The following is a 115,343-nucleotide window of genomic DNA, read 5'->3' on the forward strand; positions in this document are numbered from 1 at the left end:
ATGTGAACCATTACCGTGTTATTGCTGCTAAAGTACTTTTCCCCCCAAATTTCTTGGAATAATTGCTCTGAGCTAATAACTGTCCCTCGATTTGCACATAAATACCAAAGAATAGCGAACTCCGTAGGTGTAAGGGATATGGGCCTTTCATTTAAAAAGACTTGTCGTGTGTTTTTATTAATCACCAAGCCAGCAAAATCAATGATATCTTCCTGTTGCTTTGAACCTTGGTTGTACAAAGTAAACCTTCGTATTTGCGCCTTTACACGAGCAACCAACTCTAATGGACGAAATGGCTTTGTTATATAATCATCTGCTCCCAGAGAAAATCCATTTATTTTATCGATTTCTTCTTCCTTTGCCGTAAGCATTATCACTGGAAAATTCAATGTTTCTCGGATTTTTCGTAAAATAGTAAACCCATCTATATCAGGCATCATAATATCCAAAACAGCTAAATCTACTTTCTCATGCTCAATACATGTCAAAGCCTCTTGAGCCGTATAAAACTTAAATACATGATAGTTTTCATTTTTTAAGTAAAGTTCTATTAAATCTGCAATTTCCTTTTCATCGTCAACAACTAATATATTCAACTGTATTGCCCTCTCCTTCTCCCCGCTTGTTTTCCAATGATTTTTCACAGGCATTATAGCACTTACGCATGACTATATCTATTATTAGGGTAGTTAGATGAAAACATCTTTCCAACTCTACTTTTAATAGGTTTATATTAACAAAATCATAGATAGCTTCATCATCTAACTGTTACTACATCAAAAATAGGCTTAGGTTAAATCCCAAGCCTTACATTTTCTGATAATTAATTTGTTGGATTGATTGCTGTAGCAGTAGATTTTCGACTCATATCCTGTGTTACCACTCTACCTACGTAATATAGCATTTGTTTATTTAATTTATTCTCTTTTGCAGTTATACTGGTCGGTTTCACTTTCAGCACAAGGGTTTTGCTCCCTAAAGAAGATTGATATTTTTCGATATGCTTTTTTGATAAGGGTGCTTGGTAATAATCTGGTACATATTTATCAAGCATTGCCTGCATAGCAGCAGTAGCTTCATTTAAATCCGTAACAAATTCCACCAACCCATTTGCTACTACACTTATATAAGCCGTATCAGTCTCAGCAGGAATAGGGTCTACCATTGTTCCATAATTTTCACTTATTGTGATACATGCATTCCGATTATTTGTTAGAATATCTATTTTTCTTCCTTCGTTGGCACCATGAAAATAAAAACTTCCGTCTTTGTAAACATAATTTAGCGGAATAACATATGGCATATGTTGATCTACCATACCAAGAAATGCAGTTTGTGCGCCTTCTAATAATTGTTTAATTTGTTTTTCATCTGTACAAGCTCTATTTATCATCCGAATATCTGTTACCATTATCATTCCCCCTATCCTCTTCTAAAAAGGAGTCTACAGCAGTATTGCACGTTAAAAAAGGGACAGTTCGATGAAAGGGCATGGGTACAAGGTAAAAATACTAGTTTATCAAAAGCCCATACTATTTTCTTAGAAGTTCTCTAGTTCTACAAATGAATGTCATATATTGAATGATTTCTTCTCCAAATTTTCACCTACATCACGATAGAATAGTTTAAGTTGCGCAACAATCATAATGCTAATGACTACAAGTAAAAACCATGAACTGATTTTACCAAAATGAACAATTGACCAAGACACCTCTTGATTCGGATAGGACCATGCTCCAAAGAACGTTGCAATATTTTCAGCAATCCAAATGAAAAAGCCAATCAAAAGGAACGATACAACGATGGGCATGTTAAAGACTTTGTTCCGTACTGTAAATTTTACAACAGTACGATAAAACACAATAAATAGTAGTGCCATTAACAGCCATCTAAAATCATAAATAAAATGGTGTGTGAAAAAATTCAAGTAGATAATGGCTCCAAGTGGAATAGCTACATAACTTTTTGGCCAGCTTACAATTTTTAAATCAAACCTACGCCAGGCTTGGCAAATATAACTAGCTACACTCGCATACATAAATCCGCTATATAAAGGCACACCCCCTATTTTTGTCCACGCCTCTTCAGGATATGACCATGAATTGAAATTCACTTTATATAGTTCGAGCACGAGCCCAATAATGTGAAACAAGCAAATGACTTTTATTTCATCCTTTGTTTCTAAACCAAATTTATACATCAAGTACTGAGTCAATAGACAGATTACCAGAATAAAGTCATATCTTCCTACTCCAGGTATTTGAATGGCTTTAGAGAGTGCAAGTGTAGCAAATATCACAACAGGAAAAATACAAGATAATGATTGTTGATACGTAAAGACTCCTAAGTCCTTTAAAAAATTCTTCAACATGAATCCACCTCAAATGAACTTGTTCATAATTAAATTGCTTCTTGTATGAAGAATAAACGATAAATTATCATATTTCAATATTTATTTATCGAAAAACAATAAATATTTTCTCTTATTACTGGAACTATTCTTTGTTAAATACGTCTTTGTTGTTGCTTATCTATGAAGAAAAGAGTAGCCATGTAAGTAGCTACTCTTTGATATTAAAGATATATTTTTTGATTTAATTTTAATTGGACTTCTTGTTGGTTTATTTCTAAGTTCGTCACTTTTTTCACTTTTAAATAATAAACGATATAACAACCAATGAAGAATGCTCCACCACAGTAGAGTGCTAAACGTTGAGCTGGATCAAAAGCCAAGCTTGCCATAACAATACAGTTCGCTAATAAACCTAAAATAGGGATCACTGGATACAGTGGCGCTTTGAATTTTAAATCCTCTACTTTTCCTCCTTGGCGTATATAGGAGCGTCTAAATGCAATTTGAGATGCTGTAATCGCAATCCAACCAATTTGTGCACCTAAGCCTGCTAGAGATAATAACCACACAAAGACTGTATTAGCAGCAAATACACTTGACAGTAAAGACAGACCTGCTACAGCGAGTGTGATTAGTAATGCATTCATTGGGATACCTCTTTTATTAACTTTCCCTAAAACGGGACTTGCCATCTTTTCGACAGATAGTGAGAACAGCATACGTGTTGCAGCATAAAGACCCGAGTTTGCGACAGATAATAAGGCTGTTAGGATAACAAAATTCATAATATCTGCTGCATATGGAATACCTATGCTATCTAATACGACTACAAATGGACTTTCCACCACCCCTGCTTTATCCATTGGTATCATTGCTGCAAGTACAAATACGGATAACACAAAGAAGAACAGCGTACGCCAAACAGTTTGCTTAATAGATTTAGGGATAGTCTTTTCAGGATTTTCACTCTCCCCAGCAGCAATACCAATCAATTCTGTACCCTGGAATGAAAAATTCACGGTAATCATTGTAATAAGCAGTGCTGTTACACCATTAGGAAACAATCCACCCTCATAAAAATGAGTAAGGAATGGGGCATTTGTTCCATCTTTCATATCGATTAGCCCAAACATAGCTGCTCCACCAACCGCAAGGAACATAATAATTGCCAATATCTTAATGCTGGAGAAGACAAATTCTGCTTCACCAAATGCTTTTGCTGATAAACCATTCAATACAAAGAGTAGTGCTGCAAATATTAGGCACCACATCCATACTGGTGAATCAGGAAACCATCTTTGCATTAGTTGTCCAGCCCCTAAAAACTCAAGAGCAACAGTTACTGCCCAACCTAGCCAGTATAGCCATCCAACGGCAAAACCAGTAGCAGGACCGATAAATTTCGTTGTGTACGTTTGGAATGAACCTGATACCGGCATAGCAACAGACAATTCACCCAAACATAGCATTGTTAAATACATAACTGCTCCGCCTACTAAGTAAGCTAGGATGGCACCAGTTGGTCCAGCTTGGTTAATCGTGTAGCCTGATCCAAGAAAGAAACCAGTTCCAATACATCCACCAAGTGAAATCATAAATAAGTGTCTTGCTTTCATACTTCTTTTTAATTCATATTGTTCTGCTGCCATAAAAAACTCCTTACATTCATTATCTGTGTAAGCACTTTCTTTTTTTCGTACAAAACAGATAACAATCTAAAATTTGAATGTTAATAGATAAACTGTTTTATATATTTTATGAACTGTCAATTTTCTGACAAAATAAAGGCTATTGAATAGCTAAATTGTATTGTAAACTTACTATAGGGAGAGCTACTTTCTTATAGTTGGTTGTCGCGACCTAATTTTTTAAGAAAAGTTCTTCCTTCTGGGATACAAAATGACTTCTATTCATGGCTTAAAGTAATGTATCGCCAAATAGTGAGCTGATTAAAGCTACCGCAGCAATAGCCGTTTTATTGTATTGATCTAATACAGGGTTTGTCTCAACAAATTCTGCTGAAGTAATAATATTTGCTTCTGACAGCATTTCCATAGCTAAATGACTTTCACGATAGCTAATACCACCTGCTACTGGCGTGCCTACACCTGGTGCATCATTTGGATCCAGTCCATCTAAATCTAATGATAGGTGAACACCGTCTGTGCGCTCCTTTAAATAGTCAATCGTTTCTGACATTACTTTCGTCATTCCTAAACGATCAATTTCATGCATCGTGTATACCTTCATACCAATTTCCTTAATAAGCTTTTTTTCTCCTGGATCTAAATCACGCGCACCAATGATAACAACGTTTTCAGGCTTTACCTTTGGCGCATAGCCTCCGATATTTGTAAGTGCTGGATGTCCAAGGCCCAAGCTTACAGCTAAAGACATGCCATGGATATTTCCTGAAGGAGATGTTTCACCAGTATTTAAATCGCCATGGGCATCATACCAAATGACACCTAGTTTCTCATAATGCTTGGAAACTCCTGCTAATGTTCCAATAGCAATACTATGGTCTCCACCTAATACTAAAGGAAAACGGTTTAAAGAAATTTCATGGTCTACTTTTTGGCCTAGCTTCTCGTTACTTTCTGTGACAGTTTTTAAATTTTTTAAGTTTGTCTTTCCTTCTGCGTCTTTATCTTCGTGTACGAAGTCAATAGTTAAATCCCCTTCGTCGTAAATCGAATAACCAAGGCTCTCAAGTCGTTCTGTTACCCCTGCATATCTGATAGCACTTGGTCCCATGTCTACGCCTCTTCTTGTTTGACCTAAATCCATGGGCACCCCAATAATTGTCACTTCTTTATTCATGATGTTTTCTCCTCTCCAATAATTACTTTCACAGTATAAAGAAATTGCAACATTGACTCAACTCGACATTATTTTAAATTTTTATACAGTTTAAATTATTAAAAACATAGATTTTTTCTTGTATAAACGAATGCATAAACGCTATTTCACTGCATAACAAAACATTTTTTCCCTTTTAAGTGCGTATTTTTGTAAAAAATTACTAAACAAAATATTAAAACTGTTCTTTTTTTATAGTTTTTTCCGAAAATTTTGACGGTAATTTTATCTATAAATGCAATATGTTAATAAATATTTTCCAAAATCATTCAATTATTCTTCTTTTTAACGGCAAAAAAAAGCCTTACTACAATAGTAAATAAGGCTTTTCAAATACCTATTTTAATAATCGCACAATACTAGTCAAACAGGTTTCTTTATAAAATTTATGTTGTTCTTCTAAATCGCAGGTTAACCACTGAATTAATGAACCATCAATCATTGCCCGCATCATTTTTGCATAGGTTAAGGAATCAATGTCTGAACTAAAGACACCTTCTCTTTTTCCTAATTCAATAATTTCTTGCCCAATTCCCCAGCAATTCTCATAAAATTTTAAGTTAATTCTTTTGTACTCTTCATTGCTATTTGCCTGAGCTAAAAAATCTAAATAAACCCTGTAAAATTTTTTATTTTCTATAGGCGATACAAATACAGCATTTAAGTAGGCATGAAGCTTGTCTATAGCTGTTTGATGCTTGCCTATTTCTTGTATTTCATAGCTGTAGATTTTGTTCGTAGTGGATTCAAGTAATTCTAATAAAATGTTTTGTTTGCTTGTAAAGTAGTAGTGAACTACCCCTTTTGAGACACTGGCATGATTGGCTATGTCTTGTAGTGTAACCTTATCATAACCTAATTGTGAAACAGCGTTAAAGGCTGCTTTCATAATCTGTTTTTTACGTTCTTCCTCTTTCTTTTTCATAGGAGCCTCCGATGACTTGATAGAAGTTATTATACATGAAGAGTAGCAACAATCCAATTTTATATTGACCGGTCAGAATAATTTTGATACTGTTTAATGGAATAAAATTGTAGGGGGACGTTTACGATGACGGCAGAAAATTTTAGTGCGTTAGTAGTCAATAAAGATGATGCATTTACAGTGAAAGTGAACACGTTAACTTTAGAAGATCTACCAAAGGGTGAGGTATTAATTAAAGTTAGTTATTCAGGTATTAATTATAAAGATAGTCTTGCCTCTATTCCTGATGGTAAAATCGTTACGTCTTATCCTTTTGTTCCTGGCATTGATTTAGCGGGGACTGTTGTTTCTTCTGAGGATTCTCGCTTTAAAATTGGTGACGAGGTCATTGCGACTAGCTATGAAATAGGTGTTTCCCATTTTGGTGGCTTTAGTGAATATGCCCGCATCCCAGCACAATGGATTGTACCGCTTCCAAAAGGACTTTCCCTTAAAGAGGCTATGGTAATTGGTACTGCAGGATTTACAGCTGCATTATCTGTTCAAAAGTTAGAGGAAAATGGTATTCATCCTGAAAAGGGGAAAATTCTTGTGACAGGGGCTACAGGAGGTGTAGGTAGCTTTGCTGTATCTATTCTTTCAACACTGGGTTATCAAGTTGAAGCGAGCACAGGAAAAGAATCTGAACATGAATATTTACAATCACTCGGGGCTACTACAATAGTAAATCGTGAAGAGGTTTATGATGGAAAAATTAAAGCATTAGGCAAACAAAAATGGGCTGCTGCTGTTGATTCTGTTGGTGGAGAGCCACTTGCCTCATTATTAAGCCAAATTCAATATGGTGGGGCTGTTGCATGTAGTGGTTTAACGGCAGGTACACAGCTTCCTACAAGTGTATTTCCCTTCATTTTAAGAGGCGTGAGTTTACTTGGAGTTGATTCTGTTTATTGCCCAATGGACATTCGATTAAACATTTGGCATCGACTAGCGACTGATTTCAAACCAGCAAACCTTAATGATTTTATTCAGCAAGAGGTAACACTACAACAACTTCCTGATGTTTTACCTATTTTACTGAAGGGTCAAGCAAGAGGTAGAATCCTTGTTGCATTATAAGGAGTTTAATTAAGCTTCCTTCTTTATTCTATTTCCCAGAAAATAATTCTAGATGGCAAATAACAACATACAGCTACTACGCAAAGCGAGCGTGGTAGCTTTTTTTATTGTTGACATCTCCCTGACATAAAAGCGCTTTATAGTAGCTCATGAACAACCCACTTGTTTCCTTTAGACAAATTTAGGCAACAAAGCTTGTCTAAATTTGTACTAACAAGCATACCAATAGAGTATGTAGGCAGTATTCTGGGAATTCAATACTATAATTAATACTTTGGAGATGATCGTATGAAGCGAGCACATATTAATGAATTAGCTATTACACGGGCTTTAGCCATTCTAGCTGTTCTTCTTATTCATTCTACTAGTACACCTGTAACGGCTTTATCTAGTGACTCAAAATTATATCCATTTTATGTATTTTTCAATATCTCCCCTAAATTCGCTGTCCCTGCTTTTATTTTTTTAAGTGGCTTTGTATTATTTTACAATTATATACAAAAGGATTTAACAAAGGAGCTTATCATTCATTTTTATAAAAAAAGAGTGACCCAAATACTCATTCCTTATCTCTTTTTTTCTATTTTTTATTATGCAGCAATGCAATTTTATGTGACACATGATTTGGTAGACACATGGCGTTCTCTATTTAGTATCGAATTTCTAGAAAAACTTTTATTAGGCAAAGCGTATACGCATCTATACTATATTTTTATTATTGTTCAATTCTATCTTATGTTCCCATTATTCCTATATATTTTAAAGAAAAAACCAGCACTATCTCCTTATTTAATTTGGATTGGGTTCGTTCTTCAATGGGTCTTTATTTTATTAAACGCTGAGTTATGGCAGTATCCCTATAGAGGGAGTATCGCTTTTTCCTATCTCTTTTATTTCTTAGCAGGGGCATTTTTAGGAATTTATTTTGAAAAATACAAAGGATGGCTACAACTAAAAAAAGAAAATTTTCCTATCAAGATACTTTTTGTGTGGTGTATATGGCTAATTTCTACTATATATAATGTTTATTTATATTACTTTGTTTATACATCACAAACCTATATAGTGAACAGCACAATATTTGAGCTAGTTTTTCAGCTACAATCTTTAACAGCCTGTATTGTCTTATTACAGCTTTCTTTCTGGATCTATGATAAATGGAACCAAACTGTTGTAAATCGCTTGATCAATCTGGGAACAGTATCGTTTGGCATCTATCTACTACATCCATTTTTCCTTTTCCTTTATAGACAATTAAGTACTGGCGGTAATAGTATTCTGTATCATCTTTGGAGCATTGGGGGCTTTATCTTTGCCCTCTTCGTTCCATGGATGGTCGTGCTATTGATGGGCAGATTCCTTAAGTACCATTGGATTGCCTTTGGACCTATCCCGAGCAAATTCCCTTACAAATAGCCGTTCAATATGCACAGCCAGTCGTCGATTTGTTTCCGTCAACTGGCTGTGTATTTATTTGCGTATTTACCTTTGCTCAATTGTTTAAAAAATTTGGGTTTCTTCAGGGGTATATCATTAAATTAAGAAGATACTAATAAAAAAGCCCTGTAGAGAACTCTCCACAGGGCTTTTCAATGAACGATTTAATTATTTTGCAATAGAACCGTCTTTTACTTTATTGTTATTAGCATCAACTAGGTTTGTTGATTTGAATTCAACTACAATGCTGTCTGTTAATGCATAGTCAGCTTTAGTTGTCGCAGTAAGTTTACCACCAGCTACTGTAATAGAAGCAAGTTCTACAGTTGATCCTGCAATTTTAACAGTAACACCTGTTGGAGCAGCTTGATCAGCAATATTTTCAGAGAAATCTACTGTAAATGTTTTGCTATCTACTGCAGTTACTTTAGTAGCAACAGGAACAATATTTTCTTTAAGTGCTACTTGAGCTGTCACTTTTCCACCTTTAAGCGTGTTACCTTTTGTATCTACTACATTGCTAGCTTCAAGTACATAGTTACCATTAGCTGTGATAGAACCTTCTGGTAAAGTGAATCTTACTTTCTTCGTACCATCTACAAACTGAAGTTGTGTACCTGCAGGAAGTTCTTTTCCTCCAAGTGTGTAGTTAGCAGCATTTGTTGCTGTTGCCGTCACATCTTTAGCATACTCAACTGTAAATACGTTATTGTCAATTACAACAACTGGAGTAGCTCCGAATACTAATGAATCTGTTGGTGTTTCAGGTGTAGCTTCAAATACGCCTGTTGTTACATTGAAAGTAACAGTATCAGCAGTTACATTGCCAGCTAAATCTGTTACTGCTTTAGCAGATAACTCGAAAGTATATGTTGAATTGCTATCTAGATCAATGTCAACTTTTACAGTATTTTTCTCTGCACCCTCGATTTTACCGTTACCATCTACATCGAAACCAGCATCTGCTTTTACTGCTGTTTCTTTTCCAGTAGTGTAAGCAATACCATTTTGTGTTTTAACAGTTAATTTCCCTTCTACTTTTACTGGCTCACTAAAAGTAAGGTATAATGCATCAACATCTGTAGTAGCATTTACATCATCAGCTACTAACATTTTAGTAGCAGTAGAAACAAGTGTAGCAGGTGTTAAATCTTTTGAAAGAATAGCATTGAACTCAAATGCATCACCTGCATTACCAGCTAAATCTTTTTGTCCTTCTACTTTAATGTTTGTATTAATGAATGTAGCTGTACCCAAAGCAGATTTAGCATCAATCGTGAATACAGTTTTATCCTCTGTATCTTTAATATCAGCATCAGTTAAATAGAATACAGTTGATCCTACTGTTACTTTTGCATATTCTTTAGTTTCTGCATCTGCATTAAGATTTTGTTTCATTAATTCTTCAGAGAAATCAAACGTAATTTCTGTACCATTCACTGCTGTAGAAACAGTTGGTTTTGAATTATCAACGTCTGCTTTCAAAACTGTGAAGTTAACTGCGATAGGATTTGCGATATTATTAGCGAAGTCAGTTGCACCAACAATGTCTACTTTGTAAGATTGTTCTGCTGTTAATCCAGTAATTGTTAATTTCTTACCAGATAAAGTATAGCGATCTTTTGATAGTTCTGTACCATTTAAGCTGATTGTTCCTTCACTTTGTACAGGCTCGTCGAAAGTGATAACAGCTGTAGTACCTTTAGCTTCTACAGAATTAACGCTTACAGGAGTCGTATCTGCAAATGTGATTAATTTGTTGAACTCTTCAGTTAGAACTTTAGCATCCGCTTTTGTTTTAATTGGTTTTACAGTTACTTTACCATTTGTTAATTTTACTTCTTTGTCAGTTGTTAACGTAACTGTCATACCGTCTTCAGATACTACTGCGTTCGTGATTGCTACACCTTCAACAGCATATTTTGTTGTGATTGCTGCATCTTTTGCATCAACAGCTGTGTTAAATTTCACTTCAAGTTCTTTTGCATTAAGCCCTTTTACAGCTTCTACAGCTGGTGTTACTTCTTGAACTGCATCAATCGTACGTTTTACCATTGTAGCGAATTCTTCGCGGCTAATTTTATCTTGTGGTGCTAATAATGAGCCTTTACCATTGATTACACCATTTTCTACAGCTGTTTCTAAGTAAGATACAGCCCATTTAGAAGCTTTAGAAGCATCTGCAAATTGGCTAAGATCTGCTTTACCTGTTAATTGGTAGCCTTGAACGATAACTTTAGCAGCTTGTTCTCTTGTTAATTGAGCTTTAGGCTCAAATTTACCATTGCCCATACCATCAAATAATTCTGGTGAAGTTGCAAGTACTGCATTATAGAACCAATCATTTTCACTAACATCAGAAAAATCTTCAGTGCCAGTAGCTTTTAAATCTAATGCTTTTGATAAAATTTCAGCCGCTTCTGCACGAGTAAGTGTACCAGCTGGATTGAAGTTTCCTTTTTCATCGCCTTGGATGTAGCCTTTATCAGTTAAAAATTGTACAGCTTCTTTTGCCCAAGATGAAATGCTAGCTGCATCTTGAAATTCTGCAGCTGATGCTACTGGTACGATTGCTGATGCTACAAGCGCTGCTGTAGCTGTAGTTGCGAAAAATTTACGACCTTTGTTTTGTTTTGTCATAGTATATTCCTCCAGAATTTTAATAAATTATATTATTCTGTGAGAACAATATTATCGCGCTATTTAATTATAAAATTATAAAAATATGTATAAATCGTTCCCACAAATAATAATTCAACCAATTATATGTAAAGCAATCTTCTAAATTTTCCATGATTAAATATCCCAATCAAACTGTAATTTGCTTTACAAGACAATAATATAACTTCATTACCAATAAATAAACGCTAAAAATAAGGTAATTTTAATACTGCATTGGTTATATAGGGAATCTTTTCATAAAAAAAATTCTAAAATAAGGAAATAATAGTACGAAGAGCGACAAAACTACCCATTTGGATGCGTTTTACAAACAACAACATTTTTATTCAAATCTTCTTCTGTTATTTTTTGATATAATAATATTTTTTTCCTATAAAGTTTCATCTAGCACTCTGATAAAGCAATTAATTTTATAGACGAACTACATCTTAAAGGAAATTAGATTAAATAATAGCATAGAAGAAAATATTAATGCATAACACAGATCCCAGTTTAGGAACAGCAAAAGAAGATCGTTTACATCTCCTAAACGATCTCCTTTGTTTTATTGGTTGGAAAAACAAAATACTAGTCTCTTCCGCCATTGGTTATTCAGGCTCTATATCAGTTGCCATTACTGCAACTTTAGGCTCCACAAGCATAATATGACATTCCTTTTCAGCAAAGGGCATGTGTTCCGCTCCTCCAGGAACAATAAACATCTCACCTTTGGATATTTTCACCTGACCATCCCGAAAAGCAATAAACATCTCCCCTTCGAGCACAATAAATACCTTATCAGCCCCTTGATGTTCATGCCATATAAAATCCCCAGCAATCTTCACCACTTTGAATTGAAAATCGTGTATTTCACCAATAATTTTCGGTGACCAAAGCTCCTTTAATTCGGCTAATTTCTCATTTATATTGATAGCTTGATCTTGCATATTCATCTCTCCTTATTTACTTTTGGAAAAGGTTTTTCCTATTATTCGTCCTTTTGTAAGGCTTCTGTTATATTTTGCAAAGCGTACTCGATAGCTAATGGACCTCCAGTAATAGCAGAAGTATCCATTAGATGAATATTCCCTTTTTTTACGGCATTCATATTCTTCCAGACATTGCTTTGATTTAACTCACTCATTAGTGCTTCCTTTTTTGTAATATCACCGATAAGGAAAATATGGTCTGCTTGAATAGTTGAGATGCCTTCAAATGCAGCGAATTGATTATTATTCCCCTTAAATGTATGATCTGGTGTTAGACCCAAACCCTTTTCTTTATCGAAAGCAAGTGTATAAACAGGGTTATCTTCACCAAGAACATTAAACGTTTTTCCGTCCCAAGACAAAATAAGCGCTACAGACTCTCCTTGAATTGACTTTAATGCTTCACGTCCTGTTGAGATATCTTTCATCATTTTATCAATTACTTTTTCCGCCTCATCGTCTTTTCCGATAATCTCGGCTACTGTACGAAGTCCATATTGCCAGTCTTCGTAGATGTCCTGTGATTGCAACGTAATGACTGGGGCGATTTTTTCTAGGGATTCATACAATTTTTCATGATGTTCTGTTGCTAAAATATAATCAGGACCAATCGATAGCGTTTTTTCAATACTAGGAGACAATTTATCGCCTAATTCCTCTGTTAAATCTAGCTTACCGTTTAAATAAGACAAAGTGGATAAATATTCTTTATCAGTAGAAGCTGTAGGTGGCTCACCTAATGCAACTAAAATTTCAGGGTAAAAATACCATAATGAAACAATTTTTTCTGGTTCTTTCTCGATGACAAATTCCTTACCTAGGGCATCTTTAATTGTTCTAGGCCACGCAGTTTCTTCTACATTAGCTGCTGATGAAGATATGTCTTCTGTAGTTAACCCCTTACTTTCAGCAGGCGATTTATGACAACCTCCCAATATACCTGCTAGTAGTAGCATTAAAAATAGCAGTCCATTAATCTTTTGCATTGAAATTCCTCCAACATAAAATCTCTGATATACACTTAGTATAGTAAAGTCATGTTTGGCGGAGAATGGATGCTTGGTGAACTTAGCATGGATTATTGATGAACTTATCTCGATATTCAGTAGGAGAGATACCATATTGCTTCTTGAATACTCTACTAAAATAAAAGGGGTCAGTAATTCCCACCGTTTCTGCAATTTGTTGTACAGGCACATCACTTGTAAATAGCATTTTTTGAGCCATGTTTATACGATAGTTTAATACATATTCTGCTGGACCCAACCCTGCATGCTTTCTAAATATATAAGATAATCGATTTCGATTAACGTTATATTGTTCGGCAAGAGAGGTAATGGAAAGGCTTTGATGATAGTTTTCATGAATATAAGTAGTTATTCGTTCGAATAGAGTGTGTGACGCACAGCTATTCTGTCGATTAGCCACACATAATAATGCTTCATTCAGTACATCACGAAATAGCATTTCTGTCTGAAACATTGATATACCTCCACGCTGATTATATACATGCCATAGACGCATAATTAACTCGATTAGACGAGGAGATTGTCCTATCGGTAATTCAAAATGCTGATGTGAAAAGCTTGTCTCTGCTAAATTCTCCGTACATATCCTGTACAAAACCAGAATATATTCCCAATTTGCATCATCAAAATTTTTTTGATTTAATTTCATCTTCGCTCCCCCATGTACAACTTTTCCTGGCGAAAAGATGTAAGGGGTCCCATTAAATTGAAATTCTATTTTTCCAGAAAGGGGAAAAACAAATCCTGGAAAAGAATCTGTATAATCAGCGGAAGGTACACCTGTATTTCTAGAATATCGATAGATTCCCTTTACTTGGAAAGGAGTGTTTGCTAAATGCTCTGCAAGCTGATTTACGTCGATTTTCATACTTATATACCTCATTTCAATAATCATTCGTTTGGAAAACCAATATTTGTCATACAGCAAACTGCACGTACCACAATAAGTTACTGCTTTTTCAAGGTGTAGTCCTCGGTAGTTGGATTGAATTATAGTTTTCATCTTATTCATTACTAAAAATATAAAAAGGTAGGGATGACGGCTCTCGCCTACCCCTACCTTATCGATAACGATTATCATTGTCAATTAAGTTGAAGCCTCCCTCTTATACCCAAAGATCCATCAACCTCACTCATTTCATTTCTCTATCTTTTGTCCTCTTCCTAAAAGCAATTTCTTGCAAATTATCTCTATTTCTTGTGAGAAAGATTTTATTTGGAAGGCTTCTGAAAGCCTTTGATTCTCAGATAAAGCTACTACTTGTAACAATTTTTCTTCATAAGTTTGTACAAAATGATCAAGCGTCGGACTGGTTACTTTCAGGACTTTCGCAATAGGGAGACTTGAAACTATACCTTTGCTCAACATTATAGATTGAAGTATCAATTTTGTAATCAACACTTCGATGAACGTCGAAATGTTTATATTTTACAATGAGTCTGACAGTGAAAACATTTATGGGAGGAACTAAAAATGAAAATAATAAAACAAATGCCAAATACAAAAAAAATAAATCCTAAAATTTTATATTATGGATTTCCTGTAATTTTACTAAGTACGTTAAATGAGGATGGAACAGTAAATATTAGCCCTTTATCTTCTTCTTGGGTATTAGGAGACTGCATTATTTTAGGGATTGGTCTTGGAGGAAAGGCAATTGAAAACTTAGAACATCATCCTGCATGTGTCATAAATATCCCAGACCCCTCTCTCTGGGAAAACGTGGAACAGTTAGCTCCTTACACAGGAAAAAATCCAGTTCCAGATTTTAAAAAACAGATCGGTTTTACATTTAGAAAAGAGAAATATGATCTTAGTTGCTTAACACCTATTGAGTCCACAACGGTTATTCCTACTCGAATTATGGAGTGTCCTATTCAAATCGAAGCAAAGGTAAAACATATTCGCATTCCAGATTATTCTCCTAATTTTGCTATCGTCGAGACCCAAACGACACAAGTACATGCCCACGAAGAAATAATTATTGACGAAAATCATATTGATCCAAATAAATGGAGTCCACTAATTTATAATTTTCGTCATTATTTTGGTTTGGGTAGCAACCTTGGAAATAACTTCCGCTCTGAGATCTAAACATCGGGATTAAAACATATGGTTCACAAAAAAAGACCAGGTTCTCATTTGAGTGCCTGGTTATTTGTTAATAATTAGGTCTATAATAATATGCTTGCTGCTCATATGCACAAAATACTTCACTATTAAGCAATACAATAATGAAATCTGTTTTTTTCCATTTAGAAATGAAAAATCTTTCTTAGAACATTCACTTTATCTCTTTCATAAATTCTCTAAAGTCTTCAACGATTTCTTTTGCTTTTGTACGATATAAGTAATGATCCCCTTCAAATGTCATTACTTTCCCATGGACAGAATTAGCTATTTGTTTTTTATGCTCTGGTATCCATCTGTCCGTTACTGGATGCTTCTCTTGTATAAAGAAAATAACTGGAAGATTTTTGGGGAATGTTAAACTTTCAGCCGCTTTAAAGTTAGCATACATCATTTCAGCTTCATTTAACTGGCTGAGATTATACATATTTTTGTGCTTAAGAATTTTCATTTGTTCTTTTGTTTTCTCATCATAGGGTAGTTCAGCATATGGGTCATCGCTAAGCTTCACCTGCAATCTAGCTAAACCTGATTTTTTTAGTAGTTTTAAAGTAGTTATTACTGAAGATTCAATCTTTCTTTCACTTATCGTTGGAACACTACTATCCAGCCCGACAAATGCACTTACTTCGTTTGGATATTTGTTCACATAATCCAATCCGTAAAGGCCTGAAATGGAGTGACCCATTAGAATATAACGCTCAATTTGAAGACGCTGTAATGCTTCATGGATTTCACTAACAATATTCTCAGTGCTTCTTTCTTTTTCCGTAAGAGCACTTAATCCATAACCAAAAGGCTCAATGACTACAACCTTGTAAAATGGAGATAGTTCATCTACTAGTAGTTGAAAATCAAGTGCTGGTGCTGCTGTTCCATAACCAGGTAAGAGTACGACAGTTTCTTCTCCTTCTCCCTGGATAAGAACATTCATTTTTTTCCCATCTACGGTGACAGACTGACCATAAGTTTCTAGTTTTCCTTGCTCCATTTTGCTACAAACAATATGAACAAGGAAAACAACCGCTAATAAAAGTAATATGGCTATAATTAAACCTACTACTATTTTACTTATAAAGGTTATCGTTTTTTTCATTATATTGGCACGAGGGTATAGAACAGCAAGCGATAACTGTATTTTCCTTTCTTCTCGTGCCACACCTCCCTTTCATACTCTTCACCCTATCAATCTATCTCGGCTACTTTTATAAACCGCTAAGGTTAGCTTATACAATGAAGGTGTACTGCCTATGACAACAATATGAACAGCGTATGAACAAAAAAATAGTACGTCATTAAATAAATACAGAAAGGACCCAATAATTCTTTTGCTATGACATTGCTTAATTGACATGAAAAAAAGGATCTTCAAATCGAAGATCCTTTTGCTACTTTGTCGGATTTTTTATATTTAGTCTTAACGTTTCCTAACAATCCATCTCTATCAAGCAAAGTTGGTAAACTGATACCGATAACGATTATGACAATACCTGCTATTTGCAAAGTTGTAACCGTTTCGCTTAAGAGGATAACTGATACCATCACTGCGATTGGCAATTCAACAGCACTCAATATGGATGACATACCTAATCCCACTTTAGGCACTGCAATTGTGAATAAGAAAACTGGTATAATCATGCCAAATAACCCCAATGCTAAACCATAAATCCACAGTCCTTCGTTAAACAAAGTGCCATTCCAAATAATTTCTGGAGACTGAAAAGCCGCAGTCGTCATGAAAGCGAAGAAAGAAACCAATACTAAGCGATTAGAGGTTGTCATACTTGCGGTTGTCTTTCCGTTTACATATAAAAATAAGGAGTAACAAAGAGCAGCTGCTAAACCCCATAACCACCCTTGAAAAGGTATTTGAGACAAATCAACATCAATTATGCCTGCAGCTGGTATGGTTCCAGCTACTAATATAATTAAAGAGATGAATTCAATTCTACTTGGAAATTGCCGTTTTGTGATACAAGAAATCAGCATACCAATCCATGTAAATTGGAACAGTAATACTACTGCCAAGGAAGCAGGCAAAAAGTTTAAAGAATGACCATATAAAATATTTGTTAACCCTGTTAACATGCCTGCAAACAGAAGGATTTTAACGCCTTTAAAGCTAAAATTTGATCTATTTGTAACTAAGGAAATACATACTGCTATACAAAAGCCGATAAAAAACTGACTTGTAACTGCCTCAGATACAGAAAAGCCACTACGCATTGCCAGTTTTATAATAGTTGAAACGATACCAAAACTACTAGCTGCAATCACTACTAATAGGGGATAAAGATACATCTTGATTATTCACTTCCCTCTCAAAACTTGTCTTGATGAAATTTTGTTTATGATTTTGAGATGTCGAAAAAAATCATAATCTCCAATATATATCACAGATTGTTATTTTACAATCTTTTTTTCGTTAATAATGAATCCTCTCGTAGAGGAAAACCTAATTTTAACAAATGATAAAAAAAACAAAACCCACATGTTTCAAGGGTTTGGCTTTTATCTTTGTATTTCATTAATAAAGAATGTTAAATTGAATGTTTTATCTCAATTTCCTTCAGCATAAATCTTATACTGTAATAATCCAATCAAAAAAACATCCCCCTCTATAAAGAACATAGAAGTGAGATGTTTTTACTGTTTACTACTATTATTAGAATGGCCGCAAACGTTTAACGTGACTCTTTTGGCGGTTGGCATATATCGCATTTTCGTTGGTTTTTATTTTTAAATTTCGTAAATGTTTTTTCAAAGTTAGTACCACATGCACATTTAAATAGTAGCTTTTGAGAAAAACCATGGTATTCAGTCGTTAGCAACTTACTTTCTGAATTGTTCTCAACAAATTTCTGAATTTCACCAATCGTCCAACGTTTATTCATTTCCTTACACCTCCATATTTAATCGTTCCGCGGAGGCTTTTCTTGGCATCCGTTATAAAAAGAGCTTAAGTATCTTAAGTGCCTCATTATAACATGACCTGGCTCACAATAAAATAGATGTTTGACAAGCCTTTGACTAGTGTTAGTGGTGATACTCTTGCATGCTGCCTCCCAATACTTGGAATTCTAAGGAACCTTCATCTTTAATCAATATTTTTAAGATTCAAAGCTTTTGTATCTGCTCTTTAATATCCACCGTGCATAATCCTCCGTGATAACAAATCACCGATTCAATGTCTAGGTCTACATATTTTTTTAAAGATTGTTGAGCAACCTCTATATCTAAAGTGGTTGGAACATGAATCCCTCCCAATATACCATTTACACTATACATCGAATCGCCGGCAACAAGCGTTTTACTTTGCTTCAAATATAAACTAATATGGCCAGGCGTATGTCCTGGCGTATGGATAACTCGTATTCCCCCACAATATGGTAGTTCTTGACCGTCTTTCAAGGTCTCATCCACTTTCCCCTTGGGTGGATTCTCTATGTGCCCGTCTTTCAAAAGCGGTAAATCCCCCTGAATATAAGGCTTATCTAGTTCGTGCGCATAAATTTTTATATGACTACCGCAATTTTGCAATATTTCAGGAAGACTGCCTATATGATCGATATCCTGATGTGTCAAAATCACAACTTTTAATTGGTTGAACGACACGCCTACATCTTCCATTGCCTTACGTAAATCTCCCATTTGGCCTGAACATCCAGTATCAATTAAAACAGCCATCTCCTGATCCCATAAAAGCGTTGGATGAATGAAGGCTCCGTTAAATTTAAGCTCCAGAATCTCTACTCCCCTAGAAATTTTCATCATTTCTTCCCCTTTATGATTAGATTTTATTATTCTTTTATATCCTGAAGAACAGTCCTCTTCCGCCAAAGCAACTCTCTCAATGTTTCAAAATTGACTAGAATCGTTCCAACAATAATCGTCAGAGTACCTATTCCTGTTAACCACGAAATATATTCATGATAGAAGGTAACACCTAATATAACGGCAATTACTGGTGAGATATACAGCCATGTGGACGGAAAAACAGGATTTGTTCGTGACACAAGCCAATAATAAATGCTGTGACCAATCATTGAACCAAAAATAATTAAATAAAAAAGAGAACCAATTGAAGCTGGACTTAAAAGATAATGAAGCTGAATGTTCTCAGTAAAAAGTGACAAAATGATTAATAAAATACCTCCATGCATCATTTGTGCTGCATTTAAAGCAATTGGAGATGTTGTTCCAAATTTTTGGATGACATGCTTCGTATAAATTGTTCCAGATGCATAGAAAACTTCACCTAAAATAATAGCGAAACAACCAACCATCCAGAAGGGACTAATCTCCATTGCAAAACTAGGTAAAATTAAGAACGTAACACCAATGACTCCGACAACACAACCAATAAATGATTTTCGGTCTCCTTTTTGCTTCAATATAAATGTCTGAATAACAATAATCATCATTGGACCTGTAGCAGATAAGACAGCTGCGATTCCAGATGTCACATACTGTTCTGCCCAATATAATGTGGCAAACGTTCCAAAGGTTAAGGCCACTCCTGTAAAAAACATTTCTTTTCGAAATAATAACCGGATTGTCGTTTTTTCGCGCCAAACCATAAAACTAAATAGTAGTAAACCGGCAATGAAAAAACGAAGACCAGCTGATAAAAACGGAGGAACTCCTGCATCAACACCAACTTTAATTGCTAAAAATGTTGTCCCAAAAATCAAACACATAAAGAAATAATTAATCATTACCATATCAAACTCCTCCTCTTTTTCTATCATAAAAGAAGTAGGATAGAACAGATTAAAAAGGATAGAACAGATCAATTTGGTTCGTGGTACAATCGGTTTGAATAGGAGGAATCGATGTGGGCAAAGTAAATCAAAATGAAGATTATCTTTTTAAGAAAGTCTATGATGATGTACTGGACCGAATAGAGCGTAAAGAATGGAAAGAACATGAAAAGCTTCCCTCCGTCCGGCAATTAGCATCTGAAATGAATGTCCATCGGCTAACGGTATTAAAAGCTTATCAACTATTAAAACAGCATGACAAAGTTTATGTAAAAGATAAATCAGGCTATTTTGTCCAATCAATTGTAACAAAATATATTGAATGTTTAGATCAGGACAATCCCATTGTTTCAGCATACGTAAAAAAAAATCATTTATCCGAAATCCATCAGCCATCTGTTTCCTATCATTTTTCTCAGGCATTGATTGATCCCAATCTTTTGCCTAATCACTATTTTTCAAATTACGTGAAGGAAGTGTTTGACCTATATCCGAAAGTACTGGCAACCTACTCAACGGTGCAGGGTGATTTAGAGCTACGTGAGACACTGACCCAATATTTTATCAACCACTATAAAACACATTTGAGTGCAGATGAACTGTTAATAACGTCTGGCTCACAGCAAGCCATTCACTTAATTGCTCAAGCTTTTATTAAGCCAAGAGACGTCGTTTTATTTGAACGTCCAAGCTATAGTGCTGCGATTGATATTTTTAAAGCACAAGGAGCACAGATAGTTACGGTGGATATCCACCCTGAGGGCTACGATTTAGAACAGGTCGAATACTATATTAAAAAATACAAGCCACGCCTATTTTATCTCAACCCTACCTTCCATAATCCAACTGGTTATACGATTTCTGTCGAGCAGCGCAAAAGATTAGTGGAATTAGCTGAGCACTATCGGTTTCTAATAATAGAAGACGATGCCTATCACGACATTTATTTTGACCAAGCCCCACCACCTCCAATTTATACATTTGATAGTGTTGGGACAGTCATTTATATCCGAAGCTTTTGCAAATACATCTCTCCTGGTTTGAGAATTGCAACTGTTATTTGTCCATCATCATTAATGAAATCACTATTAACAGAAAAATCGCTAGCTGATAATGGCTCACCACTTCTCAATCAAAAAATTTTTCTCCATTACTTCTCCTCACTAAGATTGCAACAACATTTGGAGAAAATCCGGATTGCCCTACAGATTCGAAAGGAAATTATGGAGGAAGAGCTAGCTGTAACAGGCTGGCGATGGAACAGTCCAAAAGGCGGTCTCAATTTATGGGTACAGCTCCCAGACGATCTTCCAACTGAATTATTATTATCTAGAAGCATCGAACAATCGATCTCCTTTGTGCCAGGTCAAGTTTGTGATCCATTAAAACAACAATCCTCCTGGATACGTTTAAGCTATTCCTATGCAAACGAAAAACAGCTAAGAGAAGGAGTAAAAAAGTTGGTTACAGTGGCGCAATCGCTTTCTAAGTGATCGGACTAGCGATTTAATTAAATCTATAAACGGTGGTATTCACAGCTTTATCAACCATTTCAATTATTTTTTCATCGGTGGCACGAATCGTAATAAGCGGTAGACATAGCAACAACAGGCAGACATATACACCTAACATATTCAGCTGTCTATTTGAATAATATGAAAAAAAGTTATACACCTAGCTCTTATCTGTTCAAAAGAATTGCAGCAAATCACAGGAAAAATTTGTTCTCGGTGTAGAACAAAATTTGACCAAGGAATGATAAGAGTGCTTTCAGATTTAAGAAAGCCATATTAACTCTATATTCCAGTAAAAATAACAGCCAAATTATTATTGAAGAGCGAGATTTAGAAAAATTTCTATTCTCATAACCTCCCTGTAGAATGATAGAATGTTTTTATACAGTGATAGAAGGAGGAGAAAGATATTGTCTAATCAAAATGAGTCTTCATTAGATAAGGAAAAGCAGCCTGATCCGAAAGTTAAAGTAGAAAGAAAAGAGGGGGAACCAACTGCTGCTTTCAAGGGGGCTTCCTGGGGCGCATTGTTAGTAGGTGTTACGGCATATTTTATAGGCTTGTTTAATGCAACGATGCAACTAAACGAAAAAGGATATTACCTAGCTGTTTTAATATTTGGACTCTATTCAGCAATATCCTTACAAAAAGCAGTAAGAGATAAAGAAGAGGGAATACCAGTTACTAGTATTTATTATGGTATTAGCTGGGTTGCACTTATTGTATCTATTTCATTAATGGGCATTGGGTTATATAATGCTGGAAGTATTGTTTTAAGCGAAAAAGGGTTCTATGGTATGTCATTTGTTCTAAGTTTATTTGCATCCATCACGGTTCAAAAGAATATTAGAGACACACAGAGAGCTAGGGAAAGAGATTAAGTTACTGAAAGAGTCGAGAAGTTCATTCTCGATTCCTTTTGTCATTTTTTCTTAAGCTCCATACGCCTCCAGACTATAAAAAAAGAGCATGGCTGTCATCAGCCATACTCCTCTCAATTTTATTTTTCTCCGCTTATTTCGACTAAAATTTTAGATTGTGTTTTGTCATTTGTTAACGTTTTGAATCCTTTTTCAACAATCTCATCTAGTTCAATTTGACTTGTGATGATTCCTTGTGGATTTAGTTGACCAGCGCTCATTGCATCAATTGTTCTTTGGAAAATTGACGGTGTATAAACAATGGATGATAATACATTAACACCTGTGTTTGTAAGTTGCATTGGATTCCATTCGATTGGTCTTGCAAAAATCGACACAATCATCATGTTACCACGAGGTTTTGTTACATCAATTGCTTGTTTAAAGGTAGGAGCAACTCCTGCCACCTCAAAGGATACATCAACCCCATCTGCAACAATCGCACGAACTGCTTGTACAGGATTTTCTTTACCTGAATTAATAGCATGGGTTGCACCTAATTCTTTTGCCTTTTCTAATCGATCATCGGATAAATCTAATACGATAACTTTACTAGCACCTGATGCTTTTGCAGCGATTACTGTTAATAATCCAATTGGTCCAGCTCCAAATACAGCAACAGAATCACCTAATGTAACCCCTGCATCTTTGACAGCTTGTACAGCAACAGCCATTGGTTCTACTAGTGCACCATCTTGTAATGTTAAGTTATCTGCTAAACGATGTATATTCGTTACAGGGACATTAACATATTCTGCAAATCCACCGTTTCCATGTAAACCGATGAAGTTAAATCCATCATAACGATCGACTTCTTCATGTTTATTTCTATATGTTAATGTAGGATTGATGACAACTCGGTCCCCAGCCTTAAAGTCAGTAACCTTAGCGCCAACTTCTTCGATGATACCAGCAAATTCATGTCCCATTGTAAGTGGGGCCACTTCACCTGTTAATTCAGCTTTTTCATCAACTGGTACGAAAACCGGACCTTCTTCGTATTCATGCAAATCACTTCCACAAATACCAGCCCACGCTACTTTTACTTTCACTTCTTCTTCTCTTAAAGCGCGTAATTCAACCTCTTCAACTCTAATATCTTTCACACCATGCCAAACTGCAGCTTTCATTTATGTTACCCCCATAAAATTATTTAAATTGGTACCATAAAATAACATCCTTAATAGCTACTCGTGCATGATCAAAATCCGACACTTCTATACACTTGATAAAAGTATTGATGGACATATGATAGGATTCAACTAGATTCATCTTCCATTTGGTTTGTGCAGCTACATTTGTAACAAATATTGTTTCTTTAAAGAATCGTAGCATAGCAATATTTCCTGTAACATCAAAAAACAATTGTAACAAGTGGGCAAACGAAACAACATATTCATAAATATTTTCAGCAGACTTTCTTTGTTTCATAGCTTCAAATCGAAATAATAGCTCATTTTGCAAATCGGCAGTCCATTTAGATTCACACTTAGTGAGTGCAATATCCAATAGATGATAAAGCGCTTCCAAATAATCCTTTAATTCCTGATCCGTTATAATCTTCACTCTTACACCTTTATGTTGTACTTTTTCAACTACCCCATCTTTTTGTAAAAGATAAAGGGCCTCACGGACAGGTGCATGACTTACTTGTAACTCCTTTGCAATTTCTGCCTCTATTAAGCGCTGACCTTGTTCATAGTAGCCAGAAAATATGCGGAATAATAATCGTTCAGCTATTTGCTCAGAAATTGTTTTTTTTGAAATTGAATTTTCATCAAACCCCATTAAACCACTCCAATAAATTTATATCCTTTTATTTTAACATAGTTCAGTGTATAGGGTGATTAGCTAAAAGCGTTATATATTATGGATTATAGATTATCGATAATCTATAAAAGTATTTTAATCTATAAACTCATTTCTTTCAAATATCTTGTTTTGGGTAGGTAACTAAATAATATCAAGTACCTTTTAAGAGAAAATTTATAAATGCAAAAAAGGTGGTGTTAAGTTGATCAGATTGGTATATGGAGATAATTTGCGATATGAGTTACTCAACACTAACCCATAAAAAATGCACACAAATTGCTAGTTATTGTCTAACAATTTGTGTGCCATTCATTTTATAGTGATTTGATTCGATTGTTCTGGGTATTGATTAGACCATAAAGTTTGGGGCGATTTGTCTATTAATGATGTATATTTCTAGGTTTTTGGGTCATTAACGGCTGTCGCGCTTTGTGAGCCACTAAGCTTATCTGTTGCAATTCATGGGCTTACCAACACTTTGCATACCGAATGCAACCAAAGGAACATATATAACTTTTCTTTCATTAACACTATTTCAAAAAGACTTAGGCATAGCTCCTAAGAAGTTATTGTGTTTCTTCTCATATGATGATGTACTAGTTTAATAGCTTTAAATGAAAAAGGGTCTGTGCCCCTAGCCTCTATTCTCTATATAACTAACAATTTCATTGGCAACAGTTGATGTTAACAATGTTGATATATTACTTAAAACAATAATTGTTGCGTCACTTTCTATCAATCTTAAATAGGAGGAAGTAAAACCATTAATCCCTCCATGATGAAAAATGAGCGTATTATTCTTTTTTGTCTTAGTAATGTTCCATCCATATCCGTTGCCAAAACGACCTGGTGAAAGCATCTGAGTTGTTATAGTTTTCGATAATAAACAATTATTTTTAATTGCATCATCAAGTAATTGTAAATCTTCTACTGTAGAAACTAACCCTCCAGCTGAATAGGTGTTAGACATATTGATGAAACTAGCATGATAAATATTATTTTTTTCTAACTCATAACCGCTTGCTTTATACTTTTGAATAGCCACGTTATAATCAAGACCAGTGTTTAACATCGATAAAGGCTGAAAAATCTTTTGTTTAAGGAATTCTTCATACCTTAAACCACTTATCATTTCTATAATCTTACCTAATACAATGTATCCTGAATTAGAATAATTAAACTCTTTCCCTGGTATAGATTTGAATGAACAAGAAATAATCCAATTTATTAAATCATCTGGTGATTGTAACTGATAAGATTTTAATAAAAAATCAGGTTGTTCAGTAATATTACCAATGCCAGATGTATGAGTTAATAGATGTTCGATCATAATTTGGTCACCCTTTGGAAAATTAGGAATAAAATTATCTACAGTATTATGCAACTGCAACTTTTGCTCTTCAACTAGTATTAAAATTGCAATGGCAGTAAAGATTTTAGTTACAGATCCAATACGAAACTTTGTAATAGCAGTATTTGGTATATCCCATTCATAATTGGCTTTTCCAAATGATTCTTTATATATTGTTTCTCCTTGTTCAACCACTATGATATTTCCACTAAATCCCTCGTCTTTTGAGTTTAAAAATGAATGAATATATGATTTTAGCAAATTTCAAGCACTCCTTATTTTGTACTATAAGTTACTTGAAATGTTATCCAATGGCATTTACCTACTTCCTCCTTTCGAACTTTACGAGAGATTAAAGCTCATTTCTAAGATTCGTGCGAATTTCCTTTTGCTTTAACTTTATTAATTCTATGATACTTTTACAGATTCTTTTAAGTGACTCATTTGATTTGTAAGTGAGTGAGATAATACTACCACCTTCTATCATGCTAAAGACTAAATACGCCATTTCTGTAGCTTCCTCAGGGGGCCAATTTGACTGGATAAACTTTTCTCTTACTATCATGATAAGTTCTTCATAAGCATTCTTGCATGCTAAACGAAGTTGCTCACTCATATGCCAAGTTTCCAAAGAAATAAGTGCTAGTGGAATTCCATCATGTGCAATTTTTGGATTAAAGCTTAAACATTGACCAAAAAAACACTCTAAAGCTTTTATTACATCATCCTGCTGTGAAAATAAATTTCTCAACGCTTGAGCAGCAAAATCTTTTGTTCTGTTAATTGCCTCTGTCGCTAATTGCTCCTTGCCTTCAGGAAAATAATAATAAAGCGAACCTTTTGGACAACCCGACTCTTTAATAATTTGATTTAATCCAGTAGCATGGTACCCTTGTTTTTGAAACAGTGTTGACGCGGTCGATAAAATTTTCATTTTACTTTCTTGATTTCTAGGCATTTTCCCCTCCAAATTTATAATGACTGGTCTATATAGTAAATTGTTGAGATTATAAAGTCAATAGAACTGATTATAGCTTTCCCTTTACTCGTTTAATAGTTAGTACATTAACTCTAATTCCTCTCCTTTCATGATTAGTTGTTCTACATCAGAAAATTTTTAAATTACCAATTAATTCAGACTGCTTTTCACCTAGATTAAAATTTTTTAAAATCATCACCTTCTTTTTTTCTCTTCATATTCTATAGAATCAGAATATTGAGGGGGAAACGTATGGGGATTGAATTCACAGCTCTCCATTGGATTTACGTGGTTTTTATTGTGCTCATCATCGGATTTATGGTTAAACGTCGCGATACCACCCTCATTTGTGTAGTAGGCATCTTTATGCTAGCGATTGTTGCAACTGGTGATTTTACCTCGTCCATAAGTGGTGTGTTTAACAGCTTTATTTATGCCATAACTGAGCTGCTATCAACGATTCTTATTATTTCGATTATCGTGGCGATGAGTCGGGTCATGATGTCTTCCGGTATTAATGAGGTTATGATAGCCCCTTTCACAAAGATCATTAAAACACCCGCACTCGCTTATTGGACGATTGGACTCTTAATGATGTTTATTTCTTGGTTTTTCTGGCCATCACCTGCAGTAGCGCTATTAGGAGCAGTGCTCTTGCCTGTTGCGATTCGGGCGGGCCTCCCAGCACTGGGGGTTGCCATGGCGATGAACTTATTTGGGCATGGTATTGCGTTATCGAGTGATTTTGTCATTCAAGGGGCTCCAAAATTAACGGCTGATGCTGCTGGTATCCCTGTTGGAGATGTTGTTTCAGCCAGTATTCCACTGGTTATCACCATGGGCGTTGTAACGACAATTGTTGCTTATATTTTTTTACGACGTGATATGAAACGAGGAACACTACTTTTAAATACTGGCAACCATGAGGAAGAGGATAGTGAACAAGAAACTGCGGAAAACTTACTGTCAAATGGGCAAAAACGATTCTTCGCCGTACTTATTCCTATTGCCTTTATCTTAGACGTTATCGCTATGTCGGTATTCAATTTAACGGGCGGCGATGCAACGGCTTTAATCGGTGGAACCTCTGTTTTTATTTTATTGTTGCTTAGTATGGTTGCTCATAAATCAGCGGGGTTAGAAAAGACAACAAGTTATTTGATTCAAGGATTTCAATTCGGCTTTAAAGTCTTCGGACCCGTAATTCCAATTGCTGCTTTCTTCTATCTTGGAGATGCTGGCTTTACACAAATTCTTGGAGATCACCTCCCCGCTACTTCACACGGGATTGTCAATGATCTGGGTGTCGGTCTTGCAGCAATAGTTCCGTTAACAAAGGAAATTGCTGTTGTCACGCTAGCAGTTGTTGGCGCTATTACAGGATTAGATGGTTCTGGCTTTTCAGGAATTTCTCTTGCTGGCTCTGTTGGCAGTTTGTTCGGTAATGCTATTGGTGAAGGAACTGCAACTTTAACAGCTTTAGGGCAAATCACAGCGATTTGGGTTGGTGGTGGTACACTAATTCCTTGGGCATTAATCCCAGCAGCTGCTATTTGTAATGTCAGCCCATTTGAGCTGGCAAGACGAAATTTAATTCCTGTAGTCATTGGACTGATTGTGACAACGATAGTTGCTGTGTTTTTAATTTAATTTAATAAAAATAGTAAGAGATGGTCACTAGGTTATCAGTAGCCATCTCTTTCACTCTCCGTATAATACTTTTGTAAAATGTCATAAAACATTTCTTTTAGTTGAGATTTTTTCATGCCTAAAATATAAGCCTCTATCAATAATTGCTCCACTTTCATAGCTATTTGGTGACATGAAATAGTCGTTGCTTTATTAGGATCTACGATCACAAATGCTCTAGACTGAGGCTTAATGGTGATGATCCCCTTTTTTTGAAGCTCTTTGTAGCTTTTATGAACTGTATGCAGATTGAGGTTTGTTTGTGCCGCTAGCTGGCGAATTGAAGGCAAATGGTCCCCCTTTTTTAAGCTTCCAGTCGCTATGGATAAAAGCAACTGCTGTGTTAGTTGTTGATAATATGGAATTTTGCTTCTTCGATTTACTTTTACATTCATTTGTCGAGGATTTCCTCCATATTAAAATTTCTTTTTGGCAATAAAATGATGCATGATAGCCATCATGAATAGTACAAGTAACAGTGTGACAATTATATTAAAGCTATACCATTTTTCAATGTCACCTGTCATTATTATCGTTGTAGCATACAAACTATTACTAGCTGGATTTATGACATCTAAGAATGGATGTAAGCCAGCACAAAAACGACAAATAAATAAGACACCAATACTAATTAACGCAATAAATGGTGTACTATTAAAAAATGTACTCATCATGGCAACAAATGTAATGACAAACAACAGCCAAATACAATAAAATGCTAGAGCTATCAATGCGCGTGTTATCGGTACAGAGGTAAATAAATAAGATGTATAGCCAAGAGACATTGCATAGCCAAGCGTAATACATAGGACAGCTAAAGCATAATGCGTAAGGAGTTTACTGTTTAAGTAGGATGTGATTGATACTGGCCTTGTTAAAATGAAGGCCATCATTCCATTGGCTTTTTCTCCTTGAATTATACCCATCGTTGCAATAGCAAGGATGATTATACCTAATTGGTCAAATTGCGAATTAAGGGTTGAAGCAAGCACTTCTTCTCCCCCTGGCTTTGCCATTGTTGGATCAATTATAATCCCTTCTATACCACCCATTGATTGTAAAATAGCAGGCAAAAAATACATCGTAATCGGCTGAGTTAAACCTAGAAGGATATAGACGATTGGTAGCCAAACGACTTTATATTCCTTTGTCATTTGATTCATTTCTTTTTTACTTAGTGCGATAAATGTATTCACTTCAAATTACACCACCAATTCTAAAAATATTTCTTCTAAGCTTTCTTGAAGGCCAAGATCAAACTTTGTAAATAGTACATTTGAATCCAATCCGTACTTGAGCAATCGATGGGCGTCCTCTTCCAAGTGATTGACATATACTTTAAAACCATCCCCACAATTTTCGATTCTCTTTACATAAGGTAAATGTTCAATCGTTGTTAGCCACTTAACATCTTTCTTTTGAACCGCTAAAAAGATAGCTGAATCTTGATAGCGATTAAGTAACTCTAATTTTGTTGCATCTTCTATTTTGTAACCATTTTTAATGACCACAAAGCGCTCACAAACTTCCTCCGCATCGCCTAAAATATGTGTAGAAAGTAATATGGTCGTTTCTTTTTTTATGTCTTTTAATAGATTCAGCACTTCACGTCTACCGATTGGATCTAAGGCTGAAACTGGTTCATCCATAATGATGAAAGCTGGCTTGTGTAATAAAGCTTGTGCGATTCCAAGACGCTGTTTCATACCTCCTGAAAATGTTCCAACATGAGCATGTGCTTCTTTTCCTAAGCCCACCTTTTCCAGAAGAATCGGGATATCTTTTTGTAATTGATCGTTCGAAATACCCGAAAGTGTCCCCATAAAGGCTAAAGTTTCAGATGCTGTCATCCACGAGAAGAAATTAGGATACTGTGGTAAATAACCAATATGATTTTTCATCTTTGAAATTTTTTGCCCATCAAGTACAATGTCCCCTTCATCTGCATAAAGAATATCAGCAATGATCTGAATTAATGTGGATTTCCCTGCCCCATTTGGTCCAATAAGTCCTACACATTCATTCGAATCTATCACCATTGAAAAACTACTTACTGCCGTTTTCTGTTTAAATTTTTTCGTAATATTTTTAATTTCTAAGCGCACGTTTATTGACATCCTTTCTACCCATCACGAAGTAGAGAACAGAACCAATTGTATTAAAGAACAAAATAATAATGGCCCACATTAGTATGTTTTCTCTACTAGCTCTGTGTTTATATAAATCTATTAGTGCAATAGTGATAAGTAAAAAACCTACGAGTACAAATGGTAAAAGAATGGGTAATATGCTTGCCCAATCAATTTGATTTAAGTCTTCAAAACCATAGTGTAATTTCATTTTTTATAACCCCTTTCATTATCATTATCAATAATGATAACAAAAGAATGAAAAAATTTCATTACCTTTTTACTGTACATCTTTAAAAAAACGCTATAATATATTTTTTGATAATGTTCTCAAATTGATAACATTTGAATGCTTCCCTTGATACTATCTCATTTTCTGGTAGGAGGATCGGTTTATGCGTAATAAAGCAGAGGTATTAATGCACCCTGTGAGAATGAAAATTTTACAAGCTCTGATGCACAATAAAGAAGAGGGTTTAAGCACATTGGAGATGATTTCTGTCATTAAAGATGTACCACAAGCCACTCTATATCGTCATATCCAAATTTTAGTCGATGAAAATATTATAAAAATTGTGAAAGAGCGAAAAGTTCGTTCAGTTACAGAGAAGTTTTATGCATTAAATGAAGGAGCAGCAAAACTTAGTAAGGAGGATTGGACTCAACTCACAACCAAGCAAAAATTAAATTATATTTCCTACTATCAATTGGCTTTACTATCTCAATATCAAAATTATTTGCAATCACTTGATGAAAAAGAAAGCACAACAGATTTAGCAACTTTTTCTTTAATCGACTTAACGTTAACGGACGATCAATTCAAAAACTTTGAAAATGAATTAAACGATTTATTAACTAAATACTATAATATGACCGACTCAAACAAAGGTTTGGAGACTAAAACAATTGCTTTAAATATTATTCCAAAACCTTAGGTACTATTGACGTAGAGAAATGGAGAAGATTTATGAAAAAAGGAAAGTCACTAGAAAATATACGAAAATTAATTATGATCATTATTGGGGCAGTTATAGCCGCATACGGACTAGAGGCCGTGTTAATTCCGAATGCTGTCATTGATGGCGGTGTAACAGGTCTTAGTATTATGGGTGCGCACCTCTTCGGTATCCCATTAGGCGTACTGCTCTTTGTATTAAATATTCCGTTCATTTATATCGGCTACAAGCAAGTTGGAAAAACCTTTGCCTTAATGAGTAGTGCTGGTATTGCAGCTTTATCGATTTCTACAGTGCTTTTACATGACGTCAAAACCATTTTAGGCCCAAATGATCCCCTCCTAATTGTTTTATCTGGCGGTATGCTCCTTGGTGTGGGGATTGGTATTGTCCTACGAAATGGTGGCGCTTTAGATGGCTCAGAGGTTTTAGCTGTACTATTGTCACGTAAGATTCCATTTTCAGTCGGCGATATTATATTATTTATCAATGCCTTTATTTTCATAGGGGCAAGCTTTATCTTTGGCTTAGAGAGTGCTCTTTACTCAGCGTTAACTTACTATATTGCCAAAAATGTTATCGATATAATCCAAGTTGGTTTAGAAAAATCAAAAGAAGTTCGTGTGGTTAGTGGAAAATCCGAGGAGATTGGAGACGCTATTCAAGCCCGCTTAGGACGTGGTGTTACCTATACACATGGACGTGGTGGTTTCTCCAATGAACCAACAGAAATCTTAAACTGTGTCATTAACCGTATGGAAGAAAATAAATTAGTTTCGATTATTAAAGACATCGACGAAGGCGCTTTTGTTGTCATTTCTGACGTGTCAGAAGTTCGTGGTGGTAACTTTAAGAAACGCGATATCCATTAATTTCAAAGTAAGTAAGGCGCATCATACCTTACTTACTTTTTTATTTAGTTGCCGCTTCATATTTTACGCCACCTATTAAACATAATCCTCCCAGCATTACTACTAAGGAAGCCCCAACTAAGGCATACTGATAGCTATTTGTGTAACTTGCAAGTGTTCCAGCAATGGATGGACCAATCATTTGTCCAAGCGCATAGCCAGCTGTTAAATACCCTATTATTTGATGACTATTAATTGGTGCAAGCTTCCTCGCTAATGTTGTACAAAGTGTTGTAATTCCCATAAAGGTTGCCCCAAAAATGAAGGCACTAGCATAAAGGGTCATCGAATTTGTAGCTAGCGCAGGTAAAACAATACCTATCGCTTGCAGTAGCATAGAGATGAGCAAAATTTTCACATGGCCATAGCGCTGTGCTAGCTTAGACCAAACGATACATGAGGGAATTGCTGCAACACCCACAACAAACCATACAAAGGCTGCATCTCCATGAAAGCTTGTCGACTCCTGTGCAATTGATACAATAAATGTGCCTGTGACAATATAGCCAAGCCCCTCTAAGCTATAAGCGATGATTAACCATTTCATCCAAGACTGAGGAGGCGTTTTCTGTGAAATTATCTGGCTTTCCACTAGTTGTTTACTTGGTGTAATAGGCTTAATGAATAGTACAATCAAGACAAACAATACAATACTAAATAAAGCTAATACGATCCATGTTCCATTCCAATGGAAAACAGCTTGGATTGGTGAAACAATTACCGCACTTAATGCAATCCCTATTCCTACCCCACTATAGAACAGCCCCGATAGATGCATATGACTACTGCTGGCTAACTGGTCTAGTATAAGGCTTGTTATAACAACAAAAATAAAAGCACTCACAACACCCGATATAAATCGTAATAAATACCAAATGATGATTACACTTGTAAAGCCCATGAAGGCTGTTGTTAAAATGCTGATAACAAGGGTAATTTGCAAAAAGAGAATACGTTTATTCCCTATTGGTAAACGGCCTGCCACCCAGGCTCCAATCAAATAGCCCAAGTAATTACTCGTTGCTAAGTAACCTGCTGTCGCTCGGCTAAATTCAAAAGCTTCTTGCATATAAGGTAAAATAACCGTATACGAAAAACGTCCGATGCCCATAGCAATAACTAAAGCAAAAATGCCCCCGATTAAATAGCGTACGGTTTGCTTGTGCATATCATCACTCCTTCTATTTCACTATATCGAACATCTAGGTATCACAAATAGATCTAATTCTTTATAATAAGTATCAATAAAATTGATAACTGGAGGGCATATGAATATTAATGATTTAACGATTTTTCGAACAGTCGTCCAAACAGGTAGCTTTTCTAAAGCTGCCACAGCACTTAATTACACTCAATCCAACATCTCTATGAAAATACAAAGTCTTGAGGCACTCTACGATACAACCTTTTTTTATCGTGGACATCGAGGAATACGGCTAACACCAAAAGGAGAACAATTCTACGAGTTAGTCCTAAAAATGCTTCATCTCTATGAAAAAACCTTTGAGATCATACATGATACAGAAGAACAACGAGGCGTTTTACGAATTGGTTCAATGGAAACAACTGCAGCCTTACATTTACCAACTTTGTTAAGCACATTTCATCAAGCATATGAACAAGTGGATATCACCATATTAACAAGCCCTTCTCAGCACAATATTGAACGGGTTGAAAACTATGAACTTGATGGCGCATTTGTTACTGGACCTATTTATAGAGAAAATATAATGATGAAAGAGTTTGTCTGTGAAGAGCTTGTTATTCTCACTTCTAGCAAGCATAAACCTATTAAGCATCTCAAAGATTTAGAGGGAAGCACCGTGATTACATTCCGCCATGGCTGTTCCTATCGAGCCATCTTAGAACATTGGTTACATGAAGAAGGGATTCGACCACAAAATCGAATGGAGCTTGGTACGCTTGACGGTATTATTGGCTGTGTTGCTGCTGAGTTAGGCATTACCTTGCTACCACGTGCCATTGCGGAAAAATATATGGCAACACAAGCATTAACATTGCACAAGATAAAGAACAAGCAAGCACATATTCCTACATGGTTTATTTATCGTAAGGATGAAGTACAATCCCCCATCCTAACTTATTTTTTAGAAGCCATAGAAGCTTATGACTATCCGACAGTTTGAGGGTTCTATCCGTCATTTTAACAATTCTATCCTTCCCCTAATAAAAAAGCTGTTCAGTAGATTATCTCCACTGAACAGCTTTATATTAAGCAATAACGGTTTCCGCTATGTTAGAAGCATGATCACCGATTCTTTCTAAATTACTCACAATATCCGCAAATACAATACCTGCTGAACCTGAGCAAACTCCTTCATTTAATCGCTTAATATGCAATTTACGTAAACGTCTCTCCATATTATCAATTTCATTTTCTTTTTCTATCACTTGCTGTGCTAATGAAAGATCACGCTTATCAAGGGATTCGATAGACATTTTCACAGTATCTAATGTAAAAACAAACATATCTTCTAATTCCTTCATCGCTTGTTCACTTAAACGAACGCGATTACTATCCTTGTATTGCAGAAGCTCAATTATATTTTCTACATGATCACCAATTCGTTCGATATCACGAATATTTTCAAATAAGGCATGGTGCACTTGGGAATCATGGGTTGATAAAGATTGTTTTGATAACTCCACTAAATATTCCGTTGATTTGCGATCTAAATTATTAATGGCTTCTTCCAATTGGCCGACCTTGCCGATTAACTTAGCATCATCCGTTTTCAAAATCGTTAACGTTTCTTCTAGACCTTGAATACTATACTCGCCCATGCGAACTACTTCCATTTTTGCTTGACCTAATGCCACTGATGGTGATTTGATAAGCAAATTTTTATCCAAAAATTTTGGTTTGTATTCAATAACTGAATCTTCGCCTGGAATTAGTTTCGTTACGACATAAGCCCAAACACCTATGAATGGTAACTGAATGATTGTATTGATGACATTAAACGTTCCATGTGCAAAGGCTATTTGCATTTTCGGCTCTAAATTGAGCACCCCTGCAATCCATTCCACATAGTTCGTAAATAATCCCAATATGAGCATAAAGATAATTGTACCCACTACATTAAATAGCAAATGAGTGGCAGCTGCTCGTTTTGCTGCAATAGAAGCACCTAAAGCGGCTAGAATTGCTGTAATCGTTGTACCAATATTATCTCCAAACAAGACAGGTAATGCCCCGTGTAAAGTTATTAAATCTTCAGCATAAAGCCCTTGTAATATTCCTACTGTAGCTGAGGAAGATTGAACAATCAGGGTGAATATTGTTCCTACTAATACGCCTAAGATCGGCACATCAGACATTTGTACAGTCAAATCTAAAAATGGTTGCCAATCTCTAAGCGGCTTCATTCCACCACTCATAAGCTCTAAACCAATAAATAAACCTGCAAAGCCAAATAATACTTGCCCCATATTTTGAATGAAACTTTTCTTAAAGAAAAATAAACATATTGCGCCCACTGCCATAATTGGATATGCATAAGCACCCACATCTATTCCTATAATAAATGCTGTAATGGTTGTCCCAATATTAGCTCCCATAATAACGCCTATTGCTTGACGCAATTTCATAAGTCCTGCGCTCACTAGTCCAACGGTAATAACAGTTGTACCTGAACTTGATTGTATGAGAACTGTAACCACAATACCAACTAGTACACCCATCAATGGGTTTGTTGTAAATTTATCTAAAATATCTCTTAGTCGATCACCTGCAGCCCTCTGCAAGCCATCTCCCATAAATTTAATAGCGAAAAGAAATAAGCCTAACCCTCCAAGAAATTGGAAAATCATCTCCTGTACATTGATAGCCAATCCATTCAACCCTTTCCTTGTTGTCAGACTTTATTATTAATAGTTTTAAGCTAGCTGTACATATCATTTACAATGGATTAAATTAATGTTTACACACCCTTTACAATTAGTCCAAAAAACGGACATATTCAAATCAAATTCAACAAAAAACAAACAAAAAAACATGAAAAAATCTTCAATCAGATTTTCACATGTTTTCTTTTGACGACTGAATGCATTTCCATTAGGCTGTACTTAGACACTGAAGGGAGTTTTCTATGGATATTTTTATCGCTAGTAACCGCCAATTACCGATCCGCTACTATGTGCAGGAAGCAATTTGGATTCGACGTGGTGGCAGTATTAAGCTGCCAGATTTAACACTGCCATTTTTCGTTGAGGTAGAGATTAAAAATCAATATAATTTACATATCATTGCAGATTATATTATGGACTTTCAACGACAATACAAGCATACTGAAATCCAATTATTAATCAGAAACACAGCCACCCTTGTAACCCTGCAAGACATACTTTCACAACATAAACAAACACAACATGCTATTACTATTCTTCCATTGTAGTCTGTTATGAAGCTGTTAATGGCAATGTGATAATAAAGTACAGTGTCTCGTTTTTGTATTTTGCGTGAATCGTTCCTCCGTGAAGCTCCACTATGCTTTTCGCAATCGCTAGTCCAAGCCCTGAGCCCTCGGTTACATTTGTTCTCGATTGATCTTTTTTATAAAATCTCTCAAATAAACTAGCAAGCTCTACCGATGTAAAGGCATCACTTTGATTCGCTACACAAATACGTACATGATTTGCTTGTCCTTCAAGGGAAACCATAATTTTTCCTTCAGCTGTACTATAATTGATCGCATTGATGAGTAGATTATCAAATACTCGGACAATCTTTTCCGAATCCAGCGCAGCAAAAAAACGTCTCTCTGGAAAATGTTTTATAAAAATACGTTGTTTCTCCTCCGCTAATGGCACTAATTCCTCCATTAGTTGTTCGAGCAGCTCATTTACACAAACTTGTTGTCGCATTAAAGTATTTTTATCATTCGTGAGCTTAGTATATTCAAATAAATCGTCTATTAAATTTTTTAATTGCTCGGATTTAGAAAAGGCTATTTTCAAATATTCGTCATATTGCTTTTTCGTCTCATACTTTTCTTCTCTTAATAAACGTAAATAACCCATAATTGAGGTAAGAGGTGTTCTAAGGTCATGTGAAACATTAGTAATGAGCTCGTTTTTCTGTTGCTCAATTTTTCTCTCCATCTCGATACTTGTCATAATTTCTTCTGCCATTTGATTAACATTATCCGTTAGTAAAGCAATTTCATCCTGGCCTTTTTTCTCAATACGAAAGGCTAAATTTCCTTTTGCAATTTCCATAACCCCCTCCGCTAATGCCTCAATTTGATCCATTTTGCGTTTTGTTATAGAGAAAAATGATACGATAAACAACATAACACCAATGAAAAAAGGTATGGGGCCTTCATTCGTACTGGTGATGGCTTCTCCTTGTGGAAGCCCACTAACAAAGAAATAATAATTTTTATCTTGTAAAGTTAGTGGCACTAATGTAGTAAACTCCTTACGAGAAGTTTCGATCACATGATGGGCATTTTCAAAAGGTTGATTCATTGTAAGGTCCATGACATGCCTTATTTCTTCATGCAAATCGATTTGTTGCTCCTTTACCTGCTTTGTTTTATATAAGATCTTCCCTGTTTCATCTGTGACGACAATTTTTAATGCATTATCCTCATTTTCTATTTTTCCATTTTCTTGATTGATCAATTCTCTTAATGCTTCAACACTATTTTCTTGGGTTGCCAATGCTGCTGTATCCTGTGCATGATAATACATCATCTTCATACTACCACTATAATCCACAATCACGGTCTCATTGATATTCTCAAAAAATGGCACTACTGCACGAGCCACTAAAAAACTGCCAAGTGCACATAATAAAAACGTTGTAAATAGTTGAATGCGAATGCTATGTTGAATATTAATTTTTATTTTCGCACCAATATATTTCAGAAACCTTGGGAACTTTAAAAGCCTAAAGAACTTTTTCAACTTTATACCCTACTCCCCATACGGTTTTAATATATTGTGGATTCCTTGGATTTGCCTCAATTCGCTCTCTAATTTTTCGAATATGTACCATTACAGTATTTTCTGATTGAAATGCTTCCTCTTTCCAAACTTTTTCATAGATTTGCTCTGCACTCATGACAATGCCAGGGTTACTAACAAGCAATTCCAAAATAGCAAACTCCCTAGGTGTCAGCTTTACTCTTTCATTGTTAACAAAAACTTCATGTGTCGCTGTATTGATCCGTAGATCCCCAACTTCCAGCTCCTCTTTATTGCTGCTATTTATGCCACTCATTTTCAGATAGCGACGAAGCTGTGATTTAATGCGGGCAATTAGCTCTAACGGATTAAAGGGCTTAGTCACATAATCATCAGCACCTATTGTTAATCCACCAATCTTATCCATATCTTGAGATTTGGCCGTTAGCATAATAATAGGCATTTCTGCTATTTCTCCTACCTTCATACACATTTTAATGCCATCTACTTTAGGCATCATTAAATCCAGTACGATTAAATGTACTTTATGCTTTTTTACTAACTGTAAGCCCTCTTCTCCATCACATGCCTCTAACACATGAAACCCCTCATTTTTCAAATAAATGCCTATCAGATTTCTTATCTCTTTTTCATCATCTACAATTAAAATTGTTTCATTACTCATCGAATCCCACCATTAATCAAATATTTATCATTCATAAGGTTCTTCCATTTTAGCTATTTTTTTATTTTCCGTATATAAAAATAATAAATACAGCTAACAATCACGATGAATAACCCAAAGTAAATACCATATTTCGTAGCAATCAAAGAAATATATTCAATTTGACTGCCGAATAATAAACCTAGTGTAAAATAAATCAATGTCCAAACGAAACCTGTTGTATAGGAAAATAAGGCATATGTTTTAAAAGGCATCTTATTCATTCCCACCAAGTAAGGGAGGATATGTCGAACAATTGGAATAAAGTAACTCGGGACTAATGCAAAGTGTCCATATTGATCTAACAATTCTTTTGATTTGGATAAGTACTTTGCCCTTTTCTTTTTCACAAGCTTATCAAGTACACGATGACCAAATAGTTTTCCAAGTATAAATCCTAGAGAAAGCCCTGAAACAACGCCTAAATAAGTAAGTAAGAAAGATTTCCATATGTCCAATTTTCCTAGCGACGATAGAAAACCACCACTCATGACAATCATTTCATCTGGTAACGGCATGCCTATGATCCCTAGCCATAAACTAAAAAACAAAGCAAAATAGCCATATTGTTCAATAAATAATAAAAGATCCTTTAGCTCCATTAGCTGGCCCTCGTATTTCCTAGCCTACAGCTCAATACATAGGCTGGTGGCATATTAATCCATACTTTCTCATGTGAAATATCCTGAAAATAGGTTTGAAAAAATGATTTTTTCACAAGTGAGTATTGGAAGGTAATGAATTTTCCATTGTACAAACAATCCTTCACATTTCTTAAAATACAGCACGATACTTCCGCCTTTAACGATGTAAATGGCAGTCCAGAAATAACATAATCTACTTTTTCGATATTCAAATCCGTCAAATATTGCTTCAAATTTTCTGCTGAACCATGGATCACTACAACATTGGCTACATGAGCAAATTGCCTACGCAGTTTCTCACAAAAAATCCCATTATGTTCAATGAGAACAAGCAATGTAGCTGACTTTTTTCTTTTCACAAGCTCCTTTGTAAAGGCCCCCATCCCAGGACCAAGCTCTATAATGCATTGAGCCGTTTCAAAGCAAATAGGCTGTACCATTTTATGCGCTAATTTCTTAGAACTAGGTGATATGGCGCCTATTGTTTTTGGATGCTTTATAAATTCAGTAAGGAAGGTAATAAGCTGCATTTAGTTGTCTCCTCGCTTTGCTTTCTTTATTGGTGTTTTTAACTATAAAGAGACTTTCTTAAAGATTTGCAAGGAGAATTCTTAACTTTTTCTTAATAATTGACATTATTTAGTTAGTAGATCAACACGATCTTTATAGGGTGAAAACAAAAAAAGTCACTCATTTTCATTTCATGAGTGACTTAATTGCTTGATTTCTATATTCATCTCCATTTTTCCGTTTACACTCTTCATCCCTAAATGCTCGTAAAATTCAATTTCATTGGTATTGAACTTACACAGTTAATTCTATAGATGTAGCCCCCCATTCTTTACCACGTTCAAGTAACCGTTTCCCCAAGATGATTGATCGCAATATAATCTTCATTTTTAGCTGTATCAATAGTAATGACCATATTTTCCTCTCTTCTTATAAAGGCATGGTCCTTTCTTATACGACTTATTGTAATGTTAATCTTTTACTCTATGTCTCATGATTCCGTTTATACTCCCTCTTATAATTAATTGCCCTAAAACATAAAAAAATGAAACAAAGATAATGGCTCCGTCTCTTCCAAAAGGCTTAAACCAACTTCCATCATCATCTATAAAAAAATGGCCTAACATTAAAGACAAAGCAGTCATTAAAAAATTTAGGACAATGAACAAAGGTAGATGAACATTTCTAGACACTATGCCAACTCCAATGATGAAAAAAAGAAATAACGGAAATAAGAAGCTAGCCTCTTGGTTTGAGAGGTGACTATTATACTCGTAAAAATGAAATAAAAACGGAAATGGAAATAGTGACAACATACTTTGAATAAATCTTTTCATTTCAGCTACACCTCAAAAATTATAATATGATTATTTAATTGTAATTTTACACTAAAAATAATCTTTTATCTATAAAAAATAAAATGTATAGAACGGTGATTCTTCTGTATGAACTTCCTTCTGAACATCAGTACAATTTCCTTTAAGATTCATAAAAGATTAAAAGGTACTTCGTTCTAATGACTATTTCCTACATAAAATAGGCATACAATTGCTGCCAATCGAATAGAAACCTATATAGAGTACATTTAGTCATGGGAAAAATAAAGTGGGGTGTGTAAGGATGCTTAAAGTAAATGATGCAAAAGAAATGGTACTTGAAATTGTGCAAGATGACCCATTGTATGTTGCACTGCAACATACACCTTTAGAGGAAAACCTCTATAATGATGGGTATTTAGCAGAGATCGATGAATCGAAACACTATACAATTGCAGAAGTCGCGGGCTGGTTTGATATTACAGACGCCATGCTTCGCTACTATTTAAAACCGTTTGAACAGTATATTTTTGACAATGCTTCGCCCAATACAAATAGTAATATTCGTTTAAACCTACCTGCTATATTGAGATTGCGCATGATTTTATTATTGAAGGATGAGTATCGTGTGAGGGGGATTAAATTATTGCTAGGTATTGATGATAACGGTCAACTGCTGAAACACCAAATTACCGCAACGACCATGGATTCTGAGGATTTATCACATAAAATCGATTTGCTTGGAAACGTCCTACAGCAAATGATTCAAACAGGTCTTTTTCAGATTTTGCCGAATGAAGAGCAAGGGACGTTACAAGTTAACATTAATCAGGACTTTCTTGACAAAAACATTCAACGTCTTTCGACCGATTCTGTCCTTCAAGTGGAAGAAATTCAAAAAGAAACGTTGGAGCTAAAGCAGGAAAATGAGCATCTACAAAATCAAATTACCGAGCTGCAAGAAAATAGCGTGAAGGACATTGTCCAAAAGATTAGAGAGCGTCATATAGAAAATGAAATCGTTTCTACATTACGTACAGAAGCATTACAGCAATATTCCCAAAATCATAAAGTCGGTTTTTTCACCAAATTTTTTAAGTCCGCACAAATTGAAATGGACAAAGAGCAATTCGTTCTAAGCTATATTTCAAAGCATTTAGAAGAACGTTTAGAAATTGCATTGAACAATTATTATGATAAGTAAACTGAAGCCATGGAGAGCATGAGTGAGACTATTGGAAATGGTCACAATCATGTTCTTTTTTATTTTCCCAAATCACATTGACCACAGTAGTCAATTTCTATATAATGGCATAAAATATAACGGAAAGGAGTAAAAAATTGTATCAAGCTTTTATGAATTTAACCGAAGAAAAGCGCCAAGCAATTATTAATGCTGCCTTAAGGGAATTTTCGCTCAATAACTATGCTACCGCTTCAACAAACAAAATTGTGAGCAATGCCAATATTTCAAAAGGCATTTTATATCACTATTTTGGTAGTAAAAAAAATTTATATCTTTTCTTATATGACTATACAACTACTATATTCTCCGAGGCTCTTAATCGCCAAATTGATTTAGCAGAGCCTGATATTTTTAAGCGTTATGAACAGATTATGAAAATTAAAATTGAACTCATGAAGCAATATCATGCGCTGTTTGATTTTTTGAAAAAGGCCTATGCTGAAACAAGCTCTGAGGTACGAGATGAACTAAATCATTATAATGCCGCTTTTCAAAAAAATGCTTATGCAAGAGCATTTGAAGGAATTGATACGAGTTTATTCCGTGAAAATTTGGATACAAAAAAGGCAATTGATACTATTCAATGGGTAACAGATGGCATCAGTCATCGTTATGAGGAAAGATTAAAAGCGCATGCAGATAATCAAGAGCTCTTTAACGAAACAGTCGAGCAATGCATGAAAGAGGCTAGTGAATATTTTCTATTTTTGAAAACATTATTGTATCAATAAAATGGGGTGAGTGACATGTCCATGATTGAAGTAAACCATTTAACTAAAAAGTTTGGCGATTTTTATAGTATACAAAATGTACATCTACAAATTCCAAAGGGTGAAGTGTTCGGTTTTTTAGGACCAAATGGGGCAGGAAAATCCACAACCATACGCCATTTAATGGGTTTTTTACAGCCAACTGAGGGCTCTTGTTTCATTAACGGTTTAAATTGTCGGGAGGCATCTGCAACCATTCAACAAGTTGTTGGCTATTTACCTGGAGAAATTGCGTTTATTGATAAAATGACGGGTAAGCAATTTATTCACTTTATTGCTAAGTTAAGAGGGATGAATGATTACACCCATGCCGAGGAATTAATGCATTTCTTTGAATTAGATGCTTCTGGGCTCATCAAAAAAATGTCGAAAGGTATGAAGCAGAAGGTTGGCTTAGTTTGTGCCTTCATGCATCATCCCGAAATTGTCATTCTAGATGAACCTACTAGTGGTTTAGACCCGCTCATGCAAACAAAATTTATTGAATTCATTTTAGCTGAAAAGGATAAAGGAACGACCATTTTCATGTCCTCTCATATGATTGAAGAAGTAGAGAAAACTTGTGATCGTGTAGCGATTATTAATGCAGGTAAAATCGTGGCGACTGAAACCATTACAGATCTAAAGAAACGTAAATCTAAAAAATACATGCTTGAGTTTCAAGATGAGCAAGAGCTCACTCGCTTCCTTGATGAGGAATATGTACTTGAACGTATCTCTTCTACAAAAGTTATGATTACTATAATGGGAGACCTTCAAGCATTTCTCCATACGCTATCTAACTATAAAATTATAGACTTAGACGTTATTTCCCAGTCACTAGAAGATATTTTTATGCATTATTACGAAAGTGGAGGTGCTTAATCATGAATTTTACCTTATTCAAGCATGAGTTATTTGCCTCTCTTAAACTATTCACCATAATTATCGGTGTACTAATGCTATATATTGTCAGTGTAATTTATATGTATAACCCAGAAATGACGGATACACTAAAAAAATTAACAGAAACAATGCCTGAGATGATGGCAGCCTTTGGTATGACCAGCATTGGCGATACCTTGATAGAATTTCTCTCCACCTATTTATATGGATTTTTATTAATGATTCTTCCTTTGGTATTTTCTATCATGTTAGCCAATAAGCTCATCATGGGCTATATTGATAATGGTTCGATGGCATACTTAATCGCTACACCGAATACACGTTTTAAAATTGTCTTTACACAAGCACTATTTTTGATCATCAGTCTTTTTACACTCCTTGCTGTTACTACATTGGTCATGATTGTCTTTGCAGAAATATTATTCCCTAATGAGCTGGACATAACGGCCCTACTGCTGTTAAATTTCGGGCTATTTTTATTACACTTTGCCATTAGTGGGTTTTGCTTTCTTATGTCCTGCAGCACGAAAGATTTAAGAACATCCTATGCCTATAGTGCTGGCATTCCCATTGCCTTTTATCTGATTGAGGCACTAAGCAATATGGGTGGTTCACTAGACAAATTACAATACATTACAATCTATTCATTGTTCGATTCCGTTCAATTAATCCAACAAAATAGCTCTTGCTGGTGGATGCTAGGTACACTTTTCCTCATTGGCTTGCTTTGCTATAGTCTAGCAATTCGTTTTTTTGTAAAACGAGATTTACATCTCTAATTTCTAGCCGCTACAGATCCAGTGCTGTAGCGGTTTTCATTAAATAGTACCTACTACATTTCCTAAAAAACGTATTAATCGAAAATGTAGAGCGACCATTTCTTCTACCGTTAAGTTCTCGTTCCCCTTGTCCAACCACTCCTGAATGACCCCTAAAATGGCAGATGCTATAAAGGCTTGTAAGTATTGTTGAAACTCTGGATCCTGTGCTTCCTTGCGTATAAGCGATAATCTGTCCAAAATATGACTCCCAAAGATCATTTTCACCTTTTGTGTAAAGCTAGGGCTCCCCTGCTCTCCTAATAACATACGAAAAGCTGGTGCATGCTCTTTTATACATGTTATCACCTTGATAAATGGCTGATAGAGTTGCCCCATTTTTAAGGTTTGAAAAGCATCCAACGGCTGAACATGTTTGACATAGCGCTCTAACTCCATTAATAGCTCTTGCTGCAAATCCTCCATCACATCATATTTATCTGAATAATGTAAGTAAAACGTGCCACGATTAATTTCAGCTACAAACGCTAAATTCTTTACAGTCACACGCTCAAAGCCTACCTCCTCTACTTGTTGGATAAAAGCATTTTTAATGGCTTGCTTCGTTTCAAAATTCATTTTTTCATGTACAGACACATATTTCCCTCCATTTACTTAACACTTGCTGGCAAACTGTTGATTGTATTTGCTCACATGCTACCGTAAAATTTTTATCAAATCAACATTGTGTTCAGTGAAGGAGTGAGGACCATATGGGCAACCAGGCAATCTCTATTAAGTCTCTCGAAAAACGATTTCAACATAAGCAAGTTATTGCCCCCCTTTCTTTGGATGTTCCTAAGGGACAGTTAATGGGCTTACTCGGTCCGTCAGGCTGTGGTAAAACAACACTAATCAAAATGATTATGGGCATGCTGAAACCTGATCGTGGTGCTATTCAAGTATTAGATTTGAATGTTCCTCATAAACAATTATTAAATGACATTGGCTATATGGCACAATCAGATGCACTTTATACAGATTTAACTGGAGAAGAAAATCTACATTTTTTTGCAAAGCTTTATTCACTATCTAAAGCGGAACGAATAGAAAGAGTAGCCTATGCGGCAAGCCTCGTTCGTTTAACAGATGACTTACGACTAAAAGTAGAAAATTATTCGGGGGGAATGAAACGTCGATTATCTCTTGCTATTGCCCTTATTCAAAATCCTAAACTACTCATTTTGGATGAACCAACGGTGGGGATAGATCCTGTCTTAAAAAAGGAAATTTGGCAAGAACTGATTCGTTTAAAAGATCAAGAACAAAAAACCATTTTAGTGACGACGCATGCGATGGATGAAGCGGAAAGATGTGATCAATTGGCCATGCTGAGAAGTGGACATATTATTGCACAGGGTACCCCACAAGAGTTAAAAGATCATTATCAAGCAAAAGACTTTGATGAGGTGTTTGTAAAAGCTGGAGGTGACGTTCAATGAGAATAGGTGCTATCATCACAAGAATCATCCAACAAATGAAAAGAGATAGACGGACTCTTGCTTTATTGTTTTTAGCCCCACTTCTTGTCTTATCCTTAATGTATTTTATTTTCAATAGTGAAGAGGCTTCCGTCACACTTGTGGTCTCTAATGCGCCCGCCCCATTGATCGACAAATTAAAAGAGACTGATTTTACCATTATCGTGGACAATGATTTTTCAAAAAAACAGCTACAAGATAAAGAGTATAATGCTTGGCTAGCAGTAGAGCAAAATGTTAGGAAGTTAACTTTATTAAATGATGATCCTTCTCTGGCAAAGGCTTTAACGATGCAACTTGCTCAAATCTTACAGCCTACACAAGCCTCTATAGGCAGTATGAAAACGGACTATGTTTATGGTGATCAGGATACGGCTATTTTTGATATATTTAGTCCTATGCTCATTGGCTTCTTTGTTTTTTTCTTTGTTTTTTTAATTACGGGCATTGCCTTATTAAAGGAGCGTACTTCTGGCACATTGGAGCGTTTACTAGCGACACCGATTAAACGTTCAGAAATTGTAGCAGGCTATATGGTTGGCTATGGTTTATTTGCGTTCCTGCAAACAATTATTATCGTCTTGTTTGGTATTTATGTGCTCGATATTGTCCATGTAGGCTCCATCTGGCTTGTCCTACTCATCAATATGATGGTTGCTCTTGTCTCGTTATCCTTAGGTGCGTTGCTATCTAGCTTTGCTGCTTCAGAATTTCAAATGATGCAATTTATTCCGCTTGTTATTGTTCCTCAAGTGTTCTTTTCGGGTATTTTCCCGCTGGATAGTATGGCGGAATGGCTTCAAAACATTGGGCGTATCATGCCTCTATACTATGCTGCGGACGCATTGAATGGTGTGATGTATAAAGGTTATTCACTTTCTGATATTATAGTGAATCTCAGCATTCTTACTTGTTTTGCCATTGTTTTCATTACATTAAATATGATCAGTTTAAAAAAATATCGTTCGTTGTAATCAATCCTTAAAAGTTCTGCTATTTGAAAAGCAGAACTTTTTTATGTAACTGAAATAACTAAAAACAGGAAATATAACCAATTTAATTGAAGTGAATGGTCGATTTTCATTATAATTATTTTATGGAGAAGAATTATCCAAAAATAAAGGTGTGTGAAGATGACTACTATTTTGGAAGTACAAAACATCTGTAAACAATACAATGGGAAAACAATTTTAGAGAATGTATCGTTTTCAATTGCGTCCAATCAAATCATTGCTCTAGTGGGGAAAAACGGTTCTGGAAAAAGCACCTTACTCAAGATTATTGCAGCATTCATTAAACCAGACAGTGGTTCTATTGTGAAGCATAAAACGTCTTTAAAAGCTGGCTATGTACCAGAAATAACTCCTTCTCATATTTTATTTACACCTCAAGAATATCTTTATCACATGGGCTGTATACGAGGTATGGCTAAAAAGCAGCTTTTGCAGAAGATAGAAGAATTACTTGAGATGTTTCAACTAAAAGAGGAAAAAAATACAAGGATTGTCCATTTCTCTAAAGGGATGAAGCAAAAGGTGATGATTATGCAGGCGATGCTAGAAGAAACTGATCTACTGATAATGGATGAACCATTGTCAGGACTTGATGCCAAGGCACAAAATGATTTCGAACAAATCTTAGCTAAAGTAAGAAGCAAAGGTCTCACTATCCTCTTAACCTGTCATGAAACCAAATTACTTGAAAAGCTTGTAGACTCCGTTTTACTTATTCAAGAGAATGCGATCATTCAGATAAAGGAATTCGATCGTAATCCAACACATCGATTAATTTTTGAGATTGCTAGCCTGTCATTACTCGATGAAATCATACCTTCTATGGAGATTCAACAAAAACAACTTTTAGTGAATGGACATTATGAAATAGTGACGATTGTTCCAGCAAAGGATTCAGATCAAATTTTACTGAAATTATTACAACACAATGCTTCAATTAAATATTTAGCGACTGTCCACTACAAAAAAGAACAATTCTCTTCTCATTTTTGAAAGGAGGAATCGAAAAAGATGAGCAGTTTAGTACGTTATCAATTGATAAATTATTTAAGAACCTATCACTACGTTCCACCTTTTACAATCTTCATTCTATGTCTTATCGTTAATTATACTTTTGTCCCTAACCCAATATTAGATAGTTATTCATTTACATCTCTTGTGCTCTTTTTTTTAATGGGCTGGTTTACTGTTACATTATTTCATGCTGAAGATGAAGGACAAAAAATGATTACTACCCTTCATACGAGAAAAACAATAGACTACAATTTAGGGATATTCATCATTTGTGGGCTGCTTGCCTTTAGCCTAAGCTGTGTTTCTGTCATCTATCCAATCCTAATAGAGGCATTTTTTGAGAAGCCCAAACTATTACATATTTTACTAGGTTTCTTGTCTCATTTTAGTTTATCGTTACTTGCCATTGCACTCACTGCTTTATTTACTAGGGAACTCGTGAAAAATAGGCGAAATACGTGGTGGGGTGTAATAGGCATCCTTATTATTTCTGTCGTGATCGCTACTTTAAAAGATTCTATTCTAACTGGACTTCTTTGGTTACTTCCTCCTCTTCATTTTTCATTAGAAATGATGAGTGTGGGCGATCAAATTGAAGTTATACCCAACGTTTTTTATTGGCAATACACATGGATTATAATTTATGCATTCCTTATCATTGTTTTGTTTTTTTTCCTAGTCAACCGAAGAAAATGATTTAGACATCTTACTAAGGAGAGATAGTATGTATGAGCAACGGGAACATCAAAGTACTAATTGTTGAAGACGAAAATGATATAGCTAATATTATAAGGGACTACTTAAGTGTTAATCAGTTCGATTCACATATTGTTCGAACAGGTCATGAAGCAATCCATTATTTGCAAGAATCTAACCCTGATTTCATTATCCTTGATCTTTCTCTACCCGATTGTGATGGCATTGAAATATGTCGTAAAATCCGTGAAAACAGCAATGTTGCCATTCTTATTTTAAGTGCTCGAGGAAGTGATACAGATAAAGTACTGGGATTAGGTTTTGGAGCAGATGATTATATGACAAAACCGTTCTCTCTAAGTGAACTTGTCGCAAGAATTAACGCTCATTTACGAAGACAGGATAGATGGCTTCAGCATAATGGACGGCATATGGGAGGAGATGTCATTCACATAGATAATATGGTCATAAATAAACAGGAATATATTTTTTTACGTGATAGCAAGCCAATACCACTGTCAGCAAAAGAGTTTGAACTGCTATTTTTCCTAGCTAAAAATAGAAATCAAGTTTTCTCTAAAGGTCAGTTACTTGATGCCGTTTGGGGTTATGAGACCTATGGAGATGAAAATACAATTACAGTTTATATTAGAAGGCTTCGAGAAAAAATTGAAGTCAGCCCTTCTCATCCTGTTTATCTTCAAACGGTTTGGGGAGTCGGTTATAAATTCAGTACACCCAATCACTCATAGGAGAATCAAATGCACCTAAAAAATTGGATGAATAAGTGGGTATGGACTCTATTAATCTGTGTTGTACTATTGTTTATCGTTGTCCTTTCACTATACTTTGCAGCAGAAACTTCTCAAGAAGAATCACAAGATAAATATGTTATTAATCAAATTCGTTTATCAGTAAATCCATTATTATTGTACATAGAAGATCATTTTCCAAATTTCGCATTAGATTCAGCTGTACGTAGCACGCTACAACAAATGAGTGATGACAAGAATATTGATATTACAGTAGTTCAACTAGATGGAACAGTAAGTTACACTTCAATTAAGAATGATGTTTCAACTACTATTCATATTAAACATGATATACATTATGATTTATTTACCTCACAACAAGAGCCTGGAAAGATTAATATAGCCTTTCCGATTATGAATGGAGAAAGTAATGAACAGATAGGTAATGCTATTTTTTCCCTGAACAAGGACATTCTCTTTCCTTTAAAACAGACGAATTCCAACTCGATTCTTTTATTCGTCTTTATTGGCTTCTTGAGCCTTTTGATCATTTGCCTTGCCCTATTCATAGTAAGGAAAGTTCATAAAGATATTTTAAAGCCTTTAGATGAGCTAAAGGACAACACAGAGGAAATTGTAAAAGGAAATTACGAACAAATTACCATCCACTCGAAAATGGATGAGATTGGTGAATTGTATGCAGTATTTGATCAAATGCGAGTAGAGATTAAACAGTTAGCCATCCAGCACAATGAACAAGAGCAAACTCAAAAGAAGCTCATTTCTAATATATCTCATGAAGTAAGAACTCCCTTAACCACAATCAAAGCATATTTAGACGCTATTTCAGAGGGGATTTGTCGAGATGAAGACTCGCTTATGGCCTATATTCAAATCATGCAGTCCAATACGGATAAGATGTCGAGGCTAGTTGATGATTTATTTATTCATACCTTAAAGGAGCTTGGTCATATCCCGATCCATTTAAAAGAGCAATATAGCCAAGACGTTCTTACAAACATTCTGAAACCAATTCAATATTATGTCCAAACAACAAATATTCATTTTATAAGACCTACTAGGATTCCTAATGTCCTTATTCTAGTAGATGCTGATCGACTAGAGCAGGTGATCTCCAACCTTATTACCAATGCGTTAAAGCATTCTTCTCATGAAGATACCATCACCATTACTACCTATATCGAAAATCAATCACTCTATATCCAAGTAATAGATACTGGTAATGGAATGCTTCCCGAAGATATGCCATTTATTTTTGAACGTTACTTTAGAGGTCGGCAGCCTGGAAGTGAATCAGTCATTAAAAATGAAGGCGCAGGACTTGGCCTATCCATTTGTCAGCATATTATGGAAGCGCACCATGGGTCCATTTCATTTCATAGTAAGCCTAATGAAGGCACTACCTTTACACTTATACTCCCCATCTCGTAAAAAGACTCCCGTTTTAGGAAGTCTTTTTTTCTTTCAACGTTCTTTTCTTATATGCTAAAAAGAAAGAAAGGGTAAGTATACTACCAAAAAATGAATCGATAATACGGACAACCCATATTCCATAACTTTCCAAAGGAATGGCTTTAGTAAGCTGCCATAGACATACATATCCGAGCGTTAAAACCGCTAGTAAACTCCAAAAAATAATTTTTTTCCGTGGCGATATAGCTGGTGTTTTTTTATCTTTGCTTAAAGTTGCTCTGTAATATACATATCCAAAGATTAACACAATGCCAAACAACGTACTCCCGTGTTGTAGAAATTTATAAATCGGTATTTGATAGCCAAAGAAAGTATATGTTTGAGTAAGAACTCGAAGTTTTGTCACCATAAGCCCATTTTGATGTGTAAATGAATCCCATATGACATGTGTTAACATGCCCAGCAATGCAGAGTAGCCAAAAACAAATACTTTCCATATGTTATTTCCTGCAATTTGATGGCTTTCTGTAGCTTGTAAAAACTCTGGTAAATGACTCATGATTGGCTGTTGGATAAACCGTTGATAAATCAAATAGATGAAAAGAACGAGTGGCAGATTGAATAAAAAGAACCCTGCAAAGGTATGACCAATCTCCCCTATCGGCCGACCTCTTAAAAAATATTCAAAATCTGGAGCCATACTTCCTAAAACTAATGCAGAAAAATGAATATATTTACTTTTTCGAGAAAAAGGTAAGACTGCCGCTGGATGAGCAAATGTTAAGGGCATATCTCAAACCTCCTTATTTATTACATCTATTAAATCGCATATTATAACGTTTACTATTAAGAAAGGTTACTCTGTCTGTAAGAATTTATTAATAATTTCATAAGGACTTACTAATAATTACATATTACACTAAAGAAAATGAGTTAAGGAGGCCTTATCATGGAAAAAGAGATACTGATTCGAGCCCAAAATTTATGTAAAACCTATGCAACCGGCAGCGAACAATTCCATGCTATTAAGAATATGAATGTCGACATTTATAAAGGGGATTTCACCGTTATTATGGGGAATTCTGGTTCTGGTAAATCAACGCTTCTTTATCTTTTAAGTGGGCTTGATGCCCTTACAGCAGGTGAAGTTTATTTTCAAGGAGAAAAACTTGATACCTTTTCTGAACGAAAGTTAGCTACTTTGCGTTCACAGAAGGTTGGCTATATCTATCAAAGTAGCAATCTCATTCCAGATATGACGCTACTAGAGAATATTGCTCTTCCTGGATACATCGCGAAAAAAAATAAAAAGGAAGTCATACAAAAAGCGGAGCAACTACTAAGTTTAATGGGACTTGAAAAGCAACGAAATCGATTACCCTCTCAAACATCAGGTGGACAGCAACAAAGAGCTGCCATTGCTAGAGCGTTGGTCAACAATCCTGAAGTGTTATTTGCAGATGAGCCTACGGGTAGTTTAAATTTTGATCAAGGTGTAGCAGTATTAGATACCTTAACGAATTTAAATAGAAATGGGCAATCCATTGTCATGATTACACATGATATGAAGGCAGCTTGTCGTGCGAATCGTCTAATCATCATTCAGGATGGAAAAATAGATGGGATCTTAAACTTTGAAAAATATGAACATACCAGCATACAAGAACGGGAACACATTATCTTTTCTTATGTTGCCGGGAAGGAGTAAAAAATGTACGCGATTATAACCCTTTGCTCTTCCTATATAAGAAAACGGAAAATACAAAATGGACTGATGGTTGTCCTTATTTTTTTATCAACACTTTTACTGGCGACTTCTGTCACTATACTGACCAATACAAACAATATTTTTGAAAAAGCCCATCATGATTCAAATGGTGCCCATCAAATTTTAACAATGGGTAACAATATTCATAACCCGATTGCTGTAAACGAATGGTGGCAGGAGCAACCAGGCGTGACTACTTCTAGTCTCATACCCTATAGAAATTTATCTAGATTTACCTTCAATGGGAAAGAAATATCCAATATCTATTTATTTATGATGAATACGCCAAATACACCGTTTATGATTGATCAATTACTATTTTCTGAGGGTGAAAAGCAACTCTCTCCTCCTAAGGGTACCATTTGGATTCCCACATCATTGGCATCAAGCGCTACCATTTCGCTCGGTGATGCAATTGAATTTCATACAGGTGAGAGCACGTTTAATTTAACAGTGTCAGGTATTGTGGTTGATATGCCATACGGAGGCCCTTTTACAACAAATGCTCGTATCTGGATGAACAATACTGATTATCAACAGCATTTAGCAACCATGACAGGTTCTGATCAGTACATGATGGCATTACGCTTTAATGACTATCAGCAAAACACCAATTATTGGGGTGATTTTGAAAAGTATCTGCAGGGACCTTATCTTGAATCTAAAATGGAATATGAAGAAATAGCTTCTTTTTATTTGATCATTAATAAAATCATTGACTTTATTATGATCGCCTTTGGTATAGCTATGCTTTTGGTTTCCTTGTTTGTTATTGGTTTTAGCATTTCCGATGCCATTTTAACGAATTACAGAACAATAGGCGTTATCAAATCATTGGGTCTTTCTTCTCGAGAGATAAGTATCACTTACGTATTACAATTCGGCTTGTTATCTGCTGTCGCGATTATACCTGGCATCATCATTAGTAAATTCCTTTCCAGAATAATTATAGAAAGCTCCTTATCTTATATGAAGGCAGGAAATCATTTAACCATACATCAAGATACTCTACTTAACATAGTGATTGCTCTCATCTTATTTGGCATTGTGCTACTCACTGCCTATTTCTACTCACACAAGGCGCGAAATGTAGAGCCTGTTCAAGCCATCAAATATGGGATGTCAGAAAGTGCAAATAGTAAAATGAATCGGCGCAGAAACAGCTCGAATAGATTATTTCGATTAAGCAGTCTACCGATTCAACTTCAAATTGGTCTAAAAAGTATCACAAAAAACATAAAAAGTTCCATTCTTGTTATTGCACTTACTTCCATTACGTCTGCCATACTAGTCTTTAGTGTAGTCATATTAAATAGCTTTATTTCCATCAAAGAAACATCTCCTTCATGGGGATATGATGCCTCACATGTAGTCGTAACTGTATCTAATAAAGAAACCTTTACAAAACAACAATTTGAAGATTTTTTAATGGCTGATGAACGGGTTAAAGATCATGCATGGCTTGATCAATTCACAGGCATACTTCCTAATGACAGCCATCCCCCATTAAATATTAATGTCAATGTGATTGAGGGTAGCTTTGATGGCGCTGGCTATGTGACAATGTCTGGCCGTAATCCAATCAGTAAGAACGAAATCGCGATTGGACTCAATGTCGCTCGCGCTTTAAATAAAAATATAGGCGATATGGTAGAAGTTTATCTTGAGGGGAAACCGCATTTTCTTATTGTGACCGGAATCTATCAATCGATAGCAAATATGTCGAATTCAGCAAGGATTACAGCAGAGGTTATTAAAGTTTATAATACTACCTACACTACTTCAGAAGTAAGTATGATTAATCTTTTAGATGAAACAATCGCTACGCCATTCGTTGAGGATTTAAATACGCACTTTAAAAGTTCAGTATCAGCTGTCACACAACAGCTATTATTAGATGCCGTCTTTAAAGAAGTCGTGGCCGTTTTAGTCATTCCCCTTTCAATCGTTGGTATTTTATTTATCATCGTAACCTGCATCATTATTTTTAGTGTATCACGAATTAATGTTAGAAAAGAAAGTAGCACGTATGGCATTTATAAATCAATTGGAATGACCTCAACAAATATTAGATGGTCGATTACAATCGGTATTTTACTTCTATCCATAATGGGTGCATTAGCAGGAATCTTTATCGGGATAAAATTAATTCCTCTTGCACTTCAGTCAATTATTTTAGATTATGGCTTACTCGAACTACCGCTTGTTATAAACTGGCCAACAAGTATCGGTATAAGCTTTGTAAGTGTAATAGCTGCCATTTTTGGCGGCTGGATTTCGACCAAAATAATTGCTAAAACGTCGCCTCGCATATTAATTGTTGAATAAATAAATTTGGCCCCTACTAGTTTAGGGGCCTTTTAATCATTCAAAAAAATTCTCTTCAGATAGCACGACGATATTGTTTCTTCGAAGCAATGCCGTAGTTACTCCTTCGCCAGCTAATTTTGTTCCATTAAACGCACCGTTATAAATCTTTGCACTGCCACAGGATGGGCTATATTCCTTTAAAATGACATGAGTTGCCCCTACCTCAAGTGCTTTTTGTAAGGTTGCATAGGCTCCCTTCAGATATAAATCTGTGACATCTCGTCCAGAACTTTCAACCACTGTTGCGTTGCCATCAAGTACATCTTGTCCATTGCCACCTACAATTTCAGCCGGTTCGCGGGGCGTTGAAAAGCCTCCCATCAGCTCTGGGCAAACCGTGACAGCTTTATTTTCTAACACGAGCTTTTGTATTTTTTCATCTAGACTGTTTGTGCCATTATAACGAACATTTAAACCTGCTAAGCAAGCACTTATTAAAATCATCGTTTTCTCACTCCCTCTACTATCTTTATTCCACTATAACACGCATGCTACAATAATTTTATGAAGACCAAGGGAGGAGATAGAATGCCTGATCCTATTTTGATTTTACCTTATACAGATGAATGGGCTAAGGAATTTCATAGCATAGGCTGTCAATTGCGGGAGGCCTTAGGAAATAGAGCGCTGAGAATTGATCATATTGGCTCAACCGCTGTAGCAGGGTTAGCAGCAAAACCTGTAATTGATATACAAATATCCGTTGCATCGTTTACACCATTGGCAGCATTTAAAATTCCATTAGAATCTCTAGGTTTTAGTTATCGAGCAGAAAATACAGACAAGTCTAAACGCTATTTTCGAGAGGCTCTAGGAGATAGACGAGTACATATTCATGTTCGACAGGCTGGTAGTTGGGCAGAGCAGCTAGCCTTATTATTTCGAGATTTTTTGCGCTGTCATCCAGATTACTGTCATCGCTATGAGCAGGTAAAATATGAATTGGCTAAGAAATACCAATATAATCGTCAACACTATACAAAATCTAAAGAACCGATTATATGGGAAATTTTAAAACAAGCAAATCATTGGAGTCAGCAGACTGCCTGGTCTCCTGCCAATTCAGATAACTAAAGAAAAGGAGGAACAAACTTGGCTGAATTTACAATTTGTTTTCTGAAGAAGGGAGATTATATCCTTTTATTGAATAGAGATAAGCCTCAGTGGATGGGCGCATGGAATGGTGTTGGTGGCAAAATTGAACAGGATGAAACACCATTAGCTGGTGCCTTACGAGAAATTAAAGAAGAAACAGGCATTACGGTTGAGGATATTACCTATAAGGGTAAAATAACCTGGACAGATGGGGTTGTTAACTATGGCTGTATGTATGCGTTTATAGCGGAACTACCTGAATCTTTTCCCTATGTAACACCGATAAAGGTTGCTGAGGGCATTCTTGATTGGAAGGAGCTTACTTGGATTTTACACCCTGAAAATGTAGGTATTGCGGACTTAAAATATTATTTACCTAAGATGCTCAATGAATCAGCAAACTATGATTATATTTTTACATATCAAGATAAGAAATTAGTCAATATCTCTTCAGCACCAATTGAACAAACATCGACTGTCTAATAATAAATAAGCCTCGTCCATGCAATAGGTGCATAACGAGGCTTGTTTTTAGAATCTTGGTTGTGCAAAGCGCATTCTGCACATCGACCAATTTAAGCTTGTAGTTTGGATTTTATCATGTATTTCCCATAAGCTATCCACGATTCGCAATTCAACATTGCGCTCCAATAATGCTTTAGCTATATCATTGATCTCTGAGACATGGATGGGTATTTGTGTTATTTCACTCGTATAATAGCCCGCAATATCATCCTGTAAAGTGAATCCTTTACTATCAAACTCATATAGGTAAAGACTTGTAGTTTTCAATACTTCTAACCACTTGTTTTCTATGACCACTACATGTGAAGCTTGAGATAGATATTGCTGTCTGTCCTGCTCTGTTGTTTGATCTCCTGCATGAAAGCAGACACGCGGACAATCTCTTGGCGTTAAATAGTTTGGCAGGCATTTTTCGCTGATTGTCCATACTAGCTCTTTTTTGGCATCTAAATCTGGTCGCTCAGGCAGTCGAGGATGAAAAATCATAATAGTAGGGTCTTCACTGACATGAAATAAACGCATGGGTACTTCTCCTTTATTTCCTTAATTTAAAAACAATAAAATCTGCACAATGCAAATCTTCCACAAATTGAGGATACTTCTTTAGCATGTCTTGTGATGGCTTGGGCTCTTCCATAGCATCAATCGTAAATCCAGCTTGCCTAATTGCTTGCACATAGCTTGTTAATGTTCGATGGTATAGAACTATCGGTGGGTCAGCATCTAGCTGGTGATACTCCCCTTCATAAAAATAACGTTGGACTTTCCAGTATTGTTGATCTAGCTGCTCATGTCTCATCCATCCACTATTTGGTGTCACAAAGCATGGGTGTAAAATCGAAAAAATAAAAGTGCTATTAGGTTTTAATAATCGAAACATCTCACATAGAGCAGCCTGATAATCCTCTAAATCTTGGAGAACCATATTTGAAACAATACCATCAAATTGTTCATCTGCTAAAAAGGATAAATTTTCACAATTCCCGTGTAAAAATTGAATAGCTTCCTGCTGTGGTGTTCTTTCCATAGCAATGTCTAGCATTTTTTGTGAAAAATCAACAGCTGTTACTCTTGCACCCTTCTTTACCAGTAATCTGCTTAAATAGCCTTCTCCACATCCTGCATCTAATAGATGGTTTCCATCTATCTCACCTAGCAAAGAAAAGATGGTTGGATTTAACAGTACGACACGATGAATATCCCCCTGCTCATCGTAGTTTGCTGTATACCTTTCCGCATATCGATTCCAGCGTTGAATAGCTTGTTCTGTGTTCATTTACAGTCCCCATTTCAAAGTAAAATCGTAACGTTACGTCCTGTGTGCACTTGTCTATTTTTCCATATAAAGAAAAAAATATATAGACTTTTATTTTATTTTTTAATATCATATAGATAGAGGCACGGCTTCTTTAAGTAAATGATAAAGCCAGAAATCCAAATAGGATTTCTGGCTTTTATGCGTTATATAGAAATTGTATGTTCAGCAACAGCTTCTTTTTTTACAGTTAACCATCTACCAATTACCATAACGAGCAATGCAAGAAACACAATGACACCAGCAAATATAAGTGCTGCTTTATAGCTACTATAAACTTCAACCAGTTTTCCTGCGATGATCGGTCCGATAATTTGTCCAAAAGCATAAAAGGTTGTTAATAAAGAAACAACGAATCCGCTCTTTGTCGGGAATAGCTGTCGTGCATAGGAAGTAGTTAGCGTGACAATACCTACAAAGGTTAGACCGAATAAAAACGATGCTAGTAAAACGCTCCATACCGTTTGTGCAAAAACAGGTAACAGGATACCAACCACTTGCAGTATGTACGCCACAAACAAAATTTTTATAGCTGAAAACTTCTCTAATAAGACCGTCCAAACAGGAGCTGATGGGATAGCCGCTAGCCCCACAATGACCCAGCTATAGGAAGAGTAAGCTTGAAGAGAAGGAATATTATGAATAATATCGACTAAAAAAGTACCTGTAATAATATAGCCTAACCCCTCTAAGCCATAGGATAAAATCAACCATGGCATAAAACCCTTTGTCATTTTTGTATCAAGAGATTTCGTAACTTTTGTGCTGTCCTGCACCACTAAACTTCTCCATAAATAAGAGGTAATAAATAAAAAAATTGCTGATAAAATCCCTAAGCCTAACCATGTACCCTGCCAAGCAAATCTTGCTTCTATAGCAGGTACACATAAACCTGAAATAGCAATCCCTAAGCCTATTCCACTAAATACATAGCCAGACCATCGTGATAATGAATGCTTCGCCAAGTAATCCATAATAATACTCGATGTTAACACAAAAATAAGGCCCCCTGTAATGCCCGCAATTAAACGCAGAACTAGCCAGACACTATACACTTCTATTAAGCCCATTAATATAACAGATAGGACATTGGTAACAACACTTGCCATTAAAACATTTTTACGTTGTCGATAAATGAACCCTGCCCATAATGCGCCAATGAAATAACCAATATAATTGCTTGAAGCTAAAAACCCAGCCACTTCCAATGAAAATCCTACATCATGACGCATAAAGGGTAGAATCGGTGTGAAGGCAAATCGACTAATCCCCATTGCAACAACCAATAACAAAATTCCTCCAAAGACAATTCCTACATGTTGTCGATTCATGATGAACCCCCCTCTCATATATTCTATTGTAATTAAAAGGATACAGAGCGCAAATTAATAAATCTAATATATAATGTATATAAAATCATAAAAAAAATTTATGAAAGGTGTAATGACATGAATTTACATGCTCTACGTTTATTTACAAAGGTGGCTGAACTCAATAGTGTTTCCAAAGCGGCACAGACACTTATGATTAGTCAGCCTGCTGTAACCATTCAAATTCGAAATTTAGAGAAAGAACTAGGCTTGACACTGCTAGAAGCCAAAGGTAGGGGCATTTCGCTAACACAAAATGGTACTTTTTTATACAAACAGGCACAGCGCTTATTTGATCTAGAATCTGATATTGAAAATAAAGTTGAACAGCTTAAAAATACGGGCAATGAAGAACTGCAAATTGCCTCCACGCATGTTCCCTCCCATTTTTTACTACCTAAATGGTTAGCTCAATTTAAACAAGTTTATCCAGCAACACATATTCATTTAAAGACCGCCAATTCCCAGCAAGTGATTGAGGATTTACTCCATTATAAAGCTGATTTAGCTTTTATCGTCAAAGAAGATGGACATCATGCTGATATTAATTATCAATTTCTAATGAATTTGGATTATTGGTTTATTGTGCCGTACAATCATCATCTGGCAGGTCAAACAGTGTCCCTTGCAGAACTTATGCAGCAGCCCTTCGTCACAAGAGAGGATGGTAGTTCCACAAAAGAATACTTAAATGCCCTATGTAAAGTGCATAAAATTCCTCCACCGAAAGTAGGTTTACAACTAGACGGGATTAATGAATCCATACATGCCATTGCGGCAGGTTTTGGTACAATGCTAGCACCATCCATAGCAGCTTCTAGCTTTATTCTACAGCAGCAAGTTGCCCGCGTTTTTATTAAGGACATTGATATTCAACGACCGATTTACCTTTGTACAAGAAAAAATGAATTGCATCACTCCACATCCTTTAATAATTTTCTTCACATCATCAATGAATCGATCATATAGAAAGAAGGCACTCTCAAATAGGTGCCTTCTTTTATTATCTATCAACGCTTGTCAAAGCTGTAAAAATGTAGTTAAAAAGGTGCATATGTTTCTTTAGTCACCATACTAATATTCGTTTTTTTGTAGACTTAATAGTTTTTATAGCCTATAATAATCCGTGTTATTATCAATAAACGAACATTAAGGTGGTTTTTATGTCTGAATATACGCATATTTTCAAAGGAACAGCTTTTACTAGTAAATCTGCTACTGACGTTCACATTTTAAAAGATTATTTATTTTTCATTAATGCTGACGGCATGATTGTTAAAACTGTCGCTCCTGAACAAGCTGATTACCAACAACTCTTAATTACATATCAAGATCAAAATAACTTCCATGTATTAGCTGAAGGGCAATATTTCCTACCGGGATTTGTCGATTTGCATGTACATGCACCTCAATGGGCACAATCTGGGACAGCTTTAGACATTCCTCTTTACGATTGGTTAAACACATATACTTTCCCTATCGAATCAAAATTCTCCGATTTAGCATTTGCTCAAGAAGTTTATGAGGATTTAGTAAGCACACTACTTGCCAATGGTACAACTACAACATTATATTTTGCGACGGTTCATAAGGAGGCCAGTGTACTTTTAGCGAAAATCTGTGCTGAAAAGGGACAGCGAGGATTAGTCGGAAAAGTAGTCATGGACGATCCTGAACAGAATCCTGATTTTTATCGAGATGAAAACACAAAAACCGCATTAGAGGATACGGAGGAATTTATTTTAGCTGTAAAAAATTTAGCCAAAACGACTAAACAGGGTGTTTATCCTGTTGTCACTCCCCGCTTTATTCCAAGCTGTACAGACGGTGCCTTAAAGGGTTTGGGTGAATTAGCTGCGAAATATGATACACATATTCAATCACACTGTAGTGAAAGTGACTGGGAGCACAGCTACGTCAAAGAACGATTCAACAAAAATGATGCCGCCGCCTTACATGACTTTGGTTTGTTAGGTGATAAATCTGTCATGGCTCATTGTAATTTCTTAAGCGATGAGGATGCCAGATTATTTGCTGAAACTGGCACTGCCATAGGCCATTGTCCAATCTCTAATGCCTATTTTGCTAACAGCGTGATTCCAATCGCCCGCTTTCATGCAATGGGCGTTGATATTGGACTAGGTTCAGATGTTTCAGGCGGATTTTCTCCAAGTCTTTTTGATAATGCAAGACAAGCTGTTATGTCATCAAGAATGCTAGAGGATGGTGTAGATACAACCATTTCCGCCGAAAAACGTGGTGTCCCAAATTCACGCATTACAATAAATGAGGCCTTCTATCTTGCGACAGCTGGTGGTGGAGAAAGCTTAAGTCTTCCAATTGGCCGTTTACAGGAAAACTATACATGGGATGTACAAATTATCGATACAAAAATTCCTACTGCTAGGCTTCCGATTTTTGATCAAAATGAAGATTTACACGATATATTCCAAAAAATCATGTATCTTGTACGCCCCGAAAATATCCGCGAGGTATGGGTGCAAGGAAATAAAGTTCATACGAGAGGCTAATCATTCTCTTATTCTCTAATAAAAATCTATTATTTTGAGGTGTACAACTTCGTGGAAACACAACATAGAAAACTAACTAATCAAACAACAAAACAAACACAATTAACCGTGTTACCAGATGAAAAAATTTCGTTTGGTCAGTCTGCTCTACTCGGTTTACAGCATGTTATGGCTATGGATGTTTATGTGGTGCCCTTTTTAATTGCCATGCTAATCGGTCTACAAACTGGTCAGGCAAGCGCCTTGATTCAATCAACCTTTATTGCAGCTGGGGTCGCGACGATTGTGCAAACACATTTTTGTATGAAATTACCGATGGCACAAGGTCCATCCTATGTTCCACTTGGTGCCATTGTTGGGATCTATGCAGCAAGTGGTAGTGGAGATTTAGGTTGGAGTACTGTGCTAGGTGCTAGTTTAATTGGAGCCATTTTGGTTATTATTTTAGGCTATACAGGTATCTTCAATAAAATTGTCCAAACATTTATTCCACCAATTGTTGGTGGAACGATTATCTTTGTGGTTGGACTGTCCTTAATGCCTGTTGGTTTAAGTGATAATATTTTTAATGGAGCAGGTGCATCCATAAATCAAAACATTTATTTAGCCCTGATCTCAGCATTCGTGTTAATTATTTGTGTCATGTTAGGTACAGTCTTCCATCAAAAAGGACGTCTATTCCGAATTGCTTCTGTCATCATCGCCTTAATTGCTGGTAGTATCGCAGCAAATATCATGGGTGTTTTAGATTTATCTCCTGTATCGCAAGCTAAATGGTTTAGCATGCCACAAATTCCATTTGCAGATTTTAGTTTTAGCTTTAATTTTTCTGCTATTATCACCATGGTCATTATATATATTGTCTTAATGGCTGAAACAACAGGAACATGGTTTGCCATTAGCAATGTCATCGACCAACCTTTAACAAATAAACAAATTAACCGTGGTGTGATTGGTGAAGGAATTGGCTGCTTTATTGCTTCTTTACTTGGCTCCACTCCTGTTACTGGTTATTCTACTAATGCAGGTGTGATCTCTATCACTGGGATTGCGAGCCGTCGTGTCTTTATAGCAGCAGGTATTTGGTTTATCGTCTTCGGCTTCTCTGGTAAACTAGCAGCACTCATCTCAGCAATTCCTTCAGCTGTTATTGGTGGTGTATTTGTGATCGTCTGCGGCATAATAGCTATTAGTGGTTTACAGGTCATGAAAAATGAACATATTGGCGAAAAGGAAATGTATGTCATCGCGATTCCTGTTATTTTAACGTTAGCATTGACATTATTGCCTGACGATTTCCTGTATTCCTTACCTACAACCGTGCAGTATTTATTTGGTTCGCCTATTGCAACCGCTGCGCTCGTAGCGATTGTCCTTAATAAAATTTTACCACGCTCAAAATAGTAGCTATCTACAACGCACAGCATCTTTAGTCCATTCGGATTGTAGGTGCTGTGTCTATTTATTTTCTAAAATTTCTGTTTCCTTCCCTATAAATCTGTTATACTAGAGCAAAAAAGTAGGGATTAGAATGGACTATGATGTCATAATAGTTGGTGCTGGCTCCATGGGGATGGCGGCTGGTTACTATTTAGCAAAGGAAGGAAAAAATGTACTTATGCTAGATGCCTTTACGCCACCACATGAAGAAGGTAGTCATCATGGGGATACAAGAATCATTCGCTTTGCTTATGGTGAGGGAGCTAGCTATGTACCTTTTGTAAAAAGAGCTGGCGAGCTTTGGCAAGAGCTAGAGTCTTTAGCAAATGAAAGCTTATTTATACAAACTGGTGTAGTTAATATTGGAGAGCCAACATGTGCCTTCATTCAAAATGTGAAGGCTAGTGCTGCGCTCTATAATTTAGCACTTGAACACTATTCACCTGCTGAAGCGATGAACAAATGGCCAGGGTTATACTTGCCAAATAATTTAGTTGCTTGCTTTGAACCTACAGCTGGTGTCCTTCGTGTTGAAGCATGTATCCAAGCCTATAAAAAATTAGCCTTAGAGGCAGGGGCAAGCCTCCGAGCCAATGAAAAAGTATTGGCTATCCAAGCTGGTGATATTGTACAGGTACAAACAATACATAATAGCTATAAAGCAAAGCAATTAATAGTAACGGCGGGTGCATGGGCAACAGAGTTACTACAAACAGTAGACGTGAGCATACCCGTCACACCAACGCGGAAAACCTTTGCATGGTTTGAGGCAGATGAGCAGCTGTATCGTGATGAAGTTTTCCCAGCCTACTGCTTTGAATTTGCCGATTCAACCTACTACGGTTTTCCAAGTATTAATGGAGTGGGGTTAAAGCTTGGACGACACGATGGTGGTGATGTGGTTAATCCAAACGATCCTCTACGTCCGTTTGATGCATCTGATGCTGTTGACTTACAAAACTTTATTGATCAGTTTATGCCTCAGCATGGAACGCTTAAATACGGAAAAACATGTAAGTATTCGATGACACCAGATGAAGATTTCATTATCGACTTTTTACCTGAACATCAGAATATTGTGATTGCTGCAGGTTTTTCTGGTCATGGCTTTAAATTTAGTAGTGCCGTTGGGGAAGCTCTTGCAGATTTAATTGTAGAAGGCAAAAGTAAACAAGATTTATCTACCTTTCAACTTAGTCGATTTTAGCAAAAAAAGGATTGGTACAACGGTTAGTCGTTGCACCAATCCTTTATTTTGATAACATCGTTTGAAACTCTTGCCAATCATATAAACGTGGAAGATTTACATGCTGATTATAAGATTGATTCTTTAAGATTACCTTAGTTGTCACATCATGAAGTGTCTCAAGTACTGCTGGTTTATCATCTACATAAATATCTAAAGCCAGCTCTTTTATAATGGCTACTTTTTCTGCATCTTGCATGCCACAAAAAAAATGACTGTCTGTTATTGGAAAGCCCTGTGCTTCCATCCAAGCTTTTGTTTGCCCACAATATTGTTTTGGACGAGATGTGATATAGTAAATGTCATGTCCCTGCTCTGCTAAAGCTTGGAGGGCTTTTAAAGCACCATCAAAAGATGGACAATCCGTAAAATAGATCTCTTCCAATACGCTATTCCACATGGCAGAACCTTCCTCGTTTGTTAATCCAAAAGGTTCATGAATTTCTACTCGTTGTATTGCTTGAAAGGTTTCAAAGGAAACCTTTTTGCCAAGCTTTTTATTATAAAGTGAAAAGGCATGTGCTCGTAAATCAATTAATGTGTCATCTATATCAAAGCCAAACTTCATCTAGTTGTTCGTCCTTTCACGAAGCCTTATTTATAAAGTTAGAAGCAAATGTCTGCTCTTTTTCAATTTGTTTTGCTAATACTTCCTCAATGGCTTGCTCACGCATTTGTTGAAAATATTGTACGTTAAATTGTGCTAATGTGTCTTTTTTTAGCAATGATGCAAGACAATCTGCATCTTTTAGTGCACTATTCAGCCCAAACGCGCCTGTTGGTGTCATTGTGTGAACGGCGTCTCCTAGTAAGACAAGGCCCTTTGTCCCCCAACTATTACAATGGCTACTAAAGACATCAAGCAAAACAAAATCCTGCCAGGAAGTTATCTGTGCCTGCACTGTCTTCGTTAATGCTGGAAATGCCTCCACAAGCTGCTGGATAAAGGGTGTAAATGCTAGTTTTCGAAGCTGAGGGAAACTACCTTGCTCAATATTCCAGCCTATTTGAAGATAACCACCAACTTGTGTAAACAATGACAGCTGCTTATTATCGATGAGTGCCATTTTTATAGATGGTTCCCAATCTGCTGGTGCAGGAATTTTAGCCCACAGTAAATCAAAGCCATGCTTCTGTTTCTGAACATCTATATGTGCTTGCTTACGAATCGTAGAATAACGACCATCCGCACCGATAATTAACTGACTATCGATTTTTATAGAGTCTCCGTTTTTTATCGCCATAACGCCCCTATAATGACCAGTAGCATCCGCAATCAGCTTTGTAACCTTTGTATGTAGCAGACATGTAAAGTTAGGAAACAGCTGTGCTTTTTGTAAAATTCCTTTTAATAAATTTGCCTGTGGTACATGAATGCCTAAATGTCCTACGGCTTCATCTGGAAGAATTGTTTTAAATGCTCTGCCACCAGCATAATACTCAAGCTTCTCCATTCGTAATATACCGAGTGCCTCAACTGCTTCGAAAAGATGGTGGCTTTTTAAAACAGCCTCCCCTTCCTCATTTAAATGCTCGCCACGAAATGCCTGACCAAGCGCTACATTTTGCTCTAATAAAATCACTGACAGCCCATTTTTAGCAAGTAGGTAGGATAATAATGCACCAGCAGGCCCTGCCCCTACTATACAGACATCTGCTTGATAGTTCATTTTGCTTCAACCTGCTTTGGATAAGCAATAATACGCAAATCCTCGCCTATTTTATCAAATGAAGCAAACTCAACATTCCATGCCTCATGCATGAGAGAGGGATTATAGCCAGCAAACGGCGTTAACGATAGATTTCCACCCAAAACTTTAGGCGCTATATATACTACATATTTATCGATTGCACCTTGCTGTAAAAAGGAAGCATTCATTTTACTTCCACCTTCTAGCAAAATATCTGTTATGCCATGTATATAAAGCTTTTCAAGCATTTCATCAATCTGTAATCCATATTCATTTTTTTGTACCGGTAAAACTGTAACACCTTTTTCTGTAAATAAATGAATCTTTTCTTGGCTTACGTCGTCACTACAAACAAGAATCGTTGGTGCATCCTCTGTATTCAAGACATTCGCATTGTCAGGTGTACGTAGAGAACTATCCATAATAATACGTGTCGGATTTTTTCCATATCCTTCCTTAAGCCTTGTTGTTAAAGAAGGATTATCAGCAATGACTGTGCCCACACCAACTAGAATTCCATCTACTTCATGACGAATATTGTGAACATCCTCACGGGCAACCTCTCCAGTTACCCATTTTGAATGTCCTGTATGCGTAGCAATTTTCCCATCTAAAGTCATAGCAAATTTTGAAATAACAAAAGGACGGTGCGTAAGCATATTATGAATAAAACGCTCATTTAAACGGCGCGCTTGTTGCTCTAAAACCCCTACTTCCACCACTATTCCTGCATCTTGTAGCAATTGTATGCCACGACCTGCTACAGCTGGATTTGGATCCTGCATAGCAACTACCACTCGACTGACACCAGATTCCTTCACTAAATTGGCACAAGGAGGTGTCTTACCGTAATGTGAACAAGGCTCTAACGTTACATATAACGTAGCACCCAGTGCATGCTCTCCAGCCATTCGAAAAGCATGCACTTCAGCATGTGGTTCCCCTGCTTTTCTGTGTAAACCTGTGCCTACAATCACACCGTTCTTCACGATTACAGCCCCAACAAGTGGATTAGGGTTCGTATTTCCTTTAGCACTAGCTGCTAAATCCAAAGCCAGTTGCATATACTTTTCATCTATATTCATCATCGCAACCTCCACCTATTACTTTTCACGTATATGTCCAGATTTTTCAACTTTCGTTTCTAAATAAAAACGATTCGTCTCTGTCAAACCGCCCCATAAAGGAACATGCCCTTCCGCAGCCATGCCACGAGCCTGTAATGCAGCCAATTTCTTCGGATTATTTGTAATGAGTGTTACAGGTTTGGTACGCAGTGTCGCTAATACCGCAAGTGCTTCGTCATAAGATCGTGTATCATCTGGGAAGCCAAGTGCATGGTTTGCTTCAACTGTATCGAGCCCTTCCTCTTGCAATAAATAAGCAAGAGATTTAGAGAATAGTCCAATTCCACGACCTTCATGATCAGCTAAATAAAATATAGCACCACAACCATGCTCAACAATCATTTTCATAGACTCGTGCAACTGGTAGCCACAATCACAACGCTGGCTGCCAAATATGTCGCCTGTGTGACAAATACTATGCATTCGGATTAAAGCCTCTTCTGAATGGGTAAAATCACCATATACAAGCACAGAGGATTGTTGTAAAAATGCTAAATTAGCAGCGGCTAATCCATCAATGATTTCTTCTTTAGTTAAATTCGCATCAATTTTAAGCCAGTTATACCACTGAAAAGTTGCAGAAAAATCGCCTTGTTTTACAGGTAATTTCACTGGTCCAACTAGGCAAATATTCTCTGTATTTGTATGCTTTATTAATGTCATTTTATCTTTTACTAAGTCCATCACTTTAGTTGTAATTGTCATATTAATCTCCAACCTTCTATAGAAATAGTTGGCTAAATTCACCAACTGAACACTTGTATTTTCACATTACTTACATAACGTAACTTAGTTTATAATAATAACTAAAAAGTGTCAATCGACAGCTATTACTCTTTCATTATAATTATTAGAGATGATAATTTTATTATTACTTTTTCATCATATACTACTAGCTTATGGAGATGCTATTTTTTCTGTGCAGGCTAGTCTATAATAAGCTGTGGTACTGTAATGACGAAAGGAAGTTTAACATGAACTTAGAAAAAAATGTTCAACTAAAGCAACCAAAATATCAACAAATAGCCATTGATCTCGCCTCCAAGATTGTTGAAAGAAAATACAGCATTGGCGATAAAATATATGCAAGATCCTCTCTTGCCAGTCAATATAATGTTTCTGCTGAGACTGCAAGAAGAGCAATTGCCGTTTTGCAAGACTTAGAAATTGTTGAAGCTTCAAAAGGTAGCGGCGTAATTATAAAATCGTATGAAAAAGCGGCTCAATTCGTCAGACAGTTTCATGATGTACAATCGATTCATGAAATACAAAATGAGCTTTTGACAAGTATTCAAAAGCAACATCATGAATTGATTAATTTACAAGACAAGGCAAAGCAACTAATTAGCCGCACAGAGCATTACCGATCAGTCAATCCGTTCATTCCCTATCAATTAGAAATGACAGCTGAGAGTCCATGCATCCATCAAACTGTACAAGCTTTAAACTTTTGGCAAAATACTTCTAGTACCATCGTTGGTATTCGACGTGGCAATGAATTATTATTATCCCCTGGTCCTTATGTCTCATTTGAAGAAGGGGACATAATTTATTTTGTTGGAAATGATGAAAGTTTCGCTAGAGTTCAAAGCTTTTTATACCCAAATTAAAATCCGTTTAAGCGCTGATATAACAGCGTTTAAACGGATTTTTTCTTATTTGTCGATTTGACAAAAGTAACAACCCTTTGTTACAGTAAGGTTGTTACTTGTTTATTTTTGGGTATCATTATCCTCACATAGTAATAATCTACGAAAGGAGTGCTTCTATGGAAAAAATTAAAATAGAACACGTATCAAAAGTGTTTGGCAAACATATTCCCCAAGCACTAGAACTCGTCAAGCAACAAAAAAGTAAGACTGATATCTTAAAAGAAACAGGTGCAACTGTTGGTGTATACGATGCAAGCTTTACTGTCAACGAAGGAGAAATCTTCGTTATTATGGGATTGTCAGGAAGTGGCAAATCCACGCTTATACGGCTTTTAAACCGCCTAATTGAACCAACGAGCGGAAATATATATATCGATGGAGAAAATATTTCTACTATGGGAAAAGAAAGTCTACGGTCTGTACGAAGAAACAAAATGAGCATGGTTTTCCAAAACTTCGGTTTATTCCCCCATCGTACATTACTTCAAAATACCGAATATGGCCTTGAAATTCGAGGTATTTCAAAAGAAGAACGGCAAGCGAAAGCTGAACAGGCTTTAGAAAATGCCGGATTACTCGCTTATAAAGACCAGTATCCAAATCAGTTATCAGGTGGTATGCAGCAGCGTGTTGGTTTAGCACGAGCCCTTGCTAATGATCCTGAAATATTACTAATGGATGAAGCATTTTCAGCACTTGATCCATTGATTCGCAAGGAAATGCAAGATGAGCTACTCGATCTACAACAAACATTGAAAAAAACAATTTTATTTATCACACATGATTTAAATGAAGCATTACGCATTGGAGATCGCATTGCCATTATGAAGGATGGCTCTATCATTCAAATTGGTACGGGAGAAGAAATATTAACCAACCCAGCAAATGATTATGTCAAGACATTCGTGGAAGATGTGGATCGTTCTAAAGTATTGACAGCTGAAAATGTCATGGTACGTCCAGTTTATGTCAATACAGACCTAGATGGCCCTAAAGTGGCATTAAAGCGTATGCGTCAAGAGGCTGTTAGTTTATTAATGGCTGTTGATAAAAATAGACATTTAAAAGGCTATATCACTGCAGACGATGCACTGGCTGCAGCGAAGAAGCAAGAGCAAACCGTCCATTCTATTGTGCAATCGGAAGTGTTAACAGTTCCACCAGATATGCTACTACAGGATATTTTAGGGATGATTTATAATTCTCCTACTCCTATTGCCGTTGTGAAAGATGGTCGCTTGCTTGGTGTACTAATTAGGGGCGTTGTCATCCAAGCACTGTCAACTAGCGATGAGGAGGCCGAAGCACATGAATAACTTTTTAGATAATATTCCAACATTACCACTAGCTCCGTGGGTAGAATCAGCTATGGACTGGTTGACGAGTAATTTTTCAGCGTTCTTTAACTCTATTCAGCAATTCGGAAAACTACTCATGAATCAGGTCACTGATTTATTAATTAGTATCCCAGCCATTATTCTTATACTTCTTGTCGTGATATTTGCCTTCTTCGTTTCAGGCAAAAAGTTAGGGCTTGCTGCATTCTCATTAATCGGCTTGTTGTTTATTTATAACCAAGGATTATGGACTCATCTTATGGAAACAACCACGCTTGTGATCTTTTCCAGTATTATATCCATCATCATCGGTATTCCACTAGGTATCTTAATGTCAAAATCAACGGTAGCTGAAAACATTATTAAACCAATACTAGATTTCATGCAAACAATGCCTGGCTTTGTCTATTTAATTCCAGCTGTTGCCTTTTTTGGCATTGGTATTGTACCTGGTGTCTTTGCATCCGTTATCTTTGCTTTACCCCCAACTGTACGTATGACAAACCTCGGTATTCGTCAAGTACCAAAAGAATTAGTGGAAGCTGCAGACTCCTATGGTAGTACAGCTAGCCAAAAATTATTTAAAGTAGAAATTCCCCTTGCTAAATCAACCATTATGGCAGGGATTAACCAAACCGTTATGCTGTCACTTTCTATGGTAGTTATTGCCTCTATGATCGGGGCTCCTGGTCTAGGACGTGAAGTATTAACAGCTCTACAACGTACCCAAGTTGGGAATGGCTTCGTTGCAGGTTTAGGTTTAGTTATTTTCGCGATTATTATTGACCGTTTAACACAAAGCTTTAATAAAAAGAAAGCATTATAAAAAATATCATCTTTCTAGCTACCATCCTCCGATGGATGTCGGCAGTTTGATACAAAATGATGAAGAGAAAGGGAGATTCGATGAAACTGAAAACACTATCAAAGTTAGGAATGGCTCTAGGTCTAGGCTTCATGCTTGCTGCATGTAGTGGAGGCGACTCTGGCTCAAGTTCTGGAAAAAACAGTGATTCTAAGGAGGTAAACCTAGCCTATGTTGAGTGGGATACAGAAATTGCCTCAACAAATGTTGTTGGGCAGGTACTCGAAGAATTAGGTTATGATGTAACATTAACTCCTTTGGATAATGCGATCATGTGGGAGGCTGTCTCGAAAGGAGAGGCTGATGGAATGGTTGCTGCTTGGCTACCACATACACATGCATCACAATATGAAAAATATAAAGCTGATTTAGATGAGCTAGGTGAAAACCTTGCTGGTGCAAAAATCGGTTTAGTTGTACCAAGCTATATGGATGTCAATTCTATTGAAGATTTATCTAATGAAGCAGATCATACAATCACTGGTATTGAGCCAGGTGCGGGCATTACTGCTGCTACAGAAAAAGCATTAGAAGAATATGATAATTTAGCAGATTGGAACTTTATTACTTCTTCTTCTGGTGCGATGACAACTGCATTATCAAAAGCACTGAAAGATAAGGAAGAGATTATTGTCACAGGCTGGTCACCACACTGGAAATTTGCGAAATATGATCTTAAATACTTAGAAGATCCAAAGGGTGTATATGGTGGAGAAGAAACGATTAATACATTCGTACGTAAAGGCTTAAAAGAAGATTTACCAGATGTATATTCAGTACTCGATAACTTCCACTGGACAGCAGAAGATTTAGAAAGTGTTATGTTAGAAGTAATGGATGGTAAAGATCCAAAAGACGCTGCGAAAGAATGGGTTGATGCTAATCCAGATAAAGTGGCTGAATGGACAAAAGACGTAAAAAAATAATATAAAAACAGGCACTCCTGCATAAGAGGAGTGCCTGTTTAATTATGATAGCAATTTCAACATGATTGCTGCTCCTAATACAAGGACAATACAAACAATGCGTCGCCAGTCCTTAGATTCATTAAAAAACAGCATACCTAGCAGTGCTCCCCCAGCTGCACCAATCCCTGTCCAGATCGCATAGGCAGTACCCATCGGTAATGTTTCCATCACATAGGCAAGGCCTGCAAAACTTAAGGTGAATGCACCAATCAACAGTCCTAAATTTTTCATACTCTTCGCCTTATTATATTTACTAATCATATATACACCCATCATCTCACATAACCCTGCAACAACTAATGCCATCCATGCCATTATTCACTCACCTCTTGTTCCTTAGGCTCTCCCGTTACAAGCTTTAAGCCTACAACTCCTGCAAGTAACACAACAATACATACGATTTTTGCTAATTTCCACGGCTCTCCAAATAGCAAGCTATCCGCACATACAGTACCAGCTGTCCCTAATCCGACAAAGATTGCATAGACGGTCCCAACTGGTAGATGCTCACCTGCTTTAATGAGCAAATAAAAACTAATAAAAATGGCAATTGCTGTACCAATCCATTCCAGTACACTTGTTGCATGCTTTAACCCAATGACCCAGCCAACTTCAAAGCAAGCCGCTATAATGACGCTGATCCATTGTTTATTCATCATAAATCCCTCCATTTTATAAGACACGGCCGACTAATTGGATGATCCAACTACTTTTTCAGCATTCGCCAAATGACTCGATTTTAGCCAAACAAAAAAAGCCTGAAGAAACTGTCTTTAAACAGTATCTCCCAGGCTTTTATCCTTCCGTGTCACAAAATCAATTTGTGGTTTTCTCTCGGACCAGACTAGCAAGCGCTACGGAACCCTAGAAAACTTTTATTCGATTATTACTCTTAGTATAGCAAACTATTCAATGATTTTCCACTGGTACGTAGCCGACCTTTTCTACCATTGCCTGCCCTTCCTCAGAAAGTATCCAATCAATCAGTTTCTGTACATTTTGATTTTCCGTTCCTGCTGTGATGGCATAAAATTCAGACACTAAAGGATATGTACCATTTTGAATATTCTCTTTTGTTGGTGCTACTCCGTCAATGGATAGTAATTTGATCTTTTTGTTACCAACCATCTCTGTAGAATAATATCTAAACGTAAAGCCCAAGGCATTTTTATAATTTCGATATTGCGACACTTCCCGAATGATTCCGCCCATCCCTGATGCAACATCTTCAGTGGGTGCCTCCATGATTGGCGTATTGCCCATCAGCTTTTCTAGTGTCGTTTTGCTTCCACTATCTGCTGGGCGTTGAAAAGCACGAATGGCCTCATCCTCCCCACCCACTTCACGCCAATTAGTTATTTCTCCAGCATATATTTTTTTGACCTGCTCAAGTGTTAAATTATCGATTTTATTTTTACGGTGCACAAAAAAGACAAATGCCTCTCGACCAATTGGCGTCATATCAAATGTAAGTCCTTCCTTTTCTGCCTGCCATTCTTGTGAGGTGGACGGGGCTGCCACAAAAATTAAATCAACATCTCCAGCTATTAAATTTTGATAGGCCTCTGGTGTACGGCTTACTTGAACTCTACTATTATATGGAGGATATTCCCCTTTGGGATACGTAGCCTCCACAAAAGCCGCATATAAAGGGTACATGGCTGTTGCTCCATCTAATCGCGGTAATGACTCTGTCAATTGTAAGGAAGCTTTATTTTTCACTACTTCATTGTCAGGGACAAATGGCTGATAGACTGTTACATCAATTTCCGCATCAACAGTGGGAATACTCATTTTATAATAATGTTGAATCGGTTTAATGGCTGCAATCAACAGGGCGATTCCCATGACACCAAATAGCAAGCCCCTTCGTTTTTTTGTGTTGGTCCATTTAAACATGCTACAAACAATCCAGATAAATAAACAAACGGGTATAGTAAAGACCAAATTAATTAAATGCAGCCCACCACTTAATGTGATAATGAATGCAACCATTAATGTCACAACGGACAAACCAATTAGTATCGATACTATTTGTATAAACTTAAGCATACAAAGACCTCCCTAGTGTAATTTTACACTCCTTACACCAATGGTACCCGAAAGTTAAAGCATTCACAACTATATATTCTGAAAATTATGGTAAAATTAATTTTGTCTTGATTTTAATGAATGCTTTTTGTATGAAGGTGGTATATCAACTATAGAAAAGGAATCTTTACGAAAATCTCAAAATACAAGTAGGAGGATGTACATATGGCAATTGAAAAAGTACGTCGCCATTTAGCACAATGGCACGTAGAACACAAAATACAAGAATTAGAAGAAAGCTCCGCAACAGTTGAATTAGCAGCACAGGCGCTTGGCTGTGAGCCAGAGCGCATAGCAAAATCTTTATCTTTTCTTATAAATGATGGAGCGATCTTAATTGTGGCTGCTGGTGATGCAAAAATCGATAATGCAAAATATAAAGCCGTATTTGGTACGAAGGCAAAGATGTTATCCAAAGATGATGTGGAGACGATGATCGGCCATGATGTCGGGGGTGTATGTCCTTTTGGTGTGAACGAGGGCGTAGCCATTTATTTAGATGAATCTTTAAAACGTTTTACTACAGTATTTCCAGCGTGCGGTAGTAGTAATTCAGCCATTGAGGTAACCATTTCAGAACTTGAAACATATGCTCCCTATAAAGAATGGATTGATGTCTGTAAAGGCTGGAATGAATAAGGACCAAACGATTGGCGAGACTTTTAAAAGTCTCGCCAATTCATGTTGTTGAAAAAAGATAATATCGCTAGGAGAAATAATACCTTTTGGCAAGGTAAGGGTTGATTTCCGTTCCGTCAGCGTCCTTTCCAGGGGGCGTCCAATGAGCCGCTCCTCTCCAATCAACCATTCTGCAAAGTGTCTTTACTTTTTTAATAGTAGCATAGTAATAAAATCGCCCATTATCTGTATTCATAGAGGGGATAAGCTCTTATTTTCAATGTGGAGAAGTGATGAGTGACAAGAAGTGAACACCTTCACTTTATTTGAAAACCTTTGCTAAAAAGATAACACTTTTGTAGGTTGGAGTGGAAGGCTAATTGACTCCCGTGGATAGCGAGTCAGGCGAAACCCTGCACGGAGCGGAGCGAAGGAAGCGGTTCGGCGCTCGCCCACAGGAAAGCAAGTAGCCTGCAACGGCAATCCATTTTCACCTTCTAAAAAAATTTTGTGGGTGGTTTTGTTTTTCAGCACTATAGATTTGCTATTCCTTGTAACCAACGGCTAACCAATGTGAATCCCATTCTGTAATTTGATTGCCTACCCGACAGCTTAAACCACATGCACAATTATCAGCAACAAATGAGCCAATTAGCCACTTCTTAGCGTGATATCCTTCTTTTAACTGCACTGTTCTGCTAGGCATCTCCACATACTGTTGGTAAATAAACAAATTATCATCATAGTGTTTGGATGTGGAAGCATTTACTCTCCGCCCACTTCCTGCATAAATTTCTACTGTATTTCCCTCACGAGAATAAACAGGCTTCTTGACATAGGGTACATCATCTCGAATAAATGGTTCTGCTGTAAGGTATGTAGGAAGCATATATTGCAAAATAGCTGCTCGTTCCTCGGAAGTAAAGAGCAATGGATCATTTCTCCGCTCCCATATTAACCATAATAAGATTTTCGATTGTAATACATAGGCAGCAGGTGGATTAATAATTGCTAGCTTTCGTTTTTTGACAAGCTCTAAAAGATGCAAGCCAATGCGATCACCATCTGCTGCCACATCATCTATTAAAAACTCTACAGGATGTGCAGGTCTAAATAAAATATCAATTTTCTCCATTGTAGGTGTATATAGACCTTGTGCTACCTCAGACGTGTCCTTAGAAAAGATGATAAGTTCTTGAATAGGTACATACTCAATGGTAAAAGGAATACAGGACTTGATAAACTGTACCTGGCAATACTCTTCGTAGTCCTCTTTTGCTGTTTTTCCTGTGATGACAATCTTTGGCTTTTTGACATGATGTAAATATTGAATGGCATCAAAAAGAGCGCCCGACAATGCTTTTTGTAAGGCTGTTACATCATTGGGATTTTTAAAGCTAAAATGCTGACATAGTGCTTCATTCATCTTGAAGGTTTCTTGTACAAGAAAAGGGGTTTCTCCATTTAACTCTAAACATTTAATGTAGCCCTCCTCTGTACAAATAAAATCAAATCGTGCCAGAATTGATTGCTGCTGTAAATAATCTAATTGAATATATGGGATCATTTCCGGTCGAATACCTAAGGCTAAGAGCTGATCGACCGATAAATGTTTAAATTGTTTCCCGACTTTTAAAAAGATGCGCCAAAGCATTTGTGTTGCATAATGAAGTTGATCAATTTGTTGCTTTGGCAATTCTAAAACATCATATAATGCGTACTCTAAATCCTCAAAGTCAGGAAAGAAGTCAGGGAATTTTGAGTAAAATGCTTGTCGTTGCTGTGTGTGATTCATCATGTTCTTCACTCCCTATCCTAACCTTACGAGGAGGACGAGCCGCCACGAGATGCCCCACCAGAACCAAAGCCCGATTTTCCTGTGCTTGAGGAAGAGCTATTGGAGTAGGAATTGGAACTCTTAGATGAACTATCCGTCGAATAGGTGCGTTGTCCACTCGAATAAGAATTTGATCCACTTGAAGTTGAGCTACCTGAAGTTGAACTAGCCTTATTTTGCGTACTGTTTGTTATACCATTTGTATGTTTACTTTCATCCTTAGCGCTTGATGACGATCGTGGCACTGCTGAGCCGCCACCATTGCTTTGCTCATCTCGATCTGTACCATTTTTTAAATTGCGACTTTTATATATCGCACTTCCTATCATGGCTCCAGCCGTTGCATACATCAAACCATTAAAGAAATGCTGGGCATAGTAAGGTGAATTTTCATCGATACATTCAAAGGAACCATCATCACCTTCTTGCCATTCATCACAGGCATCAGCCATTTCACTATTGTAAACACTTTCTATTTCATCACTTGTATTTGCTTGATTTTGATCTTCAGTTATCTGATTAGAAGTAGTTAAAGGGTATTCTTCTGCTGTTTGAGTTTCACTATTTCCACATGCTGCAAGCTGTACAGCCATCAAAGATGCCGTTGTCACAGCCATATATTTTTTTATTTGCTTAGCCATATTATAAACGCTCCTTTATTTCTGGTACCTAGTTTACGATTATCTCCTATTTTAGGTTTCATTTTTTACAAAAACATACAATTTATTTTAGCAGAAAAAATCCCAAACAGTAGGATTGTTTGGGATTTACAGTATTTTATGATTGTTTGGACACGACTTTTTTTCCATAAGTCATATATCGCCATAATTTTTCAAATGGTCCTATTGTAAAGAACTTAAACCAAATCACGCTAAAAATTATTTGAATGATAAACGTAATACTCGCTATCACTACAATATCTGATGGTGAAACTACTTCTAGCCCCATTAATAAAATAATGGCTGTTCCAATAAAGCTTTGCGCTAAATAGTTTGTAAAGGCCATTTGCCCCACACGTCCAATTGGCTGTAGTAGCTTCGCTATTGTTTTATGTTCTAATAGAATAAACAAACAACTTAGATAAAAATAGGTTGTTGGAACAACCCCTAAGCCAATGATAGATTGAAGCTGTTGGTCATCTGCTTGTGAGCCAAACCAAATCCATAATGAGAATCCAATAAAGAATGGGAAAGTACTATAAAGCAACCGTTTTATTTTTTGACTATGCGCTCCAATATGCCCAATCCAATCAGCTTTTGCTACTAAAAATCCACTTAAAAACATAATAAAGATGGCTACGGCATCATTGCCTAAAAAGCCAAATATAGCTGACGAAAGCGCATTAGACGGCATATACATTTGTCCTAATAGTGCCAGAATATGCAGTGCGATAATCGTAAACAACCATTTAGAAATCGTTGAAACCTTCGCAGAGTAAAATGGTAGCAATAAAAAACCAATCACTGCGTAAATGGCTAGGATAGAGCCCCAAAATATAAAAATATGAATAATACCTATAACCAATAAAGCAAATAAGCGTCTTGCAAAGCGCATTCTCGGTCTATCCCCCCGCGCTTCTGCACGTGTAGCAAAAATATAAAAGCCAACCCCAAATAGGAATGAAAAGATAGAGAAAAATTTCTTTTCTATAAAAATATTAATAAGTGAATCAATAACCCCATTCATTCCACTCATATCAGGCATTGGTGCACCTTCTATTATGAGCTGATAAGCACCTACATTAATAAATAAAATACCAAATAATGCTAATCCCCGTATAATATCTAAGGAAATGATTCGTTCTTTTTGTGTAACGGATGGATTCATGTTGAAAAAGCTCCTTATCTTTTATGCTATAGCTAGCATAACTCCCTATCCTTACAACTAATTATTTTTAAGCTTACAGGAACCTTACAAATCAAAAAGAATAGTCTTATAGTTTTTTATCCTCTTCTACGATGAAATATTACATATTTTATAGTAAAAACATCGAAAAGAGAGGTTTAGGAGATGAATAGAAATCGCAAGCTCGGTTTTTGTTATCCTGGCTACCGATACTGTGGTCCCGGCTGCTCAGGACCAGGTACACCTACAAATGCAGTGGATGCTTGCTGTAAACTGCATGATGAATGCTATGAACGCCACGGTAGCACAAAATACTGTGATGAATTGTTTCAACAATGCCTCCGCCCCCATATGAATGCACCAAATAAAATGGCTAGAGACGCTAGACTGTTCTATCGAGTTTTTGAGTTACGCAATCGTTTCTTTTAAAAGCAGATAAAGCTCACGATGTTTTTAATAACCACGTGGGCTAGCTTTTTGTATAGATAGCATATTTTTGTGGTGTCGTAAAACCAAGCTTTGTGCCTAGGTGAATGGATCCTGTATTCGAAATATCACAATCCCAACAAGGCTTTAGCTGGTTGACAAGACAATGATCTATAAATGTTTCAGCAATGCTACTTGCTAATCCTTGTCCTCTGAAATTTGAATCTGTCATAATATCAATTTCTGCATACTCATTTGATTTAAAAATAGAGACGGCTTCACTAATGATTTGTTCTTTGTGTACGAAACAAAAGCCAAAACCATTCTTGAGATAATTAGAGATAGAATCCCAATATTCCTCATAATATGTCTGATCAAATTCCAGTGAATTTTTAATCAGGGGTTCAGTAATAGATCTGACTTCGTAGTCACCTTCCCCACGCTTCTCTCGATGATTATAAATATTTTCATCAAATGTAAATGTATAGCGTTCTAGCTTTCTCAGCTGTTTATTTAACAATTGTTCGATTTTAGTATTCCACTGTTCTGAATAAGAAAATAAGGTAAACCGTTTCTGTTGTTCTACAGCCTGTTGCAAACAATAGGCTAGCTGATGATCAATCGAAGTCTTACTTTCATCGCCATATACATAGTATATCCCTGATTTCGTGTGGAATAATAATGTTCGAAAAGCAACTGTATCGGAATAGACAGCTCCTTCTATCATTCGATCTAGTATACTATAAACAAATGTCGGGGCTCTTGAAATAAATTGTTTAATGATAGGATATTGCTCTTCCGAGACTTTTATCATGCTATTTCCTCCAGTATTTTGCAGTATATATCATTTCTATTATAATAAACTTAAATCCATATGAAGGGACTGACTTATGCGCAGATAGCAATATTTTTCATCCAACATCATTATAATTTTGGAGGTAAAAGTATTGATTGACCATATCGACACGGAAAGATTACGGTTACGAAAAATGAGGAAAGCTGATGCTAAAAGTTTATTAGCTATTTGGTCTGATCCTGATGTAACCAAGTATATGAATATTACCCAGTTTACACAAGAAGAGCAGGCCTTGGAAATGATTGAACTTCTAGAACAATTAACTAAGCAACATAAGGCAATCCGCTTCTCTATTTTTGAAAAGGCATCCAAACATATCATTGGCTCATGTGGCTTTAATATGATTGATTATGACAATGCTCTAACCGAGATTGGCTATGATTTGAGCAAGGAATATTGGGGAAAAGGCTATGCAACAGAAGCTATAACTGCTTTAATTGATTATGCCTTTAAGCACTTACAAATGGAAACAATTGTGGCAGAAGTTGACGCTGCCAATATCAATTCAATCAAGGTTTTAAAAAAATTGAACTTCATTTACCAAGAGAAGCATAATACTGAAGATACTCTACAACTTTACACTTTAACAAAATCTTAATGAGAAAAGGCTAAGCATGGCAGAATTCAACCAATACTTAGCCTTTTTAATTAGTGATACATGCCGTGATTAATTTTCCCTGTCAGCTTTTCTATTTTTACTTCAAATAGTTCAATTTTGGGCATAATTGGATAGCCTTCTCTTTCAAATGTCCATTCGGGATTGCCATACTTCTCCAGTAACGCATCAAAGAACCACTCTTTTTTCGTTTCCTCTTCAATTCTTGCGATATGTCCAAACAAAACAACACTTTGATAAACTAGTGCGGATTGACACGCGTATTTTTTGCCTGGATGTAAATCACCCATATCGCAAACTTCTATACAAATTTTAGGATTATGTTTGATATTTGACCAAAAGTGACTTTCTCGAAGATTACCAATATGCAAGTATAGTTTGTCCTCCCCTTCATATACATAGACAAACGGAATAACATAAGGAAAACCTTCCTCATCAACTGTTGCAACATGCGCAACTTTTCCCAACTTTAAGTATTGCTGTGCGTCCTCTTGTGAAATTTCCACACGTTTGTTTTGAATCGTACCTCTCATCATTTCTTAACCCCCTCATGAAATTATGTAACGATTAATAAACGTCGTTAAACCGTTTATTCCAAACATATATATATTTTACATCTTTAACAAAATTAAAAAAAGGGTAAATTTTTTCAGTAGAATAATAAAAGCCAAGGATGCACTAGTATAGCATCCTCGGCTTTCTTGTTATTTAATTGGAATCCAAATTTCTGAATACGAATCAGGGCGATAAGCATCCTCTTCAGGATAAACCTCCAATTCCGCTGTTCCTGCTGGTTCATATGGGTTGGATGGGAACCACTCTGAATAAATTTGTTTCCACGTATTTTGCATTGCATCAGGCATAGGTCCATGTACTTCAAAGACAACCCATTTGGATGCAGGTACTTCCATTGTTAAGAGATCTTCTCCTACCTCTCCTACATGATCAGTAGCAATCCAATAATCAATGAAGCCCTTTTGTCCCTGTTCAGTATTAGGTACACAAACACCTAATACACCATTGACAGTGCCATTATTTAATTGGTATAGCTGGTGATCAAAGCCACTTTGGTTTACCTCTTGCCAAAATAGAGGTATTTCCGTAGTATTCTCTCCATTTTGACAGTTGTATGTTCTTTTTACACCCACAATTTGAAACTTGTCTTTTTCAATAATTTTATATTTCATTGGTTCTGCTCCCTTCAAGCTTACCTGTATGACCAGGCGATTATATGATTGTAATGGTCCTTGCTTCTTTCTTGCTTCACTAGGCGTTACATGGTGCTGTTTTCGAAACGCTTTAGTAAAGGCTTCAGGAGTTTCATAGCCGTATTTGTAGGCGAGATCGATTATTTTTTGTTCAGTACCCAGCAATTCTTGTGCAGCTAACGTTAATCTTCTTCGCCGTAGATAATCTGCAATAGACATATCTGTCAAAATGGCAAAGGTTCGCTGAAAATGAAAGACAGATGAATTAACCTCCTGTGCAATCTGTTCAATCGTAATATCCTCTAATAAATGTTCTTCCATATAATTAATGGCCTTTTGTATCGACTCAATCCAACTCATTGCTCTCACTCCTTGATTCCATCTTAAAATAGATATTGCTGCATAACCTGTCTTTTTATGCTAACTTCGGACAGGTTAAATGGAAAGCATTTTTTGACTAGCTCCCCACTTTTAATTTCTTATCCCACTCACTATTTTTCCCTAAAATTCCATTGTAGTAGAAATCAAAAAACATCCAAAATATTTCTAAAATATATTTACAAGAGTTTCTATTAAATGGTAAAACGGTATAAGAGAAGATATAGGGGGACTTTGCGATGAAATGGTTAGGTGCTGCTGCTATTTGTTTGAATGAAAGTAATCAGTTATTAATGGTTTTACAAGGAACTGTTGATGAAGAGAAAACTTGGACTGTGCCATCAGGTGGAAAAGAGGCCACGGAAGATTTTAAGACTTGCTGTATACGAGAAGTTTATGAAGAAACAGGCTATACAGTAGATATTATTAAGGAAATTTATTATAAGTACAATGAAGTAGTGGAAGTTCGCTATTTTCAAACCATCTTAACAGGTGGACAAATGATGATACATGATCCCGATGAATTAATATATGACATAGCATGGAAATCTAAAGAGGAAGTAGCACTTTTACCCCTAACATTTCCAGAAGATCGGGTATTTCTCTTATCGTTATTTAAATAAAAAAAGTCACGTCTCATCGACATGACCCCTCTTGTTAAATAGTGTAATTGTTTTGCTGATAAATAATTAAAGCAGAATGGATGACCGTCTGCTCTCCAATAAAGAGCGTATTGTATTTGATATCAAGTATGAAAAAGCCTTTTAAATCTACTAAAGCACGGTTAATATCAAGTTCAAATTGCACAATATCATTGTTTTGAATTGTCACAACTTGAGTTATCTGTGTCATTGTCCACACTCCTTTAATCTTATGATAGAGCAAAAAGAAGTTCATGTCACACAAAAAAGTTGGAGCTAAAAAAGCCCCAACACCTTTAGTACATCGTTAAATATTCCTCACGCTCCCAGTTATGGACACGTGTGCGATATTTATTCCATTCAATTTCTTTGGCAGCTGTAAATTTATCATAAATATGGTCTCCCAATGCATCACGAACAATGGCATCCATCTCTAATTCAATCAGCGCAAATTCTAATGAGGATGGTAAACTATCAATCCCGTTCAACTCCCGATCTGCTGCTGTCATTTTATAAATATTACGGTCTACCGCGGCTGGTGGTGTTAAATCTTTTCGTATGCCATCCAGCCCTGATGCTAGAATTACAGCCATTGCTAAATAAGGGTTTGCTGCTGGATCAACTGAGCGCAATTCAATTCGTGTAGATAGCCCACGTGCTGCTGGAATGCGAATTAATGGTGAACGGTTTTGAGCAGACCATGCTACATAGCAAGGGGCTTCATAGCCAGGTACTAATCGTTTATAGGAATTGACAAGTGGATTCGTGATAGCCGTAAAGCCATGCACATGCTTCATAATTCCTGCCATAAAGCTACGTGCGGTTGCGCTTAATTGCAAGTCTGCATGTTCATCATAGAAGGCATTTTTGTCACCTTCAAATAAGGAGAGATTAAAATGCATTCCTGAGCCATTGACCCCAAATAGTGGCTTTGGCATAAATGTTGCGTGGAGACCATGCTGTGCAGCAATGGTTTTTACCACCAGTTTAAATGTTTGGATATTGTCACATGCCTCAATAGCACTCGCATACTTAAAGTCGATTTCATGCTGGCCTGGTGCTACTTCATGATGAGATGCTTCAATTTCAAAGCCCATTCCCTCTAGCTCTAAAACAATATCACGACGACAGTTCTCTCCCAAATCAGTTGGCGCTAAATCAAAATAGCCTCCACTATCATTTAATTCCAGTGTCGGATGCCCCTTTTCATCCAACTTGAATAGGAAAAATTCAGGCTCTGGCCCTAAATTAAACGACGTAAAGCCCAGCTCCTCCATTTCCTTCAATACGCGCTTTAAATTGGCGCGTGGATCTCCTTCAAACGGTGTACCATCTGGTCTTGCAATATCACATATAAAGCGAGCTACTTTCCCCTTTTCAGCAGTCCAAGGAAAAATCACGAAGGTATTGATATCAGGCTTTAAATACATATCTGATTCTTCAATACGCACAAAACCCTCGATTGAAGAGCCGTCAAACATCACTTTATTATCAAGCGCTTTTCCTAATTGACTGACAGGAACTTCCACATTTTTGATTGTCCCTAAAATATCTGTAAATTGTAGGCGAATAAATTTCACATTTTCTTCCTTCACTCGGCGTATAATATCTTCTTTGGTATAATGTTTCATTCTTCACCACTCCAATGTAATTTTTATTAACACGTTTTTTATAACTGTTCTAAAAATACATTATTTTTGAAGAATAAGCAATGTGTATGTAAGGTTTTATGACATGCCTTTTATCGAATATATTAATCCTTATTTTAGATTAATTTTTCTTACCCTATTTCCATCTCAAATAGCGAGATCTTTCATCTTTAAAAAAGGGCAAAACTACCACTTTCTACAAAAGGCCTTTAGTCTTATAAAAATTCTTCGTCATTCTAAAAATAAACAGCCTATATCATGACGAGACGAAGCATTCACTACTTCTACATGCATCAAATGGAGATATATCAAGAACATCGTTAAAAAGATAACCCGTGAACCCTATCCAAGAACCAAGATGTCAAAAATCCTATTGATTAAGTTTTACTTTATATCACAAAAGCCTTGTATAATGCGATATTTATTGGTAAATTTATAGCAAATTAGAATTTTAATTTATTCATATTATAAGTAAATACGGAGTATATAATTATGGTTAGAAATCATTATGTTGGCTTCCAGGAAATATTTAGTTATAGATACATAAGGCGGTGAATTAAGTAGGCATGTCAGTATTAATTATTGGCAGCGTAAGTAATGATGTGCTACGTCTGCAAAAGTATTTTCATCGTATCAGCATCCCCAATATTCATTGCTTTTCAACAACGGAAGCAGCAATGAACTATTTAGTAGATTCAGCTTTGAAAGATGAGCTGGAATTAATCGTACTTGACACGAAAATGACACTCAGCAATTGCGAGGAAATTTGTCAGCACATTCATGCACTTAAAAATTGGATAGATGTCCCTATCCTACTATCTACTACCTACGAAAAAAACATAACAATCGATAGGGTTTTTGAAGCAGGCATTTTCGACTTTATTTTAAAGCCGTTTGATTTTACTCATTTTAAGACTCGAATTCAAGTAGCCTTAAAATATCAGAGGGAAGCCAAACTTCGAAAGCAGCAAGAAAGTATGATTCAAAAAGATTTGTTTATTGCAAAAAAATTCCAAAAGAATGCACTATCTTCTCCATTAAATCTTGAGCAAATACAGGTTGATGGTCTTTATGTAACATCCAATACACTAGGAGGTGACATGTACTGCTGGTTTAAGATTAATGACCATTTAACCGCCATTCTTCTGTACGATGCAATGGGGCATGGCATAGCTGCATCACTCGTTACTATGTCCATCAGATCATTATTAAAAGGAATAATTACTAAGTTAATTGATCCAGTAGCCGTAATCCAAGAACTTAACCGCCAAATTTACGAGCTATTTTCTGATGAAGATATGGACCGTTTTTTAATGACAGCAATCTACATACTTCTCGATACAAAAAACGGCACTTTGCACTATGTGAATGCGGCTCACCCTTCTGGCTTTTTATTTGGAAAATATGGAGAAACAGTCTTCCTCCCAGCGAATACGCCTATCCTCGGACTATTCCCTACTATTCAAATAAATAAAAAAACAATACCTTTATCAGGCTGGCATCGTATTATTCTTTATACGGATGGATTATTAACATTGAACGAGCAAAACTCAATTGATATGGACTTTTTCTACACTTATGCTTCACAGGATAACAGCTATGCACTACAAAAATTTTCTCAAAAGTACAATTTATTTGATAATGATTACAGCGATGACATCACAGTCGTTTCAATAACAATTACATTAAAGGGTAGGTGATTGAAGATGGAATTCACACTCAATGTAAATCCTGATACACAAGCTATAGCCTTTATTGATCAAGTTATGGAGAATTATACAGATTTATATAATCTACCTTATAAACGAGAGTTAAGATTTGTTGTTCATGAACTAGTCATCAATGCCGTAGAGGCTATGGGAAAAATTGATATACCCGCTCAAAAGGAGATTCAAATACATGTAACTCCATCAAACGAAGAAATAAAAATAACAGTCACTGACGAAGCAAAAGGCATTGACGAAAAGGACTGGGACAAAGTTCTTCAATTCGATTTAGACAAACTTGATTATGCTGATCGTGGACGCGGGTTATTTTTTGTCAAAAATATGGTCGACCATATTTGGTTCGAAAATATTTCTGAAACAAAATTTTTAGTTGGTATTTCCAAAAAGATTCATCTATAAAAGTAAACGTAAAATTGGGGGCGTTTTAATGAAGTTATCTATACGAAAGAAAATGAATCTGCTTATATTTGGTTGTATTATTTTACTTACTTCCCTTTTAGCAGGAGTCAATTTTTTTGTTGCCAAGAACAATCTATTAGAAAGTGCTGATACAAAGCTTTTATCAGATATACAGTTGAGCTATGAATATTTAGACGCTAAATATCCTGGAGAATGGTCCATTAAAAACAACCAACTCTATAAGGGCGATATCAATATGGTAGAAAACTTTGAGGTAGCTGATAAAGTTGGAGAACTCACAAATGGAAATGCTGTATCCATCTTTCAAAACGATACGCGTATAAGTACCAATATAGTGGATAATGGTCAACGCGCTTTAAATACAAAGGTTTCTGACGAGGTTGCTACTGTTGTACTGGGAGAAAAAAAACGCTTTATCGGTTCTGCCAATGTCTTAGGAAGTTTGCATCAAGCAGCCTATGATCCGATTGTAAATAGTCAAGGCGAGGTTATCGGTGTATGGGCAACCGCTGTCCCTACCGCTCCTTATATAGGCATTGCCACAAAATCTGCACTGGAGAATGTAGCGATTTCCTTAGTGATCGCCATTGTAATGATCGGAGGAATTAGTTGGTTCTTACAAAAGCAAATTGTTAATCCTATTAACATTCTAAGTACCAATGCCAAGGAACTAGCAGACCTAAATTTAAATGTTAAACTGTTAAACCCTAAAGGCAAAGACGAAATCGCTGAATTAGCACGTGCATTTAGTAGTATGAAAAATCATTTAACAGAGACGATAAAGATTGTGGCTGGTAGTGCACATCAAATTGCAAAGTCGTCACACACTTTGGCAGAATCATCTCATCAAACAAGCGAAGCATCTAATCAGATTGCACTAACAATGAATGAAATCGCCGTTGGTACTACCACTCAATCTGATCAGGCTGAACGAATAGTTTCAATGATGCAAAAAACGATTGAGGAAGTATCAAAGAGCTTACAAAAAGCCGAAATCACTTTAAACAGTGCTATCGAGTCCACTCATATCGCACGTAAAGGAGAAGAAGCCATCACCGAAGCGATTATGCATCTAAGTGATGTTACGAAAACAGTGTCTTATGCAACTGATTCTATCCAAAAATTAGGAAAGCGCTCAGAAGAAATTGGTGGTATTATTACCGTTATTACTGGCATCGCAGAACAAACAAATCTGTTAGCACTCAATGCGGCCATCGAGGCGGCACGAGCAGGTGATCAAGGAAAAGGTTTTGCTGTCGTTGCATCAGAGGTTCGTCAGTTAGCTGAACAGTCAAGTTTAGCAGCTGGACAAATTACTAATCTTATTAATGATATCCAAGCGGAAACTTCTGTGACTGTACGGACAATGGAAAGTAATTTACTAGCTGTTGAGGAGCAAGTAACGATCATTAATAAAGGTGGAAGTGCCTTAAAAGAAATCGTGGAGAAAGTGGTCGAAACTGAAGAAGGTGTCGAACAAATGAAAGTGGCATTTACACATGTTAACGACAACTCCCTAGATGTGCAACAAGCCATTCAAGATATTTCTCGCATCATCGAGGACGCTGCAGCAGCTACAGAAGAGATTGCCGCAACCTCAGAAGAGCAATATGCGACTGTTGCCGAAATTACACAAAGCTCAGATGAGTTATCATCAATTGCTGATAAATTACAAAATGAAGTGAATAAATTTAAGTTTGAATAAATCCCCAAACAAGAAAAGAAAAATGGAGGCGCTATAGGATGAATCAGAAGAAAATTGCAATGAATATTGACACAAAGGCTGATTATATTGTGATTGCGTTTACAGGCGATTTAGAATACGGGATGATTGAAGAAATAAAGTCAGAGCTGCAAACACTTAGCTTAGACACAAAACACGGATACATTATCGATATGCAAAGGGTAACAAATATTGATAGTACTGGATTCGGGATGATCGTTAATTTTGCTAAGAAGGTGTCTGTAAAAGATAAGAAAATCGCCATTATTGTCGTCGATGATTTCATTCGCAACTTATTCGCTATTTCACAGGTTGATAAAGTATTCCCTATTGCCGAAAGTGAAGAACAAGCAAGGAAGATTATTAAAGAAGATTGGCTAGGTGAACTATCACTTAACGATTATTAATCTCTATAAGCATAATAAAAGGTGTATTCCTATTAACGGAATACACCTTTTTATGTTGTTAAAAAAGAAGATGTCAACGGTAGAAATAGTAACTTTACAAGGCGAGAGGTTGATTTCCGTTCTGCCAGCGTCCTTTCCAGGAGGGCGTCCGATGAGCCGCTAAATCCCATAGGAGTGACGCTATCAACCATTCTACAAAGCAGGCTTTACCTCATAGTAGCATAGCGATCAAATCTACCCATTATCTGTATTCTTAGAGGAGATAGGCTCTTATTTTCAATGTGGTGAAGTGAAGTGAAGTGCTGAGTGACAACACCTCTTCATAAAGAGTAATGAACTCTTATACTTTATAAAACCTTCGCTAAAAAGATTAGTTTTTTGGATTGAAGTGGAAGGTATTTGACTTCCATGGGATAACTAGACAGGCGAGCCCCTACATGGAGCGGAAGCAGTTCGGCGCTCGTCCATAGAAAAGCATGCAGCCAGCAACAGAAATCCATTTCTACCTTTCAATTGACTGTTTTGTTTTGTTTTGTAACACTAAGAAAAGGTGTATTTCCTATTATGGAATACACCCTTTTCTTTTTCTTTAATACTGCAGTAGCATATTAACAAACACAACTAGAATGATAAACGGTACAACAACTAGCATTAACATACGATATGTCGAATAATACCCTTGTCCCATTTGACTACCCGTTAGCAATTCTCTCTTCACAAATTCTTTATCTACTACATAGGCAATAAAAATAGCAATGAATAAATTCCCTAGCGGAAGCATGATATTCGACACTAAAAAATCGGTTGCATCAAAGATACTTTTCTCGAAAATCATTATATCCGATAAAACACTCGAAGAAAGCGCTGCTGGAATAGCTGCAATAAATACGACTATACCAAGTATAAGTGTCCACATGGGACGGGATTTCTGACTATGCTCCATAAATGCTGCGACGATAATCTCATATAAACTAAATGATGACGTTAATGTAGCAAATAAAAATAGCAATAAAAACATGGCTAAAAACACTTCACCGAATGGCATTTGACTAAATGCTGTTGGTAGTACCATAAATAGCAAACCTGGACCCGCTGCTGGCTCTAAATCAAAGGCGAACACAACAGGGAAAATCGCTAAACCTGCTAAAAATGAAACGAGCACGGTTAACAACACTACAGAACCTGCTGAATTCGGAAGACTGACATCTTTTTTTAGATAAGAGCTATATGTAACTAGACAAGAAAAGCCAACTGCTAACCCAAAGAACGATTGCCCGAGGGCTTCTAATAATGCCTTACCCGTAATATTCGAGAAATCAGGCCATAAGAAGAATTTTACCCCTTCCATTGCCCCATCTAATGTAACAGCACGCACAACAAGGACAATGAACATTATGAAAAGTAACGGCATCATCCATTTATTGGCTTTTTCAATCCCATTTTGTACACCTAATGAAATCACAAGTACGTTGGCTAATGTAAACAACACTAGACCAACTAGTGTAATCCATGGCGTGCCTATAATTTTTCCAAATAATTCAGCTGGATCTACTGCTGGATCAATTACCGCGCCAGCTACACCTAGCCCGCTATAAATAAAGATCCAACCTCCGACTACGCTATAAAAAGTTAATAATAAAAAACAGCCTAGCACGCCCATTCGACCAATCCAAGCCCAGCCTGGCTTAGTTGGGGCAATTTTTTTATACGCTGTTACAGCCTCGGATTGTGTACCACGTCCTAACACATACTCGGACAATAACATTGGTAGTCCTATTAACAAGGTAAATAACACAAAGATAAGGAAAAATGCTCCTCCACCACTTTGTCCCGTTACATAGGGAAGTTTCCAAATTGCTCCTAGTCCGATCGCCGCACCAGCTGATGCTAAAATAAAACCTAATTTACTAGACCACTGTCCTTTTTTTCCACTCATCTCTTCAAACTCCTCAAACATTCTAAACTCTTCTCTATTTTACATGAAAATATAGCTTTCGACTAGATTATACTTATAAAGTACTAGTTAGCTGTTTTACCCTATTACTTTTTTCTATATTTATTATTCTTCACACCTTTCTCTATCCATCATTCCTTCCACCAAAAAAACCTCAGGTATGTTCACCCGAGGTTAGTAAAAATTATTTTGTTATATAGATAGAACGCTGGCGGTCGATCCACTTGCGCATAGTAGTAAATAAAAACGCCATAATAGCCGTTAATAAAATACCTTTTACAATGTTAAATGGTAAAATCCCAGCGATAATCATTTTATAAAGTGAGTCACCTACAACAGGTTCCATTCCTAAGAAGTATGTGTACATCGGTAAAAATACAGCGTAGTTTAAAATACTCATGCCTACTGCCATTACGACTGTTCCTGTCGCTAAACCTCCAACAAGACCAGCAATTGTTTTAAAGCGATTAAAAATAAGGCTTACTGGCAAAATAAATAAAATACCTGTTGCAAAGTTGGCAATATGACCTACTGGCACACCTGTTGGCGTTCCAGAGAAAATCCAATCCAATACATTTTTAAATAATTCTACTAAAATACCAGCTACAGGCCCCATTGTGATGGCTGCTATTAATGCAGGCATATCACTAAAGTCGACTTCCAAGAATGCTGGAAATGGTGGAATTGGAAAATTAAAAAGCATTAATAAAAACGAAATACTGCTCAGCATGCCAATCGTAATAAACGATTGAAGTTTAACATTTTTCTTCATAGAAAACTCTCTCCTCTTTGCTGATTCAATCTCGCAAGAAGAAAGGTGACGATCTTTCAATGTTAGCACAAAAAACCCTTATGCATGAAGAGCACAAGGGAGAAAGGCATGACGAATAAGCGTCAATTTAAACTATTTTTGAGCACCGTTTAAAAAGCCATACAAAAAAGCGCTCGTTTATAGTTTATTTCATAACAATGAATGACGATCGTACCTCCATCTTCTCCCATCCAGACTTTAACTGTCGGCCTCGGAATCACACCAAGTCAGCCATGCAAATAAATTTGCACAGGTCGCGGGCTGAAGAGCGAAGCATAAACCATTCGAGTTAATGGAAACATTAACGGTTCACCACTCTATTACCGCCGGTCGGGATTTTCACCCTGCCCCGAAGATGAATCATATTATTTTATACTACAACCTTACTATAATTAATTATCAAGAAAAAGTAAACAGTTCTGCTTAAAAAAATCCGATTAGATTTGTATGTATTGTAAAAATGGAGCATTCCATGTTACAGGAATGCTCCATTTTTGATTCTGCCTAAGGCATATATTGTTTATTTGGCCCCACAGGCTTTGGCAAATAATTTTTTAAATCGAATCCTTCCCAACTTTCTTGGACCACATTATCTAAGCGTAATTGTTGGTCAAAGCTAGCAGCAGTTAACATCATCGCTTCAATCAATTGGGTAGCGCGAATTGGCTCCATCGATGCTAAATCTAAGGGAATGTCGAATGTTACGACTACACCTTCCGCTTCCTCTTTCACGGTATATGTTACGTTTTCAGGAACCACTGTTACATAAACATCATCATTTTTGTTTTTCATTAGTGTAAGTGCTTCTGTAACATTAGCAAATGTTTGACGGAAATCTGGTGACAGATATTCTGCCCCATTCTCATCTTGGTATAAGTAATAATTAAAATGCTTGGCGTTTGTTAATGACATGGCTTGACTTGGCTCACCCTCTTGAGAAAACTCATAAGGTGTGCCATCTTCATTTTGAATCTCAACTTCCGTATATTCAGAATCCGAGAAGGTATCCTCTAAAGTCCCTTTGTACTCATTAACGGTAGCTGATGCAATATCATAGTCATTGTCCTTTGGTAAAACGTGGACAAGCTTGTCTTCCTTCTCCTTCAGTTCACCTTTAAATGGATGATAATCCGTAAACCCTTTGGCTTCTTCATCTATTTGAGGAGCATATTTTTCATACATCTGTAAGGTAGAAGGTTTTTCTGTTCCAAAATCAGTTGCTACACGCTCATTTGGTATCACATATGTCATTGGAACACTTTCTGCATCGCGTCCTGCCAAACCAATACGAAATACGACAGCATCTTTCACATCTTCCTCATAGACAGATGACCGTAAAGATAACAGACGCTCATGCTCCGATACAATACTGGATTGAAGTGCCTCATCCTGGGTAGCTGCCTCATTGGCAGAACGATCTTCCTGTAACGTAGAGTAATTAGCCGTTTCTGGCGTACTAGCTAAATCTTTTTGGCTAGCGTCATTATTCATCAACATGAAGCCAACGAGTACCGTTATCGCGAAAACTGCTGCTACACTCGTAAAAATCGGCATTTTACGGAACTTAAATCGTGATGGTCGTTCATCTTGAATTAAAGGTTTACTTTCTTGTTGTGCTTCTTCATTCTCTATAGGTTGTTGTATCGCTTCTTGAAGGTGACTATTATCCTGCAAGCGAGCATCTGCCATTAACCGATTTAATATTTCTTCTTTTGAACGGCGGTCAGAAAGCTTAGGGGCATTGTTCAAGACATGTTCAAGCTGTTCATCATCAAATGGCTTATGCGTCATTGCCGTTTCGCCTCCTGTTCTCTAATCGGCTGTAGCTGTTGCCTTAAAAATTTAATGGCTCGATGCTGGGTCGTTTTTACCTTAGCTTCTGTCCAATCTAGTATTTGCGCTGTTTCTGCAATCGATAAATCTTGAAAATAGCGCATAATAATAACCATTTTTTGATCGCCTGTACAGTTTTCAAGTGCTGATTCTACCTGCATAAATTCATCACTGGCCTGTAGCATATCTTCCGGTGATGGTGTGGTTGAATGGAGCTGTTCCGTTTCCCAGTCAAAGAAATCATGTGAATGCTTTTGACGTACAGCTTGCTTTCTAAAATGATCAATCGCTACATTTTTAGCAATAGCAAATAGCCAAGTTTTCTCACTACTATTGCCTGCAAATTGATCGTATGAGCGCAACACTCGTACATAAACTTCATGTGCTAAATCTTCGGCAAGTGTACGGTTTTTTACTAAATATATTAAAAACTGAAACACGTCTTGGTGATATGCATCGTATAGTCGATGGAACACGGAGTCATTCAAAGCACTCCACCCCCGTTCTATAATATTTGTCGTCTTACATTCATAGAAGTTACAGCCAATTAATAGCAATACTTGTTATTAATCGAACGGTAAATAAAACGTGAAGGTCGTACCCTCTTTCAACACACTGTCTACCATTATATTACCTGAGTGAGCCTTCACAATATTTCTAGCAATGGCTAAGCCAAGACCAGTTCCACCCTTGGAACGAGTACGTGCCTTATCGGCTTTATAAAAACGTTCAAAGACATAGGGTAAGTCCTCTTGAGGAATGCCATGTCCTGTATCTTGAACAGATATTTTAGCAAATGTCGGCTCCTGCTCTATTTTCACAGTTACAGACCCTTCATCTGTATGTCTCAGGGCATTGTCGACTAAATTTGTAAGCACTTGTTCAATGCGATCCTCATCTATATTAATCATGGCCTCGTCATTAAATTCACTTTCAAACAACAGACGAACATGCTTTTCTTTTGCTACCTGTGCAAACTTTTGTGTAATACGTTCGAATGTAGAATTAATTGGTAATTCATCTTTATAAAGCGTCATATGCCCTGATTCCATGCGTGCCAAATCTAATAGATCTGTCACAAGGCGACCCATTCGCTTCGATTCATCATAAATAATTTTGGTAATCTCATTTCGCTCTTCCTGATCCTGAATAAAATCGTCATCCATTAATGCTTCTGAGTAACCTTGGAGCATGGCAATCGGTGTCCGAAGCTCATGAGAGACATTGGCAATAAAATCCGATCTTAGTTTTTCTAAGCGATGCTGTTCAGTCATATCACGAATAACAGCGACAGCACCACGTATCATTTCTCCACTATAAAGAGGACTAATGGTAAATGTATAATAGCTGCCATCCATTTCAATTTCCTCTTCTAGTTTATCCTCAAACATCAGTACATGATCAAGCATATGATACAGCTCTGGCGGAATAGGTTTTGCACTTTGTGAGCCTTTATTCACAAACCATTTTTGCATTAGACGTTCAGCTGGTGGATTACTTAATAATATTGTACGATCCCGATTAAATGTTATCACTGCATCTGTCATAGATGTCAAAATATTAGAAAGCTGTTCGTTTTCTTGATTGATAACCTCTAAATTATGCTTTAATTGACGGCCCATTTGGTTGAAGGCAACGGCAAGCTGACCAATTTCATCATTTTGAGTAGTGGGCATTTTCGCTTCAAAATTCCCTTTTGCAATTTCAAAAGCTAATTCACGCATTTTTCTTAATGGCGAAGTTATCCGTGAAGAAAGGAAGAATGCGAAGAATGTCGTCAACACAAATGCAATGAAGGCTGCTAAAAAGACAATTTTCGTTGTTTCCTTAGACGTTTTATGTAACGCATCTGGGCTTTGGTAGATGAAGACAGCTCCATGTACTGCATTTTCAACATTTAGGGGAAAACCAAGTACGACATAAGATTCCATCTTTTCTTGATCAGTTGAAGAAGGCATCATCATTTCTTTAATAATCGGTTCATCTGATTGAAACACTTCATGAAAAGATTTATTGGCTAAAATAGTATCTTGTATTTCTTTTTTGTTGACACCCTCTTGCATCGCAAAGGACACTTCAACATGACTGATAGCGATCAATGCATTGGTCCCTGTAGGTAAAATATCTTTTAATAATTCCGAGGTAGATTCGGCTGTTTCATTGTCATCTACTATACTTGCTACTGTTGCTGCTGTTTGTCGCAATGAAATTTCTGCTTGCTGCATATGGTAATTTTGAAGAAATTCCAGCATTAATACCGTGAAAACAAATAATACAAATGAAACGAGAAGCAATATGGTTACCCATAGCTTCCCGACAACACTATTCCATATTCTATTCATTGACAACCTCAAATTTGTATCCAACGCCCCAAACCGTCACAATCATTTTAGCAGCGTTTTCAGAAACTCGGTTGAGTTTTTCACGTAAACGTTTTACATGTGTATCCACTGTACGTAAATCACCAAAGAAGTCATAATGCCATACCTCTTTTAGTAGTTGTTCACGGTCAAATACTTTGTCTGGCGATTTCGCTAAAAAGTACAGCAATTCATACTCTTTCGGTGTTAAATTAACCTCAATGCCCTCTGCAGTCACACGGTGTGCATCATGATCAATCATTAAGTGTTGGAACACCACTAAATCTTTTGAAGAAGATGCATTAGTCGTTGGTGAGAAAGCCTGTGAACGACGTAGAATAGCCTTCACACGTAACACAACCTCACGAGGACTAAATGGTTTAACGATATAGTCATCTGCACCAAGCTCAAAGCCTTGTACACGGTTCGCTTCTTCGCCTTTAGCAGTTAATAAAATAATTGGTGTTGCTGCGCGCTCTCGAATTTCTGCACACACTTCTAGCCCATCTTTTTCAGGCATCATAATATCAAGTAAAATACAGTGATACTCTTTTTCTAAAGATTTCTCGATCGCTTGTTCTCCATTTTCGGCCTCGTCAACAAGGTATCCTTCTCGCTCAAGATACATTTTTAATAAGCGGCGAATACGATCCTCGTCATCTACTACTAATACTGAAATATTTTCTGACACTTTCACGATCCCTCTCTTCCATCTTTCTCTAACTTCTATTGTACATGGTGTGACACATATTGAAAAGAAAAGAAAGCCTCTTCGCTACAGCGAAAAGGCTTGTTGCTTCACAGGTTACGCGTAGGAGTGTAAACCTGCAAGAATTAAGTTAACAGCAATTAGGTTGAATAAAATAATCCCAAAACCAATTAGTGCTAACCAAGCAGATTTTCGACCTTCCCAGCCTTTTGATAGACGTAAATGCAGGAATGCTGCATAGAATAACCATGTAATAAGAGCCCATACTTCTTTTGGATCCCAACCCCAGAAACGACTCCAAGCAATTTGTGCCCAAATCATCGCAAAGATTAAAGCACCAAGAGAGAATACAGGGAAACCAATCAGCACTGAACGATAACCAATTTCATCAAGTAATTGTAAATTGACACGTTTAACAAGTGGTTGGAAAATGGCACTAATTCGACGGCGAGCAATTAAACGAATTAATAAATACAACACAGATCCTACCAGTAATGACCAAACAACGGTTGTTAATTTTTTTGCATTAATTAACGCTGGCATTTCTACTAATGGCGACATGCCATGTTCTTCTATCACTTCATATTCATTCATACCGAATACTGGAGGTAAATTGTAAATAATTTTACGAGTAGTTCCTTCTTTATCCACATAATTATAGCTAGACTCGTAATCCATCGCACTAAATGTAGATGTTACCGCGACAAATCCAACAACGACTACAAGACAGTACATAACGGCTTCTAACCAAAAACGTTGTTTAGAGGGCTTTGTTAAATCTACTACTTTTAATAAGTAAATAAGTCCTGCCACAGCACTAATGGCTAAAATAGATTGCCCTAATGCTGCTGTAATAACGTGAATTGTTAACCAATGACTTTGTAATGAAGGCACTAAAGGACTTACTTCTTTCGGGAACATTGCTGCATAAGCAATAATCAAAAGCGCAACAGGCAATGCCACTAATCCAAGTGCCGTCAAACGATAAATAAAATAAATTAAGATAAACGCGCCGACAATGAACATACCAAAGGCAGTTGTAAATTCGAACATATTACTTACTGGCGCATGTCCTGTATATATCCAACGCGTAATAAAATAGCCAAGCTGTGATAGGAAACCAATTATAGTAACCACAATGGCAAGCTTGCCCCATTTGCCAGTATTTTTACCAGTAGCATTACCTTGCTTAATTGAACCACCAAATAATAATGTCGCAACTAGATAAGCAATAAACGCTACAAATAGTAAGTTTCCACTTAAGTCAATCAAACTCATAAGGTGTTGTCACCTTCCTTTTCTTTAATGCCACCAGTAGTGGACTCTTCGCTAGCCTCATCTTTCTCTAACTGATCTTTATACGGAGGCAATGCAGCAAATGTTGTAACAGCATCTAAATCCTTTTTCATGCTGAACATATTTTTGTTGACATGGGCAGCCATTAACACACGGCCGTCTGGCTCCACTTGAAGCCATAAACGACGATGATTCCAGTAAGAGCCAATGGCAACACCGATCATAAAGATGACCCCACCAACAAACAGAATAGGGATGGTACTATCTTTTCGCACCGTAATACCTGACATATCACGCATCTCTGCACTAGCAAATTTCATTCTGTATTTATTTTCACCCAGTGGTTCTAAAGGAGGCTGCATAATTTCAACAAAGCTTACTTCTCCTTCAGGAGTTTCTGGTGTAGTCATTTTAAATAAAAATGCAGGATTATTTGGAATAGACGTTTTAGTCTGAGGTTCTCCATTTTCAAATCCATCAAAATCAGGTGTATAGACAAGAATTTGAACGGATGAACCATTCCCTAAATCATACTCTTTTTTAGGATTTGTTAAATCAATCTCTACCTTACCTAATGATTTCTCTGTCGTCTTATTAATTAATTCAAAGTTCATCTGTTTTAATTCATTTAGACGATAATCCATCTGGTAAAGGGCAAAGCCATCTTCTTTCAAAGGATGGTTTACACGAATAGAATAGTCTTTTACTTTTTCTAGATTTTCCGTATCCCCAGGTAATGCGTCTTCAGGTTGCTTGTAAAGTGTAATATCGGTCTGGAAGTTTTTTGCCACTACATTCACACCCTGTTTAACTTGCTCACCTTGAGGTGTATTATCATGTGTTTCTAAAATAAAGTCACGGTTTTCAATGAAATAGCCTTCCATTCCAGTGATAGCTCGTGTTTCACCTTCACGCACCCATATCGATTCATCAACATAGAAGCCTGGAACTAGACGTAGCATGACCCCACCTAAAAAAATGATGAGACCTACATGGTTTATGTACGGACCGTAACGAGAAAAGCGTCCTTTTTCAGCTAAGAGAGCGCTACCATCTCGACGAACAGAATACTTCATCTCAGTCATTTTTTGAGCCACTTTATCAAGCGTTTCCTCCGCACTCGCTGACACTTGTCCTTCTGCAACAATGCGCTGACGCTTCATAAAGCTTTCATGTCTTTTAACACGTTGATTCTTTAATGATTTATAAAGTGGAATGCCTCGGTCAAGACTTGCCACTATAATTGAAACTGCTAGCATACCAACTAAAATCTGGAACCACCATGAGCTATATAAATCCGAAAGCCCCAACGTATAATAGATTTTACCGAATGTACCATATACGTCTGCGTAATAAGCCCCCTTCTCCATATCAGAAGCTTTTACGTAAAACTCTTGCGGTAGTAATGTTCCGACTGAAGCAGCAATTAATGTGATAATAATTAAGGATATACCAACTTTAACACTTGAGAAGAAATTCCATATTTTATCAACAAATGATTTGTTATATGTTTTGGAGCGAATGGCCATACCATCATAGCGCATATCAACAACTTTATTTTGTTTTTCTTCTTCGGTTAAAGGACGACCACATTTCTCACAAAGCTTCGTGCCGTATGGATTACTATGACCACAAGCACAAATGATTTTTTCCATCGTCATTTACTCCTTATTTGGCTTCACTAATTCCATGTACGAAGCAATATCTTTCTCCGTCATTTCACCTGTAATAATTTTGGCCACTTTGCCTTCTGGATCAATTAACACTGTTGCAGGTAATTGTCCTACATTATAAGCAGTCATAACACTTTTTGTTTTGTCGATAACTACTGGAAATGACAACCCATATCGATCGACAAAATTCTGTACTTCAAAATCTGTTTGAGCAATATTGACAGCTAATGTTTGTACACCGTGATCTTTAAATTCTTGATACTGATTGTCCATTGCGGGCATTTCCTTCTCACAAGGCTTACACCAAGTTCCCCAGAAATTTAAAAATACCCCTTGCCCTTTATAATCCGACAATTTATGTTTTTCACCGTTTAAATCTACTAACGTGAAGTCAGGTGCCTCAGAGCCTACTGCTACTAACTCTACTTTTTCCTTTGTTGCTGTTCCATATACTGTGTACCCGATTGCCAACGCTAACACAGCTAAAATGACAGTTCGCAGTACAAGACGTTTTTTCTTTTTCTCCAAGTTAATAAACCCCCTATCAATTACGGCTTACGTTGCTTTTACATATTGAAGAAACAAATAGAACTTTTTCACTCTCTATACGTCTATAAATATGTAAAAGCTTCTTTCACATTGACGTCAACAATACCGGATTAAATGTGTTACAGCTTTTTTGAACAAACTGCTACTAGGTGTACTATTCTCACCTATTATAGCAAAATGATACAAAAACACTTAGCTATTAATTATGAATGATTTATGAACGATTTCACCACAAAGAAAGTGTAAACATCCAAATACCTCTTGTGGTATCCACACTTTCTTCTGGCAAAATTGCATTAATCAAGCTTTCCTGTTTCTGCTAACACACGTAGTTGCTTTACTTCATGCTTTGATAATTCACGGTATTCTCCTGGAGTAAGGCCAAATAAATCTAAGAAAGCAAAGCGTTCGCGTTTTAATTTAACAACGGGTGTTCCAATCGCTTCAAACATACGACGAACTTGGCGATTGCGCCCTTCATGAATCGTAATTTCGCAAATAGCTTTGCCCGCTTTTTCATCGAAAGATGTCATGCTTACCTTAGCAGGTGCTGTCTTACCATCTTCTAATTTGATCCCACGTTGAAGCTTTTTAAGTCCTTCAATTGTTGGCACACCTTTGACACGAGCGATATATGTTTTGTCAATTTTAAATTTCGGATGTGTCAACATATAGGAAAATTCTCCATCATTTGTCAATAGCAACAATCCAGATGTATCATAATCAAGACGACCAACTGGGAAAATACGTTGCGGAATATGATGAAATAAATCTGTGACAGTTTTGCGTCCTTTATCGTCTGTAACTGCAGAAATTGTTCCACGTGGTTTGTAAAGTAAGAAATATACCTTATCTTCTTTTTCTAATTTCACACCTTCTACTTCAATTGTATCGGAATTAGATACCTTTGTTCCTAACTCACGAACCACTACACCATTTACTTTAACTTTACCTTCTAAAATCAATTGCTCTGCCTTGCGCCTTGACGCAACGCCTGCATAGGCAATGACCTTTTGTAATCTTTCCATTTCTTCACCTCTAGTTTTCTTTCACATTGACACGTTCGTCATCATTCGATTTCGATCCAATGAATAGGGTTATTTTTCCCGCTAATCTGTGAAAATTATGTCATACTTTTAGACATTATTAAAGAAAAACAAATTTCACATTTTTTAATTAAGTATTCCGACTAAATTCTCATTCGTTAATTTCTTAACATTTGAACCGAGATTTTGTTTTGTTTACTAGCAGTATACTCATTTGATAATCATGCGAATCGATTGTAAAATGTTTATTTTGACACAAAAAAAGCTACCATTCGGCAGCTTTTATTTGTATACATTTTCAATTGTTAGGCCACGCTGCTTTAACTCATTGGCTATATAGTTTTTAGCCAGTACCATGTTGCCTGCCAAAGGTTCCTCAATTGTGGAACCATCTTGAATTGTAAAAACCAGATGATCAGGCTTTGTCACACCACTTTTTTCTAGATTAACCTGCTCAACTTTCACTATTTCTTCCCACTCGACAAAATTTACTTTTAAACTAAAAAATGGATTCATATGAATACCGCTTGAATCTATCCATTTATAAGTATTAAAGCTTAATGCGATGAAACCTAAGGCAATTAATAAGGAAGTAGACACTAGACCACGTTGAATATTCTTTCTTTTTTTCGTTTTAGGTATGATCAAATAATTGATTAGTAGTACGAGGGCCATGACAAATAAAGAGACCATAAAGATAATATAAGCATTAAAATAAGGTGCAAAATAATAAAATTCATTTGGTCGATATAGTATCTCTTGAATTGGATATAGTAAAATGACAGGGACAATTAAACTTGATAAAAATAAGATAATGATTAGCCCAAATTGAATTTGCCTACCATTACTTTCCATTGAAGCTTTCCTCAATTTCCGCACCCCCTTTTTAAGAAAATTAAGAATTTTTACACTCATTATCATTTTACCAAATTTAACATCAATTGATCAAATAATGTAAAAAAATCAGCAAATCGTTTTTAACGATCCGCTGATTCAACTTTTACTGGCGTTGCATAAATCCGTTCTTCTCCTATAAAGATCGACAAAACTGCTTCTTGGCGTTTCCTTGAAACATGTAATACTTGCCTCACTTGTTCTTTCTCCTCTTTATTTAACTGTAGTCGAACGGGCTCTTGTAAACGAATAGCTAACTTTTTATTGACATTGTATTTACCCTTTTTCACTACTGTTTCAAGACTATAATCTTGCCATACTTTATTAGATAAGCCTCGATGTACATTCCAATCATCTGATTCATTTAATGTGACGACAATGCAGATTTGCCCGTCCTTTTGAAAGGCCGTTGCAAGTGTTCGTCCAGCAACCTTAGTAAAGCCCGTTTTCCCAGCGAAAGCAGTACCAGTGGCTGACTTTAAGGAACTAACAGGCTGTTCTGTCTCATCATCTATATCTGCCGCCATTCCTGAGCCTTCTCTTAATAGACGGTGTTTATTTTCCCATAGCATTCCGTTTACTGTATTTGCCCGATAAAGTACCGTTGAAGCAATTTTCTCAAAGGTTTTATTTTGCAAAGCAAGTCTTAACATCTCAGCAGTATCTCTTGCAGACGATAAATGCTCATCATGATGAAGACCAGAAGGATTCATAAAGACGGTATTGGTAAGACCTGCAATAACAGCTCTTTCATTCATTAATTTGACAAAACCCTCTACAGAGCCTCCTACATGTTCGGCTAAAGCTGTTGCAGCATCATTGCCGGAACGCAGCATTAAGCCATACAATAACGTTTCAACTGTCACCGTTTCACCAGCCTGTAGGTAAATAGAGCTTCCCTCAGCCATAGCAGCCTTCGGAGATATTACAACTTCATCCTGCAAGTCACTATTTTCAATTGCCACAAGTGCTGTCCAAATTTTCGTTAGACTAGCAATAGGTAATCGTTCATCGCTATTGGACCCTATTAAAATCCGTCCAGTATCGCCATCTAAGACAGCATAGCCGCTTCCTCCTCTTGCAAAGCTAGTCTGAGGAAGCATTACCATTAACACAATGATCATAAACAGTGTTAAACGAAATAACCGAAGCAACGAGCCACTCCTTATTCAATGTGATAGGAAATTATAGATTTATATTTATGTTGAAGGCCAACCATTATACCCATTATTTTGCCACGCTAAATGTCTCTTGGAACTTTGTCATAAATAAATCTGTTTCTTGTTCTGTATCAACAAGATCCTCTTCAGGTAGAGGAGGCATTTCTTCTATACTATTTAAGCCAAAATAATGTAAAAATTCTTTGGTTGTTCCATATAAGATGGCACGTCCAGTCCCTTCTGACCGTCCTACTTCTTTAATTAATCCTCGTGAAACTAATGTTTGGATGGGACGCTCACACTTGACACCACGCAAATCTTCTATTGCTACACGGGTAATGGGCTGTTTGTATGCCACGATTGCCAACACTTCGAGGGAGGCCTGAGATAAGGATTGTGCGGTTGGATTTTCTACTAATCTTTGAATCGTATCGGCAAACTCAGATTTTGTAATGAGCTGATAAACGCCTGCAATTTCTTTCACCGTGATTCCTCTTGTTAAATCTTCTTCGTAGGTTTCTCTCAAGGTATTCATTGTTTGCAGAATCAGCTCTTCCTGCTCTCCTAAGAGTTGTGAAAGTTGTTTAATCGTTAAGCCATCATCTCCTACAACAAATAATAAGGCTTCAATTCTACTCTGTAACATCAATGTTTTCGTCATCTTCCCATTCCTCCTTCTGTAAGGTAACCGTTAATTCTTCAAAGTTACCATCTTGCTCTACGATGACGACCTGACGTTTCATCAGTTCAAGAAGAGATACAAACGTCAGAATAAGTGTTGGCTTATCTTCAAAGGGAAAAAGCTCGAAAAATGATGCACGTCCACCTGTTAATCGTAAAGAATCCACAACAGAGCGCATTTGATCTTTTACTGATCGTTCCTGCCTTGCTACAGTAGTTTTTAATGGTTTTTTTAATTTTTTGCGACGCATTAATTTCTGAAATGCTCCAAGCATATCATAGATATTCACATTCAAATCAAATAAAGCCATCTGTTCTTCTGAGGCTAATCCTGTTAAATCAGCAGGTGGCCTCGTAAATACCTGTGCTCGGTCTGTTTCAAGCTCCTGCAAATTACTAGCTGCTTCCTTGTATTTTTTATATTCGATTAAGCGTTGCACCAGTTCTTCACGAGGGTCAGGGCCGTCCACTTCTAATTCTGCGTCCTCCATCTCTCCTTCGTGAATTGGCAATAACATGCGGCTTTTAATTGCCAGTAACGTTGCTGCCATTACTAAATATTCACTTGCTTCATTTAACTCTAATACTTGCATTGCATGTATATGGTCGATATATTGTTGTGTAATTTCAGCCATTGGGATATCATAGATATCAATTTCCAATCTGTGAATTAAATGCAATAATAAATCAAGAGGCCCTGAAAAGGCTTCTAATTTTACTTCATAAGACATTATTTTACCACCCTGAGATTCTATGTTCTTTTAGTATAGTGGAAAGGAGTCCAAAATGCATCCACAGCATCATACTTTATTTATAGATTACTGTGCCTATTTTAATGGCAATCAAGATTTTTTTGAATGCCATGAAGTGCTAGAGGAATATTGGAAGGAAATTGCACCTGGCGATAAAATGCATCCGCTTGTCGGCTATGTGCAGCTGGCAACAGGTTTCTATCATTGGCGACGTGGTAACAATACTGGTGCTAAACGAATTTTAGAAAAAGCACTTCATAACTTTCAAGTAAATGAAGGGCATGTTTTTTTCCAAGAAATTGATTATCTTGAACTCCTAACACAAATAACAAAAGCTATCACTTCGATTGAAATGGGCAAGTCCTTTCAATCTTTCCAGCTTCCTCTCTCACCTCACTTGCTGGATTTAGCCCTAGTACGTATAAAGCTTTTGCCATCAAATAGCTCAAATTATCTTCTTCATAAACATATGCTTCGAGATCGCTCACATATTCTTGCAGAGCGACAAGAAAGCAAACAAAGAAAAAGCAGACGTTGTTAATCGTCTGCTTTTTCATCGATACAATGAATACATTTTTGAACAAAACTACGTGTTTCATCTGTAGCGCGTACACTTTCATATTGGCCAAGTTCCGCCACTTCTTGAAGCATCTCCGTTGCTACGCCCTCTCCTCTATAGGAAGGGATCACCGACACGTGCTGGATTGTGGCTATATTATGCTCATCAACAACAAGCCCTACAATGCCAACATATTCATCATTCTTTTTCCATAAGTATAAAACCCAATTATCGTCATTTTCATAGGAGTGGATGGTTTCTGTAAGCTTTTTTACGTCTTTTTCGTTAGGCATAAATGAAAGTAGCCCCATTGCTATTTTCTCTAAAGCTTTTTTATATCGAATTAACATATTTGTCTATTCCCTCTTTTTCTAGCTGTACATAATCTTTGACTATCCTACACGATTTGTACTTTTACCGCAAGCCAATTTCTGTCTTACGAACCAGGTCCGAGAATACCTTTCGACGCCAACACCCAATAGACTACGCCCCATAATAAAATAAATGTTGTAATGGACGCTAGTAATACCCACTTATTTTTCCTCAAATTTACTCACCCTTTTTTAAAGTTAGCGGGAGATCGTTTTGCACAATATCTTCATAACTTTCGCGGCGAATAGCTAGTTGATGCTGTCCATCCTCTACAAATACAACTGCAGGTCTTGGCACACGATTATAGTTACTAGCCATCGAATAACCATACGCACCTGTACAGAAGATGGCTAATACATCACCTGAAGCAGCATCTTGTAGTTTAGCATCAATAATTAATTTATCGCCAGATTCACATAATTTACCAGCAACTGTATAAAGTTCATCTTTCGGCTCGTTCGCCTTACTTGCAATGACTGCCTCATACTTAGCGTCGTATAATGCGGGACGGATATTATCGCTCATACCTCCATCAACAGCAATATATTTCCGCACATCTGGCACAGTTTTTTGTGAACCGATTGTATAAAGAGATGTTCCTGCATCACCTACAAGTGATCGACCTGGTTCAATCCAAATTTCCGGCATCTTCAGTCCAAGAACAGTTGCTTTATTTTTGACAACTGTAATCATATCCTCTACATATACTTGTGGTTCAAGCGGTGCATCTTCTTCAGTATAACGAATACCAAAGCCCCCACCTAAGTTTAACACAGTACATGTAAATCCGTGAGTCTTGTTCCAATCAGAAATTTTGTCAATCAATTTTTCTCCAGCTAACCCAAAGCCGGCAGTGTCAAAAATTTGTGAGCCAATATGGCAATGTAAACCAAGAAGCTCTAGGAATTCATGGTTAAATGTTTGTTGGAATGCTTCATCTGCTTGACCATTGTTTAAGTCAAAGCCGAATTTTGAATCTGCTTGACCTGTCGTGATGAAATCATGCGTATGTGCTTCCACACCTGGTGTAACACGTAATAATATACGCATTTTTTGCTGACGGCGCTCCGAAATATCTTTTAAAAGCTGTATTTCATAGAAATTATCTACAACAATACATCCAATCTTGGAGTCAAAAGCTAGCTCTAATTCAGCAATGCTTTTATTGTTACCATGAAAATGAATGCGCTCTGCAGGGAAACCAGCCTTTAAGGCCGTAAATAATTCGCCACCAGATACAACATCCAATGATAAATTTTCTTCTGCTGCTAATTGATACACTGCTACACATGCAAATGCTTTTGAAGCATAAGCTACTTCTGCTTTTACACCTAGTTTTTTAAACGTATCGATAAAGCTACGCGCACGCTTACGAATAAGTGCAGTATCATACACGAAAAGTGGTGTACCATACTCTTTTGCTAGCTCTAATGTGTCTACCTGTCCAATTGTTAAATGACCATCTTCAGAAATCGCTTGTGTTCCATATAAATGCATGTGCATCTCTCCCTTTTCACATCGTTCCATCTTGTTATTTTTACGATTTGAAAGTGGAATGGTTCTTTACTATATTAGAACCATTCCATCAAAAAATTATTTCCCTCAACTATAAAAAACAAATGTATAGTTCTTACTTTTTCTTGAATGAAAATAATTTTTGCAAAAATCACAAAATACTATATGTGAACTTTATCACATGAAAAAAACGAGTGCAACGGCTCCTATGATCTTTTTCGCTGTTTGGAAGCGACTACATAAGGTCTTAGTGCATCCGCTGTCATTGGGAAGCGAATAATGACACGAAGCATCGCTGTTGGAAAGAATGGAACAAGCGGCCATAAATAAGGTGCCTGCATTGGTCGCAATGAACATAAATACGTAAACAATAAAAATAAACCAATAAATAACCCATTGACACCCCAGAGACCCGTCATCAGAAGTAACAGTAACCTAAAAATTTTAATGGAGATACTAAGCTCATAGGATGGAATAATGAAAATAAGAATGGCTGCCACCGCTGTATAGAGGACCACCTCTGAAGAGAATAATCCAACATCTATGGCAATTTGACCAATGATTACCCCCGCAACCAACCCCATCGCTGTGGACAGTGGTGACGGAGTATGAATGGCGGCCATCCTCAAAAATTCTATTCCAATATCTGCAATCAAAATTTGTAGTAATAAAGGTACATGCGATTTCTCCTCCGTACCTAAAAAGGAGAGGGCATCTGGAAGTAGGGATTCATTCGTTGCAAATACATACCACAATGGCAATAAAAGTAAACCCATTACAGAGCCAAAATATCGCATAAAACGTACGAACGTCCCTACTGTGGGTGCTTGACGATATTCCTCTGCATGCTGCAATAAATGAAACACTGTAACAGGTACTAAAATAACGGATGGAGAAGTATCGACTAATATAGCTATATGCCCTTCAAGTAGATGCGCTGCAGCAATATCAGGTCTCTCCGTATAACGTACAAATGGAACTGGGTGGAACTTTTGTTTAAAGAGCCATTCTTCTAATGATTTATCGGCCATCGTCAAGCCATCATGATTTATTTGTCCAAGACGCTGTCGTAAACTTTCGAGCATATCTTCATTGGCAACATCCTTCATAAACGCGATCGCCACGTCGGTTTGACCGATTTTGGATATTTTATGTAGCTCGAAACGTAGATTACTATTACGAATTCGCCTACGTATTAAGGCAGTGTTTTGAGAAATCCCTTCTGTAAAGCCATCCCTTGATCCACGGATAACTTTTTCATTATCCGGCTCTTCTGGAGAACGACCTGGATAGTTTCTAAGCTCCGCAACATAGCAATAGCCACTTTTAGTAATAAAGGTGACTTGTCCACTTAAAATGGCTAGTAAATAGGCTTTACGCTCTGTTTCTTCTGAACGTCCATGGAAATTAAAGTAAGACTCAAAATATTCCTTCTCATCCTCTACATCAATTTCAATGTCCTCTTCTGGAAGCATGCTAGATAGTAACTGTGTTAAAGCTTCTCCATCTACAAGCCCACTAATATATGCACAAAGGACCGGCAAATCTTTGACAAATAAGTGTTTAATACCAACGTCAAACGATTCGCCGTCACCAAATTGTTCTATAAGAAAATCTTCGGCTTCTTCTAAGCTGTTAAATAATTTATTTGTCATGCTGTCACCATTTTCTTAGATGTCTTTTTTTATTGCTTCCTGCTCCACTGTTGCACTTGTTGCCATCCAACTTTTCAGCTGGGCAAGGATTTTTTTCTCTAAACGGGAAACCTGTACCTGCGAAATACCTAATCTATTTGCAATTTCAGTTTGCGTGCAATCTGAAAAATAGCGAAGATATATGATAGACTGCTCTCTTGGCTCAAGTCTCGTTAGTACTTCTTTTAATGGGATGTAATCAAAGGGTTGCTCCGATTTTTCATCCTTCATTTGATCCATTAGTGTAATGGAATCCCCTTCACTCTCATACAATTGCTCATGAAGAGAGGCAGGGTCTCTCAGTGCATCGGATGCGGTAACAATTTCCTCTGTTGTCACACCAAGCACCTGAGCAAGCTCTTGAATGGTTGGTGGATGTTCATTCTTTTTAATAAATTCATCTGTAGCATGACGGATTTTAAAATTGAGCTCACGAATAGAGCGGCTCACCTTCACCATGCCATCATCCCTTAAAAAGCGCTGAATTTCTCCAATGATCATCGGTACAGCATAGGTTGAAAATTTCACATCATAGGTTAAATCAAATTTATCCACAGATTTCATGAGCCCTATGCAGCCAATCTGGAATAAATCCTCAAGCTCAACACCTCTCGTTGTAAAACGTTGAACAATGGACCACACAAGTCTCGTATTGCCTTCTACCATTCGTTTACGAGCCTCATGATCGCCCTGCTGTGCGCGTGCAATTAAATCACGCATTTCCTCCTGAGACAATAGCTTATCGGACGACTGTTCTAACGGCTTCACGGGTTTAACCTCACATTACCGCTGTGCGAACTGTGTAAAATTTCTTCGTGAATGTTACAGTTGTTCCTTCTTGCCATTTTGATATAACTGTCAGCTGATCTGAGAAGCTATCCATAATCGTGAAGCCCATACCCGAACGCTCCATCATACTTTTTGTTGTAAATAATGGCTCCATTGCTCGACTAACGTCTTCAATTCCTATCCCTTTATCCATGACAGATACTGTCACAATATCATCCTCACGTTTAGCATGAACTGTCACAACACCCTTACCATCTTCTTCATAGCCATGAATAATAGCATTGGAAACTGCTTCTGAGACAACTGTTTTAAATTCTGATAGCTCATCAATAGTTGGATCTAATTGAGCAATAAAGCCTGTAACAGCTACACGCGCTAAAGCTTCATTTTCACTAATTGCCAAAAAAGTTAATGTCATTTCGTTATCCATTTACAATCCCCCTTACGCGATCAATCGCTTGTTCCTCTGTTGCATCCATCATCCACGGTCCTAAACCTGAAAATTGAAATACTTTTCGCATTGTTGGCGATGGATTCAATAATATAGTTCGCCCAGCAACTGCCTCTAACTCACGCATACGACCAAGCACTAATCCAACTCCCGAACTATCCATGAAAGATAGTCCTTCCAAGTTCCAAATGATGGTCGTCACAGTGCCTTGAAAAATTGCTGCAGAAATTTTCGCTCGAATTTGTTCAACGGCATGATGATCGAGCTCCCCAAACAAACGTATAACGACTGTCTCTCTTGTGACCATTTCTAATTGATAATGCATGAACATCGCCTCCTCCTCGTGCAATTCCACATTCAATAGGTTGAATCCTTGTGGCTGACAGAACTAGTGCAAAGTCTTCCGAAATAGTGTCTAATCGACATACTTATAGCTTTTTAGGTTATGTGCAGTATGGGATAAATCTACAATTTCTAAACGCTATCGAGCTCTAAATTTTGGCGATTCATCGAACGCACAAAAAAGCGAGAACCCTTATAAGTGAGGGCTCTCGCTAATAATCTTTATGCAATTGTATAAGCTTGCTGAATTTTATTAATTGTCTCTTCATCAATTGGCTGATTGGAATACAAATAAGCAATCGTATCGCCATTATTGACATGATCACCTTTTTTGGCGATTAGCTGAATTCCTGCATCATAATCAAGCTTTGATTCCTTCGTTAAACGTCCAGCGCCTAGACTAACACTTGCTTCTCCAACTAATAAAGCATTAATCGTCTCCACCGTGCCCTCTGAAACCGCTGTCACTGCTACTTTATGAGCTGTGTCATTTTGAACAATATCAGAGACTACTCCTCCTTGCGCCACAATAAACTCCTCGAATTTTGCAGCTGCAGAGCCATCTGCTAGCACTCGCTTAACAGCAGCTGTTGCTTCCGCTTCATTCACACCTGCCGCAATTTGGTACATCAAGGAAGAGATGACAACACATTCATCAACCAAATCTTCATGCGTTTCTTCCATACGTCCACTTAATAGGGCATAAGCCTCCACTACCTCAAGCTTATTACCAATCATTTTCCCTAACGGATTATCCATATCACTGATGTGTGCGATGACTTTACGGCCAAGTTTTTCTCCAATAGCCGTCATTGTATCTGCTAAACGCTGTGCTTCTTCCTGCGTCTTCATAAACGCACCTGAGCCACATTTTACATCGAGGACTATACCATCGGCACCACTTGCAATTTTTTTACTCATAATCGACGCTGCGATTAATGGAATAGAATCGACAGTACCTGTCACATCACGCAATGCATATAATTTTTTGTCGGCTGGTACTAGATTACCTGTTTGTCCAGCAACGGCAATTTTATGCTGATTGACATTATCAATGAACTCCTGTGATGAAAGCTCTGTTTTAAAGCCTTGAATGGATTCAAGTTTATCAATTGTCCCACCAGTAATCCCTAAGCCTTTACCACTAAATTTCGCAACAGGAATTCCTAGAGCAGCAATAATTGGCGTAACAACAAGTGTAACCTTGTCACCAACACCTCCAGTTGAGTGTTTATCAATTTTAAAGCCTTCAATAGATGTTAAATCAATGACATCGCCTGATTCGATCATTGCCTTAGTTAAATAAAATGTCTCATCATCAGACATGCCTAATAAACGTATCGCCATTAATAAAGAACTTGCTTGATAATCTGGGATAGAGCCTGTCGTATAGCCTTCAACAAAATACTGAATTTCAGCTTGAGAAAGCTCTAATCCTTGTTTTTTCTTTTCAAACAATTGAACCATATTCATACAAAAAACCCCCTTATTTCAAATCATGTAAGAAACTTTTACCGAATGGCGGTGCGTCTACATGAAAGTTTTCTGCAACTGTTGCTGCAATATCTGCAAAGGTTTCACGAAGCGCAAGTTCCGCACCACCTTTAAAACGTGGTGAATAGACAATTAGTGGTACATATTCGCGTGTATGATCTGTTCCTGGAAAGGTTGGATCATTGCCGTGATCTGCTGTAATAATTAATAGATCGTCTTCTGACATTGCCTCTAGAATTTCTGGTAGACGTGCATCAAATTCTTGTAATGCCTGTCCATAGCCTAGAGGATCACGTCGATGGCCGAAATTGGCATCAAAGTCGACTAAATTTAAAAAGCTTAGACCACGGAAGTCACGACGTACAACTTCTGCAAATTGATCCATACCATCCATATTATTTTTTGTACGTACAGAATCTGTCACACCTTCACCATTGAAAATATCTGAGATTTTTCCAATTGCAATCACATCTAATCCCGCGTCCTTCAAAACATTCATTGTTGTACGACCAAATGGCTTTAACGCATAATCATGACGATTGGATGTACGAGTAAAGTTTCCAGGCGTACCAACAAATGGTCGTGCGATGACGCGACCTACTAAATATTCAGGCTGTAATGTTAATTCACGAGCAATTTCGCAAATTTTATATAACTCTTCTAACGGAATGATTTCTTCATGAGCAGCAATTTGTAAAACAGGATCGGCTGATGTATAGACAATAATCGCACCTGTTTCCATATGCTCCTTCCCGAAATCTTCAATTACTTGTGTACCACTTGCTGGCTGATTGCATAGCACTTTCCGACCTGTACGTTTCTCTAGCTCATCAATTAGCTCTGCTGGAAACCCATCTGGATACACTTTAAAGGGTTTATCAATATTTAACCCCATGATTTCCCAATGGCCTGTCATCGTATCTTTACCAACTGATGCTTCTTGCATTTTACCGTAGTATGCTTTAGGGTCAGTAGTTGCATGCATTCCATGCAATGGTTCAATATTCGCTAAACCAAATGACTCCATTACTGGCATTGTAAGCCCATTCATTTTTTCAGCGATATGTCCTAGTGTATGTGCGCCAACATCCCCAAATTTTGCAGCGTCTGGCGCTTCACCAATACCTACGGAATCCATGACAACAACATGGATTTTGTTAAATGGTTTATTCATAATGGTTGCCTCCTAATCTCATGACTCTATTTTACCAAAAAAATGCGAAAAATAAAGGTCAGACATCCGACTGAAATATAATTTTTTCCTATTAACTTTTAAGCCCGTGGATGGAATTGCTTATAGACCTCAGATAATCTTGTTTTGCTAATATGTGTATAAATCTGCGTAGTAGAAATATCTGCATGACCAAGCATCTCCTGCACCGCTCGTAAATCGGCTCCATTTTCAACCAAATGAGTGGCAAAGGAATGACGCAATGTATGTGGTGTTAATTCATGTTGGATGCCTGCCTTTAGCGCATGCTCCTTCATTAATTTCCAACAACCCTGCCTTGTTAAACGTTTCCCTCTTTGATTAATAAAAAACGCATCTGTTTTGGGGTACTTTCCCTGTAATTGACTACGAGCACCATTTAAATAGGCATTTATTGCCGAAAGTGCGCTTTTGCCGAGTGGAATGATTCGCTCCTTGCCACCCTTCCCAAATACACGTACAAAACCCATTGTTATATGAATATCAGCTAAATCTAGTGCAATAAGTTCACTGATGCGCATACCAGAGCCATATAATAACTCCAGCATGGCAAGATCACGTATACCTTGTGGCTTACTTTTATTAGGAGCTGTTAGTAAAGCTTCAATCTCTTGGATAGATAAAATATTAGGCAACTTTTGCTCAATTGTCGGCATCTCCAAATGGACTGTCGGATCAGTTTCTGCGCGCTTTTCTCGTAGTAAAAATTGGTGGAAACTCCGAATCGAAGAAATATGACGGGCAACGGTACGACTTGTCTTTCCCTGTGCCCGTAATTGCTCTAAATGGCGTAATATAGTTGTCCGTTCCACACGGCTAAAATCAGCCATCCCCTCTGCTTCCTTTAAAAAATGTACATAGCTTTCTAAATCTCGGCGATAGGATGCTAATGTATTAACAGATAACTGCCTTTCCACCTGAATAAAATGGATATAGTCCTCTACTGCATATTGAAATTCATTCATCACAACGCCCCCTCACTGTCAATTATTCTCTATTTTAGCATGGCCTTAAGAAATGTGCTAAAGGACCCTCTATTCGACATAAACCACCAACCATAATGGTGTCATTACTTCAATAAAAAAAACAAAAAACTGCCCGATTCAATCTATACCAAAGATTAAAACAGACAGTTTTTCGTTATTTTTCTTCATTCGATTCGTCGTTTTTATCATGACAGCGCCAGCATATGCCGTGGAAAGTTAGTCGGTGATCTTTTATGATAAAGTTCCAACGTTTTTCAACAACGGCTTCCACATCTTCAAGTAAATCTTCTTGAATTTCATCAACAGCACCACATTCGATACAAACAAGATGATGGTGGAAATGGGCAGCTCCCTCTTGGCGTAAATCATAGCGCGATACGCCATCGCCAAAGTTGATTTTGTCGACAATTTTGAGCTCAGTTAATAATTCTAACGTTCTATAAACAGTAGCTAGACCAATCTCTGGTGCTTTTTCTTTTACTAAAAGATAAACATCTTCAGCACTTAGGTGGTCCTCTTCGTGCTCAAGCAAAACAGCAACTGTCGCTTCTCGCTGCGGCGTCAGCTTGTAACTAGCACTATGCAACTGTTTTTTTATACGATCAATTCGGCTCTCCATGTGACGCCCCCCTAAACTCTTTCCATTATACCAAAGGAGTAAATCCTATTACAAGATAGTGAATAGATTTCTAACATGCTTCTACTTTTTTATCTGATCACAATTTTGGTCTATTCAATCCATCATTTTAACACATAAGAAATAACAATAAACTCAGCAACTATTATGATGAAAAATGCGATAAAATTCAACAAAATTGTCCGACCAGATACTTGTTTCCCGATTTTTCGCTTTGACCAAGCGGGTACAAGTAAATTGCATAGGACTAGCAACAATATACAATAGATGAGCTGAAATGGAAACCACCAAATCGTATAAAGCCAAAAAGCTTCAAGTTTTTGTAATAAAAAAACCGAACTAAAGCCAAAAAAAGTGGCACGCATGGCTACAGTCACACGCACTAACACCTTTAAGACGCTATGTGTTGCTAGTAATAATATAAGACCTATGGAAATAGCAACAGGCAGTACTAAACGAAAAATGGATTGCCTGTCCCCATCTGCTAAACGAGGCTCTATAAATAATATAAAGGGTTCCGCTTTCGGTCCACCAATAATATGAAAGAAAATAACACCACAAACAAAACT

General features: G+C 36.7%; 118 protein-coding genes and 2 riboswitches (2 of these 120 cut by a window edge). Of the genes, 41 read left to right on the forward strand and 77 right to left on the reverse strand.

The features are described from left to right. From vanR to NY607_RS04340, 6 genes are all read right to left on the reverse strand, one after another. Positions 1–602, reverse strand: partial view of a VanR-ABDEGLN family response regulator transcription factor gene (gene vanR / locus NY607_RS04315; RefSeq protein WP_237900936.1) — the 5' portion only. The gene continues 91 nt to the left of window position 1, outside the view; 602 of the gene's 693 nt are visible here — the first part of the coding sequence; it begins with the start codon at positions 600–602; its stop codon lies beyond the left edge, outside the window. 221 nt (positions 603–823) lie between these two features. After that, a complete protein-coding gene (locus tag NY607_RS04320; RefSeq protein ID WP_259419212.1) occupies positions 824–1,411 on the reverse strand; it encodes a pyridoxamine 5'-phosphate oxidase family protein in 588 nt (195 codons plus the stop codon). Positions 1,412–1,570: 159 nt separating this feature from the next. After that, complete coding sequence (locus NY607_RS04325) at positions 1,571–2,371, reverse strand: DUF817 domain-containing protein (RefSeq protein ID WP_259419213.1); 801 nt, start codon at positions 2,369–2,371, stop codon at positions 1,571–1,573. A gap of 203 nt (positions 2,372–2,574) precedes the next feature. Then, positions 2,575–4,002 carry an amino acid permease gene (locus NY607_RS04330; RefSeq protein ID WP_004232450.1) on the reverse strand — a complete coding sequence of 476 codons (1,428 nt, stop codon included), beginning with the start codon at positions 4,000–4,002 and terminating at the stop codon, positions 2,575–2,577. A 268-nt stretch (positions 4,003–4,270) separates the two neighbouring features. Beyond that, positions 4,271–5,176 carry an arginase gene (gene rocF, locus NY607_RS04335; RefSeq protein ID WP_237899926.1) on the reverse strand — a complete coding sequence of 302 codons (906 nt, stop codon included), beginning with the start codon at positions 5,174–5,176 and terminating at the stop codon, positions 4,271–4,273. Positions 5,177–5,552: 376 nt separating this feature from the next. Further along, positions 5,553–6,140 carry a TetR/AcrR family transcriptional regulator gene (locus tag NY607_RS04340; RefSeq protein ID WP_131519618.1) on the reverse strand — a complete coding sequence of 196 codons (588 nt, stop codon included), beginning with the start codon at positions 6,138–6,140 and terminating at the stop codon, positions 5,553–5,555. Positions 6,141–6,266: 126 nt separating this feature from the next. Between NY607_RS04340 and NY607_RS04345 the strand changes: the two genes are divergently transcribed. Then, entirely contained in the window at positions 6,267–7,259 is a 993-nt protein-coding gene (locus tag NY607_RS04345) for an NADPH:quinone oxidoreductase family protein (protein ID WP_259419214.1), read from the forward strand. 288 nt (positions 7,260–7,547) lie between these two features. Beyond that, positions 7,548–8,675 carry an acyltransferase gene (locus NY607_RS04350; RefSeq protein WP_131519616.1) on the forward strand — a complete coding sequence of 376 codons (1,128 nt, stop codon included), beginning with the start codon at positions 7,548–7,550 and terminating at the stop codon, positions 8,673–8,675. 189 nt (positions 8,676–8,864) lie between these two features. Here NY607_RS04350 and NY607_RS04355 read toward each other — a convergent pair whose 3' ends face one another. From NY607_RS04355 to NY607_RS04375, 5 genes are all read right to left on the reverse strand, one after another. Then, positions 8,865–11,336, reverse strand: a complete 2,472-nt coding sequence (locus NY607_RS04355) for an S-layer homology domain-containing protein (RefSeq protein WP_131519615.1) — start codon at positions 11,334–11,336, stop codon at positions 8,865–8,867. A gap of 629 nt (positions 11,337–11,965) precedes the next feature. Beyond that, positions 11,966–12,304, reverse strand: coding sequence for a cupin domain-containing protein (locus tag NY607_RS04360; RefSeq protein WP_131519614.1), 339 nt, complete (start codon positions 12,302–12,304; stop codon positions 11,966–11,968). A gap of 41 nt (positions 12,305–12,345) precedes the next feature. Then, positions 12,346–13,332: an ABC transporter substrate-binding protein gene (locus NY607_RS04365; protein WP_237899916.1), complete on the reverse strand. Its 987-nt coding sequence runs from the start codon at positions 13,330–13,332 to the stop codon at positions 12,346–12,348. Between the two features lie 82 nt (positions 13,333–13,414). Beyond that, positions 13,415–14,242, reverse strand: coding sequence for a helix-turn-helix transcriptional regulator (locus NY607_RS04370; RefSeq protein ID WP_131519612.1), 828 nt, complete (start codon positions 14,240–14,242; stop codon positions 13,415–13,417). A 270-nt stretch (positions 14,243–14,512) separates the two neighbouring features. Next, on the reverse strand, positions 14,513–14,743 hold the full coding sequence (locus NY607_RS04375) for an opine metallophore biosynthesis dehydrogenase (RefSeq protein ID WP_131520014.1): 231 nt from the start codon (positions 14,741–14,743) through the stop codon (positions 14,513–14,515). A 105-nt stretch (positions 14,744–14,848) separates the two neighbouring features. Here NY607_RS04375 and NY607_RS04380 point away from each other — a divergent pair, with 105 nt between their 5' ends. Further along, complete coding sequence (locus tag NY607_RS04380) at positions 14,849–15,469, forward strand: flavin reductase family protein (protein ID WP_131519611.1); 621 nt, start codon at positions 14,849–14,851, stop codon at positions 15,467–15,469. Positions 15,470–15,659: 190 nt separating this feature from the next. Here the strand turns inward: NY607_RS04380 and NY607_RS04385 are convergent, their stop codons facing one another. From NY607_RS04385 to NY607_RS04405, 5 genes are all read right to left on the reverse strand, one after another. After that, entirely contained in the window at positions 15,660–16,664 is a 1,005-nt protein-coding gene (locus NY607_RS04385) for an alpha/beta fold hydrolase (protein WP_237899908.1), read from the reverse strand. Positions 16,665–16,873: 209 nt separating this feature from the next. After that, complete coding sequence (locus tag NY607_RS04390; RefSeq protein ID WP_131519609.1) at positions 16,874–17,806, reverse strand: EamA family transporter; 933 nt, start codon at positions 17,804–17,806, stop codon at positions 16,874–16,876. A 383-nt stretch (positions 17,807–18,189) separates the two neighbouring features. Next, entirely contained in the window at positions 18,190–18,399 is a 210-nt protein-coding gene (locus NY607_RS04395; RefSeq protein ID WP_131519608.1) for a hypothetical protein, read from the reverse strand. 223 nt (positions 18,400–18,622) lie between these two features. Next, entirely contained in the window at positions 18,623–19,276 is a 654-nt protein-coding gene (locus NY607_RS04400) for an MBL fold metallo-hydrolase (RefSeq protein WP_131520013.1), read from the reverse strand. A 29-nt stretch (positions 19,277–19,305) separates the two neighbouring features. Beyond that, a complete protein-coding gene (locus NY607_RS04405; RefSeq protein WP_259419215.1) occupies positions 19,306–20,229 on the reverse strand; it encodes a DMT family transporter in 924 nt (307 codons plus the stop codon). A 113-nt stretch (positions 20,230–20,342) separates the two neighbouring features. On the opposite strand from NY607_RS04405, the gene NY607_RS04410 reads away from it, so the two are divergent. Together NY607_RS04410 and yiaA are read left to right on the forward strand one after the other, a co-directional pair. After that, the gene (locus NY607_RS04410; protein ID WP_237899904.1) at positions 20,343–21,761 is read left to right on the forward strand and encodes an aminotransferase-like domain-containing protein; all 1,419 of its coding nucleotides are present in this window, start codon (positions 20,343–20,345) and stop codon (positions 21,759–21,761) included. A gap of 431 nt (positions 21,762–22,192) precedes the next feature. Beyond that, the gene (gene yiaA, locus NY607_RS04415) at positions 22,193–22,663 is read left to right on the forward strand and encodes an inner membrane protein YiaA (RefSeq protein ID WP_237899902.1); all 471 of its coding nucleotides are present in this window, start codon (positions 22,193–22,195) and stop codon (positions 22,661–22,663) included. Between the two features lie 119 nt (positions 22,664–22,782). Here yiaA and NY607_RS04420 read toward each other — a convergent pair whose 3' ends face one another. The 4 genes from NY607_RS04420 to NY607_RS04435 form a co-directional block, all read right to left on the reverse strand. After that, entirely contained in the window at positions 22,783–23,832 is a 1,050-nt protein-coding gene (locus NY607_RS04420) for a 2,3-butanediol dehydrogenase (RefSeq protein WP_131519604.1), read from the reverse strand. A gap of 19 nt (positions 23,833–23,851) precedes the next feature. Continuing rightward, positions 23,852–24,490 (reverse strand): GntR family transcriptional regulator, encoded by a 639-nt coding sequence (locus tag NY607_RS04425; protein ID WP_048391171.1) that lies wholly within the window; start codon positions 24,488–24,490, stop codon positions 23,852–23,854. Between the two features lie 658 nt (positions 24,491–25,148). After that, a complete protein-coding gene (locus NY607_RS04430; protein WP_131519603.1) occupies positions 25,149–26,126 on the reverse strand; it encodes a serine hydrolase domain-containing protein in 978 nt (325 codons plus the stop codon). Positions 26,127–26,217: 91 nt separating this feature from the next. Continuing rightward, positions 26,218–26,823: a TetR/AcrR family transcriptional regulator gene (locus NY607_RS04435; RefSeq protein WP_259419216.1), complete on the reverse strand. Its 606-nt coding sequence runs from the start codon at positions 26,821–26,823 to the stop codon at positions 26,218–26,220. Between the two features lie 273 nt (positions 26,824–27,096). Between NY607_RS04435 and NY607_RS04440 the strand changes: the two genes are divergently transcribed. Beyond that, positions 27,097–28,494 carry a hypothetical protein gene (locus tag NY607_RS04440; protein WP_237899897.1) on the forward strand — a complete coding sequence of 466 codons (1,398 nt, stop codon included), beginning with the start codon at positions 27,097–27,099 and terminating at the stop codon, positions 28,492–28,494. Between the two features lie 35 nt (positions 28,495–28,529). Here the strand turns inward: NY607_RS04440 and NY607_RS04445 are convergent, their stop codons facing one another. The 4 genes from NY607_RS04445 to NY607_RS04460 are packed head-to-tail and all read right to left on the reverse strand — an operon-like array spanning position 28,530 to position 30,873. Beyond that, on the reverse strand, positions 28,530–28,928 hold the full coding sequence (locus NY607_RS04445) for a GntR family transcriptional regulator (protein ID WP_103117679.1): 399 nt from the start codon (positions 28,926–28,928) through the stop codon (positions 28,530–28,532). Positions 28,929–28,949: 21 nt separating this feature from the next. After that, positions 28,950–29,729 carry an ABC transporter permease gene (locus NY607_RS04450; RefSeq protein ID WP_131519599.1) on the reverse strand — a complete coding sequence of 260 codons (780 nt, stop codon included), beginning with the start codon at positions 29,727–29,729 and terminating at the stop codon, positions 28,950–28,952. Positions 29,730–29,735: 6 nt separating this feature from the next. Further along, positions 29,736–30,638 (reverse strand): ABC transporter ATP-binding protein, encoded by a 903-nt coding sequence (locus NY607_RS04455; protein WP_259419217.1) that lies wholly within the window; start codon positions 30,636–30,638, stop codon positions 29,736–29,738. Next, on the reverse strand, positions 30,622–30,873 hold the full coding sequence (locus tag NY607_RS04460) for a PLD nuclease N-terminal domain-containing protein (RefSeq protein ID WP_131519597.1): 252 nt from the start codon (positions 30,871–30,873) through the stop codon (positions 30,622–30,624). Before NY607_RS04460 ends, NY607_RS04455 begins: the two co-directional genes overlap by 17 nt. Positions 30,874–31,057: 184 nt before the next feature. On the opposite strand from NY607_RS04460, the gene NY607_RS04465 reads away from it, so the two are divergent. Beyond that, positions 31,058–31,597 (forward strand): transcriptional regulator, encoded by a 540-nt coding sequence (locus NY607_RS04465; RefSeq protein ID WP_259419218.1) that lies wholly within the window; start codon positions 31,058–31,060, stop codon positions 31,595–31,597. A gap of 32 nt (positions 31,598–31,629) precedes the next feature. Continuing rightward, a complete protein-coding gene (locus NY607_RS04470) occupies positions 31,630–32,490 on the forward strand; it encodes a YitT family protein (protein ID WP_004232402.1) in 861 nt (286 codons plus the stop codon). Positions 32,491–32,530: 40 nt separating this feature from the next. Here NY607_RS04470 and NY607_RS04475 read toward each other — a convergent pair whose 3' ends face one another. Beyond that, positions 32,531–33,697: a YbfB/YjiJ family MFS transporter gene (locus NY607_RS04475; protein ID WP_259419219.1), complete on the reverse strand. Its 1,167-nt coding sequence runs from the start codon at positions 33,695–33,697 to the stop codon at positions 32,531–32,533. A gap of 100 nt (positions 33,698–33,797) precedes the next feature. On the opposite strand from NY607_RS04475, the gene NY607_RS04480 reads away from it, so the two are divergent. After that, positions 33,798–34,676 carry a LysR family transcriptional regulator gene (locus NY607_RS04480; protein ID WP_237899895.1) on the forward strand — a complete coding sequence of 293 codons (879 nt, stop codon included), beginning with the start codon at positions 33,798–33,800 and terminating at the stop codon, positions 34,674–34,676. An 85-nt stretch (positions 34,677–34,761) separates the two neighbouring features. Here NY607_RS04480 and NY607_RS04485 read toward each other — a convergent pair whose 3' ends face one another. Continuing rightward, positions 34,762–36,363, reverse strand: coding sequence for a Na/Pi cotransporter family protein (locus tag NY607_RS04485; protein ID WP_193767297.1), 1,602 nt, complete (start codon positions 36,361–36,363; stop codon positions 34,762–34,764). A gap of 278 nt (positions 36,364–36,641) precedes the next feature. Between NY607_RS04485 and NY607_RS04490 the strand changes: the two genes are divergently transcribed. Continuing rightward, positions 36,642–36,947, forward strand: a complete 306-nt coding sequence (locus NY607_RS04490) for a hypothetical protein (RefSeq protein WP_131519593.1) — start codon at positions 36,642–36,644, stop codon at positions 36,945–36,947. Positions 36,948–36,951: 4 nt separating this feature from the next. Here NY607_RS04490 and NY607_RS04495 read toward each other — a convergent pair whose 3' ends face one another. From NY607_RS04495 to NY607_RS04515, 5 genes are all read right to left on the reverse strand, one after another. After that, positions 36,952–38,463: a sensor histidine kinase gene (locus NY607_RS04495; protein WP_281115312.1), complete on the reverse strand. Its 1,512-nt coding sequence runs from the start codon at positions 38,461–38,463 to the stop codon at positions 36,952–36,954. After that, positions 38,447–39,148, reverse strand: coding sequence for a response regulator transcription factor (locus tag NY607_RS04500; protein WP_259419220.1), 702 nt, complete (start codon positions 39,146–39,148; stop codon positions 38,447–38,449). Before NY607_RS04500 ends, NY607_RS04495 begins: the two co-directional genes overlap by 17 nt. Positions 39,149–39,201: 53 nt before the next feature. Next, entirely contained in the window at positions 39,202–39,789 is a 588-nt protein-coding gene (locus tag NY607_RS04505) for a DedA family protein (RefSeq protein WP_131519590.1), read from the reverse strand. Continuing rightward, positions 39,789–40,361: a class I SAM-dependent methyltransferase gene (locus NY607_RS04510; protein ID WP_259419221.1), complete on the reverse strand. Its 573-nt coding sequence runs from the start codon at positions 40,359–40,361 to the stop codon at positions 39,789–39,791. The genes NY607_RS04505 and NY607_RS04510 overlap by 1 nt, the downstream gene beginning before the upstream one ends. A gap of 450 nt (positions 40,362–40,811) precedes the next feature. Next, positions 40,812–41,177 carry a hypothetical protein gene (locus NY607_RS04515; protein ID WP_259419222.1) on the reverse strand — a complete coding sequence of 122 codons (366 nt, stop codon included), beginning with the start codon at positions 41,175–41,177 and terminating at the stop codon, positions 40,812–40,814. Positions 41,178–41,460: 283 nt separating this feature from the next. Between NY607_RS04515 and NY607_RS04520 the strand changes: the two genes are divergently transcribed. The 4 genes from NY607_RS04520 to NY607_RS04535 all read left to right on the forward strand — a co-directional run bounded on the left by NY607_RS04520 (position 41,461) and on the right by NY607_RS04535 (position 44,836). Continuing rightward, a complete protein-coding gene (locus NY607_RS04520) occupies positions 41,461–42,360 on the forward strand; it encodes a hypothetical protein (RefSeq protein ID WP_131519588.1) in 900 nt (299 codons plus the stop codon). Between the two features lie 137 nt (positions 42,361–42,497). Further along, positions 42,498–43,133 (forward strand): TetR/AcrR family transcriptional regulator, encoded by a 636-nt coding sequence (locus NY607_RS04525; protein WP_259419223.1) that lies wholly within the window; start codon positions 42,498–42,500, stop codon positions 43,131–43,133. Between the two features lie 15 nt (positions 43,134–43,148). Further along, positions 43,149–44,036 (forward strand): ABC transporter ATP-binding protein, encoded by an 888-nt coding sequence (locus NY607_RS04530; protein ID WP_112117611.1) that lies wholly within the window; start codon positions 43,149–43,151, stop codon positions 44,034–44,036. Positions 44,037–44,038: 2 nt separating this feature from the next. Next, positions 44,039–44,836, forward strand: a complete 798-nt coding sequence (locus NY607_RS04535; RefSeq protein WP_175400711.1) for an ABC transporter permease subunit — start codon at positions 44,039–44,041, stop codon at positions 44,834–44,836. A 39-nt stretch (positions 44,837–44,875) separates the two neighbouring features. Here NY607_RS04535 and NY607_RS04540 read toward each other — a convergent pair whose 3' ends face one another. Beyond that, positions 44,876–45,472 (reverse strand): TetR/AcrR family transcriptional regulator, encoded by a 597-nt coding sequence (locus NY607_RS04540; protein ID WP_237899887.1) that lies wholly within the window; start codon positions 45,470–45,472, stop codon positions 44,876–44,878. A 116-nt stretch (positions 45,473–45,588) separates the two neighbouring features. Between NY607_RS04540 and NY607_RS04545 the strand changes: the two genes are divergently transcribed. From NY607_RS04545 to NY607_RS04570, 6 genes are all read left to right on the forward strand, one after another. Beyond that, complete coding sequence (locus NY607_RS04545) at positions 45,589–46,317, forward strand: ABC transporter ATP-binding protein (protein WP_131519583.1); 729 nt, start codon at positions 45,589–45,591, stop codon at positions 46,315–46,317. Next, positions 46,314–47,330, forward strand: a complete 1,017-nt coding sequence (locus NY607_RS04550; RefSeq protein WP_131519582.1) for an ABC transporter permease — start codon at positions 46,314–46,316, stop codon at positions 47,328–47,330. The genes NY607_RS04545 and NY607_RS04550 overlap by 4 nt, the downstream gene beginning before the upstream one ends. A 159-nt stretch (positions 47,331–47,489) precedes the next feature. Beyond that, entirely contained in the window at positions 47,490–48,362 is an 873-nt protein-coding gene (locus NY607_RS04555) for an ABC transporter ATP-binding protein (protein WP_259419224.1), read from the forward strand. Positions 48,363–48,380: 18 nt separating this feature from the next. Next, entirely contained in the window at positions 48,381–49,079 is a 699-nt protein-coding gene (locus NY607_RS04560) for an ABC transporter permease (RefSeq protein WP_112117598.1), read from the forward strand. 32 nt (positions 49,080–49,111) lie between these two features. After that, complete coding sequence (locus NY607_RS04565) at positions 49,112–49,831, forward strand: response regulator transcription factor (protein WP_259419225.1); 720 nt, start codon at positions 49,112–49,114, stop codon at positions 49,829–49,831. Positions 49,832–49,840: 9 nt separating this feature from the next. Beyond that, complete coding sequence (locus NY607_RS04570; protein WP_259419226.1) at positions 49,841–51,283, forward strand: sensor histidine kinase; 1,443 nt, start codon at positions 49,841–49,843, stop codon at positions 51,281–51,283. 13 nt (positions 51,284–51,296) lie between these two features. Here the strand turns inward: NY607_RS04570 and NY607_RS04575 are convergent, their stop codons facing one another. Beyond that, the gene (locus NY607_RS04575; protein ID WP_259419227.1) at positions 51,297–52,055 is read right to left on the reverse strand and encodes a DUF4184 family protein; all 759 of its coding nucleotides are present in this window, start codon (positions 52,053–52,055) and stop codon (positions 51,297–51,299) included. Positions 52,056–52,214: 159 nt separating this feature from the next. Here NY607_RS04575 and NY607_RS04580 point away from each other — a divergent pair, with 159 nt between their 5' ends. Then, positions 52,215–52,973, forward strand: a complete 759-nt coding sequence (locus NY607_RS04580; RefSeq protein ID WP_131519578.1) for an ABC transporter ATP-binding protein — start codon at positions 52,215–52,217, stop codon at positions 52,971–52,973. Positions 52,974–52,976: 3 nt separating this feature from the next. After that, complete coding sequence (locus NY607_RS04585) at positions 52,977–55,361, forward strand: ABC transporter permease (RefSeq protein WP_259419228.1); 2,385 nt, start codon at positions 52,977–52,979, stop codon at positions 55,359–55,361. A 36-nt stretch (positions 55,362–55,397) separates the two neighbouring features. Here the strand turns inward: NY607_RS04585 and NY607_RS04590 are convergent, their stop codons facing one another. Then, positions 55,398–55,847 carry a 2-thiouracil desulfurase family protein gene (locus NY607_RS04590; protein WP_066036629.1) on the reverse strand — a complete coding sequence of 150 codons (450 nt, stop codon included), beginning with the start codon at positions 55,845–55,847 and terminating at the stop codon, positions 55,398–55,400. 84 nt (positions 55,848–55,931) lie between these two features. On the opposite strand from NY607_RS04590, the gene NY607_RS04595 reads away from it, so the two are divergent. Together NY607_RS04595 and NY607_RS04600 are read left to right on the forward strand one after the other, a co-directional pair. Next, a complete protein-coding gene (locus tag NY607_RS04595) occupies positions 55,932–56,477 on the forward strand; it encodes a GrpB family protein (protein ID WP_259419229.1) in 546 nt (181 codons plus the stop codon). An 18-nt stretch (positions 56,478–56,495) separates the two neighbouring features. Further along, on the forward strand, positions 56,496–56,981 hold the full coding sequence (locus NY607_RS04600; protein WP_259419230.1) for an NUDIX hydrolase: 486 nt from the start codon (positions 56,496–56,498) through the stop codon (positions 56,979–56,981). 48 nt (positions 56,982–57,029) lie between these two features. Here NY607_RS04600 and NY607_RS04605 read toward each other — a convergent pair whose 3' ends face one another. The 3 genes from NY607_RS04605 to NY607_RS04615 form a co-directional block, all read right to left on the reverse strand. Then, complete coding sequence (locus NY607_RS04605) at positions 57,030–57,545, reverse strand: DUF6886 family protein (protein WP_259419231.1); 516 nt, start codon at positions 57,543–57,545, stop codon at positions 57,030–57,032. A gap of 13 nt (positions 57,546–57,558) precedes the next feature. After that, positions 57,559–58,299, reverse strand: a complete 741-nt coding sequence (locus NY607_RS04610) for a class I SAM-dependent methyltransferase (RefSeq protein WP_131519574.1) — start codon at positions 58,297–58,299, stop codon at positions 57,559–57,561. Positions 58,300–58,484: 185 nt separating this feature from the next. After that, positions 58,485–59,669, reverse strand: a complete 1,185-nt coding sequence (locus tag NY607_RS04615; RefSeq protein WP_259419232.1) for a YbfB/YjiJ family MFS transporter — start codon at positions 59,667–59,669, stop codon at positions 58,485–58,487. Between the two features lie 117 nt (positions 59,670–59,786). Here NY607_RS04615 and NY607_RS04620 point away from each other — a divergent pair, with 117 nt between their 5' ends. From NY607_RS04620 to solA, 4 genes are all read left to right on the forward strand, one after another. Further along, complete coding sequence (locus NY607_RS04620; protein ID WP_131519573.1) at positions 59,787–60,677, forward strand: LysR family transcriptional regulator; 891 nt, start codon at positions 59,787–59,789, stop codon at positions 60,675–60,677. Between the two features lie 194 nt (positions 60,678–60,871). Next, positions 60,872–62,239 (forward strand): guanine deaminase, encoded by a 1,368-nt coding sequence (guaD, locus tag NY607_RS04625; RefSeq protein ID WP_259419233.1) that lies wholly within the window; start codon positions 60,872–60,874, stop codon positions 62,237–62,239. A 51-nt stretch (positions 62,240–62,290) separates the two neighbouring features. Beyond that, entirely contained in the window at positions 62,291–63,643 is a 1,353-nt protein-coding gene (locus NY607_RS04630) for a uracil-xanthine permease family protein (protein WP_259419234.1), read from the forward strand. 127 nt (positions 63,644–63,770) lie between these two features. Beyond that, positions 63,771–64,886 (forward strand): N-methyl-L-tryptophan oxidase, encoded by a 1,116-nt coding sequence (gene solA / locus NY607_RS04635; RefSeq protein WP_259419235.1) that lies wholly within the window; start codon positions 63,771–63,773, stop codon positions 64,884–64,886. Between the two features lie 43 nt (positions 64,887–64,929). On the opposite strand, the gene NY607_RS04640 is transcribed toward solA, so the two are convergent. Genes NY607_RS04640 through NY607_RS04655 form a run of 4 tightly spaced genes read right to left on the reverse strand, consistent with a single transcriptional unit; the run spans position 64,930 to position 68,448 of the window. Next, positions 64,930–65,493, reverse strand: a complete 564-nt coding sequence (locus NY607_RS04640) for a 5' nucleotidase, NT5C type (protein WP_131519569.1) — start codon at positions 65,491–65,493, stop codon at positions 64,930–64,932. 16 nt (positions 65,494–65,509) lie between these two features. Then, entirely contained in the window at positions 65,510–66,595 is a 1,086-nt protein-coding gene (locus NY607_RS04645; RefSeq protein WP_131519568.1) for an FAD-dependent monooxygenase, read from the reverse strand. Next, positions 66,592–67,704, reverse strand: a complete 1,113-nt coding sequence (ribD, locus tag NY607_RS04650) for a bifunctional diaminohydroxyphosphoribosylaminopyrimidine deaminase/5-amino-6-(5-phosphoribosylamino)uracil reductase RibD (RefSeq protein ID WP_259419236.1) — start codon at positions 67,702–67,704, stop codon at positions 66,592–66,594. The genes NY607_RS04645 and ribD overlap by 4 nt, the downstream gene beginning before the upstream one ends. Positions 67,705–67,719: 15 nt before the next feature. Next, on the reverse strand, positions 67,720–68,448 hold the full coding sequence (locus NY607_RS04655; RefSeq protein ID WP_259419237.1) for a GTP cyclohydrolase II: 729 nt from the start codon (positions 68,446–68,448) through the stop codon (positions 67,720–67,722). Positions 68,449–68,717: 269 nt separating this feature from the next. On the opposite strand from NY607_RS04655, the gene NY607_RS04660 reads away from it, so the two are divergent. The 4 genes from NY607_RS04660 (at position 68,718) to NY607_RS04675 (ending at position 72,523) form a co-directional block, all read left to right on the forward strand. Next, the gene (locus tag NY607_RS04660) at positions 68,718–69,353 is read left to right on the forward strand and encodes a GntR family transcriptional regulator (protein WP_131519565.1); all 636 of its coding nucleotides are present in this window, start codon (positions 68,718–68,720) and stop codon (positions 69,351–69,353) included. Positions 69,354–69,511: 158 nt separating this feature from the next. Beyond that, entirely contained in the window at positions 69,512–70,711 is a 1,200-nt protein-coding gene (locus NY607_RS04665) for a quaternary amine ABC transporter ATP-binding protein (protein ID WP_004232299.1), read from the forward strand. Then, complete coding sequence (locus NY607_RS04670) at positions 70,704–71,558, forward strand: ABC transporter permease (protein WP_016991840.1); 855 nt, start codon at positions 70,704–70,706, stop codon at positions 71,556–71,558. Before NY607_RS04665 ends, NY607_RS04670 begins: the two co-directional genes overlap by 8 nt. Positions 71,559–71,638: 80 nt before the next feature. Continuing rightward, complete coding sequence (locus NY607_RS04675; protein WP_131519564.1) at positions 71,639–72,523, forward strand: glycine betaine ABC transporter substrate-binding protein; 885 nt, start codon at positions 71,639–71,641, stop codon at positions 72,521–72,523. A gap of 42 nt (positions 72,524–72,565) precedes the next feature. Here NY607_RS04675 and NY607_RS04680 read toward each other — a convergent pair whose 3' ends face one another. From NY607_RS04680 to NY607_RS04690, 3 genes are all read right to left on the reverse strand, one after another. Continuing rightward, entirely contained in the window at positions 72,566–72,880 is a 315-nt protein-coding gene (locus tag NY607_RS04680) for a DMT family transporter (RefSeq protein WP_259419238.1), read from the reverse strand. After that, complete coding sequence (locus NY607_RS04685) at positions 72,880–73,221, reverse strand: DMT family transporter (RefSeq protein WP_131519562.1); 342 nt, start codon at positions 73,219–73,221, stop codon at positions 72,880–72,882. The genes NY607_RS04680 and NY607_RS04685 overlap by 1 nt, the downstream gene beginning before the upstream one ends. A 126-nt stretch (positions 73,222–73,347) precedes the next feature. Beyond that, a riboswitch (guanidine-I (ykkC/yxkD leader) is annotated at positions 73,348–73,444 on the reverse strand. Between the two features lie 30 nt (positions 73,445–73,474). Then, entirely contained in the window at positions 73,475–74,617 is a 1,143-nt protein-coding gene (locus NY607_RS04690) for a PstS family phosphate ABC transporter substrate-binding protein (protein WP_259419239.1), read from the reverse strand. Positions 74,618–74,821: 204 nt separating this feature from the next. Between NY607_RS04690 and NY607_RS04695 the strand changes: the two genes are divergently transcribed. Beyond that, a complete protein-coding gene (locus tag NY607_RS04695) occupies positions 74,822–75,295 on the forward strand; it encodes a YbaK/EbsC family protein (RefSeq protein ID WP_131519560.1) in 474 nt (157 codons plus the stop codon). 523 nt (positions 75,296–75,818) lie between these two features. On the opposite strand, the gene NY607_RS04700 is transcribed toward NY607_RS04695, so the two are convergent. The 3 genes from NY607_RS04700 to NY607_RS04710 all read right to left on the reverse strand — a co-directional run bounded on the left by NY607_RS04700 (position 75,819) and on the right by NY607_RS04710 (position 78,938). Continuing rightward, positions 75,819–77,072: a glutathionylspermidine synthase family protein gene (locus tag NY607_RS04700; protein WP_259419240.1), complete on the reverse strand. Its 1,254-nt coding sequence runs from the start codon at positions 77,070–77,072 to the stop codon at positions 75,819–75,821. A 23-nt stretch (positions 77,073–77,095) separates the two neighbouring features. Further along, positions 77,096–77,752: a hypothetical protein gene (locus NY607_RS04705; RefSeq protein ID WP_112117579.1), complete on the reverse strand. Its 657-nt coding sequence runs from the start codon at positions 77,750–77,752 to the stop codon at positions 77,096–77,098. A gap of 136 nt (positions 77,753–77,888) precedes the next feature. Next, positions 77,889–78,938, reverse strand: a complete 1,050-nt coding sequence (locus tag NY607_RS04710; RefSeq protein WP_259419241.1) for a DUF418 domain-containing protein — start codon at positions 78,936–78,938, stop codon at positions 77,889–77,891. A gap of 183 nt (positions 78,939–79,121) precedes the next feature. Between NY607_RS04710 and NY607_RS04715 the strand changes: the two genes are divergently transcribed. After that, on the forward strand, positions 79,122–79,385 hold the full coding sequence (locus NY607_RS04715) for a Parvovirus coat protein VP1-like protein (protein WP_081011051.1): 264 nt from the start codon (positions 79,122–79,124) through the stop codon (positions 79,383–79,385). 40 nt (positions 79,386–79,425) lie between these two features. Here the strand turns inward: NY607_RS04715 and NY607_RS04720 are convergent, their stop codons facing one another. After that, positions 79,426–80,196, reverse strand: coding sequence for a GNAT family N-acetyltransferase (locus NY607_RS04720; protein WP_237899838.1), 771 nt, complete (start codon positions 80,194–80,196; stop codon positions 79,426–79,428). Between the two features lie 133 nt (positions 80,197–80,329). Between NY607_RS04720 and NY607_RS04725 the strand changes: the two genes are divergently transcribed. After that, positions 80,330–80,836: a GNAT family N-acetyltransferase gene (locus tag NY607_RS04725; protein WP_259419242.1), complete on the forward strand. Its 507-nt coding sequence runs from the start codon at positions 80,330–80,332 to the stop codon at positions 80,834–80,836. Positions 80,837–80,886: 50 nt separating this feature from the next. Here NY607_RS04725 and NY607_RS04730 read toward each other — a convergent pair whose 3' ends face one another. Continuing rightward, a complete protein-coding gene (locus NY607_RS04730; RefSeq protein ID WP_227744821.1) occupies positions 80,887–81,390 on the reverse strand; it encodes a pyridoxamine 5'-phosphate oxidase family protein in 504 nt (167 codons plus the stop codon). 168 nt (positions 81,391–81,558) lie between these two features. Further along, positions 81,559–82,422: an AraC family transcriptional regulator gene (locus tag NY607_RS04735; RefSeq protein ID WP_237899836.1), complete on the reverse strand. Its 864-nt coding sequence runs from the start codon at positions 82,420–82,422 to the stop codon at positions 81,559–81,561. A gap of 257 nt (positions 82,423–82,679) precedes the next feature. On the opposite strand from NY607_RS04735, the gene NY607_RS04740 reads away from it, so the two are divergent. Next, positions 82,680–83,063, forward strand: coding sequence for an NUDIX hydrolase (locus NY607_RS04740; RefSeq protein WP_131519543.1), 384 nt, complete (start codon positions 82,680–82,682; stop codon positions 83,061–83,063). A 34-nt stretch (positions 83,064–83,097) separates the two neighbouring features. On the opposite strand, the gene NY607_RS04745 is transcribed toward NY607_RS04740, so the two are convergent. Further along, positions 83,098–83,292 (reverse strand): hypothetical protein, encoded by a 195-nt coding sequence (locus tag NY607_RS04745; RefSeq protein WP_048391275.1) that lies wholly within the window; start codon positions 83,290–83,292, stop codon positions 83,098–83,100. Positions 83,293–83,377: 85 nt separating this feature from the next. After that, on the reverse strand, positions 83,378–84,712 hold the full coding sequence (gene glnA, locus NY607_RS04750) for a type I glutamate--ammonia ligase (RefSeq protein ID WP_237899834.1): 1,335 nt from the start codon (positions 84,710–84,712) through the stop codon (positions 83,378–83,380). Positions 84,713–85,296: 584 nt separating this feature from the next. Here glnA and NY607_RS04755 point away from each other — a divergent pair. The 4 genes from NY607_RS04755 to NY607_RS04770 are packed head-to-tail and all read left to right on the forward strand — an operon-like array spanning position 85,297 to position 89,007. Beyond that, positions 85,297–86,430 (forward strand): SpoIIE family protein phosphatase, encoded by a 1,134-nt coding sequence (locus NY607_RS04755; RefSeq protein ID WP_259419243.1) that lies wholly within the window; start codon positions 85,297–85,299, stop codon positions 86,428–86,430. A gap of 6 nt (positions 86,431–86,436) precedes the next feature. Then, positions 86,437–86,856, forward strand: coding sequence for an ATP-binding protein (locus NY607_RS04760; protein WP_131519540.1), 420 nt, complete (start codon positions 86,437–86,439; stop codon positions 86,854–86,856). A gap of 28 nt (positions 86,857–86,884) precedes the next feature. Continuing rightward, a complete protein-coding gene (locus NY607_RS04765) occupies positions 86,885–88,582 on the forward strand; it encodes a methyl-accepting chemotaxis protein (protein ID WP_131519539.1) in 1,698 nt (565 codons plus the stop codon). Positions 88,583–88,620: 38 nt separating this feature from the next. Then, complete coding sequence (locus tag NY607_RS04770) at positions 88,621–89,007, forward strand: STAS domain-containing protein (RefSeq protein WP_009370722.1); 387 nt, start codon at positions 88,621–88,623, stop codon at positions 89,005–89,007. 589 nt (positions 89,008–89,596) lie between these two features. Here the strand turns inward: NY607_RS04770 and NY607_RS04775 are convergent. From NY607_RS04775 to NY607_RS04840, 14 genes are all read right to left on the reverse strand, one after another. Further along, positions 89,597–90,943: a sodium-dependent transporter gene (locus tag NY607_RS04775; protein ID WP_227744820.1), complete on the reverse strand. Its 1,347-nt coding sequence runs from the start codon at positions 90,941–90,943 to the stop codon at positions 89,597–89,599. Between the two features lie 202 nt (positions 90,944–91,145). Continuing rightward, positions 91,146–91,733, reverse strand: a complete 588-nt coding sequence (locus NY607_RS04780; protein ID WP_036080135.1) for an ECF transporter S component — start codon at positions 91,731–91,733, stop codon at positions 91,146–91,148. A 214-nt stretch (positions 91,734–91,947) separates the two neighbouring features. Beyond that, positions 91,948–92,133: riboswitch (FMN riboswitch) on the reverse strand. A 143-nt stretch (positions 92,134–92,276) separates the two neighbouring features. Next, positions 92,277–93,563 carry an RNA polymerase subunit sigma gene (locus tag NY607_RS04785; RefSeq protein ID WP_259419244.1) on the reverse strand — a complete coding sequence of 429 codons (1,287 nt, stop codon included), beginning with the start codon at positions 93,561–93,563 and terminating at the stop codon, positions 92,277–92,279. Continuing rightward, complete coding sequence (gene sigX, locus NY607_RS04790) at positions 93,560–94,093, reverse strand: RNA polymerase sigma factor SigX (RefSeq protein ID WP_009370717.1); 534 nt, start codon at positions 94,091–94,093, stop codon at positions 93,560–93,562. The genes NY607_RS04785 and sigX overlap by 4 nt, the downstream gene beginning before the upstream one ends. 78 nt (positions 94,094–94,171) lie before the next feature. Then, the gene (locus tag NY607_RS04795; RefSeq protein WP_131519536.1) at positions 94,172–95,947 is read right to left on the reverse strand and encodes an ATP-binding protein; all 1,776 of its coding nucleotides are present in this window, start codon (positions 95,945–95,947) and stop codon (positions 94,172–94,174) included. Continuing rightward, positions 95,940–96,656 (reverse strand): response regulator transcription factor, encoded by a 717-nt coding sequence (locus NY607_RS04800; RefSeq protein ID WP_004232215.1) that lies wholly within the window; start codon positions 96,654–96,656, stop codon positions 95,940–95,942. Before NY607_RS04800 ends, NY607_RS04795 begins: the two co-directional genes overlap by 8 nt. A 114-nt stretch (positions 96,657–96,770) precedes the next feature. After that, the gene (gene ccsB / locus NY607_RS04805; protein WP_048391290.1) at positions 96,771–97,952 is read right to left on the reverse strand and encodes a c-type cytochrome biogenesis protein CcsB; all 1,182 of its coding nucleotides are present in this window, start codon (positions 97,950–97,952) and stop codon (positions 96,771–96,773) included. Continuing rightward, positions 97,949–99,625, reverse strand: coding sequence for a cytochrome c biogenesis protein ResB (resB, locus tag NY607_RS04810; protein WP_131519535.1), 1,677 nt, complete (start codon positions 99,623–99,625; stop codon positions 97,949–97,951). The genes ccsB and resB overlap by 4 nt, the downstream gene beginning before the upstream one ends. Before the next feature lie 6 nt (positions 99,626–99,631). Continuing rightward, positions 99,632–100,171 carry a thiol-disulfide oxidoreductase ResA gene (gene resA, locus NY607_RS04815; RefSeq protein WP_004232210.1) on the reverse strand — a complete coding sequence of 180 codons (540 nt, stop codon included), beginning with the start codon at positions 100,169–100,171 and terminating at the stop codon, positions 99,632–99,634. Positions 100,172–100,488: 317 nt separating this feature from the next. Next, positions 100,489–101,220, reverse strand: a complete 732-nt coding sequence (locus NY607_RS04820; RefSeq protein ID WP_131519534.1) for a pseudouridine synthase — start codon at positions 101,218–101,220, stop codon at positions 100,489–100,491. A gap of 300 nt (positions 101,221–101,520) precedes the next feature. Then, positions 101,521–102,108 carry an alkaline shock response membrane anchor protein AmaP gene (locus NY607_RS04825; RefSeq protein WP_227744819.1) on the reverse strand — a complete coding sequence of 196 codons (588 nt, stop codon included), beginning with the start codon at positions 102,106–102,108 and terminating at the stop codon, positions 101,521–101,523. Positions 102,109–102,215: 107 nt separating this feature from the next. After that, the gene (locus tag NY607_RS04830) at positions 102,216–103,286 is read right to left on the reverse strand and encodes a D-alanyl-D-alanine carboxypeptidase family protein (RefSeq protein WP_131519533.1); all 1,071 of its coding nucleotides are present in this window, start codon (positions 103,284–103,286) and stop codon (positions 102,216–102,218) included. A 73-nt stretch (positions 103,287–103,359) separates the two neighbouring features. Further along, a complete protein-coding gene (gene scpB / locus NY607_RS04835; RefSeq protein ID WP_131519532.1) occupies positions 103,360–103,953 on the reverse strand; it encodes an SMC-Scp complex subunit ScpB in 594 nt (197 codons plus the stop codon). Next, positions 103,925–104,704, reverse strand: a complete 780-nt coding sequence (locus NY607_RS04840; protein ID WP_131519531.1) for a segregation/condensation protein A — start codon at positions 104,702–104,704, stop codon at positions 103,925–103,927. The genes scpB and NY607_RS04840 overlap by 29 nt, the downstream gene beginning before the upstream one ends. 55 nt (positions 104,705–104,759) lie before the next feature. Between NY607_RS04840 and NY607_RS04845 the strand changes: the two genes are divergently transcribed. After that, positions 104,760–105,266: a DUF309 domain-containing protein gene (locus tag NY607_RS04845; protein WP_237899821.1), complete on the forward strand. Its 507-nt coding sequence runs from the start codon at positions 104,760–104,762 to the stop codon at positions 105,264–105,266. Here the strand turns inward: NY607_RS04845 and NY607_RS04850 are convergent. The 11 genes from NY607_RS04850 to NY607_RS04900 form a co-directional block, all read right to left on the reverse strand. Then, positions 105,263–105,634 (reverse strand): GNAT family N-acetyltransferase, encoded by a 372-nt coding sequence (locus NY607_RS04850; protein WP_004232192.1) that lies wholly within the window; start codon positions 105,632–105,634, stop codon positions 105,263–105,265. The genes NY607_RS04845 and NY607_RS04850 overlap by 4 nt on opposite strands. Before the next feature lie 199 nt (positions 105,635–105,833). Further along, complete coding sequence (gene lysA / locus NY607_RS04855) at positions 105,834–107,153, reverse strand: diaminopimelate decarboxylase (RefSeq protein ID WP_131519529.1); 1,320 nt, start codon at positions 107,151–107,153, stop codon at positions 105,834–105,836. 224 nt (positions 107,154–107,377) lie between these two features. After that, entirely contained in the window at positions 107,378–108,826 is a 1,449-nt protein-coding gene (locus NY607_RS04860; protein WP_131519528.1) for a spore germination protein, read from the reverse strand. A 15-nt stretch (positions 108,827–108,841) separates the two neighbouring features. After that, positions 108,842–109,585: an RNA polymerase sporulation sigma factor SigF gene (gene sigF / locus NY607_RS04865; RefSeq protein WP_283778184.1), complete on the reverse strand. Its 744-nt coding sequence runs from the start codon at positions 109,583–109,585 to the stop codon at positions 108,842–108,844. A 58-nt stretch (positions 109,586–109,643) separates the two neighbouring features. Further along, positions 109,644–110,084: an anti-sigma F factor gene (gene spoIIAB / locus NY607_RS04870; RefSeq protein ID WP_048391296.1), complete on the reverse strand. Its 441-nt coding sequence runs from the start codon at positions 110,082–110,084 to the stop codon at positions 109,644–109,646. After that, positions 110,077–110,430, reverse strand: coding sequence for an anti-sigma F factor antagonist (gene spoIIAA / locus NY607_RS04875; protein WP_004232181.1), 354 nt, complete (start codon positions 110,428–110,430; stop codon positions 110,077–110,079). Before spoIIAA ends, spoIIAB begins: the two co-directional genes overlap by 8 nt. Positions 110,431–110,669: 239 nt before the next feature. Beyond that, positions 110,670–111,920 carry a thymidine phosphorylase gene (locus NY607_RS04880; RefSeq protein ID WP_048391297.1) on the reverse strand — a complete coding sequence of 417 codons (1,251 nt, stop codon included), beginning with the start codon at positions 111,918–111,920 and terminating at the stop codon, positions 110,670–110,672. Between the two features lie 13 nt (positions 111,921–111,933). Beyond that, positions 111,934–113,115 (reverse strand): phosphopentomutase, encoded by a 1,182-nt coding sequence (deoB, locus tag NY607_RS04885; protein WP_131519526.1) that lies wholly within the window; start codon positions 113,113–113,115, stop codon positions 111,934–111,936. A gap of 98 nt (positions 113,116–113,213) precedes the next feature. Continuing rightward, a complete protein-coding gene (gene xerD / locus NY607_RS04890) occupies positions 113,214–114,116 on the reverse strand; it encodes a site-specific tyrosine recombinase XerD (RefSeq protein WP_259419245.1) in 903 nt (300 codons plus the stop codon). A gap of 175 nt (positions 114,117–114,291) precedes the next feature. Beyond that, on the reverse strand, positions 114,292–114,756 hold the full coding sequence (gene fur, locus NY607_RS04895) for a ferric iron uptake transcriptional regulator (RefSeq protein WP_004232171.1): 465 nt from the start codon (positions 114,754–114,756) through the stop codon (positions 114,292–114,294). A gap of 122 nt (positions 114,757–114,878) precedes the next feature. Continuing rightward, a protein-coding gene (locus NY607_RS04900; protein WP_004232169.1) for a hypothetical protein crosses the window boundary here: on the reverse strand, positions 114,879–115,343 show its 3' portion. 48 nt of this gene lie beyond the right edge of the window; 465 of the gene's 513 nt are visible here — the last part of the coding sequence; its start codon lies off the right edge, out of view; the stop codon is at positions 114,879–114,881.

The organism is Lysinibacillus sp. A4, from assembly GCF_024919535.1.
GTDB classification, from domain to species: domain Bacteria; phylum Bacillota; class Bacilli; order Bacillales_A; family Planococcaceae; genus Lysinibacillus; species Lysinibacillus capsici.

Excerpts from the sequence above, each read along its gene's own strand:
- NY607_RS04320 (WP_259419212.1), bottom strand. The coding sequence starts at position 1,411 with ATGGTAACAGATATTCGGATGATAAATAGAGCTTGTACAGATGAAAAA.
- NY607_RS04325 (WP_259419213.1), bottom strand. The coding sequence starts at position 2,371 with ATGTTGAAGAATTTTTTAAAGGACTTAGGAGTCTTTACGTATCAACAA.
- NY607_RS04330 (WP_004232450.1), bottom strand. The coding sequence starts at position 4,002 with ATGGCAGCAGAACAATATGAATTAAAAAGAAGTATGAAAGCAAGACAC.
- rocF (WP_237899926.1), bottom strand. The coding sequence starts at position 5,176 with ATGAATAAAGAAGTGACAATTATTGGGGTGCCCATGGATTTAGGTCAA.
- NY607_RS04340 (WP_131519618.1), bottom strand. The coding sequence starts at position 6,140 with ATGAAAAAGAAAGAGGAAGAACGTAAAAAACAGATTATGAAAGCAGCC.
- NY607_RS04345 (WP_259419214.1), top strand. The coding sequence starts at position 6,267 with ATGACGGCAGAAAATTTTAGTGCGTTAGTAGTCAATAAAGATGATGCA.
- NY607_RS04350 (WP_131519616.1), top strand. The coding sequence starts at position 7,548 with ATGAAGCGAGCACATATTAATGAATTAGCTATTACACGGGCTTTAGCC.
- NY607_RS04355 (WP_131519615.1), bottom strand. The coding sequence starts at position 11,336 with ATGACAAAACAAAACAAAGGTCGTAAATTTTTCGCAACTACAGCTACA.
- NY607_RS04360 (WP_131519614.1), bottom strand. The coding sequence starts at position 12,304 with ATGCAAGATCAAGCTATCAATATAAATGAGAAATTAGCCGAATTAAAG.
- NY607_RS04365 (WP_237899916.1), bottom strand. The coding sequence starts at position 13,332 with ATGCAAAAGATTAATGGACTGCTATTTTTAATGCTACTACTAGCAGGT.
- NY607_RS04370 (WP_131519612.1), bottom strand. The coding sequence starts at position 14,242 with ATGAAAATCGACGTAAATCAGCTTGCAGAGCATTTAGCAAACACTCCT.
- NY607_RS04375 (WP_131520014.1), bottom strand. The coding sequence starts at position 14,743 with ATGTTGAGCAAAGGTATAGTTTCAAGTCTCCCTATTGCGAAAGTCCTG.
- NY607_RS04380 (WP_131519611.1), top strand. The coding sequence starts at position 14,849 with ATGAAAATAATAAAACAAATGCCAAATACAAAAAAAATAAATCCTAAA.
- NY607_RS04390 (WP_131519609.1), bottom strand. The coding sequence starts at position 17,806 with ATGTATCTTTATCCCCTATTAGTAGTGATTGCAGCTAGTAGTTTTGGT.
- NY607_RS04395 (WP_131519608.1), bottom strand. The coding sequence starts at position 18,399 with ATGAATAAACGTTGGACGATTGGTGAAATTCAGAAATTTGTTGAGAAC.
- NY607_RS04400 (WP_131520013.1), bottom strand. The coding sequence starts at position 19,276 with ATGAAAATTTCTAGGGGAGTAGAGATTCTGGAGCTTAAATTTAACGGA.
- NY607_RS04405 (WP_259419215.1), bottom strand. The coding sequence starts at position 20,229 with ATGGTAATGATTAATTATTTCTTTATGTGTTTGATTTTTGGGACAACA.
- NY607_RS04420 (WP_131519604.1), bottom strand. The coding sequence starts at position 23,832 with ATGAAAGCTGCAGTTTGGCATGGTGTGAAAGATATTAGAGTTGAAGAG.
- NY607_RS04425 (WP_048391171.1), bottom strand. The coding sequence starts at position 24,490 with ATGGGGTTTGATGAAAATTCAATTTCAAAAAAAACAATTTCTGAGCAA.
- NY607_RS04435 (WP_259419216.1), bottom strand. The coding sequence starts at position 26,823 with ATGCCTAGAAATCAAGAAAGTAAAATGAAAATTTTATCGACCGCGTCA.
- NY607_RS04440 (WP_237899897.1), top strand. The coding sequence starts at position 27,097 with ATGGGGATTGAATTCACAGCTCTCCATTGGATTTACGTGGTTTTTATT.
- NY607_RS04445 (WP_103117679.1), bottom strand. The coding sequence starts at position 28,928 with ATGAATGTAAAAGTAAATCGAAGAAGCAAAATTCCATATTATCAACAA.
- NY607_RS04460 (WP_131519597.1), bottom strand. The coding sequence starts at position 30,873 with ATGAAATTACACTATGGTTTTGAAGACTTAAATCAAATTGATTGGGCA.
- NY607_RS04465 (WP_259419218.1), top strand. The coding sequence starts at position 31,058 with ATGCGTAATAAAGCAGAGGTATTAATGCACCCTGTGAGAATGAAAATT.
- NY607_RS04470 (WP_004232402.1), top strand. The coding sequence starts at position 31,630 with ATGAAAAAAGGAAAGTCACTAGAAAATATACGAAAATTAATTATGATC.
- NY607_RS04475 (WP_259419219.1), bottom strand. The coding sequence starts at position 33,697 with ATGCACAAGCAAACCGTACGCTATTTAATCGGGGGCATTTTTGCTTTA.
- NY607_RS04480 (WP_237899895.1), top strand. The coding sequence starts at position 33,798 with ATGAATATTAATGATTTAACGATTTTTCGAACAGTCGTCCAAACAGGT.
- NY607_RS04485 (WP_193767297.1), bottom strand. The coding sequence starts at position 36,363 with ATGATTTTCCAATTTCTTGGAGGGTTAGGCTTATTTCTTTTCGCTATT.
- NY607_RS04490 (WP_131519593.1), top strand. The coding sequence starts at position 36,642 with ATGGATATTTTTATCGCTAGTAACCGCCAATTACCGATCCGCTACTAT.
- NY607_RS04500 (WP_259419220.1), bottom strand. The coding sequence starts at position 39,148 with ATGAGTAATGAAACAATTTTAATTGTAGATGATGAAAAAGAGATAAGA.
- NY607_RS04505 (WP_131519590.1), bottom strand. The coding sequence starts at position 39,789 with ATGGAGCTAAAGGATCTTTTATTATTTATTGAACAATATGGCTATTTT.
- NY607_RS04510 (WP_259419221.1), bottom strand. The coding sequence starts at position 40,361 with ATGCAGCTTATTACCTTCCTTACTGAATTTATAAAGCATCCAAAAACA.
- NY607_RS04515 (WP_259419222.1), bottom strand. The coding sequence starts at position 41,177 with ATGAAAAGATTTATTCAAAGTATGTTGTCACTATTTCCATTTCCGTTT.
- NY607_RS04520 (WP_131519588.1), top strand. The coding sequence starts at position 41,461 with ATGCTTAAAGTAAATGATGCAAAAGAAATGGTACTTGAAATTGTGCAA.
- NY607_RS04530 (WP_112117611.1), top strand. The coding sequence starts at position 43,149 with ATGTCCATGATTGAAGTAAACCATTTAACTAAAAAGTTTGGCGATTTT.
- NY607_RS04535 (WP_175400711.1), top strand. The coding sequence starts at position 44,039 with ATGAATTTTACCTTATTCAAGCATGAGTTATTTGCCTCTCTTAAACTA.
- NY607_RS04545 (WP_131519583.1), top strand. The coding sequence starts at position 45,589 with ATGGGCAACCAGGCAATCTCTATTAAGTCTCTCGAAAAACGATTTCAA.
- NY607_RS04550 (WP_131519582.1), top strand. The coding sequence starts at position 46,314 with ATGAGAATAGGTGCTATCATCACAAGAATCATCCAACAAATGAAAAGA.
- NY607_RS04555 (WP_259419224.1), top strand. The coding sequence starts at position 47,490 with ATGACTACTATTTTGGAAGTACAAAACATCTGTAAACAATACAATGGG.
- NY607_RS04560 (WP_112117598.1), top strand. The coding sequence starts at position 48,381 with ATGAGCAGTTTAGTACGTTATCAATTGATAAATTATTTAAGAACCTAT.
- NY607_RS04565 (WP_259419225.1), top strand. The coding sequence starts at position 49,112 with ATGAGCAACGGGAACATCAAAGTACTAATTGTTGAAGACGAAAATGAT.
- NY607_RS04570 (WP_259419226.1), top strand. The coding sequence starts at position 49,841 with ATGCACCTAAAAAATTGGATGAATAAGTGGGTATGGACTCTATTAATC.
- NY607_RS04575 (WP_259419227.1), bottom strand. The coding sequence starts at position 52,055 with ATGCCCTTAACATTTGCTCATCCAGCGGCAGTCTTACCTTTTTCTCGA.
- NY607_RS04580 (WP_131519578.1), top strand. The coding sequence starts at position 52,215 with ATGGAAAAAGAGATACTGATTCGAGCCCAAAATTTATGTAAAACCTAT.
- NY607_RS04585 (WP_259419228.1), top strand. The coding sequence starts at position 52,977 with ATGTACGCGATTATAACCCTTTGCTCTTCCTATATAAGAAAACGGAAA.
- NY607_RS04590 (WP_066036629.1), bottom strand. The coding sequence starts at position 55,847 with ATGATTTTAATAAGTGCTTGCTTAGCAGGTTTAAATGTTCGTTATAAT.
- NY607_RS04595 (WP_259419229.1), top strand. The coding sequence starts at position 55,932 with ATGCCTGATCCTATTTTGATTTTACCTTATACAGATGAATGGGCTAAG.
- NY607_RS04605 (WP_259419231.1), bottom strand. The coding sequence starts at position 57,545 with ATGCGTTTATTTCATGTCAGTGAAGACCCTACTATTATGATTTTTCAT.
- NY607_RS04610 (WP_131519574.1), bottom strand. The coding sequence starts at position 58,299 with ATGAACACAGAACAAGCTATTCAACGCTGGAATCGATATGCGGAAAGG.
- NY607_RS04615 (WP_259419232.1), bottom strand. The coding sequence starts at position 59,669 with ATGAATCGACAACATGTAGGAATTGTCTTTGGAGGAATTTTGTTATTG.
- NY607_RS04620 (WP_131519573.1), top strand. The coding sequence starts at position 59,787 with ATGAATTTACATGCTCTACGTTTATTTACAAAGGTGGCTGAACTCAAT.
- guaD (WP_259419233.1), top strand. The coding sequence starts at position 60,872 with ATGTCTGAATATACGCATATTTTCAAAGGAACAGCTTTTACTAGTAAA.
- solA (WP_259419235.1), top strand. The coding sequence starts at position 63,771 with ATGGACTATGATGTCATAATAGTTGGTGCTGGCTCCATGGGGATGGCG.
- NY607_RS04640 (WP_131519569.1), bottom strand. The coding sequence starts at position 65,493 with ATGAAGTTTGGCTTTGATATAGATGACACATTAATTGATTTACGAGCA.
- NY607_RS04645 (WP_131519568.1), bottom strand. The coding sequence starts at position 66,595 with ATGAACTATCAAGCAGATGTCTGTATAGTAGGGGCAGGGCCTGCTGGT.
- ribD (WP_259419236.1), bottom strand. The coding sequence starts at position 67,704 with ATGATGAATATAGATGAAAAGTATATGCAACTGGCTTTGGATTTAGCA.
- NY607_RS04655 (WP_259419237.1), bottom strand. The coding sequence starts at position 68,448 with ATGACAATTACAACTAAAGTGATGGACTTAGTAAAAGATAAAATGACA.
- NY607_RS04660 (WP_131519565.1), top strand. The coding sequence starts at position 68,718 with ATGAACTTAGAAAAAAATGTTCAACTAAAGCAACCAAAATATCAACAA.
- NY607_RS04665 (WP_004232299.1), top strand. The coding sequence starts at position 69,512 with ATGGAAAAAATTAAAATAGAACACGTATCAAAAGTGTTTGGCAAACAT.
- NY607_RS04670 (WP_016991840.1), top strand. The coding sequence starts at position 70,704 with ATGAATAACTTTTTAGATAATATTCCAACATTACCACTAGCTCCGTGG.
- NY607_RS04675 (WP_131519564.1), top strand. The coding sequence starts at position 71,639 with ATGAAACTGAAAACACTATCAAAGTTAGGAATGGCTCTAGGTCTAGGC.
- NY607_RS04680 (WP_259419238.1), bottom strand. The coding sequence starts at position 72,880 with ATGGCATGGATGGCATTAGTTGTTGCAGGGTTATGTGAGATGATGGGT.
- NY607_RS04685 (WP_131519562.1), bottom strand. The coding sequence starts at position 73,221 with ATGAATAAACAATGGATCAGCGTCATTATAGCGGCTTGCTTTGAAGTT.
- NY607_RS04690 (WP_259419239.1), bottom strand. The coding sequence starts at position 74,617 with ATGCTTAAGTTTATACAAATAGTATCGATACTAATTGGTTTGTCCGTT.
- NY607_RS04695 (WP_131519560.1), top strand. The coding sequence starts at position 74,822 with ATGGCAATTGAAAAAGTACGTCGCCATTTAGCACAATGGCACGTAGAA.
- NY607_RS04700 (WP_259419240.1), bottom strand. The coding sequence starts at position 77,072 with ATGATGAATCACACACAGCAACGACAAGCATTTTACTCAAAATTCCCT.
- NY607_RS04705 (WP_112117579.1), bottom strand. The coding sequence starts at position 77,752 with ATGGCTAAGCAAATAAAAAAATATATGGCTGTGACAACGGCATCTTTG.
- NY607_RS04710 (WP_259419241.1), bottom strand. The coding sequence starts at position 78,938 with ATGAATCCATCCGTTACACAAAAAGAACGAATCATTTCCTTAGATATT.
- NY607_RS04715 (WP_081011051.1), top strand. The coding sequence starts at position 79,122 with ATGAATAGAAATCGCAAGCTCGGTTTTTGTTATCCTGGCTACCGATAC.
- NY607_RS04720 (WP_237899838.1), bottom strand. The coding sequence starts at position 80,196 with ATGATAAAAGTCTCGGAAGAGCAATATCCTATCATTAAACAATTTATT.
- NY607_RS04730 (WP_227744821.1), bottom strand. The coding sequence starts at position 81,390 with ATGATGAGAGGTACGATTCAAAACAAACGTGTGGAAATTTCACAAGAG.
- NY607_RS04735 (WP_237899836.1), bottom strand. The coding sequence starts at position 82,422 with ATGAGTTGGATTGAGTCGATACAAAAGGCCATTAATTATATGGAAGAA.
- NY607_RS04740 (WP_131519543.1), top strand. The coding sequence starts at position 82,680 with ATGAAATGGTTAGGTGCTGCTGCTATTTGTTTGAATGAAAGTAATCAG.
- NY607_RS04745 (WP_048391275.1), bottom strand. The coding sequence starts at position 83,292 with ATGACACAGATAACTCAAGTTGTGACAATTCAAAACAATGATATTGTG.
- glnA (WP_237899834.1), bottom strand. The coding sequence starts at position 84,712 with ATGAAACATTATACCAAAGAAGATATTATACGCCGAGTGAAGGAAGAA.
- NY607_RS04755 (WP_259419243.1), top strand. The coding sequence starts at position 85,297 with ATGTCAGTATTAATTATTGGCAGCGTAAGTAATGATGTGCTACGTCTG.
- NY607_RS04760 (WP_131519540.1), top strand. The coding sequence starts at position 86,437 with ATGGAATTCACACTCAATGTAAATCCTGATACACAAGCTATAGCCTTT.
- NY607_RS04765 (WP_131519539.1), top strand. The coding sequence starts at position 86,885 with ATGAAGTTATCTATACGAAAGAAAATGAATCTGCTTATATTTGGTTGT.
- NY607_RS04770 (WP_009370722.1), top strand. The coding sequence starts at position 88,621 with ATGAATCAGAAGAAAATTGCAATGAATATTGACACAAAGGCTGATTAT.
- NY607_RS04775 (WP_227744820.1), bottom strand. The coding sequence starts at position 90,943 with ATGAGTGGAAAAAAAGGACAGTGGTCTAGTAAATTAGGTTTTATTTTA.
- NY607_RS04780 (WP_036080135.1), bottom strand. The coding sequence starts at position 91,733 with ATGAAGAAAAATGTTAAACTTCAATCGTTTATTACGATTGGCATGCTG.
- NY607_RS04785 (WP_259419244.1), bottom strand. The coding sequence starts at position 93,563 with ATGACGCATAAGCCATTTGATGATGAACAGCTTGAACATGTCTTGAAC.
- NY607_RS04795 (WP_131519536.1), bottom strand. The coding sequence starts at position 95,947 with ATGAATAGAATATGGAATAGTGTTGTCGGGAAGCTATGGGTAACCATA.
- ccsB (WP_048391290.1), bottom strand. The coding sequence starts at position 97,952 with ATGAGTTTGATTGACTTAAGTGGAAACTTACTATTTGTAGCGTTTATT.
- resB (WP_131519535.1), bottom strand. The coding sequence starts at position 99,625 with ATGGAAAAAATCATTTGTGCTTGTGGTCATAGTAATCCATACGGCACG.
- NY607_RS04820 (WP_131519534.1), bottom strand. The coding sequence starts at position 101,220 with ATGGAAAGATTACAAAAGGTCATTGCCTATGCAGGCGTTGCGTCAAGG.
- scpB (WP_131519532.1), bottom strand. The coding sequence starts at position 103,953 with ATGACGAAAACATTGATGTTACAGAGTAGAATTGAAGCCTTATTATTT.
- NY607_RS04840 (WP_131519531.1), bottom strand. The coding sequence starts at position 104,704 with ATGTCTTATGAAGTAAAATTAGAAGCCTTTTCAGGGCCTCTTGATTTA.
- NY607_RS04845 (WP_237899821.1), top strand. The coding sequence starts at position 104,760 with ATGCATCCACAGCATCATACTTTATTTATAGATTACTGTGCCTATTTT.
- NY607_RS04850 (WP_004232192.1), bottom strand. The coding sequence starts at position 105,634 with ATGTTAATTCGATATAAAAAAGCTTTAGAGAAAATAGCAATGGGGCTA.
- lysA (WP_131519529.1), bottom strand. The coding sequence starts at position 107,153 with ATGCATTTATATGGAACACAAGCGATTTCTGAAGATGGTCATTTAACA.
- NY607_RS04860 (WP_131519528.1), bottom strand. The coding sequence starts at position 108,826 with ATGACAAATAAATTATTTAACAGCTTAGAAGAAGCCGAAGATTTTCTT.
- sigF (WP_283778184.1), bottom strand. The coding sequence starts at position 109,585 with ATGCGTGATTTAATTGCACGCGCACAGCAGGGCGATCATGAGGCTCGT.
- spoIIAB (WP_048391296.1), bottom strand. The coding sequence starts at position 110,084 with ATGGATAACGAAATGACATTAACTTTTTTGGCAATTAGTGAAAATGAA.
- spoIIAA (WP_004232181.1), bottom strand. The coding sequence starts at position 110,430 with ATGCATTATCAATTAGAAATGGTCACAAGAGAGACAGTCGTTATACGT.
- NY607_RS04880 (WP_048391297.1), bottom strand. The coding sequence starts at position 111,920 with ATGAATATGGTTCAATTGTTTGAAAAGAAAAAACAAGGATTAGAGCTT.
- deoB (WP_131519526.1), bottom strand. The coding sequence starts at position 113,115 with ATGAATAAACCATTTAACAAAATCCATGTTGTTGTCATGGATTCCGTA.
- xerD (WP_259419245.1), bottom strand. The coding sequence starts at position 114,116 with ATGAATGAATTTCAATATGCAGTAGAGGACTATATCCATTTTATTCAG.
- fur (WP_004232171.1), bottom strand. The coding sequence starts at position 114,756 with ATGGAGAGCCGAATTGATCGTATAAAAAAACAGTTGCATAGTGCTAGT.